This is a genomic window from Cupriavidus pauculus (assembly GCF_002858765.1).
Taxonomy (GTDB): Bacteria; Pseudomonadota; Gammaproteobacteria; order Burkholderiales; family Burkholderiaceae; genus Cupriavidus; species Cupriavidus pauculus_B.
On sequence record NZ_PJRP01000013.1, the window covers coordinates 114,309 to 206,665 of the forward strand.

81 protein-coding genes, 1 tRNA gene, 1 pseudogene and 2 riboswitches (1 of these 85 only partly in view) are annotated in these 92,357 nt (G+C 66.2%); of the genes and pseudogenes, 50 read left to right on the plus strand and 33 right to left on the minus strand.

Annotation, left to right across the window (positions count from 1 at the left end; all coding sequences use genetic code 11):
- On the minus strand, positions 1-88 hold the 5' portion of the coding sequence (locus CYJ10_RS23585; protein WP_101683871.1) for a DUF938 domain-containing protein. It extends 536 nt beyond the left edge of the window; 88 of the gene's 624 nt are visible here — the first part of the coding sequence; it begins with the start codon at positions 86-88; its stop codon lies beyond the left edge, outside the window.
- A 100-nt stretch (positions 89-188) separates the two neighbouring features.
- On the minus strand, positions 189-2,174 hold the full coding sequence (locus tag CYJ10_RS23590) for a PhoX family protein (protein WP_101683872.1): 1,986 nt from the start codon (positions 2,172-2,174) through the stop codon (positions 189-191).
- Between the two features lie 196 nt (positions 2,175-2,370).
- On the opposite strand from CYJ10_RS23590, the gene CYJ10_RS23595 reads away from it, so the two are divergent.
- From CYJ10_RS23595 to CYJ10_RS23625, 7 genes are all read left to right on the plus strand, one after another.
- Positions 2,371-2,976: an IMPACT family protein gene (locus CYJ10_RS23595; RefSeq protein WP_101683873.1), complete on the plus strand. Its 606-nt coding sequence runs from the start codon at positions 2,371-2,373 to the stop codon at positions 2,974-2,976.
- Between the two features lie 4 nt (positions 2,977-2,980).
- On the plus strand, positions 2,981-3,307 hold the full coding sequence (locus CYJ10_RS23600; RefSeq protein ID WP_257993488.1) for a 2Fe-2S iron-sulfur cluster-binding protein: 327 nt from the start codon (positions 2,981-2,983) through the stop codon (positions 3,305-3,307).
- A gap of 142 nt (positions 3,308-3,449) precedes the next feature.
- Entirely contained in the window at positions 3,450-3,929 is a 480-nt protein-coding gene (locus tag CYJ10_RS23605) for a VOC family protein (protein WP_101683874.1), read from the plus strand.
- Positions 3,926-5,146, plus strand: coding sequence for an FAD binding domain-containing protein (locus tag CYJ10_RS23610; protein ID WP_101683875.1), 1,221 nt, complete (start codon positions 3,926-3,928; stop codon positions 5,144-5,146). Before CYJ10_RS23605 ends, CYJ10_RS23610 begins: the two co-directional genes overlap by 4 nt.
- Before the next feature lie 31 nt (positions 5,147-5,177).
- On the plus strand, positions 5,178-5,573 hold the full coding sequence (locus tag CYJ10_RS23615) for a DUF485 domain-containing protein (RefSeq protein WP_101683876.1): 396 nt from the start codon (positions 5,178-5,180) through the stop codon (positions 5,571-5,573).
- Positions 5,570-7,207: a cation/acetate symporter ActP gene (gene actP, locus CYJ10_RS23620; protein WP_101683877.1), complete on the plus strand. Its 1,638-nt coding sequence runs from the start codon at positions 5,570-5,572 to the stop codon at positions 7,205-7,207. Before CYJ10_RS23615 ends, actP begins: the two co-directional genes overlap by 4 nt.
- A gap of 124 nt (positions 7,208-7,331) precedes the next feature.
- Positions 7,332-7,985 carry a TetR/AcrR family transcriptional regulator gene (locus tag CYJ10_RS23625; RefSeq protein ID WP_180863038.1) on the plus strand — a complete coding sequence of 218 codons (654 nt, stop codon included), beginning with the start codon at positions 7,332-7,334 and terminating at the stop codon, positions 7,983-7,985.
- 142 nt (positions 7,986-8,127) lie between these two features.
- Here CYJ10_RS23625 and CYJ10_RS23630 read toward each other — a convergent pair whose 3' ends face one another.
- From CYJ10_RS23630 to CYJ10_RS23640, 3 genes are all read right to left on the minus strand, one after another.
- Positions 8,128-9,255 carry an extracellular catalytic domain type 1 short-chain-length polyhydroxyalkanoate depolymerase gene (locus tag CYJ10_RS23630; RefSeq protein ID WP_101683878.1) on the minus strand — a complete coding sequence of 376 codons (1,128 nt, stop codon included), beginning with the start codon at positions 9,253-9,255 and terminating at the stop codon, positions 8,128-8,130.
- A gap of 142 nt (positions 9,256-9,397) precedes the next feature.
- A complete protein-coding gene (locus tag CYJ10_RS23635) occupies positions 9,398-9,754 on the minus strand; it encodes an antibiotic biosynthesis monooxygenase family protein (protein ID WP_101683879.1) in 357 nt (118 codons plus the stop codon).
- 20 nt (positions 9,755-9,774) lie between these two features.
- The gene (locus tag CYJ10_RS23640; protein ID WP_257993489.1) at positions 9,775-10,998 is read right to left on the minus strand and encodes a cytochrome P450; all 1,224 of its coding nucleotides are present in this window, start codon (positions 10,996-10,998) and stop codon (positions 9,775-9,777) included.
- Between the two features lie 294 nt (positions 10,999-11,292).
- Between CYJ10_RS23640 and CYJ10_RS34250 the strand changes: the two genes are divergently transcribed.
- The 4 genes and pseudogenes from CYJ10_RS34250 to CYJ10_RS23650 all read left to right on the plus strand — a co-directional run bounded on the left by CYJ10_RS34250 (position 11,293) and on the right by CYJ10_RS23650 (position 14,588).
- Complete coding sequence (locus CYJ10_RS34250) at positions 11,293-11,460, plus strand: hypothetical protein (protein ID WP_180863039.1); 168 nt, start codon at positions 11,293-11,295, stop codon at positions 11,458-11,460.
- 12 nt (positions 11,461-11,472) lie between these two features.
- Positions 11,473-11,589: pseudogene (locus CYJ10_RS34915) on the plus strand (CSS-motif domain-containing protein); the annotation flags it as partial.
- Positions 11,587-12,105: an EAL domain-containing protein gene (locus CYJ10_RS23645; RefSeq protein WP_374703299.1), complete on the plus strand. Its 519-nt coding sequence runs from the start codon at positions 11,587-11,589 to the stop codon at positions 12,103-12,105. The pseudogene CYJ10_RS34915 and the gene CYJ10_RS23645, both read left to right, overlap by 3 nt.
- Before the next feature lie 335 nt (positions 12,106-12,440).
- Positions 12,441-14,588 (plus strand): putative bifunctional diguanylate cyclase/phosphodiesterase, encoded by a 2,148-nt coding sequence (locus tag CYJ10_RS23650; protein ID WP_101683881.1) that lies wholly within the window; start codon positions 12,441-12,443, stop codon positions 14,586-14,588.
- Positions 14,589-14,590: 2 nt separating this feature from the next.
- Here the strand turns inward: CYJ10_RS23650 and panE are convergent, their stop codons facing one another.
- Positions 14,591-15,514, minus strand: a complete 924-nt coding sequence (gene panE, locus CYJ10_RS23655; RefSeq protein ID WP_101683882.1) for a 2-dehydropantoate 2-reductase — start codon at positions 15,512-15,514, stop codon at positions 14,591-14,593.
- 568 nt (positions 15,515-16,082) lie between these two features.
- Here panE and CYJ10_RS23660 point away from each other — a divergent pair.
- Positions 16,083-17,336, plus strand: coding sequence for an Hsp70 family protein (locus tag CYJ10_RS23660; protein ID WP_101683883.1), 1,254 nt, complete (start codon positions 16,083-16,085; stop codon positions 17,334-17,336).
- 41 nt (positions 17,337-17,377) lie between these two features.
- Here CYJ10_RS23660 and CYJ10_RS23665 read toward each other — a convergent pair whose 3' ends face one another.
- The gene (locus CYJ10_RS23665; protein WP_374703300.1) at positions 17,378-17,986 is read right to left on the minus strand and encodes a response regulator transcription factor; all 609 of its coding nucleotides are present in this window, start codon (positions 17,984-17,986) and stop codon (positions 17,378-17,380) included.
- Positions 17,987-18,648: 662 nt separating this feature from the next.
- Between CYJ10_RS23665 and CYJ10_RS23670 the strand changes: the two genes are divergently transcribed.
- The 14 genes from CYJ10_RS23670 (at position 18,649) to CYJ10_RS23735 (ending at position 39,591) form a co-directional block, all read left to right on the plus strand.
- Positions 18,649-19,335, plus strand: coding sequence for a hydrolase (locus tag CYJ10_RS23670; protein ID WP_101683884.1), 687 nt, complete (start codon positions 18,649-18,651; stop codon positions 19,333-19,335).
- A gap of 172 nt (positions 19,336-19,507) precedes the next feature.
- Positions 19,508-20,497, plus strand: coding sequence for an alpha/beta fold hydrolase (locus tag CYJ10_RS23675; RefSeq protein ID WP_101683885.1), 990 nt, complete (start codon positions 19,508-19,510; stop codon positions 20,495-20,497).
- Between the two features lie 13 nt (positions 20,498-20,510).
- On the plus strand, positions 20,511-22,457 hold the full coding sequence (locus tag CYJ10_RS23680) for an amidohydrolase (protein WP_101683886.1): 1,947 nt from the start codon (positions 20,511-20,513) through the stop codon (positions 22,455-22,457).
- Between the two features lie 48 nt (positions 22,458-22,505).
- The gene (locus CYJ10_RS23685; protein WP_101683887.1) at positions 22,506-22,940 is read left to right on the plus strand and encodes a DoxX family protein; all 435 of its coding nucleotides are present in this window, start codon (positions 22,506-22,508) and stop codon (positions 22,938-22,940) included.
- Positions 22,937-24,553 carry an MFS transporter gene (locus CYJ10_RS23690; protein ID WP_101683888.1) on the plus strand — a complete coding sequence of 539 codons (1,617 nt, stop codon included), beginning with the start codon at positions 22,937-22,939 and terminating at the stop codon, positions 24,551-24,553. The genes CYJ10_RS23685 and CYJ10_RS23690 overlap by 4 nt, the downstream gene beginning before the upstream one ends.
- A 44-nt stretch (positions 24,554-24,597) precedes the next feature.
- Entirely contained in the window at positions 24,598-24,876 is a 279-nt protein-coding gene (locus tag CYJ10_RS23695; RefSeq protein ID WP_101683889.1) for a XapX domain-containing protein, read from the plus strand.
- Positions 24,863-25,957: a porin gene (locus tag CYJ10_RS23700; protein WP_101683890.1), complete on the plus strand. Its 1,095-nt coding sequence runs from the start codon at positions 24,863-24,865 to the stop codon at positions 25,955-25,957. Before CYJ10_RS23695 ends, CYJ10_RS23700 begins: the two co-directional genes overlap by 14 nt.
- A 258-nt stretch (positions 25,958-26,215) precedes the next feature.
- Positions 26,216-26,581: a response regulator transcription factor gene (locus CYJ10_RS23705; protein WP_257993490.1), complete on the plus strand. Its 366-nt coding sequence runs from the start codon at positions 26,216-26,218 to the stop codon at positions 26,579-26,581.
- 32 nt (positions 26,582-26,613) lie between these two features.
- On the plus strand, positions 26,614-32,190 hold the full coding sequence (locus CYJ10_RS23710) for a trifunctional serine/threonine-protein kinase/ATP-binding protein/sensor histidine kinase (protein WP_101683891.1): 5,577 nt from the start codon (positions 26,614-26,616) through the stop codon (positions 32,188-32,190).
- A gap of 170 nt (positions 32,191-32,360) precedes the next feature.
- The gene (gene poxB / locus CYJ10_RS23715) at positions 32,361-34,094 is read left to right on the plus strand and encodes a ubiquinone-dependent pyruvate dehydrogenase (protein WP_101683892.1); all 1,734 of its coding nucleotides are present in this window, start codon (positions 32,361-32,363) and stop codon (positions 34,092-34,094) included.
- Positions 34,095-34,338: 244 nt separating this feature from the next.
- Entirely contained in the window at positions 34,339-35,616 is a 1,278-nt protein-coding gene (locus tag CYJ10_RS23720; RefSeq protein WP_101683893.1) for a cytochrome c, read from the plus strand.
- Positions 35,613-36,101, plus strand: coding sequence for a (2Fe-2S)-binding protein (locus CYJ10_RS23725; protein WP_101683894.1), 489 nt, complete (start codon positions 35,613-35,615; stop codon positions 36,099-36,101). The genes CYJ10_RS23720 and CYJ10_RS23725 overlap by 4 nt, the downstream gene beginning before the upstream one ends.
- Positions 36,101-38,374, plus strand: coding sequence for a xanthine dehydrogenase family protein molybdopterin-binding subunit (locus CYJ10_RS23730; RefSeq protein WP_101683895.1), 2,274 nt, complete (start codon positions 36,101-36,103; stop codon positions 38,372-38,374). The genes CYJ10_RS23725 and CYJ10_RS23730 overlap by 1 nt, the downstream gene beginning before the upstream one ends.
- Positions 38,375-38,424: 50 nt before the next feature.
- On the plus strand, positions 38,425-39,591 hold the full coding sequence (locus CYJ10_RS23735) for an FAD binding domain-containing protein (protein WP_101683896.1): 1,167 nt from the start codon (positions 38,425-38,427) through the stop codon (positions 39,589-39,591).
- A gap of 31 nt (positions 39,592-39,622) precedes the next feature.
- On the opposite strand, the gene CYJ10_RS23740 is transcribed toward CYJ10_RS23735, so the two are convergent.
- Both CYJ10_RS23740 and CYJ10_RS23745 read right to left on the minus strand, forming a co-directional pair.
- The gene (locus tag CYJ10_RS23740) at positions 39,623-40,315 is read right to left on the minus strand and encodes a response regulator transcription factor (protein WP_101683897.1); all 693 of its coding nucleotides are present in this window, start codon (positions 40,313-40,315) and stop codon (positions 39,623-39,625) included.
- Between the two features lie 267 nt (positions 40,316-40,582).
- The gene (locus CYJ10_RS23745) at positions 40,583-40,822 is read right to left on the minus strand and encodes a hypothetical protein (RefSeq protein WP_101683898.1); all 240 of its coding nucleotides are present in this window, start codon (positions 40,820-40,822) and stop codon (positions 40,583-40,585) included.
- 344 nt (positions 40,823-41,166) lie between these two features.
- On the opposite strand from CYJ10_RS23745, the gene CYJ10_RS23750 reads away from it, so the two are divergent.
- The 5 genes from CYJ10_RS23750 to CYJ10_RS23770 all read left to right on the plus strand — a co-directional run bounded on the left by CYJ10_RS23750 (position 41,167) and on the right by CYJ10_RS23770 (position 45,333).
- Complete coding sequence (locus CYJ10_RS23750) at positions 41,167-41,367, plus strand: DUF3311 domain-containing protein (protein ID WP_101683899.1); 201 nt, start codon at positions 41,167-41,169, stop codon at positions 41,365-41,367.
- A complete protein-coding gene (gene mctP / locus CYJ10_RS23755; protein WP_101683900.1) occupies positions 41,364-42,857 on the plus strand; it encodes a monocarboxylate uptake permease MctP in 1,494 nt (497 codons plus the stop codon). The genes CYJ10_RS23750 and mctP overlap by 4 nt, the downstream gene beginning before the upstream one ends.
- 61 nt (positions 42,858-42,918) lie before the next feature.
- Entirely contained in the window at positions 42,919-43,971 is a 1,053-nt protein-coding gene (locus CYJ10_RS23760; protein ID WP_101683901.1) for an alpha/beta fold hydrolase, read from the plus strand.
- Positions 43,972-43,981: 10 nt separating this feature from the next.
- Complete coding sequence (locus tag CYJ10_RS23765) at positions 43,982-44,125, plus strand: MarR family transcriptional regulator (RefSeq protein WP_231907052.1); 144 nt, start codon at positions 43,982-43,984, stop codon at positions 44,123-44,125.
- A 119-nt stretch (positions 44,126-44,244) separates the two neighbouring features.
- Positions 44,245-45,333 (plus strand): porin, encoded by a 1,089-nt coding sequence (locus CYJ10_RS23770; RefSeq protein WP_101683902.1) that lies wholly within the window; start codon positions 44,245-44,247, stop codon positions 45,331-45,333.
- A 48-nt stretch (positions 45,334-45,381) separates the two neighbouring features.
- On the opposite strand, the gene crcB is transcribed toward CYJ10_RS23770, so the two are convergent.
- Positions 45,382-45,768, minus strand: coding sequence for a fluoride efflux transporter CrcB (gene crcB / locus CYJ10_RS23775; RefSeq protein WP_101683903.1), 387 nt, complete (start codon positions 45,766-45,768; stop codon positions 45,382-45,384).
- Positions 45,769-45,856: 88 nt separating this feature from the next.
- A riboswitch (Fluoride riboswitch) is annotated at positions 45,857-45,918 on the minus strand.
- 251 nt (positions 45,919-46,169) lie between these two features.
- On the opposite strand from crcB, the gene CYJ10_RS23780 reads away from it, so the two are divergent.
- From CYJ10_RS23780 to CYJ10_RS23795, 4 genes are read left to right on the plus strand one after another with little or no spacing between them, the layout of a single operon-like run.
- The gene (locus CYJ10_RS23780) at positions 46,170-47,438 is read left to right on the plus strand and encodes an SfnB family sulfur acquisition oxidoreductase (RefSeq protein WP_101683904.1); all 1,269 of its coding nucleotides are present in this window, start codon (positions 46,170-46,172) and stop codon (positions 47,436-47,438) included.
- Between the two features lies 1 nt (position 47,439).
- On the plus strand, positions 47,440-48,690 hold the full coding sequence (locus CYJ10_RS23785; RefSeq protein WP_101683905.1) for an SfnB family sulfur acquisition oxidoreductase: 1,251 nt from the start codon (positions 47,440-47,442) through the stop codon (positions 48,688-48,690).
- Positions 48,690-50,057, plus strand: a complete 1,368-nt coding sequence (locus CYJ10_RS23790; RefSeq protein ID WP_101683906.1) for an LLM class flavin-dependent oxidoreductase — start codon at positions 48,690-48,692, stop codon at positions 50,055-50,057. The genes CYJ10_RS23785 and CYJ10_RS23790 overlap by 1 nt, the downstream gene beginning before the upstream one ends.
- 24 nt (positions 50,058-50,081) lie before the next feature.
- Entirely contained in the window at positions 50,082-50,894 is an 813-nt protein-coding gene (locus tag CYJ10_RS23795) for a MetQ/NlpA family ABC transporter substrate-binding protein (RefSeq protein WP_101683907.1), read from the plus strand.
- A 58-nt stretch (positions 50,895-50,952) separates the two neighbouring features.
- On the opposite strand, the gene CYJ10_RS23800 is transcribed toward CYJ10_RS23795, so the two are convergent.
- The gene (locus CYJ10_RS23800; RefSeq protein WP_146002103.1) at positions 50,953-51,363 is read right to left on the minus strand and encodes a hypothetical protein; all 411 of its coding nucleotides are present in this window, start codon (positions 51,361-51,363) and stop codon (positions 50,953-50,955) included.
- Positions 51,364-51,477: 114 nt separating this feature from the next.
- Positions 51,478-52,755 (minus strand): Bug family tripartite tricarboxylate transporter substrate binding protein, encoded by a 1,278-nt coding sequence (locus CYJ10_RS23805; RefSeq protein WP_257993491.1) that lies wholly within the window; start codon positions 52,753-52,755, stop codon positions 51,478-51,480.
- On the opposite strand from CYJ10_RS23805, the gene CYJ10_RS23810 reads away from it, so the two are divergent.
- Positions 52,754-57,964 carry a trifunctional serine/threonine-protein kinase/ATP-binding protein/sensor histidine kinase gene (locus tag CYJ10_RS23810; protein ID WP_101683910.1) on the plus strand — a complete coding sequence of 1,737 codons (5,211 nt, stop codon included), beginning with the start codon at positions 52,754-52,756 and terminating at the stop codon, positions 57,962-57,964. The two genes, CYJ10_RS23805 and CYJ10_RS23810, sit on opposite strands and share 2 nt — an antisense overlap.
- On the opposite strand, the gene CYJ10_RS23815 is transcribed toward CYJ10_RS23810, so the two are convergent.
- From CYJ10_RS23815 to catA, 6 genes are all read right to left on the minus strand, one after another.
- Complete coding sequence (locus CYJ10_RS23815; protein ID WP_101683911.1) at positions 57,921-59,354, minus strand: MFS transporter; 1,434 nt, start codon at positions 59,352-59,354, stop codon at positions 57,921-57,923. The two genes, CYJ10_RS23810 and CYJ10_RS23815, sit on opposite strands and share 44 nt — an antisense overlap.
- Positions 59,355-59,390: 36 nt before the next feature.
- Positions 59,391-60,167 (minus strand): benzoate diol dehydrogenase BenD, encoded by a 777-nt coding sequence (gene benD, locus CYJ10_RS23820; RefSeq protein ID WP_101683912.1) that lies wholly within the window; start codon positions 60,165-60,167, stop codon positions 59,391-59,393.
- Complete coding sequence (gene benC, locus CYJ10_RS23825) at positions 60,164-61,186, minus strand: benzoate 1,2-dioxygenase electron transfer component BenC (protein WP_101683913.1); 1,023 nt, start codon at positions 61,184-61,186, stop codon at positions 60,164-60,166. The genes benD and benC overlap by 4 nt, the downstream gene beginning before the upstream one ends.
- Before the next feature lie 38 nt (positions 61,187-61,224).
- Entirely contained in the window at positions 61,225-61,713 is a 489-nt protein-coding gene (benB, locus tag CYJ10_RS23830) for a benzoate 1,2-dioxygenase small subunit (protein ID WP_101683914.1), read from the minus strand.
- On the minus strand, positions 61,710-63,068 hold the full coding sequence (locus CYJ10_RS23835) for a Rieske 2Fe-2S domain-containing protein (RefSeq protein ID WP_101683915.1): 1,359 nt from the start codon (positions 63,066-63,068) through the stop codon (positions 61,710-61,712). The genes benB and CYJ10_RS23835 overlap by 4 nt, the downstream gene beginning before the upstream one ends.
- Before the next feature lie 106 nt (positions 63,069-63,174).
- Entirely contained in the window at positions 63,175-64,110 is a 936-nt protein-coding gene (gene catA / locus CYJ10_RS23840) for a catechol 1,2-dioxygenase (RefSeq protein WP_101683916.1), read from the minus strand.
- A gap of 174 nt (positions 64,111-64,284) precedes the next feature.
- On the opposite strand from catA, the gene CYJ10_RS23845 reads away from it, so the two are divergent.
- The gene (locus tag CYJ10_RS23845; RefSeq protein ID WP_101683917.1) at positions 64,285-65,208 is read left to right on the plus strand and encodes a LysR family transcriptional regulator; all 924 of its coding nucleotides are present in this window, start codon (positions 64,285-64,287) and stop codon (positions 65,206-65,208) included.
- 85 nt (positions 65,209-65,293) lie between these two features.
- Here CYJ10_RS23845 and CYJ10_RS23850 read toward each other — a convergent pair whose 3' ends face one another.
- The 4 genes from CYJ10_RS23850 to CYJ10_RS23865 all read right to left on the minus strand — a co-directional run bounded on the left by CYJ10_RS23850 (position 65,294) and on the right by CYJ10_RS23865 (position 68,456).
- Positions 65,294-66,013, minus strand: a complete 720-nt coding sequence (locus CYJ10_RS23850; protein WP_101683918.1) for an SDR family oxidoreductase — start codon at positions 66,011-66,013, stop codon at positions 65,294-65,296.
- Positions 66,014-66,241: 228 nt separating this feature from the next.
- Entirely contained in the window at positions 66,242-67,123 is an 882-nt protein-coding gene (locus CYJ10_RS23855) for an NmrA family NAD(P)-binding protein (protein WP_101683919.1), read from the minus strand.
- A gap of 34 nt (positions 67,124-67,157) precedes the next feature.
- Positions 67,158-67,730, minus strand: coding sequence for a TetR/AcrR family transcriptional regulator (locus CYJ10_RS23860; RefSeq protein WP_101683920.1), 573 nt, complete (start codon positions 67,728-67,730; stop codon positions 67,158-67,160).
- Positions 67,731-67,838: 108 nt separating this feature from the next.
- Positions 67,839-68,456, minus strand: coding sequence for a glutathione S-transferase family protein (locus CYJ10_RS23865; protein WP_101683921.1), 618 nt, complete (start codon positions 68,454-68,456; stop codon positions 67,839-67,841).
- 247 nt (positions 68,457-68,703) lie between these two features.
- On the opposite strand from CYJ10_RS23865, the gene CYJ10_RS23870 reads away from it, so the two are divergent.
- On the plus strand, positions 68,704-69,393 hold the full coding sequence (locus tag CYJ10_RS23870) for an ArsR/SmtB family transcription factor (protein ID WP_101683922.1): 690 nt from the start codon (positions 68,704-68,706) through the stop codon (positions 69,391-69,393).
- A 31-nt stretch (positions 69,394-69,424) separates the two neighbouring features.
- Entirely contained in the window at positions 69,425-69,931 is a 507-nt protein-coding gene (locus CYJ10_RS23875) for a DUF6630 family protein (RefSeq protein ID WP_101683923.1), read from the plus strand.
- A gap of 39 nt (positions 69,932-69,970) precedes the next feature.
- Here CYJ10_RS23875 and CYJ10_RS23880 read toward each other — a convergent pair whose 3' ends face one another.
- Complete coding sequence (locus CYJ10_RS23880) at positions 69,971-70,966, minus strand: LysR family transcriptional regulator (RefSeq protein ID WP_101683924.1); 996 nt, start codon at positions 70,964-70,966, stop codon at positions 69,971-69,973.
- 256 nt (positions 70,967-71,222) lie between these two features.
- On the opposite strand from CYJ10_RS23880, the gene CYJ10_RS23885 reads away from it, so the two are divergent.
- The 3 genes from CYJ10_RS23885 to CYJ10_RS23895 all read left to right on the plus strand — a co-directional run bounded on the left by CYJ10_RS23885 (position 71,223) and on the right by CYJ10_RS23895 (position 72,838).
- The gene (locus CYJ10_RS23885) at positions 71,223-71,489 is read left to right on the plus strand and encodes a PepSY domain-containing protein (RefSeq protein WP_101683925.1); all 267 of its coding nucleotides are present in this window, start codon (positions 71,223-71,225) and stop codon (positions 71,487-71,489) included.
- A 2-nt stretch (positions 71,490-71,491) separates the two neighbouring features.
- A complete protein-coding gene (locus CYJ10_RS23890; RefSeq protein WP_101683926.1) occupies positions 71,492-72,052 on the plus strand; it encodes a cytochrome b/b6 domain-containing protein in 561 nt (186 codons plus the stop codon).
- Between the two features lie 105 nt (positions 72,053-72,157).
- Positions 72,158-72,838: a type 1 glutamine amidotransferase domain-containing protein gene (locus CYJ10_RS23895; RefSeq protein WP_101683927.1), complete on the plus strand. Its 681-nt coding sequence runs from the start codon at positions 72,158-72,160 to the stop codon at positions 72,836-72,838.
- A gap of 26 nt (positions 72,839-72,864) precedes the next feature.
- Here the strand turns inward: CYJ10_RS23895 and CYJ10_RS23900 are convergent, their stop codons facing one another.
- Complete coding sequence (locus CYJ10_RS23900) at positions 72,865-73,779, minus strand: LysR family transcriptional regulator (protein WP_101683928.1); 915 nt, start codon at positions 73,777-73,779, stop codon at positions 72,865-72,867.
- Positions 73,780-74,060: 281 nt separating this feature from the next.
- Here CYJ10_RS23900 and CYJ10_RS23905 point away from each other — a divergent pair, with 281 nt between their 5' ends.
- From CYJ10_RS23905 to CYJ10_RS23915, 3 genes are all read left to right on the plus strand, one after another.
- Complete coding sequence (locus tag CYJ10_RS23905; RefSeq protein ID WP_101683929.1) at positions 74,061-75,395, plus strand: MFS transporter; 1,335 nt, start codon at positions 74,061-74,063, stop codon at positions 75,393-75,395.
- Positions 75,396-75,448: 53 nt separating this feature from the next.
- The gene (locus CYJ10_RS23910) at positions 75,449-76,660 is read left to right on the plus strand and encodes a M20 aminoacylase family protein (protein ID WP_101683930.1); all 1,212 of its coding nucleotides are present in this window, start codon (positions 75,449-75,451) and stop codon (positions 76,658-76,660) included.
- Positions 76,661-76,718: 58 nt separating this feature from the next.
- Positions 76,719-76,817, plus strand: a riboswitch (glycine riboswitch).
- Between the two features lie 162 nt (positions 76,818-76,979).
- Positions 76,980-78,248: a D-amino acid dehydrogenase gene (locus CYJ10_RS23915; RefSeq protein ID WP_101683931.1), complete on the plus strand. Its 1,269-nt coding sequence runs from the start codon at positions 76,980-76,982 to the stop codon at positions 78,246-78,248.
- Positions 78,249-78,597: 349 nt separating this feature from the next.
- On the opposite strand, the gene CYJ10_RS23920 is transcribed toward CYJ10_RS23915, so the two are convergent.
- Both CYJ10_RS23920 and CYJ10_RS23925 read right to left on the minus strand, forming a co-directional pair.
- Positions 78,598-78,684: transfer RNA gene (locus CYJ10_RS23920), tRNA-Leu, on the minus strand.
- A gap of 91 nt (positions 78,685-78,775) precedes the next feature.
- A complete protein-coding gene (locus tag CYJ10_RS23925; RefSeq protein ID WP_101683932.1) occupies positions 78,776-80,353 on the minus strand; it encodes a diguanylate cyclase domain-containing protein in 1,578 nt (525 codons plus the stop codon).
- Between the two features lie 151 nt (positions 80,354-80,504).
- Between CYJ10_RS23925 and CYJ10_RS23930 the strand changes: the two genes are divergently transcribed.
- Positions 80,505-80,972, plus strand: coding sequence for a hypothetical protein (locus CYJ10_RS23930; RefSeq protein ID WP_101683933.1), 468 nt, complete (start codon positions 80,505-80,507; stop codon positions 80,970-80,972).
- Positions 80,973-81,003: 31 nt separating this feature from the next.
- Here the strand turns inward: CYJ10_RS23930 and CYJ10_RS23935 are convergent, their stop codons facing one another.
- A complete protein-coding gene (locus CYJ10_RS23935; RefSeq protein WP_101683934.1) occupies positions 81,004-82,500 on the minus strand; it encodes a M81 family metallopeptidase in 1,497 nt (498 codons plus the stop codon).
- A gap of 25 nt (positions 82,501-82,525) precedes the next feature.
- On the minus strand, positions 82,526-83,845 hold the full coding sequence (locus tag CYJ10_RS23940) for an MFS transporter (protein WP_101683935.1): 1,320 nt from the start codon (positions 83,843-83,845) through the stop codon (positions 82,526-82,528).
- A gap of 155 nt (positions 83,846-84,000) precedes the next feature.
- Between CYJ10_RS23940 and CYJ10_RS23945 the strand changes: the two genes are divergently transcribed.
- On the plus strand, positions 84,001-84,966 hold the full coding sequence (locus tag CYJ10_RS23945) for a LysR family transcriptional regulator (protein ID WP_101683964.1): 966 nt from the start codon (positions 84,001-84,003) through the stop codon (positions 84,964-84,966).
- A 53-nt stretch (positions 84,967-85,019) separates the two neighbouring features.
- On the plus strand, positions 85,020-85,370 hold the full coding sequence (locus CYJ10_RS23950; protein ID WP_101683936.1) for a hypothetical protein: 351 nt from the start codon (positions 85,020-85,022) through the stop codon (positions 85,368-85,370).
- 65 nt (positions 85,371-85,435) lie between these two features.
- On the opposite strand, the gene CYJ10_RS23955 is transcribed toward CYJ10_RS23950, so the two are convergent.
- From CYJ10_RS23955 to CYJ10_RS23965, 3 genes are all read right to left on the minus strand, one after another.
- Entirely contained in the window at positions 85,436-87,652 is a 2,217-nt protein-coding gene (locus tag CYJ10_RS23955) for a TonB-dependent siderophore receptor (RefSeq protein WP_101683937.1), read from the minus strand.
- 255 nt (positions 87,653-87,907) lie between these two features.
- Positions 87,908-88,423, minus strand: coding sequence for a hypothetical protein (locus CYJ10_RS23960; protein ID WP_101683938.1), 516 nt, complete (start codon positions 88,421-88,423; stop codon positions 87,908-87,910).
- A 124-nt stretch (positions 88,424-88,547) separates the two neighbouring features.
- On the minus strand, positions 88,548-89,813 hold the full coding sequence (locus tag CYJ10_RS23965) for an MFS transporter (protein ID WP_101683939.1): 1,266 nt from the start codon (positions 89,811-89,813) through the stop codon (positions 88,548-88,550).
- A 162-nt stretch (positions 89,814-89,975) separates the two neighbouring features.
- Here CYJ10_RS23965 and CYJ10_RS23970 point away from each other — a divergent pair, with 162 nt between their 5' ends.
- The gene (locus CYJ10_RS23970) at positions 89,976-90,917 is read left to right on the plus strand and encodes a LysR substrate-binding domain-containing protein (RefSeq protein ID WP_101683940.1); all 942 of its coding nucleotides are present in this window, start codon (positions 89,976-89,978) and stop codon (positions 90,915-90,917) included.
- Here CYJ10_RS23970 and CYJ10_RS23975 read toward each other — a convergent pair.
- On the minus strand, positions 90,874-91,146 hold the full coding sequence (locus CYJ10_RS23975) for a DUF2917 domain-containing protein (protein ID WP_101683941.1): 273 nt from the start codon (positions 91,144-91,146) through the stop codon (positions 90,874-90,876). The genes CYJ10_RS23970 and CYJ10_RS23975 overlap by 44 nt on opposite strands.
- A gap of 234 nt (positions 91,147-91,380) precedes the next feature.
- Between CYJ10_RS23975 and CYJ10_RS23980 the strand changes: the two genes are divergently transcribed.
- Positions 91,381-91,776, plus strand: a complete 396-nt coding sequence (locus CYJ10_RS23980) for a hypothetical protein (protein ID WP_101683965.1) — start codon at positions 91,381-91,383, stop codon at positions 91,774-91,776.
- 24 nt (positions 91,777-91,800) lie between these two features.
- Here CYJ10_RS23980 and CYJ10_RS23985 read toward each other — a convergent pair.
- Positions 91,801-92,357: phospholipase D-like domain-containing protein (locus tag CYJ10_RS23985; RefSeq protein ID WP_257993492.1), on the minus strand; the 557-nt coding region annotated here is incomplete at its 5' end.

The following is a 92,357-nucleotide window of genomic DNA, read 5'->3' on the forward strand; positions in this document are numbered from 1 at the left end:
CGCGCAAGACGGCCAGGATGGGCGCGCGGTTGCGGTCGGTGGCGGGCGCCATGCGGCGCGCGGTCAGGTCTGCGGCGGGCTGTGTCATGGGGGTTCCTGTGAGCGTGCGCCGGGCGAGGTGCCTGGCGCCAGCCCACAGGGTAGCAGGCCTGCCATGCCTGCGTGGTCAGACAGCGTCGAAAGGGCTCTTACGCGCGCCTGTTCAGCCGCAACGCCGACGGCGTGGCCGTCAGGTAGCCGACGGCCGCGCCGAAACGGTCCTTGTAGTTGGCGCGCACCAGCGGGTCCAGCGTGCCCTTCACCTTGTCATGGAGCCCCTTTTCCCAGTCGCCGGCGTGCTGGAAGTTGCTCATGATGTAGGTCCAGCCGTGGATCTCGTCCACCGCATGCAACCCGGTGGATTCCGCGCCCGCCGGGCACGACAGCACGCGCGACAGTTGCTTCGTGTCGACGTTGTAGGCCCACAGGAAGTTGTTCACGTGCGTGTTGCTGTCTTCGCCAACAAACAGCGTGCGCAGTGTCTCCGAGAACTTGAGGTTGTCCGGCGTGGCGACCTTGTCGGGGTTGGCGTAGTTGCCGAGCGCGTCCTGCGCCTTCTTCGGCCCGCCGCCGAGGTCTTCGGAAACCAGCGCCGGCACGGGCGCCATGTCGACCGGCACCCATTCGCTGTCGATGCGGGCGCCCGCCTGGTCCGACTGCGCGCCGCGCAGGTTCAGCTCGTAGACCGCGCCCGAGTACGGGCCTTCCACGCGGATGTCGCCAGCATTGGCCGCGTTGCCGGCCAGCATGCTGGTCTCGATGCGCGAGATGGCCGAGTACGCCTTCTTGTCCGCGATATTGACGGTCGTGCCTTCCATCTTGGTGAAGCCCAGGCTGCCGCCCACCAGCGCGGCATAGCGATGGGTTTCCAGGAAAGCGGCGGCCTTTTCCTGCCCCGGCTTGAGCTTCACCCAGTTCGGCTTGCCGTCGAACAGGATACGCGTGAAGCTCGAATCCTCCGGGTCCTTGAACTGCACGTCCATGATGTCGGCGATCTTGATGCCGCCGTCCACGAGCTTGCGGATCTCGTCGCTGCTGGCACTGCCCAGCGGCATCCACGACAGCGTGGCGGCGCCCGGGCCGGTGCCCGACGTCTGGTGCCACTTGGCCACGTAGAGCTTGCCGGCGGAGAGGTCGCGCGGGCGGTCGGCGATAAACAGGAACAGGCCGCCGTTGGTGGCATCGTCGCCCATCAGCACGGTGCGTTCGTCGGGCATCACCTGCACCAGTTCATGCGAGATGCGGCCCAGGCAGTAGTGCTTGCGGATCGAACCCGTGCCGTCCGGATGCACGGTCACTTCGGGCAGGTGGCCATAGTGATACGGATTGGCGCGACCGGCATCGCCATACAGGTGCTGGCTGAAGCCGCGCAGCTTCTTGTCGGTGCTGGCCTTGGCCGCATCGGGCTCGTATTCCTCGCTCGACAGGTGCGTGTTCCACGGCGACAGGCTCGCGCCGCAGGTGATCCACAGCCCGTTCACGCCCGACGTATCCACGTTGTGATAGCGCACCAGGCTCAGCTTGCCGGTCTTCGGGTCCTGGTCCAGCGTCAGCACGGCGATGGGCGACGGCAGCATGCCATGCATTTCGGCGTCGGCCTGGTCGCGCGAGGTGTACTCGAATTGCACCACCGCGAACACCGTGTTGCCCTTGACGCCGCGCGCCTTGGCGTTGCGCAGCGTCAGCAGCGAACTGCCGTCGGGTGCATCGGAATAGAACTGGCGCGCCTTGCCCGGCACCGAGTTGTCCACGATCGGACGGTTCTGGATGTCGTAGTAGCCGCCGGCCAGCACCTTGCCGCCCTTGCCGTCCGGCACCAGGTCGCCGGTGACGAAGAACGGCTGGTAGGCCAGCGTGTAGTCTTGCGCGGTGCCGTCGGCGTAAGACACCTTCAGCGACGAAGCCACCGTCGTGGTGGCCATGGCGGCCGCGTTGTCCAGCGTGGGTGCGGCCATGCCGGTGAACGTGGCGGACGCGAACGCGGCGGTCTTGCGGCGCGGCGCGGCGGCAAAGGCGGCCTCCATGGCGGACATGCCGCCGGCCAGGCTGGCGGCGGCCGCGCCAAGCGGCAGCATCGGGGCGCCGCCCAGGATTTTCAGGGCACGGCGACGGGCATTGACGGTCTGGTCGGACATGGGATTGAAGTGGGCTCTCGTGGGTGTCTGGTAGTTCTTCTTGGATGACGCGCTGCGGCAGGAACGGTATCTGCCCCGTCCGGATGGTAAGACGCTTTCGTGACAGTTATTTGACGGTCAACGAGTTGTCACACATTCGGTGCCGCTGCCGGCTGCGCTACACTCGCCCTCCTGCCTGCCGATTCCCAGACCTGTCTTGCCCACCTTCACGCTAGCCGCCCCGGTACACGCCGACATCGAGATACGCAAAAGCCGCTTCATCGCGCTGGCGGTGCCGGTACCCGATCGCGAGGCCGCGATGGGCGTGATTGCGGACCTGCGCACGCAGCATCCCACGGCCACGCACGTGTGCTGGGCCTTGCTGGCGGGCGGCCAGTCGGGCATGTCCGATGACGGCGAGCCGTCCGGCACGGCGGGCCGGCCGATCCTGGAAGTACTGCGCCATCACGACCTGGATGGCGTGCTGGCCGCCGTGGTGCGCTACTACGGCGGCATCAAGCTGGGCGCCGGCGGGCTGGTGCGCGCTTATACCGATGCCATCGCCGTCGCGCTCAAGGATGCGGCGCGCATCGAGCGCATCGCCTACACCACGCTGACCGTGCTGGTCGACTATCCCGACGAACCGCGCGTGCGCCGCTGGATCGAGCAGTCGGCCGATGCCGGCTGCTCGCTGGCCGAGACGCGCTATGGCGCGCTGGCCACACTGGTCATCCGCCTGCCGGCCACGCTGCGCGAGCAGGCGCAGGCCACCCTGCGCGATGCCACCCATGGGCGAGCCGGCTTTCCGGCCCATGAGGACTAGCCCCATGGCCGAATCGCAATACGGCATGCCAGCCGACATCCTGGACGACAATCGGGAATTCAAGGCGCAGGTGCTGCCCGGCCAGGTTTGCTTTGCCGCACCCGCGTCGCTGAGCCTGCTGGAAAGCGCCCTGCTCGACGGCATCAGCCTGCCCAGTTCCTGCCGCAACGGCACCTGCCGTGCCTGCATGAGCAAGCTGCACGCGGGCAGCGTGCGCTATCGGATCGAATGGCCCGGGCTGAGTCTCGACGAGAAGGACGACGGGTACATCCTGCCCTGCGTGGCATGCCCGACCAGCGATGTGGTGTTCGAGCCGGTTGGCACGACCTGATCCCGACAGCAATAGTGAGCGTGTCTGTCTGGACACATCAGCTAGGGTAAATACCACCCCTCCGGTGCTTGGCTAGTTTTCTCTTCGGCACTACCATTTATCAACCGATCACTGATCGAGTGATAAATTGTTGGAGGCAGCCATGGCGATCATCAAGCTCGCACACTACTCGATCCGCACGACGGACCTCGAACGGTCGTGCGCATTCTACGAACGCATCCTGGGGTTCCGGCGCGGATATCGGCCGCCGTTCGATTTCCCGGGCGCGTGGCTCTACATGGGCGATGACGAACGGGACTTCGGCACCGTGCACATCATCGGCATCGACCCGAACAATCCTGCCGGCCTGACCGCCTATCTGGGCGACAAGGCATCGGCTGAAACCGGCACAGGCACCGTCGACCATATCGCCTTCCTGGCGACAGGCGTCACGGCCATGTGGGAAACGCTGCGCGCCGAGGGCATTGCCTGGCGCGACCGGACCGTCCCGAGCCTGGGCCTGCACCAGGTCTTCATCGAAGATCCGTCCGGCGTCACCATCGAACTCAACTACCCCGCCGAAGAAGTGGCAGGCCTGACCCTGCCGCAACACTCGCAAGCCGAAGCAGGAGCCGCAGCATGACCCCCACCCAATCGTCCCCACGCAAGGCCATCATCATCGGCGGCTCCGTCGGCGGGCTCTTTGCCGCCAACCTTCTCACACGTCGCGGCTGGGAGGTGGAGATCTTCGAGCGCACACCCGAAGCGCTGACCGGTCGTGGCGCCGGCATTGTCACGCACCCCGAACTGTTCGAGGCTTTGGCCGCTGCCGGCGTGACCGTGGACGACAGCATCGGCGTCTCGGTCAATACCCGCGTGACGTTGGCCCACGACGGCAGCGCGGTGTCGGATCGTGAACTCCCCCAGACGCTGACCGGCTGGGGCAAGATGTACGAGGTGCTGGGGAATGCCTTTCCTGGAATCTATTGCACCGGCGCGCATGTCACGTCGGTGGCATCCCACGCCGACCATGCGGAAATCACACTGCAGGATGGCTCGATACACCGCGCCGACATGGTGATCGCCGCCGATGGCTTCCGCTCCGCTGTCCGGGAACAATTGCTGCCGACCGCGCAGCTCGAGTACGCGGGCTATATCGCCTGGCGAGGACTGGTCGACGAGACCGATCTGACACCGGCCACGCACGCCGCGATCTTCGACAAGTTCGCCTTCTGCCTGCCGCCTCACGAACAGATTCTCGGCTACCCGGTGGCTGGCGAGCGCAACAGCACCGCGCCCGGCCAGCGGCGCTTCAATTTCGTGTGGTACCGCGCGACTGGCGACAACGCGCTGGCCGACCTTCTGACCGATGCCAACGGCAAATGCTGGTCCACCGGCATTCCTCCGGGCCTGATCCGTCCCGACGTCATCGCCGACATGGAAAGCGCCGCTTCCGACCTGCTTGCGCCCCAGTTCGCCGAAGTGGTGGCCCGGACTGCGCACCCGCTGTTCCAGCCGATCTACGACCTGACCGTCCCGCAAATGGCGTTTGGCCGGGTAGCGCTGCTGGGCGACGCGGCCTTTGTGGCCCGGCCGCATTGCGGCATGGGTGTCACCAAGGCGGCCGGGGATGCGATGACGCTGGTGCGCGCGCTGTCGGATGCGCCGACGATCGAAGCCGGGCTCGAAGCCTACAGCGCCGAACGCGTGCAAGTGGGCCAGGCCATCGTCGAGCACGCCCGCCACCTCGGCGCCTATATGCAGGCCCAACTGAAGAGCGACGAAGACCGCGCCATGGCCGAACGCTATCGGACCCCGGAAGCGGTGATGCGCGAGACCGCCGTGTCGCGCCGGTTCTGACCGTCAAGGACAACAACACAAGGAGACAACCATGCCTCAAGCCGCCCCCCAAGTCGCGCCGCCCCTCTCGCCCCAACCCGCGTCTTACGACGCACACGAAGATCCGTATGCCTTCGATGCCCCGCTGGCACCGCATCCCATGCTGGGGCGCCAGGACTTCGAGCGCCTGCACAGCGCACGCCGGCGCTTCTCGTGGTCTCTGACCGCCGCCATGCTGCTGGTGTACTTCGGCTTCATCCTGACGCTGGCCTTCCGTCCCGACCTGCTCGCCATGCGGCTTGTACCGGACAAGCCGATGAGCGTCGGCATCCCCATCGGCTTCGGCATGTTCGCGTTCACCTTCGCGCTTGTCGCCATCTACGTGTATCGCACCAACACGGTCTACGACCGGATGATCGCGGACATCCGCGACGGAGAAACGTCATGAATCGCACGCTGACCTTCGTTGCCGCGCTTGCGGCGGCGACGCCCGCCTTCGCCGCAACCCCGCCCGTGGGCCAGGGCCTGAACGGCATCGCCATCGGCATGTTCGTCGTCTTCGTGGTGGCCACGCTGGCCATCACCCGCTGGGCGGCCCGCCGCAACAACAGCGTGGCCGACCACTACGCTGCCGGCGGCAAGATCACGGCCATGCAGAACGGCTGGGCCATCGCGGGCGACTATATGTCCGCCGCATCGCTGCTCGGCATCTCGGCACTGGTGTTTACCAGCGGCTACGACGGCCTGATCTACTCGATCGGCTTCCTGGCAAGCTGGCCCATCATCCTGTTCCTGATCGCCGAGCCCTTGCGCAATCTGGGGCGCTACACACTGGCCGATGTGCTGTCGTACCGCTTGCGCCAACGCCCGATCCGCGCGTTCTCGGCGTCCAGTTCCATCGTGATCGTACTGCTGTACCTGGTGTCGCAGATGGTTGGCGCCGGCAAGCTGGTGGAACTGCTGTTCGGCTTCAACTACACCTCGGCCGTGGTGCTGGTTGGCGTGCTGATGGTGGTCTACGTGTTTTTCGGCGGCATGCTGGCCACCACGTGGATCCAGATCATCAAGGCCGTCATGCTGCTGGCAGGCTGCGCCTTCATGGCGCTCATGGTGATGAGCCGCTTCGGCTTCAACCTGAACAGCCTGTTCGACCACGCCATTGCCGCCCACGGCAAGCAGGACGCCATCATGCGCCCGGGCGGCCTGGTCTCCGATCCGGTCTCGGCAGTGTCGCTCGGCCTGGCGCTGATCTTCGGCACGGCCGGCCTGCCGCACATCCTGATGCGCTTCTTCACGGTCAGCAACGTCAAGGCCGCGCGCAAGAGCGTACTGTATGCCACCGGCATCGTCGGCATGGGCTACGCCATGATCATCATCATTGGCTTCGGTACGATTGCGCTGGTCGCCAAAGACCCGCTGTACCACACCACCTCCGGCGCAGTGATTGGCGGCATCAACATGGTGGCCGTACACCTGGCCCATGCGGTCGGCGGCAGCGTGTTCCTGGGATTCATCTGCGCGGTGGCGTTCTCGACGATCCTGGCCGTGGTGGCGGGATTGACGCTGGCCGGCTCGTCGGCTATCTCGCATGACCTGTACGCCACGGTGATCTGCAAGGGCCATGCATCGGACAAGGACGAGATGCGCGTGTCGCGCATCACCACGCTGGTGCTGGGCGTGCTGTCGATCCTGCTGGGCATCCTGTTCGAGAAGCAGACCATTGCGTTCATCGTCAGCCTGACGTTCTCGATTGCTGCCAGTTCCAACTTCCCGGTGTTGCTGCTGTCGATCTATTGGCGCGGACTGACCACGCGTGGGGCGGTCATGGGCGGCATGATGGGGCTGATTACCGCCGTGCTGCTGACGATCCTGAGCCCCACCGTATGGGTGCAGGTGCTGGGCCACGCGTCGGCCATCTACCCGTACGAATATCCGGCGCTGTTCTCGATGCTGGTGGCGTTTGCAGGCATCTACGTGTTCTCGGTGACCGACCGCTCGGCACGCGGCGCCTGGGAACGCAATGCCTACCAGAACCAGCGGGTGGACTGCGAGCTGGGCATTACAGCCAAACCCGGCCATTGAATGGAACGGCTGGTGACGTGGCTTCAGGGCGGCCGCCGGCGACCGGTATGCCGCCTTTTCCTATTGATCGGACGATTGGTAGAATCGGACCATTATCCGAACAGTACGACCGAGAGAGACAGCCATGGAGTCACGCGCCACCGCAGACACCGCCAAATCCACGCGGCGCCTGCTGCCCGAGGAGCGGGAGCAGCAGATCGTCGAAAAGGCCATCGAGCACTTCACCCGCAATGGCTTCGGCGGCAGTACGCGCGAACTGGCCAAGCAGATCGGCGTCACGCAGCCCTTGCTCTATCGGTATTTCGCCAGCAAGGACGCGCTGATCGAGCGTGTCTACAACGAGGTCTTCCAGTGGCGGCCTGACTGGGACCGCCAGATCACGGACCGGTCCCTGCCGCTGACCGAGCGGCTGTACGCCTTCTATCTCGACTATTCTTCGGTGATCCTGCGCGAAGAATGGATCCGGCTCTTTATCTTCGCCGGCCTGACCCACGAAGGCATCAACAACAAGTACCTCAGCAAGCTCCGCACCAAGGTCTTCCTGCCGGTGCTGGCCGAAGTCCGGGAGGCCTTCGACATTGCCGCGCCGCGCACGGCTGCCGAAACCGACGCGGAAATCGAGATGATCTGGAGCCTGCACGCCGCCATCTTCTATATCGGCGTACGCAAATGGGTCTATGGGCTGAAGGTGCCGGCGGACATGGATGCCCTCATCACGCAAAAGGTGGACATGTTCCTGCTCGGTGCGCCCGCCGCGATGGCCAGGCTGCGCGTTTAAAAAGACCAGCACCCGCGAGGCTTGCCGAGGCCAGCAGGCCGCCCGGTCTGCCAATCTGGCGGGCGACACTGTGGAACGAAGGATCGTGAACGTGTCGCTCACCAACCTTGTAGCGCTTCTTGTTTCCCGACAACAGCACGCATCAATCCCGCTGTCGTCCGTTCACCGAAAAGAAGCGTAGCGCGATCTTGAGTGCGTCAGGCCCGCTGGGGTCGGAGAACGCCTGCCCCGGCGCGCCGCCGCTCCACGCGTGGCGCAGCCCTTCCACCTTGACCACGCGCAGATAGGGCTGCTGCCCGGCCTGCCAGTCGAACACGTCCACCGCGCGCCGCGTGCCACGCCTTACGCGCTTCGCGGGCAGTGCCGTGGGGCCGGGGCTGCCGGGCGGCAACAATTCCAGCCACATCGCGGCCGTGGACGTGGCGTTGTCATAGGACACCACGCTGTCGTCGTCGCCGTGCAGCAACAGCAGCGGGGGCGGACGACGCCCGGCTAGCGCCAGACGGGCCGCCACGGCGTCGGGCGCCCGATCGCCACGCATGGCCTTGGGCGCCTGCGTGGCGTTGATGGCGCTATAGGGCGCGGCACCCGAATGGGAACCGATGGCGGCGAAGCGATCCGGATAGCGCAGGCCCAGCATCATCGCCATGGCGCCGCCGGCGGACAGGCCGAACGCACAGACGCGATGGGCCAGGATGGCATACCGCTGGCTGACATGGTCGATCATGGACATCAGCAGCGCGGTTTCCGATGCGCCGCGCGACGCGGGATGGAACCAGTTCCAGCAACGCTGGGGGTTGGCCTGCACCGACTGCTCGGGCATCAGCACGACCCAGCGCGCATCGTGCGCCACCGTGGTCACCCGGGCGCACGCGGCAAAACTTGCGGCGTCCTGCCCGCAGCCGTGCAGCAGCACCAGCAATGGCGCCGGCCGGGCCGCGCTGACGCCGGGCGGGACGAACACCCGGTAGCGGCGCTGCCCCATGCGGCCGATCCCCAGGCTGAAGCCCCACAGGCCTTCCTCCCAGGACCCGCCTCCCTTGCTGACCGGCGCGCGCGCCGGCGTGACCACACCGGTCAACGCCTGACGCGCCACCTTGCCCACGGCACGTCCCATCGCCTTGCTGACGGCCTGGCTCTGCTGTTTGGCCGCCCGCAGCATCGGGTCGGTCACGGTTTTCGTGACCGTGCGGCTGAACTGGCGTGCGCTGCGCGTCGCCTGCTTGCTCAGCGTTGCCCACAATTTGGTGCCGCCTGTGCGCCGTTTCATGCCGCATCGCCCTTTCGCTTCCGCTGCTGCGTGGTCAGACCTCCACTGCGATGATGCACGAGTCTACGGGGCGAATATGTCAGATTGTCATGAATCCACGCGTCGGAAACCGCCAGACCGCACCCGGCCCCTCCATGGCCGGTCAGTGCCCCGCCACATCGTGCACGGCGCGGCTGTCAGCCGGTGCTTCGTCGCGCTCGTGCAGGCCGTAGTCACGGAGCACCTGCGCCACGCGCAGCCGGTAGTTGGCAAACACGCCGCCGCGCCCGGCCGCCTGGGCCTGGCGATGATCGAGCGTATTGCGCCAGGCCAGCACGGCGGCTTCATCGCGAAAGAAAGACAGCGACAGCAGCTTGCCAGGGTTCGTCAGGCTCTGAAAGCGCTCCACCGAGATAAAGCCGTCGATGGCTTCCAGCGTCGGTTTCAGGTGAGCGGCAATGTCCAGGTAGGTATCCTGGCGCCCGGGTGTGGGCTCGACTTCAAAAATGACAGCGATCATGGGGGCTACCTCTCAGGGTTTCAGGTCTCTAAGGGTTGTACGTCAAACTGCGGAATGCGCGCGTTGACCGATGGTCGATAGCGTACGCGATCCAGCAGGTGCGCTGGTTGTATCCCGCGCGACAGCAGCGCCTGAACGGTACAGGCGGCCAGTACCTGCGCCAGTGCATCGCCGGGGCAGCCATGACGCCCGGCACCGAATGTCCAGGCGCGGGCGGCCGCTGCGGGGTCTTCTTCTCTGGCATCGTCATGCGCGGCAGCGGCCAGCAGCACCAGCACCGCATCGTTGGCGCGGACGGGCTGGCCGCACACCGTGGCGTCGGTGGCCATGAATCGCCGCGTGTTCTGCACCGGCGGTTCCATCCGGGCCACGTGCGCCACCAGCCTGTCGACAGGATTGTCCGGGCCGACGTGCTGGCCGGTACGCCCCAGATGGATCAGCGTATTGCCGATCAGGCCCGCAGTGGCCTCGCACGCCTGGATCATCAAGCCGACGGCGTTGGCCACCATCGTGGGCGTGTCGATATCCGCCAGCGCGGCGTCCTCCGACAGGCCGTGCAGCAGACTGCCGGCCGGCGCGGACGGCGCGCAGTCGTGCGTCCATTGCGTGAGCCAGCGCGCAGCGGCGGCACCCGCTTCCACATCGGCCGGCGAGGCCAGCGGCGACATCGCCATGGCGAAGGTCGAAACAAAGCCAGCCACCCGCGTGGAAACATGGCCGTCGACGTCGCGTTCCAGCGGTAGGCCCAGCAGGTCTGCCACGGTCAGCACAGGCAAGGTGAACATCCAGCGCGTGGCCTCGTGCGCATCGTCGTCGGTCATACGCGGCAGCGCCGCTGCCAGTGCGTGGGCGCGTACACGCACCAGGCCCAGGTCAAGCCCTGCCAGCCGGCGCAGCACGATGGCTTTCAGGGCAGCGTGCGCCGGTCCATCGTTCATGCGAGCCAGACGGCCGAACAGGTGGCCCGCCGGGCTGCCTGCCAGTGCAGGCGGCACGGGCTGCCCCGGCGGGCGCACGCGGGCATCGGGGTGATCCAGCACTTCGGCCACGGCAGACGCGCTGGCGGCCACCCATAGCTTCAGCGCCGGGTCGTAGTAGAACGGACGCGTGCGCGCGAGTTGGCGATACCAGGGATAGGGATCGGGGTGCGTGACCGCGGCAATGGGGTCGGCGGGGCCGGCGTGGGTGGCCGGCGTCACGTCCGACGGGGACAACGCCTGCAGGACATCAAGGGACGAATGCATCACGGTCTTCCGGCTGAATGGACGATGTGGCCATCTTCGCAGTGCGCGGGCCGGGAAAGGTTCGTCCTGTCGTGAAATGTCGAATGTCGGGCAATGGATCGGCGGCCGGGCGCGTCGGCAATGAAACTCCGGGGCATGCGCCTCGGTCCTGTCCTCAACCGCCAGCTGCCATCACGGCGTATCGACGAACGTCTGCGCGACGCAGCCGGACAGCCAATCGCTGCATTCGCAATATCAGATATGTCATGAAGATCGTTCTGCTATGCTGCCTCGCACTCCATCCATCCTCACCCAATGACCCGGCGCCTCTGGCTCTTCAATCTCTGTGTGATCGCGCTGGGCGTCTGTGGCCCGGGGGCGCTCACCACATGGGTGTCGCGCGAGTTGGCCGAGCGGTTGTTCCACCAGCGCGTGGAAGTGGTGGCACGCGATGCCGTCGAAGCCGCCCGCCAGGCGGAGTAGTTCGCCGGGACACCTTGCAGCCAGGCCCACCTGGATGCCATGCGCGAGGCCGACCTCCAGCACCGCTACGCGCGCCAGATCACGTACCTCGATGGCAAGCAGTTGCTGTGCGCCCCGTCGTCGTTTTTGGGTGCCCTGCGCAGTATCGAAGGCCAGAACCCGCACTGGAACGCACTGTCGCAGCTGCGGGCCGCGTATCGCATCGACGCCGCCGGGGAACCGCCGCCCGCCGTCCAGTTCCGCGTGGGCGAACGCGGCTTTGCCAACGACACCGCCTGCCGCGAGATGATCGCGGCCTTCCGCAAGGCCGGCCATCCGATCCTGATCGATGACTTCGGCACCGGCTATTCGAGCCTGGCCTACCTGCATGACCTGGACGTGGACGGTATCAAGATCGACAAGGCCTTTGTCAGCTCGATGACGACCGACGCGCCGTCGAAATCGGTCGGGCCCCATATCATCGAGATGGCCCGCGCGCTGGACATCCACATGGTGGCCGAGGGCATCGAGACCGAAGCGCAGCGCGTGGCGCTGCGACAACGCGGCGTGCAGTTCGGCCAGGGCTGGCTGTTCGGCAAAGCCATGCCGCTGGCCGATTTCCTGGCGTTCTGGCGGCAGCATGCCGGCGCCGCCGTCGAAGCCTGAGCCGCCGATACGCGTCGGCCTGCCGGTTTGCACCTATACTCGCCGCTTCCCGCCACGCAATCGCGTGCGACCCATCATGGAAAGCGAACGACCATGCCTTGAACCATCAACCACCTGACGGAACGAAGGTTCCGCATTGCCGGTATCGGGGACACGGCCGGCATGGCGGAGTTTGACGGGGCACCACGGTTCACGCACCTGTCGTCGAAGATGGCGAACATCGCGGCGCGGGGCAGATAAAAAACAGGAACCGGGTAGTCAGGACGCGGAAGACCGCCAGCCGGCCTTGCGGCGCGTAGCGCCAGGGGCATGCGACAGGCGGCAGGCATGGACCGATGAAACAAACAGATCGTGCGCAGGGCGCGGCGCTGACCGGCTTGCGCGCCGCTGACGGGGCAAGCGGCGGAAGCACCAGCGAAAGTCGCAGCAGAAATCCCGGCGGCACCAGCGGCATTGCGGGTAGCGGGCCCATCAAGCCCGTTGACACCGCCCAGCTCTGGCAAGTCCGTCACGACCAGTTGCTGGCCGTGCGCCGCACCGTCCGGCTGTCGATCCCGATCAATATCATCCTTGGCGTGAGCGTGCTGGCCGTGGCCTGGCACGCCGGTCGCGGCACCACGGCGGCCGTATGGTTCGTGATTTCCCTGCTCTGGAACGTGCTGCGGATCTGGATGTGCCAGGTGCCGGTGGGCCCAACACCCGGGGCGACGCGGCCGGACAATGGCCGGCTGGCACGTACGGTGGCGCGCCACCTGCGCATTCACTGCGCGCTGGCGCTGCTGTCCGGCCTGACGTGGGCCGCCATTCCGGTGCTGTGCGACGGCTACACGTCGCCGCAGACGCTGTTCTACCTGACCGTGGTCTGCGGCATCACGGCAGGCGCGGTGACCCACGGCTTTGCGTACGCGCGCATTCCGCTTTGTTTCATCACGCCGCCGCTGCTGTCGGCCGCCGCATGCCTGTTCTGGTTCGGCGATTTCGACAAGTACTGGCTGGCCGGCACCACCCTGCTCTACCTGGCCGCACTCATCCGGTGCACGCTGGAAAGTGAACGGCAGATCCGACATTCGATCCGGCTCAAGAACGAGGCCACCGCGATCCAGGATTCGCTGCGGATCGCGCGTGACCACGCGGTGAATCGTGCCGACGAAATGTGGACGCTGGCCAGTCTCGACCCGCTGACCGGCCTGCTGAGCCGCAGCGGCTTCTTCGACCGGGCCAACAAGCGCTTTGCCAACGGCCTGAGCGGCCGGCACTGCCTGTTGCTGCTGGATCTGGACGGCTTCAAGCTCATCAACGACGCGTTCGGCCACAAGGCCGGCGACGGCGTACTGCGCGAGGTGGCGCGGCGGCTCGAGGCCGTGGCGGGGCACGACATGCTGGTGGGCCGCATGGGCGGCGACGAGTTCATGCTGCTCTACGACCCGTTCGACAACGACGATTGCCCGTCGTCGCTGGCCGCGCGCCTGATCGAAGCCGTGCGCCAGCCACTGGATGGCTACGAGTACTGTGCGATCGGCATCAGCATCGGCATCTGCCGCGGCCCGGACATCTGCCTAGACGACATGCTGCTGTTTGCCGACGCCGCGTTGTACGCGGCCAAGCGAACCGGCCGCAACAGCGTGTACGTGTTCGATGACGACCTGCACCGGCACCTGCAGATGCAGCGCGACATCGAGCGCGACCTGCCGCGCGCGCTGGCCGACGATACGCTGGAGGTCTGGTTCCAGCCGATTTTTGCCGAAGGCGGCACGCGCGTGCGCAGCCTGGAGGCGCTGATCCGCTGGAAGCATGCACGCCATGGCTGGGTGCCGCCGCCGGAGCTGGTGTCCGTGGCGGCGGCGTCTGGCCTGTCCGAGACGCTGCTGCGCGCCACGCTGGCGAAGGTATGCCGCTTGTCGAAGGCCATCGAAGCGCAGGGCGGGCAGCGGATTCCCATCGCCATCAACCTGTCACCGCGCGAAATGGCGCAGGTGGAGATCGACCAGCTGCTGCTGTCGACCCTGGAGGCCTGCAGGATGGCACCGGGCCTGCTGACCGTGGAAATCACCGAGGAAGTGGCGCTCGACGTGATGGCCGTGCAGGGCAAGCTGGCCAACATGGCAAAGGCCGGCGTGGCGATTGCGCTCGACGACTTCGGCGTGGGCTATTCCGGCCTGGGCGCACTGCGCCAACTGGGCGCGGCATGCGTGAAGGTGGATCGCAGCTTTATCACCGATATCGCGCGTTCGCCACGCAACCAGGATTTGATGCGTGCAGTGCTGAACCTGGGGCGCTCGTTCGGCTTTGAAGTGGTGGCCGAGGGCGTCGAACACGAAGCCGACCGGCAGACGCTGATCGGCATCGGCTGCTATGCCATGCAGGGCTACCTGCTGGCCCGCCCGATGCCCGAAGCGGAACTGCTGGCCTGGCTGCGCACGCGGGCGGCCACAGTCACCGCCACCGCCAGCAGCGAGGCCAGCATCGACGTCGGCGGCGCCTGACGTCAGCCGCCGCGGGCGCGGCGGGCCTCGTAGGCCTTCAGGTGCGTCAGCGCCATGCCGAGCGTGGGCGCTTCGGTGCTGCCCCGGCGCGCAAGCAGGTCGCCGACGATCTGGTCCGATTCGATGGCGGCGCCGCGTTCCACGTCGCGCAGCATCGACGCCGTGATCGGCGAGCCCTCGGTGAAAAGCGTGGTTTTGGCTTGCTGCATCGCCGGTTCGCGCACCGGGTAGCCGTTGGCCGCCGCGATGGCGGCGCATTCGTCCAGCAAGGCCGCGATGGTCTCGCGGCCACGTGGCGCGATCAGGATATCGCCGACGGTGGCCCGCATCAGGCAGGTGGAAGCCGCCAGCGTGGCCAGGAAGAACCATTTTTCCCACATGTCCTGCAGCATCGCGTCGCTGCGCTGCACGTCGAAGCCCGCGTTGCCGAACACTTCGGCCAGCGCTTGCGCGCGGGGGCTGTTGCCCGACGGGCGCTCGCCAAACGACAGGATGTGGAATGCCGACAGATGAAGGATGGTGCCCTGGTCGTCGAGCGTGCTCGAAATCATGCAGCGGCCACCCATCACGCGGGCCGCGCCAAAGCGGGCGTCGAGCTGGTCCAGGTGCTGCATGCCATTGAGCAGGGGCACGATCACGGTGTCCGGGCCCACGGCCGGGGCGATCGAATCCATGGCGCTGGCAAGGTCATACGCCTTGCAGCTCAGCAGCACCACGTCGTAGGGCGCCGTAATCTGCGCCGACATGACGACCGGGGGCGTGGCGATATGCAGATCGCCGTGCGGGCTCTTCACGCGAAGCCCGTGCTCCGCCAGTTGCCCAGCCCGCCGCGCGCGCACCAGAAAGGTCACGTCACGCCCGGCCTGCAGCAGCCGCGCTCCGAAATAGCCACCCGTCGCACCGGCACCGACCACCAGAATACGCATCCTCGACTCCCAGGTCTGGCCCGGCACCTTGCCGGGCGATGCGCCATTCTAGTGGGGTTCCGGCATGGCTGCCGGCGACGTGCCGATCCGGGCGGATCGGGCCGCGCACGGGCAGGAAGCTGCCAGAAAAAAGAAAGGGGCCGTCAGTGGCGGCCCCCGTCCTCGCGTCGCGTCATGTGAGCAGATTGAACACGAAGCCCAGTGCTATCGCGCCGCCCAGTGCCTCCAGCGTGGCCAGCGCTACCAGTTCGCGGAAAATGCGTGATTCGTCCTGCTTGGTCACCATGGTATTGTCTCCAGTCGGTTTTCCAAACGGCCGGCCGGTACGGTCGTACCAGTCGGTCACACTGCAACCTGCGACTTCAGTAGACTGCAACCGCGGTGTGCAGAACAGTTGGCACAAACCCGCATGGGGTGATCCCCGATGGCATGCCGCGCTGCGGGTTTCCACCCCATGCAAGGAAAACCCCTACAATAGCGCCCCACGCAATGGCACCCTATCCGCCCCGAAACGGCAGCGGACCAGCGCGCCGCCTGCTTCCTGCTGCACCTGAACCCCTGCATCCCCATGATCTCAAACGCTTGCGGCGTCGACTTCGGCACGTCCAATTCCACCGTCGGCTGGCTGCGTCCCGGCGCACCCACGCTGCTGCCGCTGGAAGATGACAAGGCCACGCTGCCATCGGTGATCTTTTTCCACGCCGAGGATCCGCTCGTCAGCTATGGCCGTGCCGCGCTGGCCGACTACCTGGCCGGCTACGAGGGCCGCATGATGCGGTCGCTCAAGAGCCTGCTGGGCACGTCGATGATGGACGACAGCACCGAGGTCATGGGCCAGGCCATGCCGTTCCGCAAGCTGCTGGCACATTTCATCGGCGAGCTGAAGGGCCGCGCCGAGCGCGCCGCCGGCCGCCAGTTCAGCGCGGCGGTGCTGGGGCGTCCCGTTCACTTCATCGACGAGGACGCCGCCGCCGACCAGCTTGCCGAAGACACGCTGGCCGAGATTGCCCGCGACGCGGGCTTCAAGGACATCGCCTTCCAGTACGAGCCGATTGCCGCCGCCTTCGACTACGAGGCCGGCATCGGCAGCGAGGAACTGGTTCTGGTGGCCGATATCGGCGGTGGTACGTCGGACTTTTCGCTGGTGCGCCTGTCGCCCGAGCGCGCGAAGAAGATCGACCGCCGCGCAGACATCCTGGCCAATGGCGGCGTGCACATCGGCGGCACCGATTTCGACCGCGCGCTGAGCCTGGCCAGCGTCATGCCGATGCTGGGCCTGAACAGCCAGCTGCGCAACGGCAAGGCGATGCCGTCGGGCCAGTATTTCGACCTGGCCAGCTGGCATACGATCAACCTGATCTACACACGCCGCGCGTGGGCGATCGTGATGGACAACTATCGCGATGCCGCGGAAACCGAGAAGCTCGACCGCCTGATCCGGCTGATCAAGGAGCGCGCGGGACACTGGCTGGCGATCCAGGTGGAAGCTGCCAAGATTGCGCTGTCCGATACCCCGCTCACCACGATGGACCTGGCGCGCATCGCGCCCGATACCACGCTGGATGTCACGCGCGACGACTTCGACCAATCGATCGCGAAACTGGTCGACAAGACGGCCAGCACGGTGAAGGGCATGTTGAAGACGGCCGGGGTGCCGGCCGATGCGGTGGATACCATCCTGTTCACCGGCGGCTCCAGCAGCGTGCCGATGCTGCGCGAGCAACTGGCGCGGCTGCTGCCCGGCGCGCGTCGCGTGGAAGGCGACCTGTTCGGCGGCATCGGTTCGGGCCTGGCCCTGGACGCAGCGCGCAAGTTCGGCTGATCCACACCCCGGACGCGTGCCGGGGGCGCTGGAAGCCTGACTTACTGCTCGGCCTTGCAGAGGCCGATCTGCTGGGCCATCAGCACCAGGTCGGCAAAGGTGCGCGCCTTCATCTTGCGCATGGCCTGACCGCGGTGAATCTTCACCGTCACCTCGCTGATGCCGATTTCCCCTGCGATCTGCTTGTTCAGCAGGCCCGAGACGGCCATGCCCATGACTTCCGCCTCGCGCGGCGTCAGCGTGGCGTAGTTGCCGCGAATCTCCTCCACCTTGCGCAGGCCCCGGCGTCGCAGCCGGTCCTTCTCGATGGCCGTCGACACCGCGTCAAGCAGGTCCTGGTCACGAAACGGCTTGGCCATGAAATCCTCGGCGCCCGCCTTCATGGCGGCCACCGTCATGGCGATGTCGCCATAGCCGGTCATGAAGATGATCGGGATATGCACGCCCATCTGCGCCAGGCGGGTCTGCAGGTCCAGGCCGCTCGGGCCGCGCAGGCGCACATCGAGCACCAGGCAGCACGGCACATCGGGCACGCGGTATTCCAGCAACTCGGCCGCTGAGCCGAACAGCATCGCCTGCATCCCCACGGATCGGAACAGGTTGCCCAGGCCGGCGCGCAGCATGGCATCGTCGTCGACGATCAGCACCATCGCGTCGTCGGCGGTGGCCGTACCGGCAGGGTCCCCGTTCTGGGATGTCACGGCTCTGTTCTCCAAGGTGCCCGGGGGCAAGTTGCGGATGCCGCCCATTTTGCCGGCGCACCGTGGCGCTGGGGACCGACAGGCGGCCAAGCGGGCGAAATTCGCGCACGGGGGCGACATGGCCCCCGACGCGCCCAGCATTTCAGCACAGCACGCGCCGCTTCGCCACCCATACCATTGGTTGAGTGGACAGCGCGGCCGAAGCGGCGCGCAAAACCTTGCTTGTCGTCGGGCTCGCCAATACCTATACCAAGTGTGTATGGCAAACCCGCATGTGCCCGCCTACCCTGCGCGTGCATTGTCATGCCCCCATCGCCCCTGCCGCTCATGCCCAGTCCTGCCCACTGGCGTGATTCCACGCCTGCTGGCCGCCGCTTGCCTGGCGCCCGCAAGCGCTCTCGCCACTGCCGCCGCGGACAGCTAATCCGTAGACACCCTCGGCTAATACGATGGGCCAATGGCTGCATACGCACGCGACGTCTAGTCTTGCGTCGGGTCGCATCGTGCCTATCCCCAGGCATGACGGCTTCGATGCAACCGGTGCGGAACGGGCCAGCGCACGCCGCGCCGTCCGCGCCTCGCCCCAACCTTCGTCTCAAGGAATTTTCATCATGTCCAACCCGAAGCTCGAAGTACTGACGCCGCAGAACAGCCAGCTGATCATCATCGACCACCAGCCGCAGATGGCCTTCGGCGTGCAGTCGATGGACCGCCAGGCGCTGAAGAACAACGTGGTGGGCCTGGCCAAGGCCGCGAAGATCTTCAACGTGCCGACCACCATCACCACCGTGGAAAGCGAATCGTTCTCGGGCTACACGTACCCGGAAGTCCTCGACGTGTTCCCTGACGCCAAGACGCTGGAACGCACCTCGATGAACTCGTGGGACGACCAGAAGGTGCGCGACGCCCTGAAGGCCAACGGCCGCAAGAAGGTCGTGGTGGCCGGTCTGTGGACCGAGGTCTGCAACACCACGTTCGCCCTGTGCGCCATGCTGGAAGGCGACTACGAAATCTACATGGTGGCCGACGCGTCGGGCGGCACCAGCAAGGAAGCGCACGACTACGCCATGCAGCGCATGGTGCAAGCCGGCGTGGTGCCCGTGACCTGGCAGCAGGTGCTGCTGGAATGGCAACGCGACTGGGCACACCGCGACACCTATGACGCGGTGATGAAGCTCGTCAAGGAACACTCGGGCGCCTACGGCATGGGCGTGGACTACGCCTACACGATGGTCCACAAGGCCGCCCAGCGCACCGCCACGCCGCACGAGTCGATCGCGCCGGTGCCGGCCCGCTGATCGCCGGCCCACGGATATTCAATTTATTTGAATAAAACGTACAGCGCGAGTGCGGCAATCACCGCATTCGCGCCGCTAAAGTTCACCCCATCGCAGCGCTGACGGCAAATAACACCGAAACGCGCCAAGCCGATAACTCAAACAAACTGAACCAACTTTGCAGGGAAATCTCATGTCGAACGTCGCCCCCCAATCCGAAGCCGCACAACACGACGCATCGCGCCGCAAGCTGCTGGTCGGCAGCACCGTGGGCGCAGCCGCCGCCACCGTGGCATCGATGGCCGCGCTGACGCCGGTCGCCGCCGAAGCCGCACCGGCCGCCGGCCGCCAGTCGAAGCAGGGTCACTACGTGACCACCAAGGACGGCACGCGCATCTTCTACAAGGATTGGGGTTCGGGCCGTCCGGTGGTGTTCTCGCACGGCTGGCCGCTCGACGCCGACGCCTGGGACGCCCAGATGCTGTTCCTGGTGCAGAAGGGCTTCCGCGTGATCGCCCACGACCGCCGTGGCCATGGCCGCTCGGACCAGCCGGCCCAGGGCAACGACATGAACACCTACGCCGATGACCTGGCCGCCGTGCTCGACGCGCTGGACATCAAGAGCGCCACGCTGGTGGGTCACTCCACCGGCGGCGGCGAAGTGGCCCGCTACATCGGCCGCCATGGCACGAAGCGCGTGGCCAAGGCCGTGCTGATCGGCGCCGTGCCGCCGACCATGGCCAAGAGCGCCGCCTACCCGAACGGCCTGCCGCTGGAAGTGTTCGACAACATTCGCAAGGGTGTTGCCGAGAACCGCTCGCAGTTCTACAAGGACCTGGCCGTGCCGTTCTTCGGCTTCAACCGTCCGAACGCCAAGACATCGCAAGGCACCATCGACGCCTTCTGGGCGCAGGGCATGGCCGGCGGCGTCCTGGGCCAGTACCTGTGCATCAAGGAGTTCTCGGAAGTGGACTACACCGAGGACCTGAAGAAAATCGACGTGCCCACGCTGATCCTGCACGGCGACGACGACCAGATCGTGCCGATCGACAACTCGGCCAAGCTGTCGGCCAAGATCGTCAAGAACGCCACGCTGAAGGTCTACCCGGGCGCTTCGCACGGCATGTGCGTCATCAATGCTGGCCAGGTCAACGCCGACCTGCTGGCCTTCCTGAACGCCTGATCCGCCTGAGCCCATGTCAGTAACCCGCCGGCAATTTATCGCCTCGGCTGCCGCGCTAGGCGCGGCAGCCTCTTCGGAGCTTTTCGCCATGTCACCGAACCCGACTCCCGATCTCATCCTCGTCAACGGCAAGTTCACCACCCTTGACAAGTCCAACCCACAAGCCGATGCCGTGGCCATCCAGGACGGCCGCTTCATCAGCGTGGGCACGCGCGACGAGATCATGAAGCTCGCGGCTGCCAAGACGAAAGTGATCGACCTGAATGGCCGGCGGGCCATTCCCGGGCTGATCGACAGCCACATGCACATCATTCGTGGCGGCCTGAACTACAACATGGAACTGCGCTGGGACGGCGTGCGCTCGCTGGCCGATGCCATGCGCATGCTCAAGGACCAGGTTGCCCGCACGCCCGCGCCGCAATGGGTGCGCGTGGTCGGCGGCTTCACCGAGCACCAGTTCGTGGAAAAGCGCCTGCCGACCATCGAGGAACTGAACGCCGCGGCACCCGACACGCCGGTGTTCATCCTGCACCTGTACGACCGCGCCATCCTGAACGGCGCCGCGCTGCGTGCCGTCGGCTACAACAAGGACACCCCGAACCCGCCGGGCGGCGAGATCATCCGCGACAAGGGCGGCAACCCAACTGGCCTGCTGTTGGCCAAGCCCAACGCGACCATCCTGTACGCCACGCTGGCCAAGGGTCCGAAGCTGCCGCCCGAGTACCAGAAGAATTCCACGCGCCATTTCATGCGCGAAGTGAACCGCCTGGGCGTGACCGGCGTGATCGATGCCGGCGGCGGCTACCAGAATTACCCCGATGACTACAACATCATCGAGGAGCTGCACAAGGAAGGCCAGCTCACCGTGCGACTGGCCTACAACCTGTTCACGCAGAAGCCCAAGGAAGAACTGAGCGACTTCAAGACCTGGACTTCCACCGTGAAGCCGGGCCAGGGCGACGACCTGTACCGCCACAACGGCGCCGGCGAAATGCTGGTCTACACGGCTGCCGACTTCGAGGACTTCCGCGTCGAGCGCCCCGACATGCCGCCGTCGATGGAAGCCGACCTGGAGCCGGTGATCCGCCTGCTGGCCGAAAAGCGCTGGCCGTGGCGCCTGCACGCCACGTACGACCAGACGATCGACCGCGCGCTGGACGTCTACGAAAAGGTGGCCAAGGACGTGCCGTTCAACGGCCTGAACTGGTTCTTCGACCACGCCGAGACGATCTCCGACCGCAACATCGACCGCATCGCGGCACTGGGCGGCGGCATTGCCGTGCAGCACCGCATGGCCTACCAGGGCGAGTATTTCGTCGAGCGCTACGGCGCCAAGGCGGCCGAAGCCACGCCGCCGATCAAGAAGATGCTGGAAAAGGGCGTGAAGGTTGGCGCCGGCACCGACGCCACGCGCGTGGCCTCGTACAACCCGTGGGTGTCGCTGTACTGGCTGACCACCGGCAAGACCGTGGGCGGCATGTCGATGTATCCGCAAGCCAACCTGCTCGACCGCGAGACCGCGCTACGCCTGTGGACCGAGGCCAACACCTGGTTCTCGTCCGAGGAAGGCAAGAAGGGCCAGATCAAGGCTGGCCAGCTGGCCGACCTGGCCGTGCTGTCGGCCGACTACTTTGCCGTGCCGGGCGACGACATCCAGGACATCACGTCCGTGATGACGGTGCTGGGCGGCAATGTGGTCTACGGCGACAACGAGTTCGGCCGCCATTCGCCCGACATTCCGCCGGCCATGCCGGACTGGTCGCCGGCCCGCCATGGCAGCCAGTACCAGCCGCGCCCGACGGCCCAGGCGAAGCAACTGGCGATGAGCACCGCCTGCGCCTGCGCCAGTTCGTGCGGCGTACATGGCCATTCCCATGCCAAGGCGTGGACATCGAGCGTGCCGACGTCGGACGAAAGCAGCTTCTGGGGCGCGCTGGGCTGCTCCTGCTGGGCGTTCTGACGCCGGCTGCATCCCGCCATCCGCTTTGCATCGAACCGGAGACCCGTCATGCCCTTTACCTCCTCCCCACTAGCGGCGGCCGGCGACACCACGCACCGGCTGCCACGCTGGATGCATTGGATCGCCCTGCTGCTGCTGTGCGCGGCGTACCTGCAAGGCGGGCTCGTCAAGCTGTTCGACTTCTCCGGTGCGGTGGCCGAGATGCAGCACTTTGGCCTGAGCCCTGCCGCACCGATGGCGGCGGCCACGATCGCGCTGGAACTGGCCGCGCCGGCCATGATCCTGCTGGGCGTGTACCGCTGGTTCGGTGCGCTGGCGCTGGCCGGCTTCACGCTGGCCGCCACGTTCATGGCCAACCGCTTCTGGAGCGCGCCGCCTGATGCCTACTTCATGCTGATGAACGCGTTCTTCGAGCACCTGGGCCTGGTGGGTGGCTTCCTGCTGGTGGCCTGGCACGACCTGCGCACGCGGGGCCGCGCATGACGCAGGCTGCCGCAACCCCCACGGCCAAGCCATCGGGGTCGTTTGCGCCGCTGGCCCAGTCGACGTTCGCCGTCCTCTGGGTCGCCACGATCCTTGGCAACGTCGGCAGTTTCATGCGCGACGTGGCCAGTGCCTGGCTTGCCACCGACCTGTCGTCGTCACCGGCCGCCGTGGCCACCATCCAGGCCGCGGCCACGCTGCCGGTCTTCCTGCTGGCGATTCCGGCGGGCGTGCTGTCCGACATCCTGGACCGCCGCCGCTTCCTGATCGTGATCCAGATCGCGCTGGCAGCGGTCAGCGGCACGCTGGCCTTCCTGTCCTGGCAGAACGGGCTGACGATCGAGATCCTGATTGCGCTGGCGTTTGCCGGCGGTATCGGCGCGGCGATGATGGGGCCGACCTGGCAATCCATCGTGCCCGAACTGGTGCCCGCCAACACGCTGCGCCAGGCCGTGGCCCTGAACGGCCTGGGCGTCAATATCGCCCGCGCCATTGGCCCGGCCATGGGCGGCCTGCTGCTGGCGGCGTTCGGCGCGGCAGCCACCTACTGTGTCGACCTGATCAGCTATGCGTTCGTGATCGGCGCGCTGATCTGGTGGAAGCGCCCCGTGCAGCCGAGCGATCCGCTGCGCGAGCACTTCTTCAGCGCCTTCCGCGCGGGACTGCGTTTTACGCGTGCCCATAGCAAGCTGCATATCGTGCTGCTGCGCGCTGCCGTGCATTTCGCATTCGGCAGCAGCGTGTGGGCCTTGCTGCCGCTGGTCGCCAAGCAGCTGCTGCACGGTGGCGCCGGTCTCTACGGCGTACTGCTGGGCGCGGTCGGCGCCGGCGCCATCCTGGGCGCGCTGTCGATGCCAACGATCCAGAAGCGCCTGGATGGCGATGGCGTGATCCTGACGTCCGCCATCGCAACCGCCTTGGTCATGGCCGCACTGTCGTTCGCACCGCCGGTCTGGCTGGCGCTGCCGCTGCTGCTGGTACTGGGCGCGGCGTGGATTCTGGCGCTGACGACGCTGGGCGGCGCGGCACAGGCCATCCTGCCGAACTGGGTACGCGGCCGTGCACTGGCCGTCTACCAGATGGTGTTCAACGGTGCACTGGCCGGCGGCAGCCTGCTGTGGGGCTTCGTGGCCCAGGCACTGGGCACGCCGTACGCGCTGCTGATTGCCGCGGCGGGCCTGGTCGTGGCGGCGCTGTTGCTGAACCGCATCCGCCTGCCGCGCGGCGAAGAAGACCTGGGTCCGGCGCGGCACTGGCCAGAACCGGAGATGGCTGACGACATCGCCCACGATCGCGGCCCGGTGATGATCCTGATCGAGTACTGCATTCCGGCGGCCAACCGCGACGCGTTCCTGCGCGCCGTGCATCGGCTATCGGAAGAACGCCTGCGTGACGGCGCCTTCAACTGGGGCGTCATGGAAGACCCGGCCAATCCGGAGTTGCTGACCGAATGGTTCCTGGTCGAGTCGTGGGCGGAACACCTGCGCCAGCATCGTCGCGTACCGAACGCCGACGCCGACCTGCAGCGTGACGTGGCCGGCTTCCACGTGGCCAGCGAACCACCGCGCGTGCGGCACCTGCTGGGCGTGGGACTGCCCGGCGCCACACGCTGACCCCTGACATTTTGAAGTTCTGTTGTTGAATTGCGAGACCCATCATGAAGATCTACCTTGTCTCTCTTGGCGCCGGCGTCCTGGTCGGCATCATCTATGCCCTGCTGCAGGTGCGCTCGCCCGCGCCGCCGGCCGTGGCCCTGCTTGGCCTGCTGGGCATGCTGATCGGTGAACAGGTCGTGCCGCCGATCAAGCGCATGATCGCGGGCGAGCCCGTGACCATCTCATGGTTCCACTCCGAGTGCGTGCCGAAGATCACCGGCACGCCCGGCCCGGCCACGCTGACGGCAAAAAACGATGAAAAGACCGATGCGGCGCACTGAAGGACTGGCGTTGCTGGCTGCCCTGGCCGCTCCCGCGTCGGCCCTGGCCGACAGTTCCGTGACGATCTATGGCCGGCTGAACACCGCCATCGAGTACTCGCGCGCCAGTACCGCTACCGACGGCACGTCCCTGGGCAGCGTGGTACGCCAGACCAACTACCGGTCGGTCTGGGGCCTGCGCGGCGAGGAAGGCCTCGGCGGCTCGCTCAAGGCCGTCTGGCAGATCGAAAGCAACCTGTCGATCGACAATGGCCAGGGCGGCATCGCCACGCGCAATTCGCGCATCGGCCTGCAGGGCGACTACGGCCTGCTGTTCATGGGGCACTGGCATACGCCCTACACCGAGTCGACCATGGCGTACGACCCGTACTATCCGACCACCGCCGGCTACATGGCGCTGATCGGCAACGGCTCGACGTCCAGCTCCGACAACGTGCAGGACACCAGCTCGTTCGATCGCCGCCAGAAGAACATCCTGCAGTACCGGTCGCCGCAGCTGGCCGGTGTCAGCGTCTGGCTGGGCTGGGGCCTGCCCGAAGAGAAGACCACGGTCCCGCGCAACCCGGCGCTGTATTCGGCGGCAGTGGTCTACGACCAGGGGCCGCTGAACGCCACGCTGGCGTACGAAATCCACCAGCACTACCAGGCGGCCGGACGCAATGACGACGCGCTGAAGGTAGGCGTGGCCTACCAGCTGTTCAAGGGCACGCGCATTTCGGCGCTCTACGAACACCTGCACTACCGCACCGACACCGGCGACCTGCAGCGCAACGGCTACTATGCGTCGCTGGTGCAGCAGCTGGGCCCGGGCAGCGTGCGGGTAGGCGTTGCACTGGCCGCCAACGGCACGGGGTCTTCCACCGACACGATCGGCTTCTTCCGCAGCGGCTCGGAGACCGGCGCCACCCAGTTCACGGTCGGCTACGACTATCCGCTGTCAAAACGCACGGCGCTGTTTGTGTTCTACAGCCGCATCAACAACAAGAAAAACGCGATCTACGACTTCGCCATCAACGAACTGGGCGTCAGCGCCGGGGCGGACCCGCAGACGTTCGCACTGGGCATGCGGCACAACTTCTAAGGCGCGATGCCACGCACCGGGCGTAACTAATACCTTGGTATTGGTTCGCTCCGATTCGTGGCGGAGCCGGCCCGAAGCGAATATCCTTGTCGGTTTCCGCGCGGATCAGGGTTGCAGAGCCGGCGTCTGCTGTCGGCGGCTCGCTGACAATACCACCGTATGATGTCGAGCTTGGCCCGGCGGGATTATGCTGTGAGCAAGCGGTGGCCCCTGTCACCGTTCCAGACTTCTCAAGGATTCCGTGTGACTGCCACCCCCGTGATTGCCATTGTCGATGACGACGCTTCCGTCCGGCATGCCATGGGCAGACTGGTGCGCTCGCTGGACATGACCGCGGAACTCTATGGCGGCGGCACCGAACTGCTGGCGTCCGCATCGATCGCCGGCATCGATTGCGTGATCACCGACGTGCAGATGCCCGGGATGAATGGCTTTGCCCTGTGCGAGGCGCTGCGCGCCGGGGGGCACCGGATGCCCGTCATCTTCATGACGGCCTTCGCGCAGGAAGGCTACGAACAGCGCGCCCGCGACGCCGGCGCGGCCTGTTTTCTGAACAAGCCCTTCCAGGATACGGATATCATCGACTGCATCGAGAACGCCCTGCAGATTCGCCCCGGAAACTAGGCCCCAGGTCTCATTTTCTCCGGCGCAGCACCATGACGACCGACGCATCCAGCCAGCCACAACGACTGCAGAACGGCCCCCAGAACGGCCTGCAAGACGCCATTTCCCTATCCGAGTACCGCTTCGTGCCCTGCCTGCAGGACGGCGTCGTGGCGTTCTCGCGCGGCGTGCATGATCGAACCGGCAACGCGCTGATGCTGGCCCATGCGGTGTCCCAGCGCGTGGAGCCCGATGCCGCGCGACGCATCGAGACCGAATATGCACTGCGCGGACTGCTGCGCGCGGAATGGGCGCTGGTGCCGCGCGCCCTGACCCGCTATCGCCAGGGCGTGGCGGCCGTCTACGACGACCACACCGGCACGCCCCTGTTGGCGTTGCTGGGGCAACGCCTGCCTGTGGCCCAAGTGCTGTCGATCGCGCTGGGTGCCAGCGCGGCGCTGAAGGCCGTACATGAGTGCGGCCTGGTGCATCGGGCCATCACCCCATGCAGCCTGTTCGTCGATGACGCGGGACGCTGCCGGATCGGCCGGTTCGGCTTCGCGATCCACGCATCGCAGCCCGATGCCGACCGGCCGGCCGTGACCACGTTGGCGGGCGAAGCCCCGGCATACATGTCGCCCGAACATACGGGACGCACCCGGCATGCCATCGACGCACGCAGTGATCTCTACGCGCTGGGCGTCGTCGTCTACCAGTTGCTGACAGGGCAGTTGCCCTTTGGCGTCAGGAACCCGGACGACCTTGGCGAGTGGATTCACAGCCACGTTGCCGGCGCGGCGCTGCCACCCGATGCCATCGAGCCCGAGGTGCCGGCCATGCTCTCGCGCATCGTGCTCAAGCTGCTCGAAAAGAGCCCGTCGCGCCGCTACCAGACCGCTGCCGGGTTGCACGCGGATCTGGCCCGGTGCGCCGACGCGTGGCGTTTGCACGGTCACATCGCGCCATTTGAAACGGGCGAGCGCGACGTCTCAGCCGATCTGGCGCTGCCAGACGGTCTCTACGCCCGCGATGCCGAGCTTGCGCGCCTGACCGATGCGTTCGCCAGCGTGCAGGCCACCGGCACACCGGCCGTGGTGGCGTTGACCGGGCCGTCGGGGGTAGGCAAGAGCAAGCTGGCTCAGGCTTTTGCCCAGACGATGCAGGCGCGACTTGCGTGCTGTGCGGTCGGCAAGGCGGACCAGTTCCGCCAGAACGTGCCCTACGCGGTATTGGCCGATGCCTTCCGCGCATTGGTTCACCAGATCCTCGGGCTGCCGGAAGCGGCGGTACGGACATGGCAGTTGCGGCTGGTGCAGGTGCTGGGCGGCTACGGGCAAGTGGCGGCACGCATCGCCCCCGCGCTGCGACTGCTGGTCGACGACTTCCCGCCGTCGCCGGCCACGCAGGGCGTCGATGCCGACGTGCATGTCGGTATCGCGATGCGCCTGCTGGTACAGGCGTTCGCGCAGCCAGACCTGCCCTTCGTGCTGGTGATGGACGACATCCAGTGGCTCGATCAGCCTTCGCAACGGCTGCTGTCGCGGCTGGCCGATGCGTCGACACCCCTGCCCCTGCTGCTGGTCTGCGGCGCCCGGGATGCCGACGTGGCGCCGCTGGCCGCGCTGCGCCAGCACGCAGCGGTGCTGGACGTCCCCGTTGGCAACCTGTCGGTGGCATCGGTCGTCACGCTGCTCGTGGAGGCCTTGCGCATGCCCGAGACGGCGCTACAGCCCCTGGCGCATCGCATCCACGCCAAGACCCTCGGCAACCCGTTCTTCGTCCGGCAGTTCCTGCGAACGCTGGCCGACGAACGGCTGATCACCTGCCCGGACCATAGCGACAGCTGGCAATTCGACCTGGTGGCCATCGAACAGCGCAGCTACACCGACAACGTGGCCGAGTTGAGCCTGCAGCGGCTGCACCGGCTGCCGGCGGAAACGCGCGACTGCCTGGGGGGCATGGCCTGCCTGGGCAGCCGGTCGCCCGTCACGTTGCTGTGCGACGTCTTCGGGCTGTCCGAACGCGCGCTGCATGCACGCCTGGCGCCGGCGCGCGCGGCGGGGCTGCTCATGCTGGCCCAGCAGGAGTACGTCTTTACGCACGACCGCATCCAGGAAGCCGCGCATGACGGGATCGACGCCGCGTCACGCGCCCGGCTGAGCCTGCACGCGGGCCGCCTGCTGGCGCAGTCGATCCGGCACGACGCCCGCGACGACCTGCTGTTCCGTGCCGCGGATCTGCTGATGCACGGCGAAGCGCAGGAGACATCGGCCGACGACGCCCGCATGATGGCGGCGCTGTTCCTGGACGCCGCGCGGCGCGCACGCAGCACCGCCGCCTACGCCGCGGCGCTGCAGTATGTCGACAGCGGCCTGCGCCGCGCGTGCGGCCCCGGCGTGCCGTCGCCTGCCGCCGACGGGCTCGTATTCTCGCTGCTCGAGGAACAGGCCCATTGCTGGTTCCTGCAGGGCCGGCTTGACGATGCGCTGGCGCTGGCCACCGATCTGCTCGAACGGCACACTGGCCCGCTACGGCAGGCGGGCGTGTACCGGCTGAAGATCGAGATCCATTTGCGGCGGTCGGAAAACGCGCTGGCGGTGCAACAGGCGATCGAGGGGCTGCATGGCTTTGGCATCGACCTGCCGCCGCATCCGTCCGACGACCTGTGCGATGCGCTGTACGCCGAAATCCAGCCGCAACTCGATGCCACGCGGCTCGACGCCCTGCTGGCATTGCCCGATGTTGCCGATGCCCGCATCGACGCGGCCATGGGCCTGCTGTTGGCCCTGCAGATTCCGGCCAGCTTCACGGACCAGAACCTGGCGTTCGCCACCCTGTGCCAGATGATGCGGCTAACGCTGGCGCATGGCATGAGCGGGTCGGCCACCGCGTCGCTGGGCTGGCTCGGCGTGCTGGTGTGCCACCGCTACGGGGCGTACCACGACGGCTTTCGCTATGGCGAACTGGCACGGCGGCTGACCACGCGCCATGGCTACGCCGCGCACGAGGCCCGCACGCTGTTGCCGCTGGACCAGCTCAGCGTGTGGACCCAGCCCCTGTCCTATTCGATCGAGTGCGCGCGGGCCGGCTTTGCCGCGGGCGTGGCGCATGGCGACATCACCACGGCCTGCTACGAGTGCTGCCACGTCGTGGCCGTCATGCTGGCGCGTGGCGATGCGCTCGACGATGTCGAGGCCGAAATCTCGCGCGGCCTGCAGTTCGTGCGCGCCGCCCGGTTTGGCGACGTGGAGGCCATCCTGCTGCTGCAGCAACGGTTTATCGACGGGCTGCGTACGCTCGCGTGGCAGACCCCCGGTGTGCCGGCGGCTCCGGAACCTGCGGAAGAACGCCTCAGCACGCTGGAGTTCTGGCAGGCCGTGTACCGGTCCACCGTCCTGCTGCTGGCCGGCCAGGTGGATGCGGCCGCGCAATGCCTGGATCGCGCCGCCACGTTTGCCTGGTCGGCCCCCGCCCATATCCATCAGCTCGACTTCCACCTGCTACGCGCCTTGACGCTTGCCGCACAACTCGACGCGTCCCCGACGGCGCCCGATGCGCCGGCCTGGCAGACGCTGCGCGCCGATGCCCGCAGGCTGCGCGACTGGGCGCACGCCAATCCGCTGACCTTTACCGACAAGGCGCTGCTGGCGGAAGCCGAACTGGCCCGGCTGGAAGGCGACGTGCTGACGGCCATGTCGCGCTACGAACAGGCCATCGCCCACGCCGCCGCGCATGGCTTCGTGCAGATCACCGCCATCGCCCACGAGCGCGCGGCGCGGCTCGGTGCGGCGCAGGGGCTGGCATCGACAGCCGACGCGCATCGGCGCCATGCGCGCGATGCCTATCTGCGCTGGGGCGCCATGGGCAAGGCGCGGCAGCTGGAGACGGAATTTCCGGAGATCGTGGAGACCGCGCCGCTGCGCACCTGGCATCTCGGCGCCAGCGCACAGACGCTCGATGCCGAAAGCGTGATCAAGGCATCGCGGGCGCTGAGCGAGGAAATCCGCCTCGACCGCCTGATCGACAAGCTGATGACCGTCGTGCTCGAATATGCCGGGGCCCAGCGCGGGCTGCTGATCCGCATGCGGCCCGAAGGGCCGGTCGTCGAGGCCAGCGCGGACACCACCGCCGACGGCATCCGCGTACGGGTGACACAGGACCCGGTCACGCCCAGCGCGCTGCCGGTAGTCATGCTCCGCACGGCGGTGCGCACGGGGCAGCCCGCCATGACGGGCATGTCGGTGGGCGCCAATCCGTTTGCCATCGATCCCTACTTCGGCCAGGTCGGCAGCCAGGCGGGCATGTCGCACGGCGCGGACATTTCCGCCCTGTGCATTCCGATGCTGCGCCACAACGAGGCCATCGGCGCGCTCTACCTCGAAAACCGCCTGGTGCGCGACGCTTTCACGCTGGACCGCACCCGCGTGCTGGAGCTGATCGCCTCGCAGGCGGCTATTTCGCTGCGCACGGCCCGGCTCTACGACGACCTGCTGGCCGAGAACGAACGCCGCCAGCAAGTGGAGCGCGAACTCCGCGCCAGCGAGGCATCGCTGGCCATGGGCGAGAGCGTCAGCCACACGGGTAGCTGGCGCTGGGACCTGAAGCGCGACCGCTTCACGGGTTCGGACGAACTGCGCCGCATCTACGAACTGGACCCCGACCAGCACGACCTGCCGTTCGAGGTGTTCCTGTCGCACATGCACCCCGAGGACCGCGAGATGGTGCGGCACATCACCGAGACCCATGTCGCCCGGCAGGCCACCGTCCGCGTGGAGCATCGCATCGTGCGTGCCGACGGATCGATCCGCTACCTGGCTGCCATCGGCAAGCCGTTGCCCGGCGACGACGGCGAAATCGACTACGTGGGCACCGTGACGGACATCACCGCGCGGCGCCAGGGCGAGGACGCGCTGCGCAGCGCCCAGGCCGACCTGGCCCGCGTGGCGCGTGCCACCACGGTGGGCCAGCTGACCGCGTCGATTGCGCATGAGGTGAACCAGCCGCTGATGTCGATCGTCTCGAATGCGGGCGCCAGCCTGCGCTGGCTGGCGCGGCCCACGCCCGACATCGCCAATGCGCGCGAAGGGCTGGAGGCCATCCGCAGCGAGGGCCAGCGCGCCGGCGACATGATCCGCAGCCTGCAGGCGCTGACGCGCAACGCCGCGCCGGTGATGGCGCAAGTGGACATCCACCAGGCCATCCGCCATATCCTGGCGATTTCGCGCACCGAGATCGAGCGGCGCCAGATCGCGCTGAAGCTGTCGCTCGAAGCCGAGCCCGCCCATGCCTTTGGCGACGATATCCAGTTGCAGCAGGTGATCCTGAACCTGGTGGTCAACGCCATCGACGCCATGAGCGAGATCCACGGACGCACGCGCGTGCTGCACCTGACGACGCGCCTGGTCGACGACCACTTGCTGGAAGTGAGCGTGGCCGACACCGGCACCGGCATCGGCCAGGACCTTGCCGAACAGGTGTTCGAGCCGTTCTACACCACCAAGGTCAACGGCATGGGCATGGGGCTGGCCATCTGCAAGTCTATTGTCGAAGCACACCGGGGGCAACTGCGCGCCGAGGCGCTGGTGCCGCACGGCAGCCGCTTTGCCTTTTCGATCCCGCGGCAGCCGTAGCGCTGCGCAGGGCCTCGCAGGTAGCGCGGCGGTGGCACGCGCCGATCGTGCGAATCCGGAAGTGCGCCCACCGGAACACAAGGCTGGCGGATCGGCCCGGCGTAGGCTAGGTTGAATCTTTCCCTGCCTGGCGTATCCGACAGGCAACCCTTCCGGACAAGGAGCACAGCATGGCCACGGAAACCGCAGCCGATCTGATCACCTCGGTGCTGCACGGCGCCGGCGTTCGCCGCATCTTCGGCGTCGTGGGCGACAGCCTCAACGGGCTGACCGAATCGCTGCGGCAGCGCGGCGACATCGACTGGATTCACACCCGGCACGAGGAAACCGCTGCATTCGCGGCGGGTGCAGAAGCCCACCTGACCGGCAATCTGGCCGTGTGCGCCGGCAGCTGCGGGCCGGGCAACCTGCACCTGATCAACGGGCTGTTCGACTGCCACCGCTCACGCGTGCCTGTGCTGGCCATTGCCGCGCATATTCCTAGCGCCGAGATCGGCCGCAACTACTTCCAGGAAACCCATCCCGAACAGCTGTTCCGCGAATGCAGTCACTACTGCGAGCTGGTGTCCAGCGTGGAGCAACTGCCGGGCGTGCTGGAGACCGCCATCCGCGCGGCCGTGGGGCGCCGGGGCGTGGCGGTCATCGTCATTCCGGGCGACGTGGCGCTGCGGGCGGTTGCGATGGCCGGGATATCCGCGCCGGCGTCGATGACGCTGCCGGCGCCCGTGGTGGTGCCCGACGCCGAGTCGCTGGACGCGCTGGCCGAACTGCTGCGCGGCAGCCAGCGCACCACGCTGCTGTGCGGGCGCGGTTGCGCCGGCGCGCACGACCAGGTGGTGCGGCTGGCCGAGACGCTCAAGGCGCCGGTGGTGCACGCGCTGGGCGGCAAGGAATTCATCGAATACGACAATCCGTATGACGTGGGCATGACCGGCCTGATCGGTTTCAGTTCCGGCTACCACGCCATGCAGAACTGCGACACGCTGGTCATGCTAGGCACCGACTTTCCCTATCGCCAGTTCTATCCCGAGGGCGCGCGCGTGGTGCAGGTCGATGTACGGCCCGAGAACCTGGGGCGCCGCACGCGGCTGGACCTGGGGCTCGTGGGCGACGTGGCGGCCACGCTCGACGCGCTGCAGCCGCGCCTGACCCCGCAGGCGGATGCTGCCTTCCTCGATGCGAGCGTGCGCCACTACCGCGACGCCCGCAAGCAACTGGACGACCTGGCCACCGGCGACAGCGGCCGGCGCCCCATCCATCCGCAATACCTGGCCCGGCTGATCAGCGAGCAGGCCGCCGAAGACGCGATCTTCACGTTCGACGTGGGCACGCCCACCATCTGGGCGGCACGCTACCTGCACATGAATGGCCGGCGCCGGTTGATCGGCTCGCTGGCGCACGGGTCGATGGCCAACGCGCTGCCGCAGGCCATCGGCGCGCAGGCCACCTTCCCGGACCGGCAGGTGGTGAGCCTGTCCGGCGATGGTGGCTTTGCCATGCTGATGGGCGACTTCCTCACGCTCGTGCAGCAGGGGCTGCCGGTCAAGGTGGTGATCTTCAACAACAGCGTGCTGGGCTTCGTGGCCCTGGAGATGAAGGCGTCGGGCTTTCTCGAAACCGGTACGTCGCTGCAGAACCCCGATTTCGCCGCCATGGCACGCGCGGTGGGCGTGCATGCGCAGCGCGTGGAAGACCCACGGCTGCTGCCGGAAGCCGTGGCGTCGATGCTGGCACACGACGGCCCGGCCCTGCTCGACGTGGTGACGAACACGCAGGAACTGGCCATGCCGCCCGCGTTGAAGGCGGAACAGGTCAAGGGCTTCAGCCTGTGGGCGCTGAAGGCCGTGATGAACGGTCGCGCCGACGAACTGGTGGAACTGGCGAAGACGAACCTGCTGCGCTAGACGCGTGCTGCTGCGCTGGGCGCGCACTGCCGCGCCACGCACTGGCTGGCTCCCCTCGCCCGCATGGGCTGGGGCGCCAGTCATCCCGCCCTCGACCCCACGCCCGCCCGCGCCACCCCGCACCACCCGGCTTCCACCTCATACCTTCGTTTAGCGCGTCAACGACCACGCGGCAATTGATGCCAACCTGCCCTGACTTCTACGATGCCTGGTAACAAGACACAGGAATCCAAGGGAGCCCCAGATGCAGTTGCGACGCCGATGGTTGTTCATCTTCCTCATTGCCGCCCTGCCAGCCATCGCCCTGGCCGCCTACCTGATGTGGGAGCCGGCCATCGCCCCCGTGGCACCGCCGGCCCCGGCATCGTTTGACCGCCAACTGGTGTTGCGCGGCGCCCGCGTGGTGGCGCTTGGCGATTGCGCGGTATGCCACACCGCCAAGGGCGGCAAGCCGTTCGCGGGCGGCCTGCCGCTGGGCACGCCGTTCGGCACGATCTACTCCACCAACATCACCCCCGATCCGGAAACGGGCATCGGCAACTGGTCGCCCGAGGCATTCACGCGGGCCATGCGCCGCGGCATCGCCCGCGATGGTCATCAGCTTTATCCGGCCTTTCCGTATATCCACTTCACGCGCATGCCGGACGACGACATCGCGGCGGCTTACGCCTACCTGATGCGGCGTGATCCGGTGCAGGCCCGCACGCCGACTAATGCACTGGTGTTTCCGCTGAACTTCCGTCCGCTGGTGGCGTTCTGGAACGTGCTGTTCCTGCGGCCCGGTCCGCACGCGCCCGATACGTCGCAAAGCGAGCAGTGGAACCGCGGGCGCTATCTCGTCGATGGTCCTGGCCACTGTGCCGCGTGCCACACGCCGCTGAACCTGATCGGCGGGGAGAAATGGAGCCAGGCGTTCGGCGGCGGCGTGATCGACGGCTGGGAAGCGCCATCGCTGGCAAACCTTGCCCATGGTCCCGTGCCATGGACCGCGCCTGAACTGGTGACCTACCTGCGCACCGGCATGTCGTCGGCACACGGCGCGGCGGCCGGTCCCATGCTGCCCGTGACGCGCGAACTGGGCACCGTGCCGCAAGCCGATGCCGAAGCCATCGCGGCCTATCTGCTGGCGCTGCGCAAGCCCGCACCCAGGCCGGCTGGCCAGGGCAATTCGCCCGTCGACACCCAGGCCGTACAGCGCGGACAGGTGTTGTTTGCCGGCGCGTGTGCGTCGTGCCATGGCAACCAGTCGCCCATGCAGCGCTTCGGTGACCGGCCCAGCCTTGCCACCAGCAGCGCCATCCATGCGGCCACGCCGCGCAACACCGTCCAGATGATCCTGCAGGGCGTTCCATGGGAAGGCGAGGACGCGCTGCACTACATGCCCGCGTTCGCCCAGACCCTGGACGATCGCCAGGTGGCCGACCTCGTCAGCTACCTCCGGGCCACCTATTCCCGCCTGCCGCCGTGGGACGGCGTTACGCAGGCCGTTACCGACATCCGCAAGGGAGATGCCTCGCAATGATCCAGCTCACCGTCAACGGCAGCACCCATTCCCTCGACATCGACCCCGCCACGCCGCTGCTCTATGCCTTGCGCGAAGACCTGGGACTCAACGGCGCAAAGTTCGGCTGCGGCCTGGGGCAGTGCGGCGCCTGTACCGTGATCGTCGACGGCCAGCCGACGTTCTCGTGCCTGCTGCCGGTGTCGGCCGTCGGCAAGCGCCCCGTGCGCACCATCGAGAGCCTTGGCACCGCGCGCCAGCCCGGCGCGCTGCAGCAGGCATTCATCGATCACCAGGCGGCGCAATGTGGCTACTGCATCGCGGGCATGGTCATGCGCGCCCAGGCGCTGCTGGATCGCAATCCGCATCCCACCGATGCCGAGATCCGCACGCACATGGAGCCCAACCTGTGCCGCTGCGGCACGCACATGCGCATTCTCGCCGCCATCCGCGCGGTGGCCGACGCCGGCAAGGCCGGCCGCAAACCCGCCAAGGAGGCCGCATGATGGACCCCGTCGACGACATCCCGAACCTGGCCAATCCCGGCCGGCGTGCGTTCATGGTGTCCGGCTCGCTGCTGGTGGGCTTTACGCTGCTGCCGGGCAGGCAGGCGCTGGCGCAGATGGTGCTGGCCGACGAAGGCGCCGCCATTCACGTGGCCAAGGGGCTCGACAAGCTGCCCGGCAGCCTGAAGACCAACCCGTATCTGGACGCCTGGATCCGCGTGGCACCCGACAACGGCATCACCGTGCATACGGGCAAGGTCGAACTGGGTACTGGCATCCGCACTGCGCTGCTGCAGGTGGCGGCCGAGGAGTTGCAGATCGATCCACGTCGCATCACGTTCCTGACGGCCGACACCGCGCGCCTGCCCGACGAAGGGCTGACCGCCGGCAGCCATACGATGGCCGACAGCGGCAGCGCGTTGCTGAACGCCGCCGCCCAGGTGCGCGGGCTGATGACCGATGCCGCGGCACGCGTGCTGCGTGCGGACCCTGCCACGCTGACCGCACGCGACGCGCGCATTGCGGCCCGCGATGGCCGCTCGGTCACGTTTGCCGAACTGCTGCCGCACGTGAACCTGCACACGATGGCCACGCCGACGTCGCCTCTGCGCGATCCGGCTTCGTTCACGGTAATCGGCACCGCCATGCCACGCCTGGACATCCCGGGCAAGGTAACGGGCGGGCCCAGCTATGTGCAAGACCTGAAAATGCCGGGCATGGTGCATGCCCGCGTGGTCCTGCCGCCGGCCTACGATGCGCCGCTGCTGTCCGTGGACGAGGCCGGCGCCCGCGCCACACCCGGCTTCATCGCCATCGTGCGCGACGGCAGCATGCTGGCCGTGGTGGCGCAACGCGAATGGCAGGCCGTGCTGGCCCAGCGCGCGCTGTCGGCCGGATGCCGTTGGGGCAAGGGGCGTGCCCTGCCCCAGCCAGACCAGGTGGCGGGCCAACTGCGCCAGATCGCCACCGAGCGCATCGTGATTGCCGACGCCACGGCGCCCATGCCGCCGGCCGCGAAGGCGCTGGAGGCCACCTATACCAAGCGCTACCTGATGCATGGCTCGATCGGGCCGTCATGTGCCGTGGGGCATATGCAGGACGCCAGGCTGACGGTCTGGACCCATTCGCAGGGTGTCTACCCGTTGCGCGACGGATTGGCCGAGATGCTGTCGATGCCCAAGGAAAGCGTGCGCTGCGTGCATGTGGAAGGATCGGGCTGCTACGGCCACAACGGCGCCGACGACGTGGCCGCGCACGCCGCGTTGCTGGCCCGTGCCCTGCCGGGCCGCCCGGTGCGCGTGCAGTGGATGCGCGACCAGGAGCACATTTGGGACCACTTCACGCCGGCCATGGTCACGCACGTGAAGGCTTCGCTATCGGCTGACGGCACGATCGTCGACTGGGACTACGCGCTGTGGAGCAGCTCCCATAACGAGCGCGTGGTCAACGCCGGCCGGCTGCTGCCGGCCACGCAACTGGCGCGGCCGTTCAAGGCGGCCCCGTCCACGCCGATGATGCAGCCCGAAGGCGGCGGCGACCGCAACGCGATTCCGCTTTACCGGCTGCCAGCCAGCCATATCGTCAACAACTTCTCGCCGACCATGCCGTTGCGCACGTCTGCCATGCGGTCGCTGGGCGCGCACATGAACGTGTTCACCATCGAGACGTTCATGGACGACCTGGCGCATGCGGCCGGCGCCGATCCGGTGGCGTTCCGCTTGCGCCATATGGACGATCCCCGCGCGCTCGACGTGATCCGCCTGGCGGCTCAGCAGTTTGGATGGCCGCGCCGCCAGCGCAAGCCGGGACACGGCGTGGGCTTCGCGTTCGGCAAGTACAAGAACCTGATGGCCTACGTGGCGATGGCGGTCGAGGTGGCCGTGGAACGCGACACCGGGCAGGTACGCCTGACGCGCGCCGAAGTGGCGGTGGACTGCGGGCAGATCGTCAATCCGGACGGCGTACGCAACCAGATCGAGGGCGGCATCCTGCAATCGGCCAGCTGGACGCTCTATGAACAACTGCGCTTCGAAGCAAACGGCGTGCGCAGCTTCGACTGGGGCAGTTATCCGATCCTGCGCTTTTCCGCCGTGCCCGCGCAGGTTCGCGTGCATCTGGTGGATCGTCCCGGCGCCCCGTTCCTGGGCGTGGCCGAAGCGGCCATGGGCCCGACCGCTGGCGCCATCGGCAACGCGCTGTTCGACGCCACCGGCCAGCGGATGCGCGACATGCCGCTGGCCGGCGAGCGGCTGCGCAACCTGATTGCGCCCTGATCCCGGCGCCCTCTTGCTACCCCCTTGCACCCATCCACCAGGAGTCGACCATGCCCACACCAAAACGCCCCCGCGCCATCGTCATCGGCGGCTCGCTTGGCGGCCTGTTCAGCGCCATCTGCCTGCGGGCGGCCGGCTGGGACGTTGCCATCTTCGAGCGCTCGCCCCAGGAACTGGACAGCCGTGGCGGCGGCCTGGTGCTGCAGCCCGCCGTCATCGACGCCTTTGACTTCGCCGGCGTCGACCCGGGCGCCGATTTTGGCGTGCCGTCGCACGATCGCGTGTTCGTGGACCGCAATGGTGCCGAGCGCCGCGCCTACATGCCGCAGACCCAGATCGCCTGGAACGGCCTGTACCTGCGCATGCGGCGGGCCGTGGACTCCGCGATGTTGCATGCCGGCGAGACCTTCAGGTCGTTCGAGCAGGATGGCAGCCGGGTGATCGCGCGTTTCGCGTCTGGCCGTACCGAGGAGGGCGATCTGCTGATTGGCGCCGATGGCCCGCTGTCGGCGGTGCGCGCGCGGTTGCTGCCCGGTGCCCGGCCCACCTATGCGGGCTACGCGGCGTGGCGCGGCGTGCTGCCCGAGACGGCGCTACTGGCCGTCAGCGATCAGTTGTTGCGCGACAGCTTCGTCTTCCAGGACGGCCGGGCGCATCAGTTCCTGTCGTACCGGATTCCGGGCGAGGACGGCAGCGTGCGGCCCGGTGAACGCCGGCAGAACTGGGTCTGGTATCGTCGGATCGCGCAGGGTCCGGATCTGGATGCGCTGCTGCAGGACCGCACGGGCCAGCGCCACAACTATTCGTTGCCGCCCGGCGCGATGCGCGACACCGAGATCCGTCACCTGCAGACGGCCGCGCTGGACGTGCTGGCACCCGCGCTGGCGGCGCTGGTGACCGCCACGCCCGATCCGTTCCTGCAACTGATTCACGACTACGAGGCGCCGCGCATGGTGTTCGGCCGCGTGGTGCTGCTGGGCGACGCGGCCTTTGTGGCGCGGCCGCATACCGGCGCCGGAGCCGGCAAGGTCGCGGGCAACGCCGTGGCACTGGCGCGGGCGCTGCAGGGGCGCGCGGCTGACGATACGGACGACGCACGCGGCATCGACGCGGCGCTGGCCGCCTGGGAGCAGGAGCAGTTGCCGGCCGACCGGCGCCTGGTCCAATGGGGCATCGCGCTGGGTCAGCGCATCATGGGTACGGTGCAGCCGGCCTGAGCGGCGGCGGGCGGGCGGGGATGGCTTGCCGTCAGTCGGCCTCGGTGTCCGGGTCGCCGTCGCCGCCCGAGCCTGTGCCGGGCGTCACCATGCCCAGTGCCTGCGCCATGAGGATCAGCTCGGCAAAGGTTCGCGCCTGCATCTTGCGCATGGCCTGCCCGCGATAGATCTTGACGGTGGCCTGGCTGATGCCAAGCTGATCGGCCACTTCCTTGTTCATCAGGCCGTGGACCAGCAGCTTCATGACTTCGCGCTCGCGGCCGGTCAGGGCATCAAGGCGCTCGCGCAGCTGCTGGGTCTGCGAACTGGCCTGGCGGCGGTCACGGTCGCGCTGCAATGCCTCGTTCACGGCATCGAGCAGATCCTGTTCGCGGAATGGCTTGGCGATGAAATTGACGGCGCCGGCCTTCATGGCGGCCACGGTCATCGGGACATCGCCATAGCCGGAGATGAACACGATCGAGGCGCTCTTGCCGGCGCGGTTGAGGTGGCTCTGCAGGTCCAGCCCGCTGGCGCCGCGCAGGCGCACGTCGAGCACGATGCAGATGGGCTGGTCCGGGAAATCGTGGGCCAGCAGTTCCTCGCCGGAGGTAAAGGATTCGCTGGCGAGCCCGACCGAGCGGAACAGTCCCGACAGGGCGCGCCGGACATCGTGGTCGTCATCGACAACCAGTACGACACCGTCGTCGGTCGATTCCCGCAACAAGGCGGCACTGCTGTTCATCGTGGTTCTCACTGTGCATACATGGACGTTCTGCCCGGGGCTTGCGGGGGCGACCCCAGGGCGCTGCGCCTGACGCAGTCGGACGGACCGTGCTTCAGCCAAATGACTGAAAATGCACATAAATACGATGAAATTACCGGAAAACGGCGTGAAATCGACATCGGCCCGCCCAATGCGAAGCGGGATTATCGACGCTTTCAATGAAATTGCAAACGTTTGTGTGGCGTTGGCGCCGCGATGGGCGCCGACGGCGCCCCGAATCGGCCGCTACACGGCCTCCAGTGCTCGACTCAGCGTGTAGGCCGCGCGCACGGCCACGTCGAACGACCGGTCGCAGGCCAGTTCGCGCCCGGCGATGGTAATGCGCCACCAGTCCCGGTTCCGTTCGCAGGACAGCCGGTGCTCTTCCATCTGATCGGAAAACCAGCGCCACAACCGGGCATCCTGGCTCAGCGCGGAAGCTGCCGCGCGCAGCCGGACCAGTTCGAGCCCATTTGCTTGATCCATGATTTCTCTCCCCAGGGCCAACGCCCCGCGTGCCCCGTGAGCACATGGTAGGCATGGGCGGCCCCTGTGTGCATTGCCCGTTGGTCCAACGGCCGTAGCGCATGGGCATGCCAGGGTCATACCAAAGACGTACCGGCGGCGACACCCCCGCGCGGCGGGCCGGCGGCCGATTTGTATCCGCATATCCAGCCGCCCGGGTCTGAATACACTGCGATACAAAACCGGGGCAGACCGACACATGCGGCTTGCGGCGCCTCCCTAGACTCGTGCCAATCCTTCGGCACCGGCCCGTCCCTTCAAGAACGACGTCCCGTGCCCGAAGCGCAAATCTCAGGGAGCAAGGCATGGAGACAGGACATTCAAGGGGCGGCCACAACTGGGTGTGGCTGCTGTTGCTGGCGCCGTATATCGCGCTGCTGTGGGTACCGTTCTATAACGATGCGCAGCCGGCGGTGCTGGGCTTTCCGTTCTTCTACTGGTACCAGTTCATCTGGGTGCCCGTGACGTCCCTGCTGCTGTACGTGGTCTACCGGAGCCTGAAATGACTGCGGCGCCGACCATCAACGGCGTGGCGATGGCCGTCTTCATTGCCTTCTTTGCCCTGGTTACCGTCATGGGCTTCATTGCCGCGCGCTGGAAGCGCGGCGACCTGAACCAGCTGCACGAGTGGGGACTGGGCGGCCGGCAGTTCGGCACCGTGATCTCGTGGTTCCTGGTCGGCGGTGACTTCTACACGGCGTACACGGTCATCGCGGTGCCGGCCCTGGTGTATTCGGTGGGCGCGTACGGCTTCTTTGCGATGCCCTACACGATCATCGTCTATCCGTTCGTGTTCGCGGTGATGCCCCGCCTGTGGGAGGTCTGCCACCGCAAGCAGCACATCACGGCCGCCGACTATGTGCAGGGCGAGTTCGGTGGCAAGTGGCTGCCGGCCGCCATCGCCATCACCGGCATCGTTGCCACGCTGCCGTACATCGCACTGCAACTGGTGGGCATGCAGGTGGTGATCAAGAGCCTGGGCGTCAGCGGCGAGCTGCCGCTGATCGTGGCGTTCGGCGTGCTGGCCGTCTACACGTACTCCAGCGGTCTGCGCGCACCGGCCATGATCGCCTTCGTCAAGGACATCATGATCTACATCGTGGTGATCGTGGCCGTGGTGGTCATCCCGGGCAAACTCGGCGGCTATAGCGCCGTGTTCCATGCCTCGGAGACGTTCTTCGCGGCCAAGGGCGGCACGACGGGGCTGACCCTGCATCCGTCGCAATTCACCGCCTATGCCACGCTGGCACTGGGTTCGGCGCTGGCAGCGTTCATGTATCCCCACACGATGACCGGCGTGCTGGCGTCGGGGTCGGCCAACACCGTGCGCAAGAACGCCATCGCGCTGCCGGCCTACACGCTGCTGCTGGGGCTGATCGCACTGCTGGGCTACATGGCGATTGCCGCCGGCGTGCATGTGTCGTCGGCTTCCGATGTGGTGCCCGCGCTGTTTCTGAAGCTGTTCCCGTCGTGGTTCGTCGGCTTCGCGGCCGCCGCCATCGCCATCAGCGCGCTGGTGCCCGCCGCGATCATGTCGATCGGCGCCGCCAACCTGTTCACCCGCAACCTGTACCGGCCGCTGATCCGCCCCGGCGTGACGCCCGAGCAGGAAGCGAAGAGCGCCAAGCTGTTCTCGCTGTTCGTGAAGTTCGGCGCACTGCTGTTCATCATCGTGCTGCCCACGCAATACGCGATCGACCTGCAGCTGCTGGGCGGCGTCTGGATCCTGCAGATCTTTCCGGCCGTGGTCTTCACGCTGTACACGAAGCGCCTGACCGCCAGCGGGCTGTTTGCCGGCTGGCTGGTGGGTATCGTCAGCGGCACCGGCCTGGCCATCGTGATGGGACTGAAGCCCGTCTATACCGTGCAATTTGGCAATGGATCGTTCCCGGTCTATATCGGTGTCATCGCGCTGGCGCTAAACACCATCGTATCGGTGCTGGCATCGGCTGTGACCCAGCGGCAACCCGTTCCAGGCGGCGCTTCAGCCCGATAGAAGCGAAACCTCAAGCCACCCTCGAAGTAAAACGCTAGCGTCAGACGCAATAGGAGAAAACATGAGCAAGAACATCGATTTGCCGCGCCGTAACTTTCTTGGCACCGCCAGCCTGGCGCTGGCTGCCGCCCAGCTTGGCGTGATCGGCGCCGCGCACGCGCAGTCGGGCGTGTCGAAGGCCGCGCCGCTGGCGCCGGTCACGCCCGGCACGCATACGTCGTTCGCCACGATCAAGCAGGTCAACGCCGGCGTGCTCAACGTCGGCTACGCCGAACTGGGCCCGGCCGACGGCCCGGTGGCCCTGCTGCTGCACGGCTGGCCGTACGACATCCACGCCTTTGTCGACGTGGCGCCGCTGCTGGCGCAGCGCGGCTATCGCGTGATCATCCCGCACCTGCGCGGCTACGGCACGACGACATTCCTGTCGCCGGAGACCAAGCGCAATGGCCAGCCGTCCGCCATCGCGGTCGACATGATCGCCCTGATGGACGCACTCAAGATTCGCAACGCGGTGGTGGCCGGCTTCGACTGGGGTGCCCGCACCGCCGACATCATGGCCGTCCTGTGGCCCGACCGTTGCCGTGGCCTGGTCTCGGTCAGCGGCTACCTGATCGGCAGCCAGGCCGCCGGCAAGCTGCCCCTGCCGCCGGAGGCCGAGCTGCAATGGTGGTATCAGTTCTACTTCGCCACGGACCGTGGCGCGGCCGGCTACCAGAAGTACACGCACGACTTTGCCAAGCTGATCTGGAAGCTCGCGTCGCCGCAGTGGAAGTTCGATGACGCCACGTTCGCACGCAGCGCCGTGTCGCTGGACAACGTCGACCAGGTGGCGATCACGATCCACAACTACCGCTGGCGCATGGGCCTGGTGGAAGGCGAGTCGAAGTTCGACGACATCGAGAAGAAGCTTGCCACGGCGCCCACCATCAGCGTGCCCACCATCACGATGGAAGGCGACGCCAACGGTGCGCCGCACCCGGCGCCCAGCGCCTACAAGAGCAAGTTCACGGGCCGCTACGAGCACCGCGACATCACGGGCGGCATCGGCCACAACCTGCCGCAGGAAGCGCCTACCGCGTTTGCGCAGGCCGTGCTCGACGTCGACCGCAAGTAACGAGGCCATCATGCTGCATCGACTGCTGATACTGGCCACCATGACGCTGTCGGCGCTGGCCTGCGAACTGGGCGGCGGCGGCGACCGCTGCGCCTGGAAGGGCATGCCCGGCCAGTATCGGGTGGATGCGCCAGGCCGCCGGCGCAAGGTCTAGCGCGGCAGGCACCATCGCGGCGGAGCCTTTCGCCGCGATGGCTGCCGGGCGACTGCGCCCTTCACACCAAGCCACACAGTTTTCACAGATTCCCCAGCGGTATCCGGAAGTCCAATCCCATGAAGAAGTCCCTCGCGTTGTTCGCGGTCTCCGCGCTCGCCAGTACCGTGTCGGCCACCGTACACGCCCAATCCAGCATCACCCTCTACGGCGTGGCCGATGCCGGCATCGAATTCACCACCAACGCCGGGCGCAACGGCAACAGCCAGACGCGGCTCACGTCGGGCAATCTGTCCGGCTCGCGCTGGGGCCTGCGCGGCACCGAGGACCTGGGCCAGGGCCTGAAGGCGGTCTTCGTGCTGGAAAGCGGCTTTGATCTGGATACCGGCGTGTCGGGCCAGGGCGGCCGCCTGTTCGGGCGCAACGCCTATGTCGGCACCGAAAGCCGCTTCGGCACGTTGCTGCTGGGTCGCCAGCAGACATCGCTGCGCGATTTCGCCAACCTGTACGACCCGGCAGCGCTGGCCGACCGTTACGGCATCCTGTCGATCGCGCCGGAATTTGGCGCGCGTGCCGACAACTCGGTCAAGTACATCGGCCAGTTCGGCGGGCTGACCGCGTCGGCCTTCTATGCGTTCCAGTCGAACGGCAATGAAGTGCCAGGCAGCAACGTGTTCGGCCGCGATTTCGGCGCCTACGTCAACTACGTGACCGGCCCGTTCTCGGTGGGCGCGTCCTATGACGACGCACACGTTGGCACGCCGGCCAACCAGGCGCCCGTGATCCGCCGCTACTCGGTGGCCGGCACCTATGCCACCGGCCCGGTGAAGGTCTTCGCGGGCTACCGGCTGGCCAAGGCACTCGACGGCGCCACGCTGCCGGGCGCCCAGGCCGCCAACGCGGGCTCCAACCTGTATTGGCTGGCCCTGGGCTACAAGGTCACGCCGGCGTTCTCGGTCACCGGCGCCGCGTACTACCAGGACTTCCGCAGCACCGGATCCGACCCGTGGCTGTTCGCCGTGACGGGCGACTACACGCTGAGCAAGCGCACCGACCTTTATGCATCGGTGTCGTACGCGCTGAACAAGGACAAGTCGTACCTGGGCGTGAACGGGTACAACAACGTCTCGGCAACCACGCCGGTCTACAACGTCGAGCCCGGCGCGAACCAGCTTGGTGCGGTGGTCGGGATACGGCATCGGTTCTGATTGCGGAGCCGGCTGGCGTGCGGGGGCATGCCAGCCCGGCTTTCGGGGTCAAACACTGACCCATCGCACGGCCGCGCCCCCGGCAAACAGCGCGGCAACGCCCAGCAGCAACGAGCCCAGCGCATACAGCGCGGCATGGGCCAGTTCTCCCCGCTCATACAGCAAGGCAATCTCCAGCGCGTAGGTGGAAAAGGTGGTGAAGCCGCCGATGATGCCCGTGGTCAGGAACAGCCGCGCCGATTGCGGCAGTGACACCTTGAGCGCGAACAGTTCCACGACGGCCCCCATGGCAAAGGCCCCCAGCACATTGATCGCAAAGGTGCCAAACGGATAGTGGGTGCCGACCAGCCGCGCCGCCAGCAGATTCATGCCGTGGCGCCCGGCCGAGCCGAGTCCGCCGCCGAGAAAAGCAAAGAGAAAACCGTAGATCCCCATGACTGTCCTAGTTGAAAGATGACTTCGGGACAGGCCCGCCGATGGCGGGAGGGTGAAGACGTGGCCCCGCCATCGGCGGAACCCGTCCACCGTGACAGGAGCCATCAGCCCTTGCGGGCGGTTTCGGGAAGCTCCATTCCCATCGTGCAGCGCGGAAGCTGCTGGGCGGCATTGTAGCAGCGGCACACCGGCGGCACCTTTCATCGACGGTGCAGGAATTTGGTGGCCGCACGGCGTTACCGATCGATCGAAGGAATGCGCATGGTCTTATGCGTCCCGGTCGCGCTTGGATAGAACAAAGGCGTCGTTCGTGTACCGGACCTGCCGCAGTATGGTGTCGGAAACGTGCAGCGCCGCTGGCGGGCCGCCACCCCCGCGCTGCGCATTCTTTCCGATACGCCATGACCGACCTTTCCGACATCCACGCCGCGGAGCCTGCCGCCATCGGCCAGCGCGAACCACGCCTTCCCGATCCTTCCCGCGTGCGCCGCATCCGCACCGACGCCGAGGCCGTCGCAGCAGCGCACGCGCTGGCCAGCGTCTTTCGACAGGGCGCTTCCGCCCGCGATCGCGAACGCCTGCTGCCGTGGGACGCGCTCGATCTCTGGTCGGAAAGCGGCCTGGGCGGCATCACGGTGCCGCAAGCCCATGGCGGTGCCGAGGTGTCGTTCGCCACGCTGGCCGAGGTCTTCGCCATCGTCAGCGCGGCGGATGCGTCGCTGGGCCAGATTCCGCAAAACCACTTCGGCCTGCTTGGGGTACTGCGCGAAGCCGGAACCGACGCACAGAAGCGACGCTTCTACGCCGAAGTGCTGGCCGGCCAGCGGCTTGGCAACGCCGGGCCCGAGCGGCGCGCGGCAGGCAGCCGCACCGTGCTCGACGGCACCACGCGCCTGCAGCGGACCGCCCAGGGGCTGCGGCTAAGCGGCAAGCGCTACTACTCGACCGGCGCGCTGTATGCGCATCGCGTACCCACGCGGGCGCTGGACGACGATGATCGCCCCGTCCAGGTATGGGTGCCGCGCGATGCGGCCGGCCTGACGGTCATCGACGACTGGTCATCGTTCGGCCAGCGCACCACCGCCAGCGGCACCGTGGTGTTCGACCACGTGTCCATCGCGCCCGATGACGTGATCCCGCTCTGGCAACTGGCCGACAAGCCAGGGCTCTACGGCCCCAACTCGCAACTGATCCAGGCGGCCATCGACCTGGGGATCGCCCAGGCGGCATTTGACGACGCCGTGGCCTTCGTGCGCGAACACGCCCGCCCGTGGATCGACGCCGGCGTGGCACGCGCCACCGATGACCCCCATCTGATCGCTGACGTGGGCCGGCTGGCCGTCGACATCGAAGGGGCCCGCGCAGTGCTGCGCGAGGCCGGGCTGACGCTCGACGAGATCGCCGCGCAGCCGATCACCGAGGCATCAAGCGCCCGCGCATCCGTTGCCGTGGCCGAAGCCAAGGTGCTGACCACCGAAGCCGCGCTGCAAGCCAGCGAAAAACTGTTCGAGCTGGCCGGGTCGTCGGCCACACGGGCCAGGCACAACCTCGATCGCCACTGGCGCAATGCCCGCACCCATACGCTGCACGACCCCGTGCGCTGGAAGCTGCATCTGATCGGCAACTATCACCTGAACAACGCGCTGCCCAAGCGGCATTCCTGGAACTGACATGTCGTTGCTTCTGACTCCGCCGCCGGCCGATGGCCGCGCACGCCCCGCCCCTTCGCCCGCTGCCACGCCCCATGCCGTGGCCGACGATGCCGAGGCGATTGCCATCGCGCACCGGCTAGCCGCGCAGTTCGCGCCCGGCGCTGCTCGCCGGGACCGCGAGCGTCTGCTGCCCTGGGACGAACTGGAAACCTTCAGCGCCAGCGGCCTCTGGGGCATCACCGTACCGCGCGAGCACGGCGGCGCAGGGGTATCCAGCGTGACGCTGGCCGAGGTGATTGCCATCATCGCCGCAGCGGACGGGTCGCTCGGACAGATCCCGCAGAACCACTTCTACGCGCTGGAGGTATTGCGCGTAGGCGGCACTCCGGCCCAGCAGGCCTTCTTCCACCAGCGCGCGCTGGCCGGCGAGCGCTTCGGGAATGCGCTGGCCGAAATCGGCCACAAGGATTTCAAGCGGCGCACGCGGCTGACGCGCGACGGCGACGGCTTCCGCGTTGACGGGCAGAAGTTCTACTGCACCGGCGCGCTGTACGCGCACTGGATTCCGACGCTGGTGGTGACGCAGGAAGACGGCCGCGACGTGACATGGCTGGCCTTTGTCCCCCGCACGGCCGAGGGGGTGAGCATTACCGACGATTGGGACGGCTTTGGCCAGCGCGTGACCGGCAGCGGCTCGGTCACCTTCGACAATGTGCGGATCGAAGCCGACTGGGTGGTGCCGTTCCTCGCATCGTTCGAGCGGCCCACGACGATTGGACCGTTCGCCCAGTTGCTGCATGCCGCCATCGACCTGGGTATCGGTCGTGGCGCATTTGCCGCCACGCTGCCGTTCGTGCGCGATCACGCGCGGCCTTGGATCGACGCCGGCGTCGCCAGCGCATCGCAGGATCCGCTGACGATCCATCAGGTTGGCGACGTCCAGGTCAGGCTGCGTGCCGCCGAAGCGCTGGTGCGCCGGGCCGCCCGCGTCACTGACGCTGCCCGACAGGCGCCCGACGCGCAAAGCGTGGCGCAGGCATCGCTGGCCGTGGCCGCCGCACGCGCCGCCACCACGACCGCGTCGCTGCTGGCCGGCACGCGGCTGTTCGAGCTTGGCGGCACATCGGCCACGCTCGACAACCAGGGCCTGGACCGCTTCTGGCGCAATGCCCGCACGCATACGCTGCACGACCCGGTCCGCTGGAAGTACCACGCCATTGGCAACTTCCACCTCAATGACACGTTGCCGCCCCGGCATGGAGCCATCTGATGGCTGATGGTTCGCCTCGACAGCACATCCTGCTCAACGCGTTCAACATGAACTGCGTGGGGCATATCAACCACGGCTTGTGGACGCACCCGCGAGACCGGTCGACCGACTACAACACGCTCGAATACTGGATCGACCAGGCACGCACGCTGGAGCGCGGCCTGTTCGACGGCCTGTTCATTGCGGATATCGTCGGAGTGTACGACGTCTATCGCAACAACGTCGACGTGACGCTGCAGGAATCGGTCCAGCTTCCCGTCAACGACCCGCTGCTGATCGTGCCGGCCATGGCCGCCGCCACGCGGCACCTCGGCATTGGGGTCACGGTGAACCTGACCTACGAGCCGCCGTACCTGCTGGCGCGACGGTTTTCGACACTGGACCACCTGACGCGCGGCCGCGTGGGCTGGAACATCGTGACGGGCTACCTGGACAGCGCGGCCCGCGCGATGGGGCTGGACGCGCAGCTTGCCCATGACGAGCGCTACGACCGCGCCGACGAATACCTGGAAGTGCTCTACAAGCTCTGGGAAGGCAGCTGGCAGGACGGCGCCGTGCTGCGCGACAAGGCCGCGCGCGTCTTCGCCGATCCGGCCAAGGTACGCAAGGTGAGCCACCACGGCCGCTACTACAAGGTCGACGGCTACCACTTGTCCGAGCCGTCGCCGCAACGCACGCCGGTACTGTTCCAGGCCGGCAGTTCCGGCCGGGGGCAGCGCTTTGCCGCGCGCCACGCGGAATGCGTGTTCATCTCGCCGCCCAGCAAGGAAGCAGCGCGCAAGACCGTGACCGCGCTGCGCGAGCAGTTGGCGGCTGCCGGGCGCCACCCGGACGATGTGAAGGTGTTCATGGGCGCGGCCGTGGTCACCGGCCGGACCGAGACCGAAGCCCGCGAGAAGCACGCCGAATACCGCGACTACGCCAGCCGCGAAGCCGGGCTTGCCCACTTCGCCGCCAGCACTGGCGTCGATTTTGGTCGCTATGGCCTGGACGATCCGGTCGACTACGGCGGCGGCAACGCCATCGAATCGGCCACTCGCACCGCAGCGCAGCACGGCTGGACGCGTCGCAAGCTGCTGGACCTGTTCGATCTGGGCGGGCGCTATCCGGCGATTGTCGGTGACGCCTCGCAGGTAGCGGACACGCTTGCCGAATGGGTGGACGAGACCGGCATCGACGGCTTCAATCTCAGCCGCACCGTGGTGCCCGAAAGCTACGAGGACTTTGTCGATCTGGTCGTCCCCGCGCTGCAGGATCGCGGCCGCTACAAGACCGCGTACACCGACGGTTCGCTGCGGCACAAGCTGTTTTCCGACGGCGACCGGCTGCCCCAGCGGCATGCCGCCGCCGCGTTCCGCCAGTTCTGATTTTCAACAGAGGAAAGAAGCCACATGTTCATCAAGACCGGGGTCAAGCTGTTCGCCGCGTTGCTGGCGTTCGGTGTCATGCAGGCATCGCAGGCGGCAGACGCCGACAGGAAGGAAATCCGCTTCGGCGCCACGGCGGGCCCGTATGCGGACCAGGTCCGCTACGGCATCAAGCCGATTCTAGAAAAGCGCGGCTACAAGGTGACGATTATCGAGTTCAGCGACTACGTGCAACCGAATCTCGCGCTGGCCGATGGCGCCATCGACGCCAACGCCTTCCAGCATGTGGTGTATCTGAAGAAGTTCTCGGCAGATCGCAAGCTGCAGTTGTCGGAGTTGATCCAGGTGCCCACGGCGCCGATCGGCATCTACAGCCACAAGCACAAGACCCTGGGCGAAGTGAAGCCTGGCGCCACCGTATCGCTGCCCAACGACCCGACCAATCTGGCGCGTGCCATCGCCATCCTTCAGCAGATCGGATGGGTGACGCTCAAGCCGGGCACCGATGCCGTGCGGGCAAGCGAGCGCGACATCGAGGGCAATCCGCACAAGCTCAAGCTGATCCAGCTAGAGGCCGCCCAGTTGCCGCGCTCGCTCGATGATGTGGACTACGCCTTCGTGAATGGCAATTTCGCGCTGGGGGCCGGACTTAAGCTGACGTCGTCGCTGGCGCTGGAGAAAATTCCCGACTACTACATGAACCTGGTGGCCGTCAGGACCGACGACCTGAACAAGCCGTTCGTGTCCGACATTCGCGACGCCTACCGTTCCACCAACTTCAAGACGGTGACGCAGCAGCGCTTTGCCGGCTTTGTCGCCCCGACGTATCAGCGTTGAACACGTAGGAAAAGGGGCGGGGTGCGGGGCGCGGCGCCTCGCTGACGCGTATCGCGCTTCACGACAGGTTGGTGCCGGTCGCCGCGCGCAACAGCTCGGCGAGCTTCTCGTTCTCGTCGTCCCAGGCGCAGGCGTACGGCGCTGGCACGATCGGTCGGAAGGCCGCCGCAATCCTGGCCGCCATGTCCTCGAAAGCCGGCAGGCGACAGCGCCGAGGGCTGACGATCGCCGGCGCTTGCCGGCGCCGGGGAGCAGTCCTACCTTTAGGACTGCAGAGGCAATGATGAGACATCGCATTTCCGTCCTCAAAGAGCTCGTTACCGCTCGTCAACACGTCACCCGCTGCCGGCAACTCGTGCGGCGGCAGATCGAGATCGTCCGGTTTTGCCGGCACCGCCGCCGGGACGAGTCGGATTCCCTGAACCTGCTGCGGGAACTGCGCGAAGCGCTCGCCATCGGACGCCACCACATGCATGTGGTGGAAAAGGAACTGGGCCGGAAACCGTCGCCCGGCAGACGGGAGCGATAGCTGGCGCCCCGGATCCGGCCACAACGCCTCCGGGATCCATCGAGGCACCCGCGGCTACCTGCGCACGCCGCCCGATGTCTTGTCCGTGCGAATATCGATCTGGTCGGGAACGATGTGCCGGTCGATGATCAGCCGCTTCCACCGTGCCAGCTCCTGTTCGATAAACGCCTGGAAGTCGGCCGGGCCGGCATGCAACATCTTGAACCCGTAGCCGGTCAGCATCTCGTTCAGCGTCAACTCGGCAAGCACCTGCTGGATGGCGCGGTCGAGGGTCTCGACCCTGTCCCCCGGCGTATCCTTCGGCGCCAGTAGGCCGTACCAACCCGTGACAAACATGTTTGGCACGCCGGCATCCGTGAAGGTTGGCGTGTCGGGTGCCAAGGCCAGCCGGGTGTCATTGGCAATCGCCAGCGCGCGCAATTTCCCTGATCTGACATATCTGAGACCATCGGCACCGGCAAATACGGCATCCACATCGCCACTCATGGCCGCGGCCATGGCCTGAACCCCGCCGTGGTATGGGACATGCGCTACCCGGATGCCGGCGGCCTGGGAGAACATCTCGATGGCAAGGTGACTGGTATTGCCGTAGCCGGACGACGCCACTGTCACCCGGTCGGGATGGGCCTTCGCACGCGCCGTCAGGTCGGATACGGAACGGAATCCCGAGTTTGCCCCGACATAGAGCACCAGCGGTTGCTTGGCGATCAGCGAGACAGGCTGGAAATCCTTGACCGGATCGTAGCCGGCCGACTGACTCACAAGCGGCCCGATCGCGTATGCGGCGAGGGCAAGCACGAGGGTGTAACCGTCGTTCCGGGCACGCTGCACATAGCGCAGCGCTATCTGTCCGCCCGCGCCCGGCTTGTAGTCCAGTACCACCGAGGTCCCCAGGCGCTTCTGCAGCCTGGCGCCCAGCGGGCGCGCAATAAGATCCGCTGGACCGCCGGGCGGGTACGGCACGACGATCGTTATCGGTTGATCCGGGTAGGCTGCCCAGGCGGGATGAACCACCATCAGCGCGCCCGCCACCAATGCCCGGCCCCGCCGTGCCATCCACCGCCGCAGCCACTGCAAACCGGCCGGCCTTGCCCTGTCCAGCCGCGTCGAGATGCGTTCGATGGCCGCAAGCAGGTCTGATCGCATTCGTTTTGGAGAGGGCTGGAACGCTTGGGGCGCGATGGTCAAGATAACGTCGTCGGTCGATGGTCTGGACGCGATCATACGCCGGACTGGCCATTCGCCATTTGTTAATATCTGGCTTGCCTGCAGCGCCCCGGAATCCGCGGGCTTTCTTTCGCCCCCTCTCGTCAGCATTGCAATGTCATCCATGTTCTTCCCCCGGGCCGGAATTGGCCTCGGCTTCGACTCCACGTGGGATGCAGGCGACCGAATGTTCGGGCGCGGCTGGCAGTTGCTTGATGACGGCGCCAGGACACTGGTACTGGGGGTCTGGGCCGCCGATGGCCATCGCACGCCCGCCACGCTCGACCGGCTGGCGCATGAATACACGCTTCGCGACGACCTCGAAGCAAGTTGGGCTGCCCGTCCGCTGACGCTACTGCACGAACGCGATACCACCGTGCTGCTGCTCGAAGATCCGGGCGGAGAGCCTCTTGCGCGCATGCTCGGCAGTCCGATGGCCCCGGCGCAGTTCCTCGACATCGCCCTGGCCATGGCCAGTGCCGTCGGCCACCTTCACCAGCGCGGCCTGATTCACAAGGATCTGAAGCCTGCCCATGTGCTGGTGGCCGCTGACCGCACCCGCGCCTGGTTGACGGGCTTTGGCATCGCGTCGCGGGCATCGCGCGGCGCCGACCCGCTCCTGGAGACCAGCGAAATCGCTGGCACGCTCGCGTATATGGCTCCCGAGCAAACGGGCCGAATGAATCGCGCGATCGACACCCGAAGCGACCTGTATTCGCTTGGCATCACGTTCTACCAGCTGCTGACCGGCGCGCTGCCCTTCGCCGGCTCGGAGCCCATTGACTGGGTTCACGCCCACCTGGCGCGCGCGCCCGTGCCGCCGGCCGATCGCCGTGCCACGGTGCCTGCGATGCTATCGAGCCTGGTCATGAAGCTCCTGGCGAAGGCGCCCGAGGAACGTTATCAGACGGCCGCCGGGCTGCTGCGCGACCTGCAGCACTGCCACCAGGCGCTAGCGGCGCAGAGCGACATCGCGCCGTTCCCGCTTGGCCAGGACGACCTTTCCGACATCTTCACGATTCGCGAGCGCCTCTATGGCCGCGCGCAGGTCGTCGCCACACTGGAGGCCACGTTTGACCGCGTCGCGGCCACGGGTCGCAGCAAGATCGTCATGGTGTCGGGACATTCCGGCGTCGGCAAGACATCGGTCATGCAGTCTTTCGCGCGCGCCGTTGCCGAGCGCGGCGCCGTGTACGCAACGGGCAAGTCGGAGGCGCCGGCCGATGTGTCCGCCGACGGCGCCGCCGGCGACGGCGCACGACTGCCCTATGCATCGCTCGCGCAAGCGCTGCGTGGCCTGCTGCGAACTTGGCTGACCCGTGACGCAGCCGACGTGGCACCGTGGCGCACCGTCATTGCCGAGGCCCTGGGACCCAACGCCGGGCTGCTCGTGCCACTTCTGCCTGAACTCGAATCGATCCTGGGTCCGGTGCCGTGGGTGCCCGACACGCAGTCGCGCGAGGCCGGGCCCCGGCTCCATCTCGCCTTGCACAGCCTGGTGGCGGCACTGGCGCGCGCCGCACAGCCGCTGACCGTGTGCTTTGACGACATCCAGTGGCTCGACAACGAAACCACTACGCTGCTGCACCAGTTGCTGACCGATCCGGCCACGACAAACCTGCTGGTGGTCTGCGCCTATCGCAGCCACGAGGTGGGCGACGGCCATACGGTTACGCGCTGCGTTGCGGCGTTGCGTGCGGATGGCGCCGGCGTGACCCATATCGAGCTGGGCTGCCTCGACGCATCCGACCTGCACCAGCTCGTGGCCGAAGCGCTCCATAGCGATGCCGATGCCAGTGCACCGCTGGCACGCCTGGTGATGGAAAAGACGGCAGGCAACCCGTTTTTCGCCACGCAATTCCTGAGCGAGCTGGCCAACGAAGGCTTGCTGCGCTTCGACTACAGCGCAGCACGCTGGACCTGGGACCTCGACCAAATCGCGGAAAAAGGGTTCACCGACAACGTCGTGGCGCTGATGGTCGGGCGGATTGCCCGGCTCCCTGCCAGCACCCGCGCGGCGCTGAAGCTCCTGGCCTGCCTGGGCAACGACACCACGGTCGACACGTTGGCGCGCGGATGGACGCGCGACCCCGCTGAACTCGACCCTGCAATCCGTGAAGCCGTGCGTGCCGGGGTGGTCTCGCGCCAGGATCACGTGCTGCGCTTCCGCCACGACCGGATTCTCGAAGCCGCCTACGCCCGTATTCCCGAAGCGGAACGTCAGGCTTTCCACCTGCGCCTGGGCCGGCTGCTGCTGGAGCGCACGCCGCCCGAAGAGATCGACGCCAGCGTCTTTACGATCGTTGGACAGTGCAACCGGGCGGCGGACCTGATCGAACGGCAGGAAGAGCGCGACAGGCTAGCGGAACTGAACCTGGCCGCCGGGCTGCGCGCCAAGTCCACCTGCGCGAACACCGCGGCACTGCACTACCTCTCGGCGGGACTCGCGTTGCTGGGCGACGATGCGTTCACGCGCTGCGAGGCCCTCGCCTTCTCGCTGACGCAGCACATGGCCGAATGCGAATTCCTGACTGGGGAATCGGCGCGCGCCGAACAGCGACTGAACGCGCTGGCCGCGCGGGCAACGTCGCTGACGGCGCTGGGGGTCGTCACGCAGCTCCAGTTGGGCCTGCTGATGACGGGCGGGCGTCGCGTCGAAGCGTTGACGGTTGGCCTGGACTACCTGCGTCGTGCCGGCATCGACTGGTCCACCCATCCCGTGGCATCGGTCGTCGCGGACGAAGAAGCGCTGTTTGCGCGCCTGCTCGATGGCCGGGACATCGAAGCGCTGTCCGCCTTGCCGCGCATGACAGACCCGGGTGGGCTGGCCACGATGCGGGTACTGACGGCGCTGTTGCAGCCCGCCTGGTACACGGACGATCACCTGCGCACGCTGGTCATCCTGCGCATGGTCAACCTGAGCCTCTCTCTGGGGAATAGCGAGGAATCTTGCCTGGCCTATGCCTGGTTGGCGATGCTGCGCACGGCCGCTTCGAGCGACGGCGCGGAGGGCGTCGCACTCATGCGGCTGGCGCTCGGCGTGGGCGAGCAGCGCGGTGTCGAACGGATGCGCGCCCGCGTGTACCAGATTGCCGGCGGCAACCTGCTGCACTGGACACAGCCGCTGCGCGTGGCGCGTGCCCTGGTGCGCCGGGCGCTGGAGCTGACCGGGCAGATCGGCGACCTTACCTACGCCGCCTATATCCGCAGCAACCTGATGACCCACGCGCTCGCCATTGGCGACCCGCTGGGCGGTGTGCAGCACGATGCCGACTCGGGCAGCGTGTTCGCGTGGGGGCCACGCTTCGCACTGGTCGCGGATCGTCTCGCCGCGCAGCGCCAGCTCGTGCGGACATTGCGCGGGCAGACGCCGGTGTTCGGACGCTTCGATGCCAAGGACTTCAGCGAGACCGCGTTCGAGGCGCGCCTGGGCAGCGACGTGGGGCTGCGACTTGCGTCGTGCTGGTACTGGATCCGCAAGCTGCAGGCGCGCTACCTGGCCGGCATCGCCGCGGAAGCGCTGGAAGCGGCCGAGCGGGCTCGACCGCTGCTCTGGACGTCGCCCTCCTATTTCGAGCAGGCCGAATATCACTTCTATGCCGCGCTGGCGCGCGCGGCGTGCTGCAACCCTGCCGTCGCCGACGAACTGGCCCTCCACCTTCCCGTGCTGGCGGCCCACCACCGACAATTGGCGCAATGGGCACGACGTTGTCCGGCGACGTTCGCACACCGCGCCTTGCTCGTCGAGGCAGAGATCGCACGGCTGGAGGGACGCGACATCGACGCGATGCGCGGTTATGAATCGGCCATCGCGTCAGCGCGCGACAGCGACCTGATCCACATGCAGGCCCTGGTCAATGAGCTTGCGGCGCGCTTCTACCTGAGCCGGCGGCTCGACAACGTGGCGTTGGTGTACCTGCGACAGGCTCGCCATGCGTACCTGCACTGGGGTGCCGACGCGAAGGTCTGGCAGCTCGACAAGCAATATCCTGCCGCCCTGGGCGCGACCGCCCCGGCTGGCCCCGCTTCCGCGCCCCTGATGGGCACCATCGGCGCCCCGCTCCAGCATCTGGACCTGGCCACGGTGATGGCAATCTCGGAGGCGGTATCCGGGGAGATCCGGCTGGACCGGCTGCTGGCCACGCTGATGCGCACCGCCATCGCGCACGCCGGCGCGTCACGCGGGCTGCTGATCCTGCCGCAGGGCGCAGAGCACCGTGTCGCCGCGGAGGCTGCCGTGCACGACGACGCCACAACGGTGGCACTGGCCGACCGGCCGCTCGATGCGGCCGAGATGCCGCTGTCCATCGTCAGGCACGTGCTCGAATGTCACGAGCATGTGGTGGTGGACGATGCCGCCGCCCAGCCGTCGTTCTCGGCAGACACTTACATTCGCCAACGCCGGGCGCGGTCGATGCTGTGCTTGCCGCTGCTGAATCAGGGCAAGCTGATTGGTGTGCTCTATCTGGAGAATCGGCTGGCGCCCGGCGCGTTCGTGCCGGCACGGATCGAGGTCATCAAGCTGCTGGCGTTCCAGGCGGCCAGCGCCATCGAAAACAGCCGGCTTGACGAACAGCGTCGGGCCGCCGACGAGGCCCTGCATCGGGCGCGTGCTGAACTGGCGCACGTCAGCCGCGTCATGACGCTCAGCGCCTTGACGGCGTCCATCGCGCACGAGGTGAGCCAGCCCGTCGCCGCGCTGACGATCGAGGCGAATGTTGCGCTGCGCTGGCTCAAACGCGACAAGCCCAACGTCGAAGAGGCCGTGGAATCGCTGAACAGCATCGTTCAGCAGGGGCAGCGTGCGCGCAACGTCATCGTCGGCATGCGGTCCATGTTGCGCAAGGCAGGGCCTCAGGCGCAGCGCATCGACCTCAACGCGATGATCAACGAGACGCTTCCGCTGTTTGCCGGCGAATTGTCCCGCCACCGCGTCATGCTCAAGACCGAACTGCATCCGGTGCTGCCCATGGTATCGGCGGACAAGGTCCAGCTTCAGCAGGTGTTCCTGAATCTGGCCGTCAACGCCATCGAGGCCATGCAAGGCATCGAGACGCATGCGCGCGAACTGACGGTACGTTCGTCGGTCACCCCGGCGGGCGAGGTGCTGGTGACCGTGCATGATGTCGGCGTTGGCCTGCCAGCCGAGCCCGACGAACTGTTCGAGGCGTTCTATACGACCAAGCCGGAAGGCATGGGCATGGGCCTGTCGATCTGCCGAACGATCCTCGAGGCCCACGGCGGCCACTTGCGGGCGTGGCAAAACCGGCCCCGAGGCGCGATATTCGGATTCAGTCTGCCCGTCGACGAGACGGGACCCCTGGCTCGGGCATAGCGCGCATCATCCGGGCAGGCCCGTCGCACAGCATGGCGGGCTGTCCGGCATCCGCCACGTCATGGCTCGACTTGCTGTCGATGACCGATGCCGATTGACTGTGGTCGATCAGCAGCACCGCCAGCACCGCGATGACGGCGGGCACCGCGATGGCGACGAAGTTCAGCTGCAGCGGCAGGGACATGCTCACCAGCACGCCAATGACGATCGGAGCAAGGATCGCACCGCTTCTACCGATGCCGGAGGCCCAGCCAATGCCGGTTCCCCGGGCCGTCGCGGGATAGAACTGCCCTGCGTAGGCATACGTGACGATCTGCGTGCCGATGGTGGAGGCGCCGGCCAGCGCCACCACGAAAAACAAGGCTTCGGTCGGCATCTTGTAGCCAAGCAGGGTGATGGAAGCGGCGGCAAGCGCGTACATGCCCACCAGCACATGCTTGATGCTGAACCTGTCGGCCAGCCAACCGCCACCAATGGCGCCGGCCATCGCGCCAGCATTCAGCACCAATACGAACGTCAGTGCCGATCCGAGGCTATACCCCGCGCCAGCCATGAGCTTTGTGAGCCAGGAACTCAGCGCATAGACCATGAACAGGCACATGAAGAAAGCAACCCAGAGCATCACGGTACTGAATCCACGGCCATCACGGAACAACATGCGGATGGGCGCACTGGCAACCTTTTCGGCTTTCGGCAACGCGAACCGGTCTGTCGCCTGGGCATGATAGGTGGGTTCCATCTGAAGCAGGACTGTCCGGAGGGTATCGAGACGATTCCGCCGGATCAGGAACGGCAGCGATTCCGGCATCCGCTTCAATACAGCCGGAATGATCAGCAAAGGAACGCCCGCCGCCAGGAACACCGATTGCCAGCCGTATGTCTCGATCAGCGATTTTCCCATCAGGGCGGCGAGCATCCCGCCGACGGAATAGCCGCTGAACATGAGGGTGACCATCGTGCCGCGGATCCTGCGCGGCGAGAACTCCGTCATCTGCGCCACGACGTTGGGCATCACGCCTCCGATGCCAAGCCCGGCAAGGAAGCGTGTCACGCTGAACGTGACCGGATCATGGGTCATTCCCGCCGCAGCGGTAAAGACGCTGAACAGGCCAATACAGATGGCAATGGCCTTGGGCCGGCCGATACGATCCGCAATAGTTCCCATGATCACAGCACCGAACATCATGCCGAATAGCGCGGCGCTGACCATGAGCCCGGCACGTGTCGCGTCGACACCCATGTCTTTCATGATGGACGGCAGGGCAATGCCCACGACGGCGAGGTCATAGCCGTCGAAGATGATGATGATCGCGCACCAGAACAGGAGTCCTGCATGAAACCTGTTGAAGCGCGCGTCGTCTGCAAACTTTTGAACGTCAACGTGACGCATATTCTGTCTCCTCCGTTTTTATGATCTCGACGGGCGCTAGCCGTTGTCGCCGCCCGCAACCGGTAGCACGGTGCCAGTGATGTAGCCGGCGTCGTCAGAGGCGAGGAACAGGATTGGCGCGATCTGCTCGTCGAGCGTGCCGTATCGCTTGAAGAACGTTGACTCGGTCACCTGGGTAACCGCCTCGCCCATCCAGACGCGTTCCTGCTCGCTGTCTCCCGCCGCATTGCGCGGCACGCGTCGAGCCGGGGCCTGGGTTCCGCCCGGTGCTGCCGCAACCACGCGAATATTGTGTTCGCCATACTCCATGGCCAGCGACTGTGTCATCGCGTTGACGCCGCCTTTCGCAGCCGAATACGGCACGCGGCGGATGCCGCGCGTGGCATTCGACGACACGTTCACGATCGTGCCGCCACCTTGCGCGAGCATGTGCGGCAGGACCGCGTGGCACGCGTACAAAGTGGGCATGAGCGAACGGCGAATCTCGGCATCAATCTGGGCGGGCTCGAATTCCGCATAGGGCCGCATCCGGATGGCGCCGCCCACGCCGTTGATCAGGATGTCGATGCGGCCAAAGATCCTTGCCGCAAAATCCATCGTGGCGGCCGCCCCCGCATAGGTCTCCAGGTCTGCCATGAAGGCGGCCGTTTCGCCCCCCGGCGCTTCGGCAGCCACCTCGGAGACAAAGTCGGCGCGGTCGACGAACAAGACCTTCGCCCCCTCCGCCGCCGCGCGTAGCGCGACACCACGCCCGATGCCTTGGGCCGCCCCCGTGACCACCATCACCTTGCCTTCAAATCGTCGCGCGCTCATGCCGTCACCGGAGCCGCGTTGGGCGTGAATTTTTCGTAATGGAAGCTGTTGGGCTTCACGCCGTTGTCGTCGAAGTACTTGCGCACCGCGTCGACCATCGGCGGCGGTCCGCACAGGTACACGTCAACGTCGCCGTCATTCAGACACTCCGCTGGCATATGCTGCGTCACCCAGCCCTTGCGGGGGTGGATCGATTCCGCATCTGCTACCACGGTGCTGAACGTGAAATTGGGCAACCTGGCGGTATAGGCCTCGATCGCCGCCACCTGGACCAGATCCAGGTCTCGCGTCACGCCGTAGATCAGATGCGCCTTCTGCTGCGAGTTCGCGCGAACCAGCACTTCCAGCATCGACAGAAAAGGGGCCAGGCCCGTGCCGCCAGCCAGGAACAGCAACGGACGTTCCACTGCCCGGAGATAGAAGCTGCCCAAGGGGCCGGTCAGTTGCACCTTGTGGCCCGGCTGCGCCGACTCTAGCCACGTGCTCATCACGCCCCCGGGAATCTTCTTGATCAGGAAGCTGATCTTCGATGCGCCTGGCGCGGACGAGAACGAGTACGAACGATGCTGGCCGCTGCCCGGCACATCGATGTTCACGTACTGGCCCGCCAGGAAGACTGGAGGAATGCTGTCCACGTCCAGTTCAAGCACCACGGCGGCGTCATTGTGCTGTTCGAGTTTCGTGACCGTCGCGGCGAATTTGCTCTGCTCGGTCTTGCACATCGTCGACGATGCCGGAACGGCGATGACGCAGTCACTCTGCGGCACCATCTGGCATGTGAGAACGAGACCGCCCAGCTTCTCATCGTCGCTCAGGGCGTCCTCGATGTAGTCGTCGCCCAGGTCGTAGCGGCCACTCTCGGCGCGACACTTGCAGGTGCCACACACGCCGTCGGAGCAATCCATCGGCAGGTTGATCTTGGCGCGAAATGCGGCATCGAGAACCTTCTCGCCCGCCTTGCATTCGACAAAGCGGGTCACGCCGTCTTCAAAATTCAGTGCGATGTTGTAGCTGGACATGTTGCCTCCTGCGTCCTGTCTCGATCCGACCTGTGCTCTCAGACGTGGTAGACGTCGAGCACCTGGCGGATATAGTCATTCTTGAGCGCAATCTTCTTGCGCGAAATCAGCAAGCGATCCTCCACCTTGCGGAAGGTGAGGTAGACCGTGCCGAAGTACTGGTCTGTGACCTTGTAGCGATGGCTCAGCGTGTTGAAGTTGTAGCGGACATCGACTTCGTCATCGCGCTCCGCCAGCACCTCGACGTTCGTGACGTTGTGGCTGGTACGCGGCTCCGGCATTGACGCACTGCTGCGCTCGGTCCGGATTCGGAACACCCGGTCTTCCAGGCCACCACGGTCCGCGTAGTACATGAGGGAAATCTCGCGCTGGGGGTCTTCCGTGAGCTTGTCATCGTCATCCCAGGCCGGCATCCAGTAGGTCACGTCTTCCGTGTAGCACGCCAGCCATTCGTCCCACTGACGGTCATCCAGGAAGCGCGCCTCCTGGTAGAGGGCGCCACAGATCTTCTGGTAGTCGATGGTCATGCCGCCGCCTCCGCCTGTTCTTTGCGCAGGGCGCTCCGCATCACCTGCATCCAGTATTCGTGCTGCACCACGAAGAGACCCTCGTCTTCGCTGCGCTCGCCGGAGATGAGCGGGTTCAGCCCCATGCCTTTCGCATTCGCGTCGGGGCCATGCACCCACAACGGCGCGCCACGCGACATGTCGTTCCACATCGACGTCGTGCTGGCGTAACCGGCCTGGCAGGCACGGAACTCCTCGAGGTCATCGCTGGTGCCCATGCCCGAGACGTTGAAGAAGTCTTCGTACTGGCGAATGCGAATGGCGCGGCTTTCTTCGCTCTCGCCCTTCGGCGCGAAGCAGAAGATGCTGACTTCGGTCTTGTCGACGCTGATCGGACGCACAACCCGGATCTGGGTGCTGAACTGATCCATCAGGAACACGTTCGGATACAGGCACAGGTTCCGCGTCTGATTGACGATGTAGTGCGCCTTGTCCTCGCCAACGCGCGCTGCGATCTCGTCGCGATGCTGATGGACCGGGCGCACTTCCGGGTTCATTGTGTTGGTCCAAAGCAGGATGTGTCCATGCTCGAATCCATACACGCCCGCGACCGACTTGCTCCAGCCGTTTGCATCGACGGCCTTCGTGCCCTCCACCTTGCGGCGGCCCATCGTTGCGGCGTAGTTCCAGTGCACGGTGCTGACGTGATAGCCGTCGCAGCCGTTCTCCATCTGCATCTTCCAGTTGCCGTCGTAGATGTAGGAGGAGTTGCCACGCAGCACTTCCAGGCCGTCCGGTGCTTGCGAGACGATCTGGTCGATGATGATCCTGGTCTCGCCGAGGTAATCCTCCAGCGGCATCACGTCTTCGCTCAGACTTCCGAACAGGAAGCCACGATAGTTCTGGAAGCGCGCAACCTTCTTCAGGTCGTGCGAACCTTGCTTGTTGAATTGCACCGGATACTCGGTGGTCTTCTCGTCCTTGACCTTCAGCAGCTTGCCCGCATTGGAGAACGTCCAGCCGTGAAACGGACAGGTGAAGCTGCCCTTGTTGCCGTGCTTGCGGCGGCAGAGCATGGCGCCCTTGTGCGCGCAGGCATTGATGACCGCGTGCAGCTCACCGGTCTTGTCACGCGTGATGACGATAGGCTGGCGGCCGATCCAGGTGGTGTAGTAGTCGTTGATGTTCGGGATCTGGCTTTCGTGCGCCAGGTAGACCCAGTTGCTCTCGAAGATGTGCTTCATCTCGAGTTCGTACAGATCAGCGTTGGTAAAGATGTCGCGGCGGCAGCGGAAGACGCCGTTTTCCTTGTCGTCCTGGACGGCGTTGCTCAGCAGATCGTCCAGTTGTCGTGCTTTTTCGATGGTTGCGGACATGAGTCGTCTCCCTATGCCGGCTTCGTGGTGAAGCCCTGGCATTGGTGCAGAGGGTTCGTACGGAGGGGGGTGGCGGCCTGGTCAGCCAGGCCGCGGTGCGGGCGGGTTACGCCGTGGCGGATACGCGCAGGCGATTGACGAGCTGGTTGTCCTTGCCTTGCACGAGCGGCGTCAACGTGATGTTGAACTCGATTTCCTTGTACGCGTCAGCCTTGAGGCCGAGCGCAGTGCCGCCGGTCTTGTCGACCACGTGCGGTACCAGCTCTTCACGCGTTGCATACGCAAAGTCGTCCCAGATCAACGGGTCGCCTTCGATGTTGATCTGCGTCGTCAGCTTGCGCGTCTTGTCGCTGGTTACGAAGAAGTGCACGTGCGCCGGGCGGTTGCCGTGGCGGGCCATCGCGTCCAGCAGTTGCTGTGTCGCGCCTTGCGGCGGACAGCCGTATCCGACGGGCATCAACGTGCGAAATTCGTACTTGCCATCGGCGCCCGTCTTCACTGCGCCACGAAGATTGAAATCGTCCTGGGCGCCGGTCGGATCGAAGTGCGAATAGAAGCCCTTGGAGTTGGCGTGCCAGCATTCGACCACGGCATTGGACACGGGCTTGCCGTCTGCACCGGTGACCGTGCCGCGGATGATGAGGGGCCCCGCAGCTTCGTCAGCGTTGATGTCGATCCGCGAGACGCTGTCGCGTACCGGTGCGCCGGCGACGTACAGCGGACCTTCGATGGTGCGCGGCGTGCCGCCGTGGATATCGGCTTCGCGGTCCGCTGCATCCATGCGGATATCGAGATACTTTTCGAGACCCAGGCCGGCCGCCAAGAGCGCCGCCTCACCATCCTTGCCAAGCTTGTTGAAGTAGTTCACGCCGGCCCAGATCTCGTCGGGCGTCATGTCCAGATCGTCGATGGCCTTGAAGAGGTCGCTCAGCAGACGATGCGTGATCTGCTTGGCGCGCGCATTGCCGTCTTGGCTTCCCAGATTGGCAGCTGCCTTCAGCAGGTTCTGCACTTCCTTCGTGTCGAATACTTTGGCACTCATGTCTGCTCCTAACTTTCTGTCTTTTCTGGTGGGGTTAACCCTCATTTCAAGCCAATCCAACGCTACTCGAAAGGTATAATCTGGCGGCGAAACTGAGCGTAAAAGCAGAATAGGGGTGCAAAACGGGGCAGTCCAACACCGTTTTAGTATCGGGCTATATCCAGGAGGTATTGTATGGAGCTGCGACACCTTCGCTATTTTGTAGCGGTTGCAGAAGAACGGAACTTCACGCGCGCTGCAAAGCGGCTCCATATTGCGCAACCGCCCCTCAGCCGCCAGATCCAGCAGCTTGAAGAATCACTGGGCGTGCAGTTATTCGAGCGGAACTCCCGGCCGCTCAAGCTCACCGAAACGGGCAAGTTTTTCTACTCGCACGCGGTGCATCTCATTGCGCAGACAAACGAACTGGAATCGATGACGCGGCGCGTTGGCAACATCGAGCGCAGCCTTTCCGTCGGCTTTGTGGGCTCCACGCTCTACGGCATGCTGCCGAAGATCATCCGGCGATTCCGGGACGAGAACAAATCCGTCGAGCTCAGCCTGCACGAGATGTCGACGATGGATCAGCTTCGCGCGCTCAAGGACGGCCGCATCGATATCGGTTTCGGCCGGATTCGACATGAGGATCCGAACATCCGCCGCGTGATTCTGCGCGAGGAGAAAATGATTGTCGCGCTGCCGGTCGGCCATGCGCTCTCGGTATCGAAACCGGTGCTTTCGCTTCGGGACCTCATCTACGAAACGCTGATCGTCTTCCCGAAAGCGCCCAGGCCCAGCTATGCCGACCAGGTGCTATCGGCGTTCCAGGAGCGCGCGCTCACGCCGCGCCGCATCTACGAGGTGCGCGAATTGCAGATTGCATTGGGGCTCGTGGCAGCGGGAGAAGGCATTTCGGTCGTGCCAAGCAGCGTTTATGGGCTGAAGCGCGATGACGTGAGCTATATGGAACTCGACGACGCGACCCTGACATCGCCCATCATCATGAGCATGCGCGCGATGGACGAGTCACGGGATATCAAGGAAATGCTGGAACTGATTTATCGCCTCTACGAGGAAGAGCGGATCACCTACGTACCGCGCGCGGACAAGGGGCAATAGGACGATGTGGGGATAACGCCCGTTGCGGGTACGCTCCCCTGCTCTCGGCAACCCTTCCTCGTTTTGATTGGGGAGTGGCGGCGCTTTATTGTCCCGCGAGTACCTCGGGATCGATATAACCCGGCACAGCCAGGGAGAGCGTCCGTTTGAGCGCCTTGCTGCCCGCATCGGCCAGTACCTCGCTTTCTCCAGCTTCCAACGCGTCATAGGTCTGGCTGACAACATCGCGAGGGCTTGCCTTGGGCACATCGAAGGCCTTGGTGAGATCGGTATCGACGAATCCGACATGCAACCCGACTACCGAGATACCCCGCTCCTTCAGTTGCGCCCGGATATTGTTCGTATAGCTCCACGCAGCCGCCTTTGACGCAGAATAAGGGGCCAGCATCGGCACCGTTCGCCAGGTCACGTCAGACAGGACGTTCACGATGGCGCCCCGCCCGTCGTTCGGTAGCCGAGGCTCGAATGCGCGCGTCACGCGCATGACACCGTAATAGTTCGTCTCGAAGATTCGACGCGCGTGGTCTTCGGCCAGATCGGAAAATGGTGAGCCGGTGATCTCGGCAATGCCGGCATTATTGACAAGCACGGTGACGTCCTTCGCCATCTCTGCCGCAGCGGCGACCGACGCCGGATCCGTCACGTCCAGCATGACCGGAACGATGCCCGGCTTGTCGAATGCCGCCGGATTGCGTACGCCGGCATATACCTTCGCCGCACCGCGGGCCACCGCCTCCCGGGCAAATGCGAGCCCTAGCCCGCGGCTTGCGCCGGTCACGAATACAACAGAACCTTTGATTTTCATTTTCAAATCTCCTGGCATGAATCGCCATGCCATCAAAACTGAACGCGATGGTTGATATCGGATACCAATTGTCCATGTAGACCAGGCCTATCTCGGGTGCCATCCGTTCGGCGATGCCTCCGCTGGAATGCAGCGCGATGACCTGTCAGACCAGATCCGCCTTTGGCGGCGGATAACCATACGCGCCGGACCCGACGACTACTTGTGCCCGGATGCCGCTGCGAAAACTTACGCCTGGAATATCTGGCGATTGGCTTGTACGAATCCGGCTACGGTTTGTGGCAACTGCCCGGTGATGTCTTCGATAACCCCATTGGTGCCAGAGAAAATTCCGTTCTGGTAATCGATCGCGGTTTCCAGAAAATGCTGGATCACAAACTCTGGCAGGTCGTACTTCTGCAGATGCTTGCGATATTGCTCGAGCGTTGAAGGCGCGTAGGTGATTTCGCGTCCCAGTACCTTGCCAATCTCCGCGGCAATCTCCTGTTGGCTCAACTCCACCGGACCGAACAGGGAGTAGGTCTTGCCGATATGGCCGTCAGGTTCCGCGAGAATGCTCGCAATCAGACGCGCCTGATCCTCGGCCGCGATCGGCGCATGCCGCCCTTCGCCATAAGGCAGCGTGATCTTGCCTTCCTGTACCAAGGGATCGAGCACCCAGGGAAAGGTCAGCCATTCCGAGAAGTAGGTCGGGCGAATATGAACCGTCGGCACGCCGGACCAGTCCAGAACGCGTTCGGCAATCCAATGATCGCGCGCCGCATGGCTCCTGGAATCTTCTCGCGCCGAAATCTGCGACATCTCGACAACGATCCCGACGCCCGCGCGACGCGCAGCATCGGCGAAGTACGAGGTCGCCTGGATGTAGCCGGGACGGACCGGATAGCACAGGTAGGCGCCGTCCACCCCATCCAGGGCACGGATCACGTCGTCATGTTCGAGAAGGTCGCCGACAAAGACTTCGGCCCCTTCTTCGCGCAGCGCGGCACTGCGATCATCTTCCTGATGGACGAAGGCGCGCACTGCGTGGCCCGCGTCGAGCAGGAATTTCACGGTATAGACGCCGGTCTTGCCCGTGGCGCCAGTAATCAGATATTTACGCTGTTGCATGAATTGCTCCAATCTGTGAATGTGTCCGACAGGTTTACATCGCCCCGAGGTGCTGCTTCACATCCTCCAGAATGGCCGCTGAAGCGTCGGTATCTTCAACGACTCGTGACATCGTGATGGCGCCAATCATGGCCGCCAGCGTGAAAACGGCAGCGGACCTGGCCTCCTGCTGCGGCTTGCGCCCCATCTGCTTCGCCAGCACTTCCACCAGATCATCGAAACCCTGCGCGGCGGCCGCCCGCGTTTGCTTGTCGGCCCTGGCCAGTTCGCTTCCCATGGCTGCCAGCGGACATCCGCCTGTCGGCGTATCGCGGTGGGCTTCGGACACATAGGCCTCCACCACGGCCGCAAAGCCATTGGCGCGCTGACCTTCGCGAACGACGGTTGCGAGCCCATCGATCACCTCGGTCATTGCCCGCGCGCACGCTTCGGCCACCAGTTGGTCCTTGGAAGCAAAGTGGCGATAGAAGCCGCCTTGCGTCAGGCCCAGCGGGGTCATCACGTCGTTCAGCCCCGTTGCCTGGATGCCGTTCAGCCGGAACTCTCGGGCCGCCGCATCGACGATGCGCCGCCGTGTTTCCGCAGTCTCAACCTTCGTCTTCCTCATCTCGGCACCTCGTTGTGGGTGGTCGCTAACCAGCTAAATAGATGGTAGTCACCATCTATTTGAAAGTCAAGAACGGATGGTCAATCGCCCAGAAGTGCCGCTTGCGGCTTACGAAAAGGCTTTGAGCCCGCGAACCACGGCAGGCCGCGCGGCGACACTCTCAAACCAGCGCGCCAGGGCAGGATGGCTCGCCCACGCGATATCGTCGCGACATGCGTTGGCGATCGTGAATGCCGAAATGTCAGCCAAAGAGAAGTCGCGGCCTGCCATGTACGGTGTCTCGCCAAGGAATTGTTCCGACGCGACAAGCGCGGCCATTGCCGCCGCATTGATCGGTGCGGCAATGGCCGTGCTCATGCCCATCTGCTCAAGCCGGAATGCACTGTGGCTGACCGCGATGACATCCGTCAGGAAGTAGAAGAACCGCTCGTAGACCCGGGCTCGCGCCACTGGATCCACGGACAGGAGTCGATGACCAGATCGCTCCGCCGCAAAGAACATGATGGCGTTGGATTGCGTCAGAACGAACGCCCCTTCGTTCCGATGCTCGACGAGAACCGGCACTTTGCCGAACGCATTCAGCGCCCTGTGCTGGGCGCCCTGCTGCTCGCCCGAGGCCAGGTCGACAGGCTTCACCCCATACGGTACGCCCGCTTCTTCAAGCGCAATGGCCGCACGAATGCAGTTGCCAGTCAGCGCACCATGGAGTTCGATCAGGTTTGGCATGAGATGGATCCTCAACAGTCAATAACGCGCTTTGCGATGTGTCTGCACAGCGCCGGAACGGCGCCTGCATGTCGATGCCGACTCAAGTTTGTTCCACGTCCTTTTTGGGCCGCCAGAACGGCCTCCGCCCGAGAGGCGATTGCGTCTCTTGGCAAGAACACTGGCTAGTCAGGACTTGGTTTCCTCTGCTCAATTTCATCCCCAAATTGCCTATACTTGCATCCGTCCCTTCACCCACCCATGAACTATGGAATATGCACCAGGCATCAGCCAGCTGGCCGGTCTGCTGGCTGACCCCGGCCGCGCGACGATGCTTTGGGCGCTGATGGATGGTAGCGCCCGGCCAGCTGGCGAGCTTGCGCTGATTGCCGGACTGTCGGCGTCGTCCACCAGTGGCCATCTGGCCCGGCTGTCCGAAGGCGGGCTGCTGGTGGTGGAATCGCGCGGACGCAACCGCTACTACCGGCTGGCGGCGCCGGAGATCGGCGTGGCCATCGAGGCGCTGGCCACGGCGTCGCTGGTCAGCCAGCCGCCGCGCCTGCGGGCCGTGCCCGTTTCGCGTGGCACGCCGCCGGCGCTCAGGCAGGCAAGAACGTGTTATGACCATCTGGCCGGCGAACTTGCGGTGGGTCTGTTCGAGCGAATGTCGCAGGCGGGTTGGCTGGCCGTGGATGGCACACGGGTCGACCTGACTGGCGACGGGACGCAAGCCATGGCACAACTGGGTATCGACCTGGACGCCACGCGGCGCAAGCGCCGTCAATTTGCCTGTACCTGCCCCGACTGGAGCGAGCGCAAGCCGCATCTGGGCGGCGCGCTGGGTGCGGCCTTGCTGGAAACCATGCTGGAGAACGGCTGGATCGAGCCTACCCAGGCGTCGCGGGCATTGCGCGTGACGCCGTGGGGGCATCGCGAGATCGGGAAAGTGGCCGCATGACGGGAGCCACCGGGCCACAAAGGAGCCACAGATGGCAATAGAACTGGACGACGACGCGCAGGACGCCGTGAGCCGGCTGTTCGCACTGATCAATCTGGGAGACACCCAGCAGACCACGCGTCATCTGGCGCTGTTCGAGGAAGCGCTGGAAGACGCCGAGGAAGACGAGGCCGACGCCGAGATGCTGTTCTTCCAGATCAAGGAGATCATCGACTGGGAATCAGGCTTCTATGTCGACTGGAAGGACGTCGAGTCCTTTATCGGCTGCCTCAACCAGCTGTGCGAGCGCATCGATCTGGAGATCGAGTGGGGCACCGACGACACCGAGGACGAGGATTTCCTGGAAGGCACCAGCGTGCCAGAGTTGATGGAACTGGCCACCGACCAGCTGCGCGTGGCCGGCTACACGCTGTGGAACTGGGATACCGGCGGCGACGCGTACGCGGGCTGGATCACACGCAGCGAAGACGACGACGAAATGCTGGAGATTGCCGACACGCTCAGCTTCGACCTGCGCTCCGGCGACCAGCCTTACTGAATCGCGCGACTTTCCAGACCGGCGGCGGGCACCGGCCCGTCACTCGAGCGTGAGGATCGTGGCCGTGGCTTCGTCGTCTTCCAGCGCTTCGGCGTCCGGCAGCAAGGTAGCGCCCAGGCGCGATGCGGGGCGACGCGCGTTTTCCGGCACACCCAGCGTTTCTTCCAGGGCATTCAGGAAGGCACGCACGCTGGCCGGCATCAGCTTGCGCGCGGGCATCAGCACATAGACCTTGAGCGGTGACGACGAATAGCCGGGCAGCACCCGCACCAGTTGGCCCTGCACCAGTTGCTCGTGAACGAAGCGCGGCGACAGGCGCGTAACACCCAGGCCGTCGACCGCCGCCTTCAGCCGCACCTCGGCGTTGTGCGTGCAGATGCGCGGTTCCACGTCGAGCGAGAACGTCTCCACGCCGTCGCGCAGGAATTCCCAGTGCGAATCGTCCAGGTTGCCGACTGTGGGCCAGCCTTGCAGGTCTTGCGGAGCGCGCGGCAATCCACGCTCGCGGATCAGCGACGGCGCCGCATAGAACGCGCGCTCGATCAGCACCACGCGCTTGCTGGCAAACGAGCTGTCGCTCAGGCTCGTATCCGTCATCACGAAGGCCAGGTCATAGCCATGGCGGATCAGGTCGGGCTGGTCCCAGTTCATGTCCAGCTGCACGCGCAGCGACGGATGCTGCTTGAGCAGCCGGTTCACCGTCGGCGACAGGTGCTGCGAACCCACCTCGTAGGGCGTGGCGATACGGATCGAGCCACTGACTTCGGCGCTGACGGAGGCAGCCTCGGCGCTGATCTCGCGCAGCGCGCCGAACAATGGCGCCACGCGGTCGTAGAGTTGCTGGCCGCGCTGGGTGACGCGCACGCGCCGCGTGGTGCGCTCGAACAGTCGCACACCAAGCTGGCCTTCCAGCCGCGCCACCGCAGCGCTGGCCGATGACTTCGGGACTTCGGCCAGTTCGGCCCCCTGCGTGAAGCCGCCCCCTTCCACCACACGGCAGAAGATTTCCCAGTCCTTCCAGTCAATCGTTTTCATACGAAACCTTTCCGAAGCTCGACATCGGGAAAACCCTTACCCGATGGGCCGCGATTGTCCCACAAGACGAACAATCGTGAAGTCCCTGTGCAAAGTAGGGACATTACGAGAACGTGGCATAGACGTGACATTCGCAACTGCTGTGTCATCGCAGCCACGGTGCAGATCGGGAAAACCTACATTGAGAATCGATCTCATTAGACTCTACGATTCACACACGTCGCCCAGATGGGCTTTTTGTCCGAGGAGTTGAGCCATGCACAAGATCGTCGCCGCAGCCTTTGTCGGCCTGTTCTCCACCGCCGCGTTCGCGGGTGCCAATTGCGAGAAACATCCGAAGTCCGAATGGATGCCTGAGGCGGATGCCAAGGCCAAGATCGAGGCCCAGGGCTACAACATCAAGAAGTTCAAGGTCGACGGCAACTGCTACGAGATCTACGGCACCACGAAGGACGGCAAGAAAGCCGAGATCTACTTCGACACCAAGACGCTGGACATCGTCAAATCCGAAATCGGCAAGTAAGCATGGCAACCCCGGCGGATCGCGTGCATGCGCGCGACACGATTCGCGTCTGGGACCTGGCCGTCCGCTTCACGCACTGGAGCGTGGCGGCCATCGTCTGCTATGACCTGATCGACGATTCAGGCGACCAGGTGCATCGCGTGCTGGGCTATGTGGCCGCCGGGCTGGTGCTGTTCCGCGTGGTCTGGGGCTTTGTCGGCACGGAACACGCGCGCTTTCAGGCCTGGTGGCCACGTGCCGCCGGCGTACTGGCCTATGGCCGCGCGCTGATGCGCGGCCGTGCGCCGCGCTTCATCAGCCATACCCCGCTGGGTGCGGTGATGATGCTCGCGATGTGGTCACTGATCCTGGCGCTGGCCATCACTGGCTGGATGTCGCGGCTCGACCCCTTCTGGGGCGAGGACTGGCCCATCGACATTCATCGCTGGCTGTCGAATACGCTGCTTGGCCTGGTGGCGCTGCACGTGGTCGCGGCCGTCGCGATGAGCCTCAAGGGCCGAGAAAACCTGATCGCCGCGATGCTTACCGGACGCAAGCGCCGCGACACCGACCACCCCTCCTGAGAATCCTGATCGTCGAGCTTTCGGAATTGCCACTCGCTGCCTACGATGGTTGCCAACGCCGCTATGCGTGCGAGGCCGCGGCGCCAACCAACCCGGAGAACGACAATGAAGATCCTGATGGTGCTCACGTCGCATGACAAGCTTGGCAACACGGGCAAGAAGACCGGCTTCTGGCTCGAGGAATTCGCCGCGCCGTACTACGTGTTCAAGGATGCCGGCGTCGACGTCACGCTGGCGACACCCAAGGGCGGCCAGCCGCCGATCGACCCCAAGAGCGACGAACCCGACTTCAAGACCGACGCCACGCGCCGGTTCCAGGGCGACCCCGCCGCCCAGAAACACCTGGCGTCCACGCTGACGCTGGACCAGGTCAAGGCCGACGACTTCGACGCGGTCTTCTATCCCGGCGGCCACGGCCCGCTGTGGGACCTGACCGAGGACAAGCGATCGATTGCACTGATCGAAGCGTTCGACCGCGCCGGCAAGCCCATGGCCCTGGTTTGCCATGCGCCCGGGGTGCTGCGCCATGTGAAGCGCGCCGACGGAGAACCGCTGGTCAAGGGTCGCAAGGTCACGGGCTTCACCAATACCGAGGAAGAGGCCGTGCAGTTGACCAACGTGGTGCCGTATCTGGTGGAGGACGTACTCAAGGCGAACGGCGGACAGTTCTCGCGCACCGATGACTGGGGCAGCTACGCCGTGGTCGATGGGCTACTGGTCACCGGACAGAATCCCGCGTCGTCCGAGGCTGGCGCACATGAACTGCTGAAACTGCTGAAGAAGTAACCGCAGGTCCGCCGCGCCTGCGCACATCAGCGCGAACGGCGCGGCTTGGCCGCATGCCGCACCTCGCGCGTGAACTGCGCGCAGGCGTGCGTCATCAGGTCTTCGGAGCGATAGACCAGAAAGAGCTGGAAGTCGGGCAACTCGTCGGCAATCGGCAATCGCACCAGCGCTTCGGGGTCCAGCTTCAGCGGCCCCGTGCCATCGAACACGTAGTTCGACCACACGCTGATCAGATCGGTCTTGGTCGCCAGCTGCAGGCCCAGCAGGTTCGACGCGCTCTGCACGATGCGCTTGGGCATGTCCAGGCGGTGCAGGCGCATCAGGCTGGCCAGCGGGCTGCCCGGATCGTCCAGCGGATCGAGCGTCAGCCAGTCGGCATCCAGAAGCGCACGCAGGCGTCGCGCACGGCGCAGCGGATGCCCGGGTCGCACCGCCAGGCCCATGCCGACCGAAAACAGCGGCTCCCATTGCATGCCGCCGCCACCGGGGCCGCTGTTGGTCGAGATCAGCCCAAGATCGAGCCGCCCTTCGCGCAACCCTTCCAGAATCTGCTGCGGGCGCAACTCCAGCGCGCGCAGCGTCACATTCGGATAGCGCTGCCGGTAGGCCGCCATCGCATCGGGCAGCGCGGCGCTGGATGCCACGGCCGTAAAGCCGATATGAAGCTGCGCCTCGGCATGTCCGCGAATCGATTCAATGTCTTCCAGCGCGTGCCGCAGTTCCTGCTCCACCACCGTGGCCCGCCGCACCAGGGCCACGCCATAGGCCGTCAGGCTCACGCCGCGCACCGAGCGCGACATCAGCGTGACGCCCAGTTCGCGCTCAAGCTCCGCAATGGCCTTCGACAGCGCCGGCTGCGATGTATGCAGGCTGCGCGCAGCCTCGTGAATGCTGCCGTGCTGGGCCACCGCCAGCAGCACACGCAGTTGTTGCAGCTTCATCCGGGTTTCTCCCCACCGTCTGTTTGGCAATGCCTTGCCATGGTGCGCGCCTGCGCAATTGCCGTGCATGGCACACCGGAATGCGCCGCGTAGGTACTAGTCCTGATGGTGCGCGGCGGGTGATGGTGTCGGTGATGCCATTTCGTTATCACGATGACAATAAATGATTTTCGGTGCGGCGTGTTTGCCTGAATACTGCATCGCCAAGGACGTACGACTTGCGCGATGGACGCCACCCCAGGCGCCACGATTTCCGTAACCCAGTTCGTGGAGCCCCCCACATGAACGACGCAACCCTGCCCGCCGGCGCGCCGCTCGCCGGTGCCACCGTCACCGCCCCTGCCACATCCGTTGCCCCTGCCGCACCCAGGGCGAAGCAAAGCCAGTTCCGGCTGATCGCCGCCTGCTCCATCGGCAATGCGCTGGAGATGTTCGACTTCACGGTCTACAGCTTCTTCTCGCTGCTGATCGGCAAGCTGTTCTTTCCGTCGGACAGCCCCTATGGTTCGCTGCTGCTGGCCGTGGCCACGTTCGGCATCGGCTTTATCATGCGACCGCTGGGCGGCGTGCTGATCGGCAACTATGCCGACCGCCGCGGCCGCAAGGCCGCCATGACGCTGACCATCGGCCTGATGGTGCTGGGCACGCTGTGCATCGCGCTGGCTCCCACCTACGCCACCGCTGGCGTGCTCGGGTCGCTGACGATCCTGGCGGGCCGGCTGTTGCAGGGCTTTTCGCTGGGCGGCGAGATTGGCGCGTCCACCGCGATGCTGATGGAAGGTGGCGACGTAAAGGGGCGCGGCTGGCGCGTGAGCTGGCAGATCGGCAGCCAGGGCATTTCCGCGCTGGCCGGCGCGGCCACGGGCGCCACGCTCTACGCCTTGCTGCCCACCGCCGCGCTGGAAAGCTGGGGCTGGCGCGTACCGTTCCTGCTCGGGCTGCTGATCGCGCCGGTGGGTCTCTACATCCGCGCCAATCTCGATGAGACGCACGAGGCCGACGCGCACACGCCAAGCCCCGTCGGCGAGCTGTTCCGCCGTCACGCCAACAAGGTGGTGCTGGGCATCCTGGCCGGCACCGCGGGTACGGCCACGATGTACCTGGTGGTGTTCTTCATGCCGACGTACATGATCCGCGTGCTGCATATGCCGGCGTCGCTGTCGTTCCTGTCGGGCTGCGTCACGGGGGTCACGCTGCTGGTGGTCTCCCTGATCGCCGGCACGCTGGCGGACCGCCTCGACCGCCGCAAGCCGCTGGTGGCGGGGTCGCTGCTGTTCAGCCTGATTGCCGTCTATCCCGCGTTCTGGCTGATGAATCACTACCCGAGCGTGCCGCTGGTGCTGGGCCTGTCCGCGCTGCTGACCGCCAGCATCAACATCGGCACCACGCCGCTGTTCCTGATGCTGCTGGAGATGCTGCCCGCCGGCGTGCGCGCCACGGGCCTGGCCGTGATCTACAGCGTGGGCGTGACGGTGTTCGGCGGCTCGTCGCAGTTCATCGTCACATGGCTGCTGGCGAAGACCGGCAACCCCATGGCCCCGGCCTTCTACATGATGGCGTGCGGCGTGCTGGCCCTGGTGGCCGTGCTGCGCATCGCCGAGAAGCGCGAACACTGATTCCCTTTCGATACCCGTCGCTACCCCGCGAGACTGACTTCCCGAGACCCACCATGACCCGCCAACCGACCCTGACCCCGTTTCAGCTGCGGCCGCACCTGCTGCCCGCCATCGACACCGAAACCTTCGTCAATATCCGCCGCCAGATCCATGCGCAACCCGAACTGGGCTTCGAGGTGGGCGCCACCAGCCGGCTCGTGGCCACGCTGCTGGAAAGCTGGGGCTACGAGGTTCACACCGGCATTGGCAAGAGCGGCGTCGTGGGCCAGTTGAAGGTGGGCAACGGCACGCGGCGCCTGGGCATCCGGGCCGACATGGATGCCCTGCCCATCGTCGAGGCCACCGGGCTGCCCTACGCCAGCAAGACCCCCGGCCGCATGCATGCCTGCGGGCACGACGGCCACACCGCCATCCTGCTGGCCGCCGCCAAGGCGCTGGCCGATTCGCGCAGCTTCGACGGCACGCTGAACCTGATCTTCCAGCCCGACGAAGAAAACCTGTGCGGCGCGCGCGCCATGATCCAGGACGGACTGTTCGAGCGCTTTCCGTGCGATGCGATCTTCGCGCTGCACAACATGCCCGGCGTGCCGGCCGGGTCGTTCCGTGTGCTGGAAGGGCCGGTCAGCCTGTCGTCCGATGTGGCCGACGTGACCATTCGCGGCGTGGGCGGCCACGGCGCGATGCCGCATCGTTCAAAGGATCCGATCGCCGCTTCCGCGGCCATCATCACCGCGCTGCAAACGGTGGTGGCGCGCAACGTGGCGCCCGACGACACCGCCGTGGTATCGGTCGGCTTCATCCATGCCGGCGCCACGCACAACGTGATTCCGGAGGAGGTCAAGATTGGGCTCAATGTGCGCGCCGCGCGGCCCGAAACGCGGGCGCTGGTGGAAGCCCGCATCTACGAGATCGTCAGCCTGACCGCGCAGGCCCACGGCGTGACGGCGCAGATCGACTATCGCCAGTTGACGCCGCCGATGGTCAACGCGGCCGGCCCCACCGCGCTGGCCGCCGAGGTCTGCCAGGAACTGGTCGGCACCGAGCAGGTGGTCACGCAGGCGCCCAAGGGCCTGAACGGCAGCGAGGACTTCGCCTGGATGCTCGATACGGTGCCCGGCTGCTACCTGATCCTGGGCAACGGCGAAGGCGAATTCGGCGGCTGCATGGTCCACAACCCCGGCTACGACTTCAACGACCAGGTGCTGCCGCTGGGCGCGGCGGCTTGGGTGCGACTGGCGCAACGCTTCCTGGCCCCAGCGTCCTGATCGGAAAAACCTGATGGCCGAATCCTTAATTTCTATGGCATAGTGGCCACCGTTGTACCCCGCGATATCGGGAGAGCCCGTCGCTGCCGCCAGGCAGCACGGCGCCGAAGGAGCAACCGCCCCGGAAACTCTCAGGCAAAAGGACCGGTATCGCCATTGCACTCTGAAGAACCCCGGCTCGTACGTCGGCCGGCGGTACCGAAGGAGCAAGCGAGCCCCGGCTCGCGAATCTCTCAGGTCAAGGACAGAGGGGGCGTCCGCGAAAAGCGCATGGTGCGCCGTGGACTGCCACCCCATGACGTCCTGAAAGACCTTCCACATGAAATCCATTGCAGTGATCGGCGGCGGGATTACCGGCGTCACAACCGCGTACGCGCTGGCCAAACGCGGGTTCTCCGTCACGCTGTTCGAGCGGCATCGCTATGCGGCCATGGAAACGTCATTTGCCAACGGCGGCCAGTTGTCCGCATCGAATGCCGAAGTCTGGACGCACTGGTCCACGCTGGCCAAGGGCATCAAATGGATGCTGCGCGCCGATGCGCCGCTGCTGGTGAATCCGCGCCCCACCTGGCACAAGCTGAGCTGGTTCGCGGAATTCATGGCCTCGATCCCGCATTACCGCGCCAACACGGTCGAGACCGCGCGCCTGGCCATCGCCGCGCGGCAGCACCTGTTCGCCTGGGCCGACGCGGAAGGCATCGACTTCGACCTGAAGCGGCGCGGCATCCTGCATATCTATCGCAACAAGGCCGGCTTCGAGCATGCCGGGCGGGTGTCGAAGCTGCTCGCCGAAGGCGGCCTGGAGCGCCACGCGGTGACACCGGCGGAAATGCGCGACATCGAGCCCACGCTGGCCGGCAACTTCCACGGCGGCTACTACACCGAGAGCGACGCCACGGGCGACATCCACAAGTTCACCAGCGGCCTGGCGGCAGCGATCAGGCGCCTGGGCGTGCAGACGCTGTACAACCAGGATGTGCGCTCGGTGGCCACCACGGGCCGGCGCGCGACCGTAGTATCCGCGGAGGACAACCTGCCCACATCGCGCGAGTTCGATGGCGTGGTGGTGTGCGCAGGCGTGGCCAGCCGGGCCTTCGCGCAGCAGCTTGGCGACCGCGTGAACATCTATCCGGTCAAGGGCTACTCGATCACGGTGAACCTGAACGACGCCGAGAGCCAGGCCAGCGCACCGACGGTCAGCCTGCTCGACGATGAAACCAAGCTCGTCACCAGCCGCCTGGGCGCCGACCGCTTCCGCGTGGCCGGCACGGCCGAGTTCAACGGCATCAACCGCGACATCCGCGCCGACCGCATCCGCCCGCTGGTCGACTGGGTGCATGCCTGCTTCCCCGGCGTCAGCACGCGCAGCGTGGTGCCCTGGGCGGGCCTGCGCCCGATGATGCCGAACATGATGCCGCGCGTGGGCCGTGGCCATGCTGCCAACGTGTTCTACAACACCGGGCACGGGCACCTGGGCTGGACGCTATCGGCGGTGACGGCCGAGATGGTGGGGGATGTGGTACGGCAGGCGGCGACGCAGCAGGGACGCGTGGTTGTCGGCCAGGGCGTGGGCGGCATGGCAGCCTGATACGCCCGCCCTTCCCCCAGCCCCTCTTCCGCAGAGCGGGAGAGGGGAGAACAACCAAGGCACTTCTGCAACTGTCGGTTCGCTCCCCTCTCCCGCCTTGCGGGAGAGGGGTCGGGGGAGAGGGCCAGCGCATCAACGACCGGAAATCGGATGGCCAAAACGAAAAAGCCCCGCTCAATGCGCAGGGCTTTCATATTGGTGCCGAGAACAGGACTCGGTCACCCAGGCGCGACCCCGGCCGGCGCTTGCAAGCGTCGGCTTTTCGAGTCCTGGCGGGCAGTCCGCAGGGACTCCCGTTTCCGGGCGTACAAATGAAAAAACCCCGCTCGTGTGAGCGGGGTTTTTGAATTGGTGCCCAGAAGAGGACTCGAACCTCCACAGTGTTGCCACCGCTAGGACCTGAACCTAGTGCGTCTACCAATTCCGCCATCTGGGCTTCGTTTCGCCGCATTGCTGCGTTGAAGCGAGACGCGAATTCTACATAAGCCCCGGCAATTTGCAAGCCCTTTTTCACGCCATCGTAAAAATCAGCTGTTTTGCACCCCAAGGTACAGGCTGCCGTCCAGCACGTAGCGGTTGCGCCCCGCCCGCTTGGCGCGATACATCGCGCTGTCGGCACGGTGCAGCAACGGCTCCAGACGCGCGGCTTCAGGTATCGCGCATACCGCGCCCACGCTGATCGTCACATACGGCTGCACGGGCGTGCCGTTGTGGGGAACGCCCAGGTCCCGCACCGCCGCGACCATGCTGCGTGCAATGGCGCGCGTTTCGTCCACCGACGAATCGGGCAGCACCACCGCGAATTCCTCGCCGCCCAGCCGTGCGCAAAACTGCGCGCCGCGCAGCACGCCGGTCAGCGCCTCGGCCACCTGCCGCAGGCAGTCGTCGCCGCACGGGTGGCCGTACAGGTCGTTGAATTGCTTGAACAGGTCGACGTCCAGGATCAGCAGGCCGATTTCCTTGCCGCGCTCATGGGCGCGGGCCACGGCAGCCAGCGATTCGCGCTGGAAGTAGCGCCGGTTGGGGATGCCGGTCAGCGCGTCGATATCAAGGTCGGCCTGCACGCGCGACAGCTGCTCGGCCGTTTCGCCAAGCTGCGTGGCCAACGCCTGTTCGCGCGACTGGTAGCGGCTGATGTCGCGCATGAACACCAGCAGGCCGATCTGCTTGCCGTCCATCCGGCACACGGGCTCCACCGTCAGTTCGTACCCCAGCCCGTCCGGGATGAAAGGCGCCGACGCGTCGGGGTCGCTCAGCGCGTGGTGCCACGCCGGGGGCGGTATCTGGCCACGGCGCAGGTCTGGCACCAGCCGGGCAGCGGCGGGATTGAACTCGACGATGCGTCCGTCCGCGCCCAGGATCGCGCAGCCCTCGCGGATCGCGTCGAACACGCGCAGCCGCGCGTAGTGGCCGGTATCGTCCAGGTGCGTGCGCAGCGCGCAGAACCACACCAGCAGGGTCATCAGCGAGAACGTGGCCGGGGTCAGGTCGCCGCCCATCGGGCCTGTCCAGCGGTAGAGGTAGGCGATGTGCGTGACCAGCGGCAGGAACAATCCCGCCATCAGCACATTGCGGCCGCGCACCGACAGCGCCGCGTTCGGCACCTCGGCGGTGGCCAGGAAATACATGCTGAGCCCCAGCATCGCGTAGGTCCACGCGGCCACCGCGGTATAGCCGATGCCGTGCCGAAACACCGCGCCCGGCGAGACACCCGGCGGCATCAGTTCGATCGACGTCCAGATCAGGTGATGGCGCTCGTTGGTGAACACCAGCGCCAGCGTCAGCACGGCGAAGAAAACCGGCACCCACAGCATCGACCACGGCACGACAAAGCGAGGCCGGCTCAGGTGAACCATCGCCACCAGCCAGCCGATCGGTACGGCCACGATGCCCGCATACTGGAACTTGGCCCAGAAGATCCGACCCGGCAGCGCCGTCTCGCTGATTTCCAGCAACCGGCCGCCGCTCCAGATGGCCACGCCCGCCGCCAGCACCAGGAATGCACGCACGGTGGGGTCATCGCGGCGCGGCCATGCCGCGACGGCCATGCCCACACTGCACACCACGGCAATGGTCAGGCAGAGGACGAGAGGATACGATGGCATGGAAGATGGGCCGAACCGGATGGCAAACCCCGTCCGGCGGTGCGGGGCGAACCATTATAGGCCCGCGCGGTCCGACACTGGCGCGGCGGCACGCCGCCGCCCAGCCCACCACCCAAGTCCGCCCTCAATCGCTACCTTCAGGAATCAGGACGTGCCCATCCTCCTCCTCGGCGTCGCCGTCATCGCCGCCTTCGTCTACGGCCTGGTCCGGCTCTACCAGATGGTGACCGCCACGTCAGGCATGCTGGCCGGCGCCGCCGCCGACATTCTGATCCTGGCGATACTGACGGCGCTGTGCGTGGCGTGGCTGCGTCGCTACCGGGCCATCCACGGCCGGCGCATCAAGGGTGAACGCATCCTGGCCCTGCAGGGCGACTGGGGGTCTCTCAAGGTCGACGCCGAACGCAAGAACAGCGTGCTGGAGATGAACGGCCAGCGCCAGGTGATGATCTTCGCCGACATCGACGGCGCGCGCCCCGAGGCGCGCCAGGGCCGCTGGTATGTCGTCGTCGCCCTGCGGCACAGCAGGCAGGGCGAATGGGTGATTCCGGTGGCCAACCGGGACGCCGCCAATCTGTGGACAAAGATCTTCCGGCTGGCCGCGTTGCAGAAGCTCTGAACGCCGGGCCCTGATCGCCCGGCGTCAGACGTCAGGCGCGGAACGGCTGGCCCATCGGCTTCAGGCGGATGCCGGGTGCCAGGCGCGTCCACGGCAGGTCGGCCGGGTCGGCCGTCATCGGCCCGGGCGCCTTGGCCACCAGCACCGCATGGGCGATGCCCTGGAAGTCCGCGCGGAAATGCACCGAGCTCTTGTTCACCAGGATCTTCATCGCCTCGGGCTCGACCCCGCCCACGCGATAGAGGTTGCGATCGAGCATCTGCGCCTTGCCGCCGCTGACCACCACCTGCACGCCGCCGATACCCAGCAGCGCCACGGGTCCGACATCGGCCAGCATGCCGTGCATCATCGGACCACCAAAGCGGCATACGCCGTCAGACAGCTTCAGCACCTCGAAGCGGCCCTGCAGCGGCTCGTCGCCGGGCACGCCCGACACGCCACCCAGTGCCACATCGATCACCGCGCCCACGCCGGCACCATGCGCGGCAGCGGCCACCGCCGGATCCCAGATCAGGCCGATGGCCGCGCCCTGCGCGCCGTTGCGCAGCAGCGCCCGCAGCATGCCCGTCGTGTTCGAGTCACCGCCGGCACCGGGGTTGTCCTGGGTATCGGCGATGACCACCGGGCGCGTGGCGCCTTCGGCCATCCGCATCGCTTCGCGCACCGCATCGTCGGGCAAGAGGAACGGCACCTCCCAGGCGGCCTCCTCGGCCAGCATCCGGTCGTAGAGTGCCTGCACGGCGGCTTCGGCGGCGGCGTCATCGTCGCCGTAGCCCCAGATCACCGGCCCGCACTCGGGAAAATCAGCGGCCGGGAAGCCCGGTGCGAACGACAGCGACACCACCCCTTCCGACTCCAGCTCGGCCAGGGCCGCGTACAGCCCGCGCGCCGGCTCCAGCATCGTGCACATGCCGTTGATCGGAATCAGGAACGGCAGGCGGCGGGCGGCGGCACGCCAGCGGCGCGGCCCGGCCAGCAGCGGCTGCAGCAGTTCCGCGGCGCGCACGCCGGTTTCGGCCATGTCGACGTGCGGATAGGTGCGGTAGGCCACCAGCGCATCGGCAGCATCGAGCATGCGCTGCGTGACATTGGCGTGGAGGTCCAGCGACGCCACCAGCGGCACGTCCGGCCCGATCACCGCGCGCAGGCGCGCCAGCAGTTCGCCCTCGCCATCGTCGGCATGCTCGGCCACCATGGCGCCGTGCAGGTCGAGGTAGATGGCATCGAAACCGCCCGCGCGGGCCGCCGCGACGATTTCGCCCGCGATGCGCTCGAACGCATCCTCGGTCACATGCGCCGACGGGCTGGCGCCGGCCCAGATCACCGGACTCAGGGCCCAGCCGTTGCGCTGCGCCGCCTGGATGAAGCCACCGACCGGGATATTGACATCGCGCAGCGCCAGCACATCGTCGCCGCGCGCCATGGCCGGGAAGCCCTCGCCGCGCTCGAAGCTGGCGTAGGTGGCGTTGGACGGCGCAAACGTGTTGGTTTCGTGCTGGAAACCGGCGATCAGGATTCGGGGTGCCAAGGGGCTCTCCATGTTCATGTTGTCGTCAAACCGTGGCCGGACTGCCTTGCGGCGCCGGCATGCGGTTGGCCAGCAGCGTCACCGCCCCGGCCACCAGCAGCGCCACCATCACCAGCAGGCCAGCCTGCATGCTGCCCGTGGCCGTGCGCACCCAGCCGATGATGGTCGGACTCAGGAAGCCGCCGATCAGGCCGATCGTGTTGATCAGGGCAATGCCGCCCGCTGCGGCGTCGCCCTTCAGGTATTGCGACGGAATGGCCCAGAACACCGTGTAGGCCGTCCACATCATCGCCGTGGCAATCGTCATGCACAACAGCGACACCGCCAGGTTGCCGCTGGCCAGCGTGGCCACCGCCAGCGCCACGGCACCAATGAAGGCAGGCACCGCGCTATGCAGGCGACGCTCGCCACGGCGGTCCGAGCGCCGGCCGATCACGACCATCGCAATCGCGGCCGCGATATACGGGATCATCGAGTACAGGCCGATCTGCATGGTGTCGGTAACGCCGTCTGCCTTGAGGATCGACGGCAGCCAGAAGCTGACCGCATAGATGCCGCAGATCATCGTGAAGTAGGCGAACGCCAGCAGGTACACGCGCGGATCGCGCGCCACCTGGCCGAACGAATGGTGGCCCGCGCCCGGTGTGTGCAGGTCCGCAGCAATCATGCGCTTTTCGGCGTCGGTCAGCCACCTGGCATCGGCCGGACGGTCGGACAGCACGCGCAGGGCCAGGACGCCCAGCAGCACGCATGGCAGGCCTTCCACCAGGAACATCCACTGCCAGCCTTCCAGGCCGTGCGTGCCCGACAGGCCGGTCATCAGCCACGTCGACAGCGGCGAGCCGAAGATGCCGCCGAGGGGGCCGGCCAGCATCACCACGGCCATCACGCGCGCCATGCGCTGCTGGCCGTACCAGTACGTCAGGTAGAAGATCATGCCCGGCGCGAAGCCCGCCTCGAACACGCCCAGCAGAAAGCGCATCACGTAGAACGTGGTTTCGTCGCGCACGAACATCATGCCGGCCGACGTCAGGCCCCACAGCACCAGGATGCGGCTGATGGTCTTGCGCGCGCCGATGCGAGGCAGCAGCAGGTTGCTCGGGATCTCGAACAGCACATAGCCGAAGAAGAAGATGCCGGCGCCAAGCCCGTACACGGCGTCGGAGAAGCCCAGGTCGCTCTGCATCTGCAGCTTGGCGAAGCCGATGTTGACGCGATCCAGGTAGGCAAACGTGTAGCAAAGCAGCAGGAATGGCAACAGGCGCCAGTTCAGCTTGCGGTACAGCGCCTGTTGCGCGGCGCTGTCGTGCGCCGGCGTGGTGCGTGGGGGCAGTGTGGTGGACATTCGATCTCTCTCCCGGGGTCGTCCTTGTGGATGCGATGAACGTTGTGCTGTCGCGTTTTCTTATTGTCGAAAGATCGTCGGTCAGATGAAAAAGCAGAGCAAGAGCAACTTAAGTCGGCTATCGTTGCCCAATCGGCAACAGCTTGGCTTTCGACATGCGAGAACTGAACCAGCGCAGGCTGCGCTATTTCCACGAGGTACTCACGCACGGATCGATCCGGGGCGCGGCCGACAGCATCAACACATCGCCATCGGTCATCACGCGCCAGATCCGCCTTCTGGAGGACGAGGTTGGCGCGCCGCTGTTCGAGCGCCACGCGCGCGGCGTGCAGCCCACCGACGTGGCGCTGCACCTGCTCGACTACTGGCAGGGCTGCCGCGCGCAGCAGGAACTGTTCGAGGACCGCCTGCAGGCACTGCGTGGACTGCAGCACGGCCAGATTCGCATTGCCACCAGCGAAGGCTATGTCGATGGCCTGATGGACGAGGTGCTGACCGACTTCTGCGCGCAATACCCGCGCCTCGACGTCACGGTGGACATCCTGCCCGTCAACAACGTGCTGCAGGAGGTGGCCGAGAGCCGCGCCCATATCGGCCTGGCCTACAACCCGCCGTCGCATCCCGACGTGCGCTGGGTGGCCACGTCTTCGCAGCCGGTGGTGCTGCTGGTGCACGCGGGGCACCCGCTGGCCTTGCGCGGCACCCAGGTGGATGTGCGCGAGCTGGCCGACTTCCCGCTGGCGATGATGCCGCCGGCGTTCGGGCTCGGGCAGATCGTGCAGATGCTGGCGTATGCCGAGAACGTCCAGATCCGGCCCACGCTAACCACCAATTCGCTGGCCGTGCTGCGGCACTTCGTCAAGCGCCACCATGGCATCACGCTGATTGGCGCGTTTGCCGCCTATCGCGAACTGGCCTCGGGCGATCTGGTGACCCTGCCGATCGCCCACCCGCTGTTCGAGGCCGCCAAGGCGCAACTGCTGGTGAAGGCGGGACGCCCGCTGGGCGTGGCGGCCGACACGCTGCTGGGCCGCATCGTGCGCGACATGTCGATGTTCGCGGCCCCGGTGCCGCGCGGACGCGGACGATCCACGGCGCGTCCGGCGCGCAAGTCGCCGTGAGCGCGGGGTCCGCTAGAATCGGGGCTCCCTGACACATGCCAAGGAGCCTCTGCATGACTGCACCGAACTGGAAAGCGATGGCCCTCACGGGCACCGTGGCGATAGCCACGATGATGGCGGGCTGCGCCGCGCAGCCGCAGGCGCCACAGCCGCCGGCTGGCGGCGTGGCCAATCCGGGCCCGCAAGGCGGGCGCGGCACGCCCGAAGGCTGCCAGGCCGACAAGCTCGGCGACGACGCGCTGATCGGCAAGACCGAGGCCGAAGCCGCGAAGTTGCTCGATGGCTGCGCATGGCGTTTCGGCAACCGCGAAGGCCAGCATATGCCGGGCACGATGGACTACAACCCGCAGCGGCGCACCATCGACGTGATGGGCGGCAAGGTCACGGCGGTGCGGCGGGGCTAGGACGACGGGCCTGCTGGCCCGGTCCCCGCCCGTACGGGAGAGGACCCGGTCGGCAACTCGGGCCGTCAGAACTGCAGCGATGCGTTCATCAGGAACGTGCGCGTGGCCGCCGGCAGCACGAAGCCGTCGTAGGTGGTGGTCCAGTAGCGGCGATTGAACACGTTGTTCAGCACCGCGCGCACGGTCACCTGCTTGCCGGCCACGCGCGTGGTGTAGCGCGCGCCGATATCGGCCGTGGTGTACGACGGAATCTGCTGGGTATTGGCCGAGTTCACGAACATCGAGCCGGTCACCTTGGCGCCGGTCCACAGCGTCAGGCCGGGCACGAACGGCGTGTCGTACTCGACGCGGCCCGTGACGATGTAGTTCGGCGTGGCGAACACCCGGTTGCCGTTGACCACGGGATCGTCAACGTCCGCGGTCTTGGTGTGCAGCCACAGCACACCACCCATCAGGCGCACATCGCGCGCCACGCGCCACCAGCCGCTGGTATCCAGGCCCGTGAACTGCTGCTTGCCGTTCTGCACGAAGTAGTTCGACGTGTTGGTGTACTCGTAGCCCTTGTCCACGCGGAACAGGGCCACGTTGGCGCCCCACTTGTCGCGGTCGGTCTTGAAGCCCACCTCGTACTGGCGGCTCTTGAGCGGACCGAACGTCTCGCCCGAGTTTGCGGCGGTGGGGCCGGCCGAACCGCCCTGTTCCAGCGATTCCACGTAGCTCACGTAAGCGGTCGAGAAATCGTCTGTCTTGAACATCACCGCCGCCGTCGGCGTGATCGGGTTGGCGCTGTAGCGCGACGTCCGGACCGCGTCGGGGCTGTAGTTGTCCTGCGAGAACATGTTGTAGCGCACGCCAACCAGCACCGACAGGCGCGGCGTGATCTGCACCGTGTCGCTCAGGTAGACCGACTTCTGCTGGATCCTGTAGTCGCGGTACGGGATGTAGTCCTTGCCCACGCCAGGCTGCTCGTCGAGGGCGATGGGGTTGTACAGGTTGTTCATCCCCATGAAGATGCCGTTGCCGCCCAGGCCGTTGTCCAGCTCGCGCACCTGCGACAGGTAGCCCAAGCCCGCCACGATCTCGTGCTTGAGGCCACCGGTCTCGAACTTGCCCTGCACCATCGCGTCGTACGCCTGGTAGTAGTAGGCCGTCTTCCAGCGATAGTTGGTGTCCGAGTAGTTGCCGGCATCGTCCGTGACAAACAGGAAGCTGTCCGCGTTCAGCCGGTTCTGGCGCGCGAAGCGGTACTTGAAGCTGGTCTTCCAGTCGCTGTTGATGCGGTAGTCCACGCCGGTGCCCACGGTCAGCGTGTCGGTCTCGTGCGACGACCACGGCTGCGCCAGGTTGCGCGCGACGCTGCTGGCGGCCGGAATGGTGTCCGTGCCAAACGACAGCCCGAAGATCGTGCCTTGCGACTTGCGCTTCCAGTACATGATGTCGGCGTTCCACGTCAGGTCCGGCGTGACGCGGAAGTCGGTGGCCAGCGAGAACGTCTGACGCCGCACGTGCACGCCCTGCTCGCTGGTGTTGCCGTCCTCGTTCACGGCGTTGATGCGATAGCCGAAGCGGTCGTCGTTGCCGAAGCGGCCGCCGACGTCGACCTTCTCGCTCCAGACATTGTTGGTCTGGTAGCCGATGGTCACCTCGCGCAGCGGCGTGTCGGTGGAGCGTTTGGTCACGTAGTTGATGATGCCGCCCGGCGACCCGAAGCCGTACATGAAGCCGGACAGGCCCTTGAGCAGTTCCACCTGCTCGAACGGCTCCAGCGGGATGTCGGCATCCCAGGTGACAAAGTTCTGGCCATCCACCTTGGTGCCGTTGAGCATGTCCACGCGGATGCCGCGCACGGAGAAATACGAATTCTCGGTGCGTGCGTTGTCACCCAGCACCTGCACGGCCGCGTCGTACTTGAACACGTCGTTGGCGGTCTGCGCCATCCGTTGCTGGATTTCGTCGCTCGACACCGCGTTGACCGAAAACGGCGTATCCACGGCCTTGCGGTCGCCCAGCGCACCGCTGCTTACCCGCTCAACCTTGACGGCCTCGCCGGACCGGTCGGCCACCGCGGTGGCGGCCGGCAGCGTGGCCGTGGCGCCGGCACTGGCCTGCTGGGGCTGGGTCTGCTGGGCCTGGGTCGGAGTCTGTCCGTGCGCGGACAGCGACAGCGTCAGGCCCAGCACCGCGACGGCAACAGGCGACAGCACGGTGGCTGGAAGCGACGAACGGACAGAAACGCGCGCGCGCAGGCTGGCGCGACCGTTGGACGGACGGTGCAAGGACATCGAAATTCCCGGGATTGTTATTGGAGGTGGGCTGGCTCGAATGTGCATCATGTGCCACGCATCGGTGACACAGGACACAAATCGTAATACGAATAATTCGTGTTTATACTATGAGAGAGCCATTCAGCTGGGGATTTGTTGAGTCTTCAAAGTGGTTTGTTGCGACTGCACCACTGATGGGCGCAATCGAAGGTCGCGGAGCCAGAACGGCCCCGCCAGGTGCGACGTTGGGCGGCTGCCCGCTTGTCTGCCTGCCTACTTCCGGCTGCGTTCGCCGCCGCGCGAATCCTGGATGATCATCGTCCGGTCCAGCACGCCGTTGTCGTCAAAGTAAGCACTGAAGTGCGCCGGCAGGTAGCCGGGCAGGTACATCCGGTACGACCAGGCCTCGCGCTTCATCAGCGCGTAGTACTGGATCGGCTCCTTGGGCTTGCCCCAGCGCTCCAGCACGTCCTGCTTGGTCCACTGGCCGGGCCGCGCGGCGTAGATCTCCGTCTCGGTCAGCATCTGGCGGAAATTCGTCAGCTTGCCGCTGGTATCGAAGTCGGCCGCGTAGATTTCGTAGCCGTACGGCTGTTTGGAATAGATCCAGCGTTGCGCACCATTGGCCATCTGGAACGTGTCGGTGGGCGCGCCGAACGTCTGCTGCACGGCCGCCTGCGGGCTGCCGATCAGCTTTTGCCCGGTTTCCACCGGCTGCAACGAAGCGCATGCGCTCAATGCAAGGGCCGCCGCGACGGCGCTCATCCAAACGGAAAATCGAAACGGCATGGCGGCCTCCGGATAGCTGGAATGACAGGACGTGCGTGCCAAGCATACTCCACCTCCCGCGCCCGGCACGCAGCCTGCCTGATGCGTAAACACGCCGGGCCAGCCCTTTATTCCATGCCGGCGCTCACGGCCGCAGCCCTTGCCATGGCACGCGCACGATCTCGCGGTCGTCGATGGGCCAGTGCAGTGCGGCGGCGACCACGCCCAGCGCCATCGCGCCCATCCATACCAGATCATAGGAATGGGTCAGCTCGAACACCAGCCCGCCCAGCCAGACCCCCAGGAACGACCCCAACTGGTGGCCAAAGAACACGAAGCCGAACAGCGTGGTGATGTAGCGCACGCCAAACACCTGCGAGACGATGCCGCTGGTCAGCGGCACCGTGCCCAGCCACAGAAAGCCCATCACGGCCGCAAACCCGTACAGCGTGACCGGGCTGAGCGGCAGCAGCAGGAACAGCGCCATCGCCGACGTGCGCGTCAGGTAGATGCCGGCCAGCAGGTACTTCTTCACGTGCCGGCCGCCCAGCCAGCCGAAGGCATAGGTCCCCGCGATATTGGCCAGCGCAATGATGGCCAGCGCAATCATCGCGCTGGCGGGCTGCATGCCCTGGTCGCGCAGGTATGCGGGCAGGTGGTTGGCGATGAACGCCAGTTGGAAGCCGCAGGCCAGAAAGCCGAGATTGAGCAGCCAGAACCCCGAATGGCCAAAGGCTTCACCGATGGCGGCACGCATCGAAGGCTGGTTGCCCGCCGTATCGCCACCCGCCGCGCGATCCTGGAACGGCAGCGCGAACGGCAACAGCACCAGCGCCGCCACGGCAAAGACCATCAAGGCCAGTTGCCAGCCCGCCACCGACATCAGCGCCTGCGCCGACGGCACCATCAGGAACTGCCCGATCCCACCCAGCGCGCCGGCGATGCCCAGTGTGCGGCTGCGCTGTTCCGGCGGCACCATGCGGCTCAGCGCGCCATAGACCACGCCGAAGGTGGTGCCGGACTGCGCGATGCCGATACAGATGCCCGCCGCCAGCACGAACGCCATCGACGAGTGCGCCAGCGCCATGCCCCAGAGCCCGGCCGCGTACAGCACCAGCCCGCCCAGCATCACCTTCCAGGACCCGAAGCGATCGGCCACCATCCCGGTCAGCGGCTGGGCGATGCCCCACGCAAGGTTCTGCACGGCCATCGCCAAACCGAAGGTCTCGCGGGTCCAGCCGCGTTCGGCGATGACCGGCAGCAGGAACAGGCCCTGCACATGCCGCACCCCCAGCGCCAGGCCCATCACGAGCCCGGCCGCCAGCAGCAGGAAGACGGGATCACGCCACCAGGGTGGCGATCCGGCGGATTGCAATGCGCGGGCATCATGCAAAAGCGGGCGAGGCGACATGGCGGGCTCCAGTGACGACGGTTCGGATCGGCTTCATTTCAAGCGATTCCCGGCGCCGGTTCAAACGAGATTTCAGGCGTTCTGCCATTCCATCTGCGCATGGCAGGGGGTTCGGATTCCGTGCTGTAATGGGGCTCGCCAGCGCCATCGTGAGGCTTTGCCATGTCCGTCCCGCTCGTTCGCCTGTTTCCGCTCGATCTGCTCAAGGGCTTCGTGGCCGTGGGCCGGCGCATGAGCATCACCCAGGCGGCCGACGACCTGTGCCTGACCCAATCGGCCGTGAGCCGCCAGATCCGCGCGCTGGAAGACCACTTGCAGGTGCGCCTGTTCGTGCGCCAGCATCGCGGCGTGGCCTTCACGCCCGAGGGCGAACGGCTGTTCCGCAGCGCCGACGGCGCGGTGCAGCAACTGCAGGACGTGGCCGCAGAACTGCGCAAGCGCGATGGGCGCCAGCCCGTCACCGTCACGGCCAGCATCGGCATGGCCGGTTTGTGGCTGCTGCCACGGCTGGGCAGCCTGCAACGCCGGTATCCCAAGCTGGACGTGCGGCTGTCCGCCAGCAACCAGATCAGCGACCTGCGTGCCGACGGCATCGACCTGGCCATCCGCTATTGCCCGGCATCGGCCGCGCCGCCACATGCCATCCGGCTGTTCGACGAAACCATCGCGCCCGTGGCCAACCCCGCGCTGGGCGCCACCCGCGTGACCTCGGCCGAAGCCCTGGCGGCATTGCCATTGCTCGAGTTCGACGATCCACGGCCATGGCTGCACTGGCGCAACTGGCTCAGCGCGCAGGGCTATCGCCAGGCCGTCCGGCGCGGCATCCTGCGCTTCAACCAATATGACCAGGTGATTCATGCGGCACTGGCGGGGCAAGGCGTGGCGCTTGGCCGCCTGGAACTGATCCAGTCGCTGATCGAGGGCGGCCAGCTCAATGTCGTCACCACGGCCGGCGCGATCATGCCCAGCCCCAACGCGTTCTGGCTGATCCATGCCACCGAGACCCCGCGCGGCGACGTCCGCCACGTGGCCGACTGGATTGCCGAGGAAGCCGCGCGCGTCAGGCCGGGCGCAGCACCAGGTGCTGCCGGGCGGCCGGCGTGATGTGGCATTGCACCGCGCCAGCGCCCGGCGCGCGGAGCGCGCTCAGAAAGTAGACGCCGTCTTCCTCCACGCGGCACTGCTGGCCGGCCGCCAGCACGATGTCCGCCGACGGCCGCGCGCGCCGGTGCTCGACGGTAATCCACAACTGGCCGGCGCGGCAGGTCACATGGGCACCAGCGCGCAGGGGCACGGGCACGCAGTCAGATTCGATCAGCAGATCCCAGGTCATGGCAGGCTCCAGTTCATGCCTGCAGTGTGGCAAACGGGCGTTTTCCTGCCATGAGAGATCGGCCGGCCAGCCATGAGATTCGCGCCGTGCCGGGCGGGCCACCCGAGTCCAAACCCAAGCCGATACATTGCGGCTAAGGAATCACTTCACCGATCCGTTAACATGGGCGGCAGCGCGTAATCTGACCCAAACGGGCGGATGCCCGCGCTGCATGCCCATATCGAGCCACCCATCATGGATCCCCTGTCGTTTGAATTCGTTACGGTCGAAGAAGCCAAGAAAGTGCTGGACGGCGACCCACCCGCATCGGCCCAGGTCGATTGGAGCGAGCAGCGCCAGGCGCCTGACCCGATCAACCTGTCGCTGACGCCGGTGGCGCTCAGGTGGCTGGCCCAGTTGCCGCGCGAAGCCCGGCCCCTGGAACTGTTCTACGCCTATCCGCGCATCGGCAACCATCTGGCCGCGCTGGGCAATGCCGCCGCCGTGTCCGCCTTCGTCGCCGAACTGCTGATCGACAAGCGCGGTAACCGGCAAGGGTTTCCCGGTGGCATCGCGGGCGAACTGTCGCGCCTGCAGGCATGCCTGCTGCAATTGCTGCAGCCGGGCGGCGACGGCATCGCCACACCCTAGCCTCCCCCTCCAACGCACCCAGCCCTACAGCTGGTCCTCGACCGGCAGGATCTGCAGGACACCAATCCCCATGTGCTGCCACACGCTCATGCCGGGTTCGTGCTCGTACGTGGTTTCCTTGCCGTTGTCGCGGGTGGTCCACGTCAGCGATTCCGCGCCGCTGTCGCTGGTCTGCAGGTCCACCCGGTAGGCGATGTCGAGCAGGCGGCGGTCCATGTCCTCCACCAGCAGCCTGGCCAGCGTCGGGCTGTCCAGCACCACTCCCATTTCGGTATTGAGCTTGATCGATCGCGGATCGAGGTTCATCGACCCGATGAACAGCAGCCGCCGGTCTGCCACATACGCCTTGGCATGCAGGCTCGCGCGGCTCGACGCGAACATGCGCGACTTCGTCGAGCGGCTGCGCGCCAGGTCGGCATTGGCGGTGGGCTTCAGTTCGTACAGTTCCACGCCGGCCTTTAGCAGGCGCTTGCGGGTGGGCGCATAGCCGGCGTGTACCGCCGAGACGTCGGTCGCGGCAAACGAAATGGTCAGCACCCGCACCTTGACGCCGCGCTTGACCATTGCGGCCAGCCAGGCCC

Bases quoted from the DNA above. Each gene is read 5' to 3' on its own strand.
- CYJ10_RS23590 (WP_101683872.1), bottom strand. From the start codon at position 2,174: ATGTCCGACCAGACCGTCAATGCCCGTCGCCGTGCCCTGAAAATCCTG.
- CYJ10_RS23600 (WP_257993488.1), top strand. From the start codon at position 2,981: ATGGCCGAATCGCAATACGGCATGCCAGCCGACATCCTGGACGACAAT.
- CYJ10_RS23605 (WP_101683874.1), top strand. From the start codon at position 3,450: ATGGCGATCATCAAGCTCGCACACTACTCGATCCGCACGACGGACCTC.
- CYJ10_RS23610 (WP_101683875.1), top strand. From the start codon at position 3,926: ATGACCCCCACCCAATCGTCCCCACGCAAGGCCATCATCATCGGCGGC.
- CYJ10_RS23615 (WP_101683876.1), top strand. From the start codon at position 5,178: ATGCCTCAAGCCGCCCCCCAAGTCGCGCCGCCCCTCTCGCCCCAACCC.
- actP (WP_101683877.1), top strand. From the start codon at position 5,570: ATGAATCGCACGCTGACCTTCGTTGCCGCGCTTGCGGCGGCGACGCCC.
- CYJ10_RS23625 (WP_180863038.1), top strand. From the start codon at position 7,332: ATGGAGTCACGCGCCACCGCAGACACCGCCAAATCCACGCGGCGCCTG.
- CYJ10_RS23630 (WP_101683878.1), bottom strand. From the start codon at position 9,255: ATGAAACGGCGCACAGGCGGCACCAAATTGTGGGCAACGCTGAGCAAG.
- CYJ10_RS23635 (WP_101683879.1), bottom strand. From the start codon at position 9,754: ATGATCGCTGTCATTTTTGAAGTCGAGCCCACACCCGGGCGCCAGGAT.
- CYJ10_RS23640 (WP_257993489.1), bottom strand. From the start codon at position 10,998: ATGCATTCGTCCCTTGATGTCCTGCAGGCGTTGTCCCCGTCGGACGTG.
- CYJ10_RS34250 (WP_180863039.1), top strand. From the start codon at position 11,293: ATGACCCGGCGCCTCTGGCTCTTCAATCTCTGTGTGATCGCGCTGGGC.
- CYJ10_RS23650 (WP_101683881.1), top strand. From the start codon at position 12,441: ATGAAACAAACAGATCGTGCGCAGGGCGCGGCGCTGACCGGCTTGCGC.
- panE (WP_101683882.1), bottom strand. From the start codon at position 15,514: ATGCGTATTCTGGTGGTCGGTGCCGGTGCGACGGGTGGCTATTTCGGA.
- CYJ10_RS23660 (WP_101683883.1), top strand. From the start codon at position 16,083: ATGATCTCAAACGCTTGCGGCGTCGACTTCGGCACGTCCAATTCCACC.
- CYJ10_RS23665 (WP_374703300.1), bottom strand. From the start codon at position 17,986: ATGGTGCTGATCGTCGACGACGATGCCATGCTGCGCGCCGGCCTGGGC.
- CYJ10_RS23670 (WP_101683884.1), top strand. From the start codon at position 18,649: ATGTCCAACCCGAAGCTCGAAGTACTGACGCCGCAGAACAGCCAGCTG.
- CYJ10_RS23675 (WP_101683885.1), top strand. From the start codon at position 19,508: ATGTCGAACGTCGCCCCCCAATCCGAAGCCGCACAACACGACGCATCG.
- CYJ10_RS23680 (WP_101683886.1), top strand. From the start codon at position 20,511: ATGTCAGTAACCCGCCGGCAATTTATCGCCTCGGCTGCCGCGCTAGGC.
- CYJ10_RS23685 (WP_101683887.1), top strand. From the start codon at position 22,506: ATGCCCTTTACCTCCTCCCCACTAGCGGCGGCCGGCGACACCACGCAC.
- CYJ10_RS23690 (WP_101683888.1), top strand. From the start codon at position 22,937: ATGACGCAGGCTGCCGCAACCCCCACGGCCAAGCCATCGGGGTCGTTT.
- CYJ10_RS23695 (WP_101683889.1), top strand. From the start codon at position 24,598: ATGAAGATCTACCTTGTCTCTCTTGGCGCCGGCGTCCTGGTCGGCATC.
- CYJ10_RS23700 (WP_101683890.1), top strand. From the start codon at position 24,863: ATGCGGCGCACTGAAGGACTGGCGTTGCTGGCTGCCCTGGCCGCTCCC.
- CYJ10_RS23710 (WP_101683891.1), top strand. From the start codon at position 26,614: ATGACGACCGACGCATCCAGCCAGCCACAACGACTGCAGAACGGCCCC.
- poxB (WP_101683892.1), top strand. From the start codon at position 32,361: ATGGCCACGGAAACCGCAGCCGATCTGATCACCTCGGTGCTGCACGGC.
- CYJ10_RS23720 (WP_101683893.1), top strand. From the start codon at position 34,339: ATGCAGTTGCGACGCCGATGGTTGTTCATCTTCCTCATTGCCGCCCTG.
- CYJ10_RS23725 (WP_101683894.1), top strand. From the start codon at position 35,613: ATGATCCAGCTCACCGTCAACGGCAGCACCCATTCCCTCGACATCGAC.
- CYJ10_RS23730 (WP_101683895.1), top strand. From the start codon at position 36,101: ATGGACCCCGTCGACGACATCCCGAACCTGGCCAATCCCGGCCGGCGT.
- CYJ10_RS23735 (WP_101683896.1), top strand. From the start codon at position 38,425: ATGCCCACACCAAAACGCCCCCGCGCCATCGTCATCGGCGGCTCGCTT.
- CYJ10_RS23740 (WP_101683897.1), bottom strand. From the start codon at position 40,315: ATGAACAGCAGTGCCGCCTTGTTGCGGGAATCGACCGACGACGGTGTC.
- CYJ10_RS23745 (WP_101683898.1), bottom strand. From the start codon at position 40,822: ATGGATCAAGCAAATGGGCTCGAACTGGTCCGGCTGCGCGCGGCAGCT.
- CYJ10_RS23750 (WP_101683899.1), top strand. From the start codon at position 41,167: ATGGAGACAGGACATTCAAGGGGCGGCCACAACTGGGTGTGGCTGCTG.
- mctP (WP_101683900.1), top strand. From the start codon at position 41,364: ATGACTGCGGCGCCGACCATCAACGGCGTGGCGATGGCCGTCTTCATT.
- CYJ10_RS23760 (WP_101683901.1), top strand. From the start codon at position 42,919: ATGAGCAAGAACATCGATTTGCCGCGCCGTAACTTTCTTGGCACCGCC.
- CYJ10_RS23765 (WP_231907052.1), top strand. From the start codon at position 43,982: ATGCTGCATCGACTGCTGATACTGGCCACCATGACGCTGTCGGCGCTG.
- CYJ10_RS23770 (WP_101683902.1), top strand. From the start codon at position 44,245: ATGAAGAAGTCCCTCGCGTTGTTCGCGGTCTCCGCGCTCGCCAGTACC.
- crcB (WP_101683903.1), bottom strand. From the start codon at position 45,768: ATGGGGATCTACGGTTTTCTCTTTGCTTTTCTCGGCGGCGGACTCGGC.
- CYJ10_RS23780 (WP_101683904.1), top strand. From the start codon at position 46,170: ATGACCGACCTTTCCGACATCCACGCCGCGGAGCCTGCCGCCATCGGC.
- CYJ10_RS23785 (WP_101683905.1), top strand. From the start codon at position 47,440: ATGTCGTTGCTTCTGACTCCGCCGCCGGCCGATGGCCGCGCACGCCCC.
- CYJ10_RS23790 (WP_101683906.1), top strand. From the start codon at position 48,690: ATGGCTGATGGTTCGCCTCGACAGCACATCCTGCTCAACGCGTTCAAC.
- CYJ10_RS23795 (WP_101683907.1), top strand. From the start codon at position 50,082: ATGTTCATCAAGACCGGGGTCAAGCTGTTCGCCGCGTTGCTGGCGTTC.
- CYJ10_RS23810 (WP_101683910.1), top strand. From the start codon at position 52,754: ATGTTCTTCCCCCGGGCCGGAATTGGCCTCGGCTTCGACTCCACGTGG.
- CYJ10_RS23805 (WP_257993491.1), bottom strand. From the start codon at position 52,755: ATGGATGACATTGCAATGCTGACGAGAGGGGGCGAAAGAAAGCCCGCG.
- CYJ10_RS23815 (WP_101683911.1), bottom strand. From the start codon at position 59,354: ATGCGTCACGTTGACGTTCAAAAGTTTGCAGACGACGCGCGCTTCAAC.
- benD (WP_101683912.1), bottom strand. From the start codon at position 60,167: ATGAGCGCGCGACGATTTGAAGGCAAGGTGATGGTGGTCACGGGGGCG.
- benC (WP_101683913.1), bottom strand. From the start codon at position 61,186: ATGTCCAGCTACAACATCGCACTGAATTTTGAAGACGGCGTGACCCGC.
- benB (WP_101683914.1), bottom strand. From the start codon at position 61,713: ATGACCATCGACTACCAGAAGATCTGTGGCGCCCTCTACCAGGAGGCG.
- CYJ10_RS23835 (WP_101683915.1), bottom strand. From the start codon at position 63,068: ATGTCCGCAACCATCGAAAAAGCACGACAACTGGACGATCTGCTGAGC.
- catA (WP_101683916.1), bottom strand. From the start codon at position 64,110: ATGAGTGCCAAAGTATTCGACACGAAGGAAGTGCAGAACCTGCTGAAG.
- CYJ10_RS23845 (WP_101683917.1), top strand. From the start codon at position 64,285: ATGGAGCTGCGACACCTTCGCTATTTTGTAGCGGTTGCAGAAGAACGG.
- CYJ10_RS23850 (WP_101683918.1), bottom strand. From the start codon at position 66,013: ATGAAAATCAAAGGTTCTGTTGTATTCGTGACCGGCGCAAGCCGCGGG.
- CYJ10_RS23855 (WP_101683919.1), bottom strand. From the start codon at position 67,123: ATGCAACAGCGTAAATATCTGATTACTGGCGCCACGGGCAAGACCGGC.
- CYJ10_RS23860 (WP_101683920.1), bottom strand. From the start codon at position 67,730: ATGAGGAAGACGAAGGTTGAGACTGCGGAAACACGGCGGCGCATCGTC.
- CYJ10_RS23865 (WP_101683921.1), bottom strand. From the start codon at position 68,456: ATGCCAAACCTGATCGAACTCCATGGTGCGCTGACTGGCAACTGCATT.
- CYJ10_RS23870 (WP_101683922.1), top strand. From the start codon at position 68,704: ATGGAATATGCACCAGGCATCAGCCAGCTGGCCGGTCTGCTGGCTGAC.
- CYJ10_RS23875 (WP_101683923.1), top strand. From the start codon at position 69,425: ATGGCAATAGAACTGGACGACGACGCGCAGGACGCCGTGAGCCGGCTG.
- CYJ10_RS23880 (WP_101683924.1), bottom strand. From the start codon at position 70,966: ATGAAAACGATTGACTGGAAGGACTGGGAAATCTTCTGCCGTGTGGTG.
- CYJ10_RS23885 (WP_101683925.1), top strand. From the start codon at position 71,223: ATGCACAAGATCGTCGCCGCAGCCTTTGTCGGCCTGTTCTCCACCGCC.
- CYJ10_RS23890 (WP_101683926.1), top strand. From the start codon at position 71,492: ATGGCAACCCCGGCGGATCGCGTGCATGCGCGCGACACGATTCGCGTC.
- CYJ10_RS23895 (WP_101683927.1), top strand. From the start codon at position 72,158: ATGAAGATCCTGATGGTGCTCACGTCGCATGACAAGCTTGGCAACACG.
- CYJ10_RS23900 (WP_101683928.1), bottom strand. From the start codon at position 73,779: ATGAAGCTGCAACAACTGCGTGTGCTGCTGGCGGTGGCCCAGCACGGC.
- CYJ10_RS23905 (WP_101683929.1), top strand. From the start codon at position 74,061: ATGAACGACGCAACCCTGCCCGCCGGCGCGCCGCTCGCCGGTGCCACC.
- CYJ10_RS23910 (WP_101683930.1), top strand. From the start codon at position 75,449: ATGACCCGCCAACCGACCCTGACCCCGTTTCAGCTGCGGCCGCACCTG.
- CYJ10_RS23915 (WP_101683931.1), top strand. From the start codon at position 76,980: ATGAAATCCATTGCAGTGATCGGCGGCGGGATTACCGGCGTCACAACC.
- CYJ10_RS23925 (WP_101683932.1), bottom strand. From the start codon at position 80,353: ATGCCATCGTATCCTCTCGTCCTCTGCCTGACCATTGCCGTGGTGTGC.
- CYJ10_RS23940 (WP_101683935.1), bottom strand. From the start codon at position 83,845: ATGTCCACCACACTGCCCCCACGCACCACGCCGGCGCACGACAGCGCC.
- CYJ10_RS23945 (WP_101683964.1), top strand. From the start codon at position 84,001: ATGCGAGAACTGAACCAGCGCAGGCTGCGCTATTTCCACGAGGTACTC.
- CYJ10_RS23950 (WP_101683936.1), top strand. From the start codon at position 85,020: ATGACTGCACCGAACTGGAAAGCGATGGCCCTCACGGGCACCGTGGCG.
- CYJ10_RS23955 (WP_101683937.1), bottom strand. From the start codon at position 87,652: ATGTCCTTGCACCGTCCGTCCAACGGTCGCGCCAGCCTGCGCGCGCGC.
- CYJ10_RS23960 (WP_101683938.1), bottom strand. From the start codon at position 88,423: ATGCCGTTTCGATTTTCCGTTTGGATGAGCGCCGTCGCGGCGGCCCTT.
- CYJ10_RS23965 (WP_101683939.1), bottom strand. From the start codon at position 89,813: ATGTCGCCTCGCCCGCTTTTGCATGATGCCCGCGCATTGCAATCCGCC.
- CYJ10_RS23970 (WP_101683940.1), top strand. From the start codon at position 89,976: ATGTCCGTCCCGCTCGTTCGCCTGTTTCCGCTCGATCTGCTCAAGGGC.
- CYJ10_RS23975 (WP_101683941.1), bottom strand. From the start codon at position 91,146: ATGACCTGGGATCTGCTGATCGAATCTGACTGCGTGCCCGTGCCCCTG.
- CYJ10_RS23980 (WP_101683965.1), top strand. From the start codon at position 91,381: ATGGATCCCCTGTCGTTTGAATTCGTTACGGTCGAAGAAGCCAAGAAA.